The organism is Sorangium sp. So ce367, from assembly GCF_051520455.1.
Lineage (GTDB): Bacteria > Myxococcota_A > Polyangia > Polyangiales > Polyangiaceae > Sorangium > Sorangium cellulosum_B.
On record NZ_CP150334.1, the window covers coordinates 5,770,172 to 5,885,514 of the forward strand.

The 115,343-nt window shown below is 70.0% G+C and carries 89 protein-coding genes and 1 pseudogene (2 of these 90 running past the window's edge); 41 read left to right on the forward strand and 49 right to left on the reverse strand.

The window, feature by feature from the left end:
* Positions 1-63: the start of an STAS domain-containing protein gene (locus tag WME97_RS21965; protein ID WP_437554609.1), read on the reverse strand. 852 nt of this gene lie to the left of the window's left edge; the window shows 63 of its 915 coding nt (coding positions 1-63); it begins with the start codon at positions 61-63; its stop codon lies off the left edge, out of view.
* 193 nt (positions 64-256) lie between these two features.
* Here WME97_RS21965 and WME97_RS21970 point away from each other — a divergent pair, with 193 nt between their 5' ends.
* Together WME97_RS21970 and WME97_RS21975 are read left to right on the forward strand one after the other, a co-directional pair.
* Positions 257-2,296 carry a WD40 repeat domain-containing serine/threonine protein kinase gene (locus WME97_RS21970; protein WP_437555459.1) on the forward strand — a complete coding sequence of 680 codons (2,040 nt, stop codon included), beginning with the start codon at positions 257-259 and terminating at the stop codon, positions 2,294-2,296.
* Positions 2,297-2,532: 236 nt separating this feature from the next.
* Positions 2,533-3,366 carry an alpha/beta fold hydrolase gene (locus tag WME97_RS21975; RefSeq protein ID WP_437554611.1) on the forward strand — a complete coding sequence of 278 codons (834 nt, stop codon included), beginning with the start codon at positions 2,533-2,535 and terminating at the stop codon, positions 3,364-3,366.
* Between the two features lie 30 nt (positions 3,367-3,396).
* Here the strand turns inward: WME97_RS21975 and WME97_RS21980 are convergent, their stop codons facing one another.
* Complete coding sequence (locus WME97_RS21980; protein ID WP_437554613.1) at positions 3,397-4,662, reverse strand: sulfotransferase family protein; 1,266 nt, start codon at positions 4,660-4,662, stop codon at positions 3,397-3,399.
* Positions 4,663-4,798: 136 nt separating this feature from the next.
* Between WME97_RS21980 and WME97_RS21985 the strand changes: the two genes are divergently transcribed.
* Positions 4,799-5,428 (forward strand): class I SAM-dependent methyltransferase, encoded by a 630-nt coding sequence (locus tag WME97_RS21985; protein WP_437554615.1) that lies wholly within the window; start codon positions 4,799-4,801, stop codon positions 5,426-5,428.
* Between the two features lie 77 nt (positions 5,429-5,505).
* On the opposite strand, the gene WME97_RS21990 is transcribed toward WME97_RS21985, so the two are convergent.
* On the reverse strand, positions 5,506-6,723 hold the full coding sequence (locus WME97_RS21990) for an MFS transporter (RefSeq protein ID WP_437554617.1): 1,218 nt from the start codon (positions 6,721-6,723) through the stop codon (positions 5,506-5,508).
* 190 nt (positions 6,724-6,913) lie between these two features.
* On the opposite strand from WME97_RS21990, the gene WME97_RS21995 reads away from it, so the two are divergent.
* Positions 6,914-7,714 (forward strand): DeoR/GlpR family DNA-binding transcription regulator, encoded by an 801-nt coding sequence (locus WME97_RS21995; protein WP_437554619.1) that lies wholly within the window; start codon positions 6,914-6,916, stop codon positions 7,712-7,714.
* Between the two features lie 88 nt (positions 7,715-7,802).
* Here WME97_RS21995 and WME97_RS22000 read toward each other — a convergent pair whose 3' ends face one another.
* Together WME97_RS22000 and WME97_RS22005 are read right to left on the reverse strand one after the other, a co-directional pair.
* Positions 7,803-8,762 carry a glycoside hydrolase family 11 protein gene (locus tag WME97_RS22000; protein ID WP_437554620.1) on the reverse strand — a complete coding sequence of 320 codons (960 nt, stop codon included), beginning with the start codon at positions 8,760-8,762 and terminating at the stop codon, positions 7,803-7,805.
* A 303-nt stretch (positions 8,763-9,065) separates the two neighbouring features.
* Positions 9,066-10,724 (reverse strand): cellulose binding domain-containing protein, encoded by a 1,659-nt coding sequence (locus WME97_RS22005; protein ID WP_437554622.1) that lies wholly within the window; start codon positions 10,722-10,724, stop codon positions 9,066-9,068.
* 482 nt (positions 10,725-11,206) lie between these two features.
* Between WME97_RS22005 and WME97_RS22010 the strand changes: the two genes are divergently transcribed.
* Both WME97_RS22010 and WME97_RS22015 read left to right on the forward strand, forming a co-directional pair.
* Positions 11,207-12,604 (forward strand): sigma 54-interacting transcriptional regulator, encoded by a 1,398-nt coding sequence (locus tag WME97_RS22010; protein WP_437554624.1) that lies wholly within the window; start codon positions 11,207-11,209, stop codon positions 12,602-12,604.
* Between the two features lie 493 nt (positions 12,605-13,097).
* A complete protein-coding gene (locus tag WME97_RS22015) occupies positions 13,098-14,504 on the forward strand; it encodes a glycosyl hydrolase family 18 protein (RefSeq protein WP_437554626.1) in 1,407 nt (468 codons plus the stop codon).
* 83 nt (positions 14,505-14,587) lie between these two features.
* Here WME97_RS22015 and WME97_RS22020 read toward each other — a convergent pair whose 3' ends face one another.
* Positions 14,588-15,388, reverse strand: coding sequence for a hypothetical protein (locus WME97_RS22020; RefSeq protein ID WP_437554627.1), 801 nt, complete (start codon positions 15,386-15,388; stop codon positions 14,588-14,590).
* Between the two features lie 270 nt (positions 15,389-15,658).
* Here WME97_RS22020 and WME97_RS22025 point away from each other — a divergent pair, with 270 nt between their 5' ends.
* Both WME97_RS22025 and WME97_RS22030 read left to right on the forward strand, forming a co-directional pair.
* Complete coding sequence (locus WME97_RS22025; protein ID WP_437554629.1) at positions 15,659-17,074, forward strand: protein kinase domain-containing protein; 1,416 nt, start codon at positions 15,659-15,661, stop codon at positions 17,072-17,074.
* Between the two features lie 68 nt (positions 17,075-17,142).
* On the forward strand, positions 17,143-18,159 hold the full coding sequence (locus WME97_RS22030; RefSeq protein ID WP_437554631.1) for a hypothetical protein: 1,017 nt from the start codon (positions 17,143-17,145) through the stop codon (positions 18,157-18,159).
* A gap of 274 nt (positions 18,160-18,433) precedes the next feature.
* On the opposite strand, the gene WME97_RS22035 is transcribed toward WME97_RS22030, so the two are convergent.
* Positions 18,434-19,078: a cadmium resistance transporter gene (locus WME97_RS22035; protein ID WP_437554633.1), complete on the reverse strand. Its 645-nt coding sequence runs from the start codon at positions 19,076-19,078 to the stop codon at positions 18,434-18,436.
* Positions 19,079-19,269: 191 nt separating this feature from the next.
* Between WME97_RS22035 and WME97_RS22040 the strand changes: the two genes are divergently transcribed.
* On the forward strand, positions 19,270-21,732 hold the full coding sequence (locus WME97_RS22040) for a heavy metal translocating P-type ATPase (RefSeq protein ID WP_437554635.1): 2,463 nt from the start codon (positions 19,270-19,272) through the stop codon (positions 21,730-21,732).
* A gap of 266 nt (positions 21,733-21,998) precedes the next feature.
* Complete coding sequence (locus tag WME97_RS22045) at positions 21,999-23,942, forward strand: hypothetical protein (protein WP_437554637.1); 1,944 nt, start codon at positions 21,999-22,001, stop codon at positions 23,940-23,942.
* A 119-nt stretch (positions 23,943-24,061) separates the two neighbouring features.
* Here the strand turns inward: WME97_RS22045 and WME97_RS22050 are convergent, their stop codons facing one another.
* The 5 genes from WME97_RS22050 to WME97_RS22070 all read right to left on the reverse strand — a co-directional run bounded on the left by WME97_RS22050 (position 24,062) and on the right by WME97_RS22070 (position 32,308).
* The gene (locus WME97_RS22050; protein WP_437554639.1) at positions 24,062-25,759 is read right to left on the reverse strand and encodes an RICIN domain-containing protein; all 1,698 of its coding nucleotides are present in this window, start codon (positions 25,757-25,759) and stop codon (positions 24,062-24,064) included.
* Between the two features lie 150 nt (positions 25,760-25,909).
* Positions 25,910-26,917, reverse strand: a complete 1,008-nt coding sequence (locus WME97_RS22055) for an NAD-dependent epimerase/dehydratase family protein (protein ID WP_437554641.1) — start codon at positions 26,915-26,917, stop codon at positions 25,910-25,912.
* A 529-nt stretch (positions 26,918-27,446) separates the two neighbouring features.
* Complete coding sequence (locus WME97_RS22060) at positions 27,447-28,289, reverse strand: hypothetical protein (protein WP_437554643.1); 843 nt, start codon at positions 28,287-28,289, stop codon at positions 27,447-27,449.
* Positions 28,286-32,116, reverse strand: coding sequence for an RHS repeat-associated core domain-containing protein (locus WME97_RS22065; RefSeq protein WP_437554645.1), 3,831 nt, complete (start codon positions 32,114-32,116; stop codon positions 28,286-28,288). Before WME97_RS22065 ends, WME97_RS22060 begins: the two co-directional genes overlap by 4 nt.
* Before the next feature lie 45 nt (positions 32,117-32,161).
* Entirely contained in the window at positions 32,162-32,308 is a 147-nt protein-coding gene (locus WME97_RS22070; RefSeq protein ID WP_437301705.1) for a hypothetical protein, read from the reverse strand.
* 180 nt (positions 32,309-32,488) lie between these two features.
* On the opposite strand from WME97_RS22070, the gene WME97_RS22075 reads away from it, so the two are divergent.
* Positions 32,489-33,286, forward strand: a complete 798-nt coding sequence (locus WME97_RS22075) for a hypothetical protein (protein WP_437554647.1) — start codon at positions 32,489-32,491, stop codon at positions 33,284-33,286.
* 211 nt (positions 33,287-33,497) lie between these two features.
* Here WME97_RS22075 and WME97_RS22080 read toward each other — a convergent pair whose 3' ends face one another.
* The 3 genes from WME97_RS22080 to WME97_RS22090 all read right to left on the reverse strand — a co-directional run bounded on the left by WME97_RS22080 (position 33,498) and on the right by WME97_RS22090 (position 37,297).
* A complete protein-coding gene (locus WME97_RS22080; RefSeq protein ID WP_437554648.1) occupies positions 33,498-34,883 on the reverse strand; it encodes a DUF1552 domain-containing protein in 1,386 nt (461 codons plus the stop codon).
* 1 nt (position 34,884) lies between these two features.
* Positions 34,885-36,609 (reverse strand): DUF1592 domain-containing protein, encoded by a 1,725-nt coding sequence (locus tag WME97_RS22085; protein ID WP_437554650.1) that lies wholly within the window; start codon positions 36,607-36,609, stop codon positions 34,885-34,887.
* 565 nt (positions 36,610-37,174) lie between these two features.
* On the reverse strand, positions 37,175-37,297 hold the full coding sequence (locus WME97_RS22090) for a hypothetical protein (protein ID WP_437554651.1): 123 nt from the start codon (positions 37,295-37,297) through the stop codon (positions 37,175-37,177).
* 221 nt (positions 37,298-37,518) lie between these two features.
* On the opposite strand from WME97_RS22090, the gene WME97_RS22095 reads away from it, so the two are divergent.
* Complete coding sequence (locus tag WME97_RS22095; protein WP_437554653.1) at positions 37,519-38,637, forward strand: hypothetical protein; 1,119 nt, start codon at positions 37,519-37,521, stop codon at positions 38,635-38,637.
* 103 nt (positions 38,638-38,740) lie between these two features.
* Positions 38,741-38,965, forward strand: a complete 225-nt coding sequence (locus WME97_RS22100) for a hypothetical protein (RefSeq protein WP_437554654.1) — start codon at positions 38,741-38,743, stop codon at positions 38,963-38,965.
* A 200-nt stretch (positions 38,966-39,165) separates the two neighbouring features.
* Here the strand turns inward: WME97_RS22100 and WME97_RS22105 are convergent, their stop codons facing one another.
* Genes WME97_RS22105 through WME97_RS22115 form a run of 3 tightly spaced genes read right to left on the reverse strand, consistent with a single transcriptional unit; the run spans position 39,166 to position 42,850 of the window.
* Complete coding sequence (locus WME97_RS22105) at positions 39,166-40,587, reverse strand: flippase (RefSeq protein ID WP_437554656.1); 1,422 nt, start codon at positions 40,585-40,587, stop codon at positions 39,166-39,168.
* A 24-nt stretch (positions 40,588-40,611) separates the two neighbouring features.
* Positions 40,612-41,706, reverse strand: coding sequence for an NAD-dependent epimerase/dehydratase family protein (locus WME97_RS22110; protein WP_437554658.1), 1,095 nt, complete (start codon positions 41,704-41,706; stop codon positions 40,612-40,614).
* Entirely contained in the window at positions 41,693-42,850 is a 1,158-nt protein-coding gene (locus WME97_RS22115) for a Gfo/Idh/MocA family protein (RefSeq protein WP_437554660.1), read from the reverse strand. Before WME97_RS22115 ends, WME97_RS22110 begins: the two co-directional genes overlap by 14 nt.
* Positions 42,851-44,241: 1,391 nt before the next feature.
* Here WME97_RS22115 and WME97_RS22120 point away from each other — a divergent pair.
* Positions 44,242-45,279: a hypothetical protein gene (locus WME97_RS22120; RefSeq protein ID WP_437554662.1), complete on the forward strand. Its 1,038-nt coding sequence runs from the start codon at positions 44,242-44,244 to the stop codon at positions 45,277-45,279.
* 37 nt (positions 45,280-45,316) lie between these two features.
* A complete protein-coding gene (locus WME97_RS22125) occupies positions 45,317-46,657 on the forward strand; it encodes a hypothetical protein (protein WP_437554664.1) in 1,341 nt (446 codons plus the stop codon).
* Positions 46,658-46,662: 5 nt separating this feature from the next.
* Here the strand turns inward: WME97_RS22125 and WME97_RS22130 are convergent, their stop codons facing one another.
* Together WME97_RS22130 and pucL are read right to left on the reverse strand one after the other, a co-directional pair.
* Positions 46,663-47,874 (reverse strand): PAS domain S-box protein, encoded by a 1,212-nt coding sequence (locus tag WME97_RS22130; protein ID WP_437554666.1) that lies wholly within the window; start codon positions 47,872-47,874, stop codon positions 46,663-46,665.
* Positions 47,875-47,933: 59 nt separating this feature from the next.
* Positions 47,934-48,779 carry a factor-independent urate hydroxylase gene (pucL, locus tag WME97_RS22135; RefSeq protein WP_437554668.1) on the reverse strand — a complete coding sequence of 282 codons (846 nt, stop codon included), beginning with the start codon at positions 48,777-48,779 and terminating at the stop codon, positions 47,934-47,936.
* 227 nt (positions 48,780-49,006) lie between these two features.
* Here pucL and WME97_RS22140 point away from each other — a divergent pair, with 227 nt between their 5' ends.
* The 3 genes from WME97_RS22140 to WME97_RS22150 all read left to right on the forward strand — a co-directional run bounded on the left by WME97_RS22140 (position 49,007) and on the right by WME97_RS22150 (position 53,167).
* Positions 49,007-50,515 carry a cobalamin B12-binding domain-containing protein gene (locus tag WME97_RS22140; protein WP_437554670.1) on the forward strand — a complete coding sequence of 503 codons (1,509 nt, stop codon included), beginning with the start codon at positions 49,007-49,009 and terminating at the stop codon, positions 50,513-50,515.
* A gap of 178 nt (positions 50,516-50,693) precedes the next feature.
* A complete protein-coding gene (locus WME97_RS22145) occupies positions 50,694-51,980 on the forward strand; it encodes a sensor histidine kinase (protein ID WP_437554672.1) in 1,287 nt (428 codons plus the stop codon).
* Positions 51,977-53,167: an ATP-binding protein gene (locus tag WME97_RS22150; protein WP_437554674.1), complete on the forward strand. Its 1,191-nt coding sequence runs from the start codon at positions 51,977-51,979 to the stop codon at positions 53,165-53,167. Before WME97_RS22145 ends, WME97_RS22150 begins: the two co-directional genes overlap by 4 nt.
* Positions 53,168-53,201: 34 nt before the next feature.
* Here WME97_RS22150 and WME97_RS22155 read toward each other — a convergent pair whose 3' ends face one another.
* The 11 genes from WME97_RS22155 to WME97_RS22205 form a co-directional block, all read right to left on the reverse strand.
* Positions 53,202-55,829: a glycoside hydrolase family 15 protein gene (locus WME97_RS22155; protein ID WP_437555461.1), complete on the reverse strand. Its 2,628-nt coding sequence runs from the start codon at positions 55,827-55,829 to the stop codon at positions 53,202-53,204.
* 477 nt (positions 55,830-56,306) lie between these two features.
* Positions 56,307-57,443 (reverse strand): ABC transporter permease, encoded by a 1,137-nt coding sequence (locus tag WME97_RS22160; protein WP_437554675.1) that lies wholly within the window; start codon positions 57,441-57,443, stop codon positions 56,307-56,309.
* Between the two features lie 45 nt (positions 57,444-57,488).
* Entirely contained in the window at positions 57,489-59,012 is a 1,524-nt protein-coding gene (locus WME97_RS22165) for a sugar ABC transporter ATP-binding protein (protein WP_437554677.1), read from the reverse strand.
* Between the two features lie 72 nt (positions 59,013-59,084).
* Complete coding sequence (locus tag WME97_RS22170; RefSeq protein WP_437554679.1) at positions 59,085-60,107, reverse strand: sugar-binding protein; 1,023 nt, start codon at positions 60,105-60,107, stop codon at positions 59,085-59,087.
* Between the two features lie 188 nt (positions 60,108-60,295).
* Positions 60,296-65,356 carry an AAA family ATPase gene (locus WME97_RS22175; protein ID WP_437554681.1) on the reverse strand — a complete coding sequence of 1,687 codons (5,061 nt, stop codon included), beginning with the start codon at positions 65,354-65,356 and terminating at the stop codon, positions 60,296-60,298.
* Between the two features lie 362 nt (positions 65,357-65,718).
* The gene (locus WME97_RS22180; protein WP_437554683.1) at positions 65,719-66,945 is read right to left on the reverse strand and encodes a vWA domain-containing protein; all 1,227 of its coding nucleotides are present in this window, start codon (positions 66,943-66,945) and stop codon (positions 65,719-65,721) included.
* A 67-nt stretch (positions 66,946-67,012) separates the two neighbouring features.
* Positions 67,013-68,752: a hypothetical protein gene (locus WME97_RS22185; RefSeq protein ID WP_437554685.1), complete on the reverse strand. Its 1,740-nt coding sequence runs from the start codon at positions 68,750-68,752 to the stop codon at positions 67,013-67,015.
* A 387-nt stretch (positions 68,753-69,139) separates the two neighbouring features.
* Positions 69,140-70,021 carry an ABC transporter ATP-binding protein gene (locus WME97_RS22190; RefSeq protein WP_437554687.1) on the reverse strand — a complete coding sequence of 294 codons (882 nt, stop codon included), beginning with the start codon at positions 70,019-70,021 and terminating at the stop codon, positions 69,140-69,142.
* Positions 70,018-70,848 (reverse strand): ABC transporter ATP-binding protein, encoded by an 831-nt coding sequence (locus WME97_RS22195; RefSeq protein ID WP_437554689.1) that lies wholly within the window; start codon positions 70,846-70,848, stop codon positions 70,018-70,020. The genes WME97_RS22190 and WME97_RS22195 overlap by 4 nt, the downstream gene beginning before the upstream one ends.
* A gap of 5 nt (positions 70,849-70,853) precedes the next feature.
* Positions 70,854-71,651, reverse strand: a complete 798-nt coding sequence (gene ntrB, locus WME97_RS22200) for a nitrate ABC transporter permease (RefSeq protein ID WP_437554691.1) — start codon at positions 71,649-71,651, stop codon at positions 70,854-70,856.
* Positions 71,652-71,732: 81 nt separating this feature from the next.
* Positions 71,733-73,052, reverse strand: coding sequence for a CmpA/NrtA family ABC transporter substrate-binding protein (locus tag WME97_RS22205; protein ID WP_437554693.1), 1,320 nt, complete (start codon positions 73,050-73,052; stop codon positions 71,733-71,735).
* Between the two features lie 593 nt (positions 73,053-73,645).
* Here WME97_RS22205 and WME97_RS22210 point away from each other — a divergent pair.
* From WME97_RS22210 to WME97_RS22230, 5 genes are all read left to right on the forward strand, one after another.
* A complete protein-coding gene (locus WME97_RS22210; RefSeq protein WP_437554695.1) occupies positions 73,646-74,500 on the forward strand; it encodes a fibrinogen-like YCDxxxxGGGW domain-containing protein in 855 nt (284 codons plus the stop codon).
* A gap of 133 nt (positions 74,501-74,633) precedes the next feature.
* Positions 74,634-75,245, forward strand: coding sequence for a 50S ribosomal protein L11 methyltransferase (locus WME97_RS22215; RefSeq protein ID WP_437554697.1), 612 nt, complete (start codon positions 74,634-74,636; stop codon positions 75,243-75,245).
* 143 nt (positions 75,246-75,388) lie between these two features.
* Positions 75,389-77,572: a hypothetical protein gene (locus WME97_RS22220; RefSeq protein WP_437554699.1), complete on the forward strand. Its 2,184-nt coding sequence runs from the start codon at positions 75,389-75,391 to the stop codon at positions 77,570-77,572.
* A complete protein-coding gene (locus WME97_RS22225) occupies positions 77,569-78,249 on the forward strand; it encodes a hypothetical protein (RefSeq protein ID WP_437554701.1) in 681 nt (226 codons plus the stop codon). The genes WME97_RS22220 and WME97_RS22225 overlap by 4 nt, the downstream gene beginning before the upstream one ends.
* A gap of 6 nt (positions 78,250-78,255) precedes the next feature.
* Positions 78,256-79,200, forward strand: a complete 945-nt coding sequence (locus WME97_RS22230) for a formylglycine-generating enzyme family protein (protein WP_437554702.1) — start codon at positions 78,256-78,258, stop codon at positions 79,198-79,200.
* A 14-nt stretch (positions 79,201-79,214) separates the two neighbouring features.
* Here the strand turns inward: WME97_RS22230 and WME97_RS22235 are convergent, their stop codons facing one another.
* Entirely contained in the window at positions 79,215-80,684 is a 1,470-nt protein-coding gene (locus tag WME97_RS22235; protein WP_437554704.1) for a hypothetical protein, read from the reverse strand.
* Positions 80,685-81,396: 712 nt separating this feature from the next.
* Between WME97_RS22235 and WME97_RS22240 the strand changes: the two genes are divergently transcribed.
* Entirely contained in the window at positions 81,397-81,783 is a 387-nt protein-coding gene (locus WME97_RS22240) for a hypothetical protein (protein WP_437554706.1), read from the forward strand.
* Positions 81,784-81,963: 180 nt separating this feature from the next.
* Here WME97_RS22240 and WME97_RS22245 read toward each other — a convergent pair whose 3' ends face one another.
* Positions 81,964-82,785, reverse strand: a complete 822-nt coding sequence (locus WME97_RS22245) for a hypothetical protein (protein ID WP_437554708.1) — start codon at positions 82,783-82,785, stop codon at positions 81,964-81,966.
* 94 nt (positions 82,786-82,879) lie between these two features.
* Between WME97_RS22245 and WME97_RS22250 the strand changes: the two genes are divergently transcribed.
* The gene (locus tag WME97_RS22250) at positions 82,880-83,818 is read left to right on the forward strand and encodes a hypothetical protein (RefSeq protein WP_437554709.1); all 939 of its coding nucleotides are present in this window, start codon (positions 82,880-82,882) and stop codon (positions 83,816-83,818) included.
* A gap of 133 nt (positions 83,819-83,951) precedes the next feature.
* Here the strand turns inward: WME97_RS22250 and WME97_RS22255 are convergent, their stop codons facing one another.
* From WME97_RS22255 to WME97_RS22265, 3 genes are all read right to left on the reverse strand, one after another.
* A complete protein-coding gene (locus tag WME97_RS22255) occupies positions 83,952-84,341 on the reverse strand; it encodes a nuclear transport factor 2 family protein (RefSeq protein WP_437554711.1) in 390 nt (129 codons plus the stop codon).
* Between the two features lie 144 nt (positions 84,342-84,485).
* Entirely contained in the window at positions 84,486-85,418 is a 933-nt protein-coding gene (locus WME97_RS22260) for a helix-turn-helix transcriptional regulator (protein WP_437554713.1), read from the reverse strand.
* Positions 85,419-85,957: 539 nt separating this feature from the next.
* Entirely contained in the window at positions 85,958-86,929 is a 972-nt protein-coding gene (locus WME97_RS22265; protein WP_437554715.1) for a hypothetical protein, read from the reverse strand.
* 304 nt (positions 86,930-87,233) lie between these two features.
* On the opposite strand from WME97_RS22265, the gene WME97_RS22270 reads away from it, so the two are divergent.
* Together WME97_RS22270 and WME97_RS22275 are read left to right on the forward strand one after the other, a co-directional pair.
* Positions 87,234-88,820 carry a hypothetical protein gene (locus tag WME97_RS22270; RefSeq protein WP_437554717.1) on the forward strand — a complete coding sequence of 529 codons (1,587 nt, stop codon included), beginning with the start codon at positions 87,234-87,236 and terminating at the stop codon, positions 88,818-88,820.
* A gap of 4 nt (positions 88,821-88,824) precedes the next feature.
* Positions 88,825-89,028 (forward strand): annotated as a pseudogene (locus tag WME97_RS22275) (hypothetical protein); the annotation flags it as partial.
* A 438-nt stretch (positions 89,029-89,466) separates the two neighbouring features.
* Here the strand turns inward: WME97_RS22275 and WME97_RS22280 are convergent.
* Positions 89,467-89,754, reverse strand: coding sequence for a hypothetical protein (locus WME97_RS22280; RefSeq protein ID WP_437554719.1), 288 nt, complete (start codon positions 89,752-89,754; stop codon positions 89,467-89,469).
* 6 nt (positions 89,755-89,760) lie between these two features.
* Positions 89,761-90,549 carry a hypothetical protein gene (locus WME97_RS22285; RefSeq protein WP_437554721.1) on the reverse strand — a complete coding sequence of 263 codons (789 nt, stop codon included), beginning with the start codon at positions 90,547-90,549 and terminating at the stop codon, positions 89,761-89,763.
* Between the two features lie 134 nt (positions 90,550-90,683).
* On the opposite strand from WME97_RS22285, the gene WME97_RS22290 reads away from it, so the two are divergent.
* From WME97_RS22290 to WME97_RS22305, 4 genes are read left to right on the forward strand one after another with little or no spacing between them, the layout of a single operon-like run.
* Complete coding sequence (locus WME97_RS22290; RefSeq protein WP_437554723.1) at positions 90,684-91,079, forward strand: VOC family protein; 396 nt, start codon at positions 90,684-90,686, stop codon at positions 91,077-91,079.
* 59 nt (positions 91,080-91,138) lie between these two features.
* A complete protein-coding gene (locus WME97_RS22295; RefSeq protein ID WP_437554725.1) occupies positions 91,139-92,842 on the forward strand; it encodes a protein kinase domain-containing protein in 1,704 nt (567 codons plus the stop codon).
* A gap of 4 nt (positions 92,843-92,846) precedes the next feature.
* Positions 92,847-93,725, forward strand: coding sequence for a hypothetical protein (locus WME97_RS22300; RefSeq protein ID WP_437554727.1), 879 nt, complete (start codon positions 92,847-92,849; stop codon positions 93,723-93,725).
* Positions 93,725-94,585: a formylglycine-generating enzyme family protein gene (locus WME97_RS22305; RefSeq protein WP_437554729.1), complete on the forward strand. Its 861-nt coding sequence runs from the start codon at positions 93,725-93,727 to the stop codon at positions 94,583-94,585. Before WME97_RS22300 ends, WME97_RS22305 begins: the two co-directional genes overlap by 1 nt.
* 99 nt (positions 94,586-94,684) lie before the next feature.
* Here the strand turns inward: WME97_RS22305 and WME97_RS22310 are convergent, their stop codons facing one another.
* The gene (locus WME97_RS22310; RefSeq protein ID WP_437554731.1) at positions 94,685-95,008 is read right to left on the reverse strand and encodes a hypothetical protein; all 324 of its coding nucleotides are present in this window, start codon (positions 95,006-95,008) and stop codon (positions 94,685-94,687) included.
* Positions 95,009-95,489: 481 nt separating this feature from the next.
* On the opposite strand from WME97_RS22310, the gene WME97_RS22315 reads away from it, so the two are divergent.
* The 4 genes from WME97_RS22315 (at position 95,490) to WME97_RS22330 (ending at position 100,927) form a co-directional block, all read left to right on the forward strand.
* A complete protein-coding gene (locus WME97_RS22315) occupies positions 95,490-97,046 on the forward strand; it encodes a hypothetical protein (protein ID WP_437554733.1) in 1,557 nt (518 codons plus the stop codon).
* Positions 97,047-97,683: 637 nt separating this feature from the next.
* Positions 97,684-98,445 carry a leucine-rich repeat domain-containing protein gene (locus WME97_RS22320; protein ID WP_437554735.1) on the forward strand — a complete coding sequence of 254 codons (762 nt, stop codon included), beginning with the start codon at positions 97,684-97,686 and terminating at the stop codon, positions 98,443-98,445.
* 683 nt (positions 98,446-99,128) lie between these two features.
* Positions 99,129-99,434, forward strand: a complete 306-nt coding sequence (locus tag WME97_RS22325; RefSeq protein WP_437554737.1) for a hypothetical protein — start codon at positions 99,129-99,131, stop codon at positions 99,432-99,434.
* Positions 99,435-99,487: 53 nt separating this feature from the next.
* A complete protein-coding gene (locus tag WME97_RS22330; protein WP_437554738.1) occupies positions 99,488-100,927 on the forward strand; it encodes a serine hydrolase domain-containing protein in 1,440 nt (479 codons plus the stop codon).
* Between the two features lie 158 nt (positions 100,928-101,085).
* Here WME97_RS22330 and WME97_RS22335 read toward each other — a convergent pair whose 3' ends face one another.
* Positions 101,086-101,424, reverse strand: a complete 339-nt coding sequence (locus tag WME97_RS22335; protein WP_437554740.1) for a transposase — start codon at positions 101,422-101,424, stop codon at positions 101,086-101,088.
* Here WME97_RS22335 and WME97_RS22340 point away from each other — a divergent pair.
* The 3 genes from WME97_RS22340 to istB all read left to right on the forward strand — a co-directional run bounded on the left by WME97_RS22340 (position 101,413) and on the right by istB (position 103,755).
* Positions 101,413-101,646, forward strand: a complete 234-nt coding sequence (locus WME97_RS22340; RefSeq protein ID WP_437554743.1) for a hypothetical protein — start codon at positions 101,413-101,415, stop codon at positions 101,644-101,646. The two genes, WME97_RS22335 and WME97_RS22340, sit on opposite strands and share 12 nt — an antisense overlap.
* A 91-nt stretch (positions 101,647-101,737) precedes the next feature.
* Positions 101,738-102,976, forward strand: a complete 1,239-nt coding sequence (istA, locus tag WME97_RS22345; RefSeq protein WP_437555340.1) for an IS21 family transposase — start codon at positions 101,738-101,740, stop codon at positions 102,974-102,976.
* Positions 102,973-103,755, forward strand: a complete 783-nt coding sequence (gene istB / locus WME97_RS22350; protein WP_437544978.1) for an IS21-like element helper ATPase IstB — start codon at positions 102,973-102,975, stop codon at positions 103,753-103,755. The genes istA (WME97_RS22345) and istB overlap by 4 nt, the downstream gene beginning before the upstream one ends.
* A 911-nt stretch (positions 103,756-104,666) precedes the next feature.
* On the opposite strand, the gene WME97_RS22355 is transcribed toward istB, so the two are convergent.
* Both WME97_RS22355 and WME97_RS22360 read right to left on the reverse strand, forming a co-directional pair.
* Positions 104,667-105,455 (reverse strand): SDR family oxidoreductase, encoded by a 789-nt coding sequence (locus tag WME97_RS22355; protein ID WP_437554746.1) that lies wholly within the window; start codon positions 105,453-105,455, stop codon positions 104,667-104,669.
* Positions 105,452-105,781 (reverse strand): nuclear transport factor 2 family protein, encoded by a 330-nt coding sequence (locus WME97_RS22360; protein ID WP_437554748.1) that lies wholly within the window; start codon positions 105,779-105,781, stop codon positions 105,452-105,454. The genes WME97_RS22355 and WME97_RS22360 overlap by 4 nt, the downstream gene beginning before the upstream one ends.
* A 101-nt stretch (positions 105,782-105,882) precedes the next feature.
* Between WME97_RS22360 and WME97_RS22365 the strand changes: the two genes are divergently transcribed.
* Complete coding sequence (locus WME97_RS22365; RefSeq protein WP_020741952.1) at positions 105,883-106,791, forward strand: LysR family transcriptional regulator; 909 nt, start codon at positions 105,883-105,885, stop codon at positions 106,789-106,791.
* Between the two features lie 86 nt (positions 106,792-106,877).
* Here the strand turns inward: WME97_RS22365 and WME97_RS22370 are convergent, their stop codons facing one another.
* Positions 106,878-108,065 carry an IS4 family transposase gene (locus WME97_RS22370; RefSeq protein ID WP_437554750.1) on the reverse strand — a complete coding sequence of 396 codons (1,188 nt, stop codon included), beginning with the start codon at positions 108,063-108,065 and terminating at the stop codon, positions 106,878-106,880.
* A 359-nt stretch (positions 108,066-108,424) separates the two neighbouring features.
* Complete coding sequence (locus WME97_RS22375) at positions 108,425-108,583, reverse strand: hypothetical protein (protein ID WP_437554752.1); 159 nt, start codon at positions 108,581-108,583, stop codon at positions 108,425-108,427.
* A gap of 275 nt (positions 108,584-108,858) precedes the next feature.
* Between WME97_RS22375 and WME97_RS22380 the strand changes: the two genes are divergently transcribed.
* Entirely contained in the window at positions 108,859-109,122 is a 264-nt protein-coding gene (locus WME97_RS22380; RefSeq protein WP_437554754.1) for an RNA polymerase sigma factor, read from the forward strand.
* Positions 109,123-109,270: 148 nt separating this feature from the next.
* On the opposite strand, the gene WME97_RS22385 is transcribed toward WME97_RS22380, so the two are convergent.
* The 3 genes from WME97_RS22385 to WME97_RS22395 all read right to left on the reverse strand — a co-directional run bounded on the left by WME97_RS22385 (position 109,271) and on the right by WME97_RS22395 (position 111,755).
* Positions 109,271-110,563, reverse strand: a complete 1,293-nt coding sequence (locus tag WME97_RS22385; protein ID WP_437554756.1) for an RCC1 domain-containing protein — start codon at positions 110,561-110,563, stop codon at positions 109,271-109,273.
* Between the two features lie 170 nt (positions 110,564-110,733).
* Complete coding sequence (locus WME97_RS22390) at positions 110,734-111,066, reverse strand: DUF922 domain-containing protein (RefSeq protein ID WP_437554758.1); 333 nt, start codon at positions 111,064-111,066, stop codon at positions 110,734-110,736.
* Positions 111,067-111,101: 35 nt separating this feature from the next.
* Entirely contained in the window at positions 111,102-111,755 is a 654-nt protein-coding gene (locus tag WME97_RS22395; RefSeq protein WP_437555463.1) for a reverse transcriptase domain-containing protein, read from the reverse strand.
* 362 nt (positions 111,756-112,117) lie between these two features.
* Here WME97_RS22395 and WME97_RS22400 point away from each other — a divergent pair, with 362 nt between their 5' ends.
* Positions 112,118-113,575 (forward strand): hypothetical protein, encoded by a 1,458-nt coding sequence (locus WME97_RS22400; protein ID WP_437554760.1) that lies wholly within the window; start codon positions 112,118-112,120, stop codon positions 113,573-113,575.
* A gap of 374 nt (positions 113,576-113,949) precedes the next feature.
* Here WME97_RS22400 and WME97_RS22405 read toward each other — a convergent pair whose 3' ends face one another.
* Both WME97_RS22405 and istA (WME97_RS22410) read right to left on the reverse strand, forming a co-directional pair.
* Positions 113,950-114,774 carry an ATP-binding protein gene (locus WME97_RS22405; protein ID WP_437541803.1) on the reverse strand — a complete coding sequence of 275 codons (825 nt, stop codon included), beginning with the start codon at positions 114,772-114,774 and terminating at the stop codon, positions 113,950-113,952.
* Positions 114,771-115,343, reverse strand: the 3' portion of a protein-coding gene (istA, locus tag WME97_RS22410; protein WP_437541801.1) for an IS21 family transposase. The gene runs 993 nt beyond the window's last position; 573 of the gene's 1,566 nt are visible here — the last part of the coding sequence; its start codon lies beyond the right edge, outside the window — the gene reads right to left on this strand; the stop codon is at positions 114,771-114,773. The genes WME97_RS22405 and istA (WME97_RS22410) overlap by 4 nt, the downstream gene beginning before the upstream one ends.

The window sequence follows — 115,343 nt, forward strand, 5'->3', positions numbered from 1 at the left end:
CTCTCGTCGTGCGCGCTCGGGATCCGCGACCGTCTCCGTGAGCGCCGTCTCCACCTTGTTCATGCCACCTAACCTTCTCAATCGGCCAGGAACCCTACGCGCACCCGCTCGCTCGCCGTGTCACGACGAGCCGCCAGCTGAGAACGGTACTGCACGGCAGAGGCTGCCATCCAATAGACACCACCACGGAAGATGTAGTACGATTGGGGCCGGTCGGACAAGAGCTAGCGCGAGCAACCTGGTCGGAGATCAAGCGATGCAGGCGGGACAGCATGTAACCCCGACGATCCGGCTGGTGCGCCCCCTGGGAGAGGGGGCGATGGGGTGCGTGTGGGTGGCAGAGCACCTGGCGCTCGGGACGCAGGTCGCGGTGAAGCTGATGGCGCGGGAGTATGTGCAGCGGCCGGAGTTCACGGTGCGCTTCCAGCGGGAAGCGCAGGCGGCAGCGCGGCTCAGGAGCCCGCACGTGACGCAGGTGTTCGACCACGGAGTCACCCCCGAGGGGGAGCCGTTCATCGTGATGGAGCTGCTCGAAGGGGAAACGCTGCGCCAGCGGCTGAAGCGGCATGGGCAGCTGCCGATCGAGCAGGTGGTGCGCCTCGTCGAGCAGACGGCCAAGGCGCTCGGCCGGGCTCACCAGCTGGGCATCGTGCACCGCGACATCAAGCCAGACAACCTGTTCCTGGTCGACGAAGGCGGAGAACCGTTCGTCAAGGTGCTCGATTTCGGGATCGCGAAGCATGTGCACCCCGACGTCATGGGCATGACGTCGACCGGAAGGACGCTGGGGACGCCGCTCTACATGAGCCCAGAGCAGTTCAGCGCGCCCAAGCACGTCGACCACCGGACGGATCTGTGGGCCCTGTCCGTCGTCGCCTACGAAGCGTTGACGGGACGAGCTCCCTTCGTGGGCGACACATTCCTGGCGCTGGCGCGGTCGGTCTGCGCCGGGGAGTTCCCGATGCCAAGCGCGCTCCGCGCCGACCTGCCCACGGGGGTAGACGCGTGGATGACGCGGGCCCTCCAGTGTGACGCCGCACAGCGGTTCGAGTCGGCGACCCAAATGGCTCAGGCGTTCGCGACGTCCGCGCAACGAAGCACGATGCCCGCACCATCGGCGGCATTTGATGATACCGCGCCCGCGTCACGGCCCGATGAGCCCGTGCGACCGGCGCAAAGAGCCGCGCCTGCCAGGCCCCTCCAGGACGTAGCGCGCGCAGAGGGCGCCCGTGGAGCTGCCGAGGCACGTGGGCATGCAGGAAAAGAAGCTGCGTTCGACGCGGCGGTGCTCCGCAGGCTCTTTTCCCGTCCCTCGAGTCCATCGAGCGGAGGTGAGCGGCCGGAGCGCGACGTCACGCCCGGCGCGGACGTGTCGCAAATCCAGATCACCGACGAACCATGGGAAGACGCCAGGGTGCTCTCGCTGTCGATACCGGGCATCAAGCCCAGCGCCGTCAAGCTTGGCTCGCGTGGTCTCACGCTCTATGGCGGCTTCTCGCTAGGCCTGGTGATGTGCTGGGAGCTCGAGGCGAGGCGCTGGCGGTGGTGGCGCCAACATCTCGCGCGCCCGCTCTGCTTCGCCAGAGCGCAAAGCCAAACAGCGATTTTCCTCGGATGCAGCGACGGCAACATTCGCGCACTCGACTCCAAGAACGGCGCGACCGAAAGAACCCTCCAAGGCCACGCTACATCCGTCCGCTGCGTCGCGACGAGCCCGACAGGACAGCAGCTCGCCTCCTGCTCCGACGACAAGACGGTCCGGCTCTGGAACATCTCCACCGGCGAGCTGATGTTCACCGGCAAGGAGCACTCCGACCGCGTTCGAAGCGTGGCCTTCAGTCCGAATGGTACCGTTCTTGCGTCCTCCTCGAACGACTCGACCATTCGCCTGTGGGATCAAAGCCTCCGGCCGCTCCGGGTCCTTCGCGGCTCTCCAGGTGGAGTGCGGAGCGTGGCCTTCTCGCCGGACGGCGCCTTCCTGGCGGCAGGCTGCGGCGACAGCACGATTCGCATCTGGGAAATAGGCAAATATGAACAGCCGGTGAGGGTCCTTGAGGGCCATGGTCAGCGCGTCGTCTCCGTGGCCTTCGGCTGGCGTGGCGGCGTGCTCGCCTCGGGCTCATCCGATCGCAGCGTTCGACTCTGGAACGTCGCGACCGGCAAGCCGCTTCGAGTGCTTCCCAGGCACGGAGGAGCGGTCGAAAGCGTCGCCTTGAGCCTTCACGGCGAGCGCCTCGCGTCGGCGTCCGACGACGGTGTGGTGCGCGTCTTTAGCTTCTCGAAGACCATCGGTTAGCAGCAAACCGGGTTCTTGCCGGAGCACGCCTGCGGCTTGCGGATGTCGCTGTCCCGCCATCCTGCGGGCGTGATCTCGCGCAATAACGACTCCATGTTCCTCGTGCTCGCCGACGGAGCCGGGAAGCGCAGCGACGAGCGCCGCCTTGCTCCGGTAGAGCGCCTCGCCTACGCTCCCCGCTCGCAGCGCAACACGGCTCCTTCACGCGGCCACACACACCGAGGTAGCAGACGCACATGCGTTCCCTGACCGTCGCGGGCCCTGCGGGCGCGCTCCACATCGTCGATCATCCAGCCGCCGTCCCTCGCCCTGACGCAGGCGCCGGTTCATCGCGCGAGGCGCCGCCGGTCGTGCTCGTGCACGGCATGGTCAGCCACGCCGGCTTCTGGGAGGCGCCGCTCGCGCACGTCGCCGGCCGGCGGCGCGCGGTGGCCATCGACCTCCGGGGGCACGGCGCGTCGGAGCCCCCGCCCGACGCGGACTACGCTCCCTCCGCGTGCGCGGCCGACGTGCTCGCGGTCCTCGACGCCCTGGCGCTCCCCCGCGTGGCGCTCGTCGGCCACAGCTACGGCGCGCTCGTGGCGCTCGCCGTCGCGGCCGAGCATCCGGAGCGGGTCGCGCGCCTCCTGCTCGCAGACCCGCCCCGGGATTTCACGCAGATCCCGGCGGAGGTCCAGGCGCAGCACTTCCCGCCCTACCTCGCCGCCCTCGCGGCGGACGGCTGGCGTGACACCGCCGTTGCCACCTTCAGCGAGGCGCTCGCGGGCAGCACGCCCGCGACCCGGGAGACGGTGCTGGCGCGCGTCGCCGCCACGCCGCACGACCGGATGCTCGGCATGTCCCGGCATTTGCTGGAGTTCGAGGCGGTGAACGCGCTGGACCGCTACCTCGCCGCTCCGGGCGCCCGCGCCCACGCCATCCTCGCCCCCTCGAACGCATGGCCGCAAAGCCTGCACGCGCTGAGGCCCGCGCTGACGGCCGTCGTGCTGCCGGAGACCAGCCACTGGCTGATGCTCGACGCGCCGGCGGCGTTCGCCGCCGAGCTCGAGGCCTGGCTGGACGCCGCCTGAGCCCGGGATACGGCGCTCCCGCTCTCCGGCTCAGCTCCGCCCTCGCTTCCCCGCGGCGAGCTCGCCGAACCGCTCCCGGTAGCCGCCGAACCGGTCCAGCACCTCCCGCTCGGTGAGCCCGAAGTCGTCGAGGGCGTAGCGATGGACCCCGCAGCGGTGCTGCGGGTGCTCGCGCATCCACCCCTCGATCCGCGCGGCGACAGCGCCGTCGAACCCGAGGCCGAAGCGCTCGTGGATGCGCCGTACCAGCCCGGCGGGATCCGCGGTCAGCTCCTCGTAGCTCGCGTCGAAGAACCGCGCCGGGTCGAGCCGCGCGCGGGCCTCGAGGAAGCGGTCCATCATGGCGCCGAGCAGCTCGAGGGCCCCCGGGCCGACAGCGCGCGGCTCGACCCGCCGCTGGTGCATCGCGCGCGCGGCCGCGGCGAGGCTGCAGAACGACGGGACGACCCGGAGCGGATCCCGGTGCGTCATCACGATGCACGCGTCCGGATACACCTGCAGGAGCGCGGCGATCGCCGGAAGGTGGAAGGGAGACTTGAGCACCCAGCGCCCCTCGGGGCGCCCCCATTGCAAGACCTGCAGCTGGCGGCGGTGATGCTGGTAGTCCGGGACGAGGTCCTGCGCGAGCGCCCACCTCCGGTACGACGGCGTCTCGGCGCGGACACAGGGGAGAAGGGTGTTCTGCATCAGGAACACGCACTCTTCCGGGCCGTCCGCGGAGAGCTCGTGGATGGTGGCAAAGATCGGACAGACGGCGTGCGCCAAGCGGACGCGGCGCCTCGCCGCCGCGCGCCGGGGGTCGCGGGCCTCGTCCTCGGGATGGACCGGCGGCGACGGCGCCTGGAGCCGCCAGAAGCGCGGCGCGTGCGCGTCCGGGTGCAGGATCATCAGGTTGTGCAGCAGCGTCGTGCCGGTCCGCGGATAGCCGACGATGAAGACCGGGCGCGGCGTGCGCTGCTCGGTGATCCGCGGCTCGCGCCGCACGTCCTCCCGCAGCAGCAGGCGATTCGCGATCTGCCGCTCGATCTCGTCGCCGAAGCCGAGCCTCCCGAGCAGGGCCAGATCGGCCTCGTCCTCGAGCGAGGCGGAGAGGACCCGCAGCCCCTCCCAGAACCAGCCCTCGCCGGGATCGGTCAGGCCCGTGTGCCGCCGGGCGCGCTCGAACAGGGCATCGACGTCCAGGGGAGCGAGCGCGCGCAGGGCCGATCGCCCCATCCGCGCCCCCACCGCGTTGAGCGCGCGGAACGGCATCGACACGCGGTACGGATGAGGGGTCGATCGGGTGGGTCCGTGCATGCGCCGCCCTCAGGGTAGGCGCGCGCGGCACGGAGGGATAGCGCCGAACGGGCGGGCGCACGCGGGCCACGCGGCGGCTGCACCACGAGCGCATCCGATCCTTTTCGGCCGGGCGCTCCGGGCCCACACTGCCGCCATGCACGACGACAGCGCCCCCCGGCACTCCGCGCTCACCGAGAAGACCCTGGCTCACTACGACGATCACGCCCTGTCGTTCTGGGAGGGCACGCGCGATCACGACGTCTCGCAGAACCGCGCCGCGCTGCTCGCGGCCCTGGAGGGGGCGGGCCCGTTCACGATCCTCGATCTCGGCTGCGGCCCCGGGCGCGATCTCGCGGCGTTCCGGGCCGCGGGGCACAACCCTGTCGGCCTCGACGGGTCCGCGCGGTTCGTCGAGATGGCGCGGCGGCACGCGGGCTGCGAGGTGCTCCACCAGGACTTCCTGCGCCTCGACCTCGAGGCCGGGCGCTTCGACGGGATATTCGCCAACGCGTCGCTGTTCCACGTGCCGAGCAAGGAGCTGCCGCGCGTGCTCCGCGAGCTCCACGCCGCGCTCCGCCCGCGCGGCGTCCTGTTCAGCTCGAACCCGCGCGGCGACGATCGGGAGGGGTGGTCGGGCGACCGGTACGGCTGTTATTGGTCGCTCGAGCGGTGGCGAGAGCACGTGACCGCCGCCGGGTTCGAGGAGATCGAGCACTACTATCGACCGGCGGGCCGGCCGCGCGAGCAGCAGCCGTGGCTGGCGACGGTGTGGCGCAAGCGCTGAGCCCTCGGCGCGAGCAGCTTGCAGTCAGCTTGCGGTCAATCGCCCCGAAGCGGGCGGAGACGCGCGGGCGCCCGCGATCAGTGCGCTCTGATCACCTGCGGGCGCGCGGGCGTGCGGGCGGCGGAAGCGCGGGGCGCGGGCCCGCGGATGACCGCCGGACCCAGCGCGACGATCACGAGGGCCAGCGCCACGACGAGGGCGAGGCCGCCGCGCAAGGTGAGGCGATCGGAGACAAGGCCGATGGCCGGAGGGCCGACGAGAAAGCCGCCGTACGACAGGGTGGCGAGCGTCGCCAGCGCCTTGCCGGGCGCGACGCCGGGGGCGCTCGCTCCGGCGCGGAAGACCAGCGGCACCACGACGGACAGTCCGGCGCCCACGCACCCGAACCCCAGCAGCATGGCGACGGGGGCGTTGGCGAGCAGCGCCGCGCCGAGCCCGCCCGCGACAACGACCCCGGCCGCGCGCACGACCCGATCGGCGCCGAAGCGCTGCGTCAGCCCGTCCCCGGAGAACCGCCCGAGGAGCATCGCCAGCGAGAACGCGGCGTAGCCGGTCGCCGCGAAGGCCGCGGTGGTGTGGAGCTCGTCGCGGAGGTAGACGGCCGACCAGTTGGCCATCGCGCCCTCACCCACGGACGAGCAGAACGCGACGAGGCCGAGCAGGAGGAGCCCTGTCGAGCGTGCGGTCCCGGGGCCGGCCGCGGTCGCGGGCTCGGGGCACGCGTCGGCCGAGAGCGCCCTGCCCTCGCGCGCGACGGCCGCGGCGAGGACGGCGGCGACGGCGGCGAGGTGCGCCGCGGGCGACAGCGCCCGGTCGGCCGCGAGCGCGCCAAGGGCCGCCCCGATCAGCCCGCCGAGGCTGAACATGCCGTGGACCGAGGCGAGGATGGGCCGACCGGAGCGCCGCTCGACCTCGACGGCCTGCGCGTTCATCGCGACGTCCATGAGGCCGTTGCACACGCCGAGCAGCAGGAGGGCCGCGACGAGCGCGGCGAAGGAAGGGGCGAGCGCGGGCAGGGGCAGCGCCGCGCACAGGAGCAGGGCCGAGACCCGGGTGATGCGCCGGCTCCCGAAGCGGGCGACGAGCGGCCCGGCGGCGCGGAAGGCGAGCATCGCGCCGCAGGCGAGGCCGAGGAGAGCGAGGCCGAGCAGGCCGTCGCGCAGCCCGAGCCGCTCGCGGACCGCAGGGACACGCGCGGCCCAGGACGCGAAGGCGATGCCGTTCGCCACGAACATGACCGAGACGGCGCGGCGAGCGCGCGAGACGTCGTCAACGAGCGAGAGGGAGGCGCCCATCACAGCACCCCCCGCGCAGGACCAGGCGAGCCGCTGGCGCACAGCCGCGGCCCGGGGAAGGCCGTCCAGAGGACGGCGGTCAAAGTTGGAGGCTCCCCGGAAGGTTCGTGCATTTTCGTGAACATCAGGGAAAGATCTTGGGGCCGGATTGGACCGGAGCAAGCAACTTCGTGCACAAACAGGAACAACCGTGCAAAACAACGCAGACACCTCCGGCCTGATGGTGGCCGAGCGGCGCCAGCATATTCTCGCGGTACTGGAACGTGACGGGAAGGTGGTGGCGGCAGAGCTGAGCCGTGCCTTCGGGGTCTCGGAGGACACGATCCGGCGCGATCTGCGCGAGATGGCGAACGAGGGGCTCTTGCAGCGGGTTCACGGCGGCGGCCTTCCGGTCTCGCGGGTGAACCCGAGCTTCCCTGCGCGCGAGCGGGAGCGGCCGAAGGCCAAGGAGGAGCTCGCGCGGGCCGCGGCGACCTTGATCAAGCGGGGTCAGGTCGTGTTCATCGACAGCGGGACGACCAACGTGGCTGTGGCGCGCCACCTCCCGCGCGATCTCGAGGCGACGGTCGTGACCAACAGCCCTCCTGTCGCCATCGCGCTCTCGGAGCACCCGCGGGTGGAGGTGGTCCTGCTGGGCGGGCGCGTGCGCAAGGACCCGCTGGCCGCCGCCGACGGGGTGACCATCGCGGGGGTGCGCCAGATCCGGGCGGACCTCTGCTACCTGGGGGTGTGCACGCTCGATCCCACGTTCGGCGTCACCACGCTGGATCTGGACGAGTCGTACGTGAAGCGGGCGATGGTGGAGGCCTCGGCCGAGGTCGTCGCGCTGGTGACCGCGGACAAGCTGGGCACCGTGTCGCCGTACGTGGTCGCGCCGCTGAGCGAGCTCACGTGGCTCTTCACCGAGCGCGGCGTGTCGAAGGAGGCGCTCGCGCCCTACCGGGCTGCCGGCGTCACCGTCACGCAGGACCTCGAGGCCGAGCCCGCCTGAACCAGCCGGTCAGAGAGCCTGCCACGACGTCCAGGAGGCGCAGGCTCGCGCTGGCCGTGCCGATCTCGAGGTGCCTGGACGCCCTCGCTTATTTCACGACGACCTTCGCCGTCGTGAACTTGACTGTCCCGCTGTTGTTCTGGGACTCGACCAGCAGCTTGACCTCGTGCAGGTTCCCCAGGGGAAGGCCGAGCGCTTCCCATTTGGTGAAGTGTTCGGAAACGGAGATCGTGCCGCACGTGCGAGCCGTCCGCCGGATGCTGAAATACTGATCGAACGTCTCGCTATCCCCCGTGATGGCCGGCTTGTTCACGCGGGTCTTCTTCCAGACGTCATAGGTCTCGCCATCGGCGGTGAGCGTGCCAACCTCGTCGCGCGGCGTCCCGTCGGAAGAAAACCCTGCCGGCTTCACGCTCCCCCAGTCGTCGAGGATGTAGAACTCGCGCAGCGGGTTGACGGTCCAGCCGTAGATACCGATGTACGTCAAGCCGCCGTCCTCCTCCGTCTTGGTATGCGCGAACTCCGCCGAGAAGGTGCCGATCTGGGCGTGCTTCCGGGTCTGGTTGAAGTCGAGCCCGACGCGCGCAAGGAAATCCTCGACGTTGCTCCATTCCGCGCTGAACGCGGCGTCGACGCCGTGCACGGTCATGCAGCCCGTCCCGCTTCCCTCCGCCCAGAGCTCATAACCGTAACCATTGCCCGCATTGCCTTTGCTGTTCGAGCAATACTCCCTGCCTCCGGTCAGCGGTGTCGCCGACGGGCAGGTGGTCGCGCCGCTGCCCGTGGACCCGCCTTCGCCGGTGGACCCGCCGCCGTCGCCGGGGGAGCCACCTCCACCCGTCGCTCCGCCCGCACCAGGGAGCCCGCTGCTGCTGCTGCTGCTGCTGCTCGCGCCGCCGCTCCCCGTGACGCCTCCGGAAGTAGCGCCCGCGCCCCCGGCGCCCGGTTGACCACCGCCTCCGCTCCCGCTGGTGGATCCTGCGATCGATCCGCCGCTCCCGTCGTCTTCCTTCCCCTCCCCGGAGCCGGAACAGCCCGTGAAAGCCACGGCAGCGAGGCAAGCGGCAAAAGTACCCAGCGACCAACGCGACGGAGCGAGAACCTTCATGGTTGGAGCATGCCAGGGGATGCACAGGATGATCAAGGGAGGCGAACCGCTGGAAGGGCAGCTCGTCGTCGGGTCGCCGCATCGGGCAGAAGTTTCCAGACCCGCGCGAACATCCCGTGCCATGCGCTGCTCGACGCGGGAGGGCTGAAGGTCGACGGCGTGCCCTCCACGAAGCATCCATCGTGGCGCGGTGATATGTCGCACGCCGAGGTGGGCCTGTGTCCGAAGAGAGTGCTCTCCGCTCTAAGGCACCGTGTCTCGCCGGGAAATCGACGAAGAGCGGAAGTTAGCTATCTTCACGTCGACCTCGGCGGACGACAGGATCGCGTCCTCGGCGAAGTACACCCAGTCGACATCCTCGTGGTACGTCCGCGAGCTGCCCTTTGCCGCATCGAGCTCATCGTACCAGAGGTTGAAAAAGATGAATTGATCCACCTCTGGAGCGTACATGGAGCCGTGCGTCGCGCGATGCACCCCATCGATGTAATAGCTGATGGACGTGCTGGTAACCTGGAGGACGAGCGTGTGAAAGCCGTTGAAGTTCGCGGAGACCAAGCTCGAGAGGTTCACGTCCGACGTCTCCCACGACGTCAGCCACATCGTGCTCGTGTTGTCCTGGCCCCAACCGCCGTTGGGCATGTACTCGAAATCCTGCTCCGAGTAGTCCGGGTCGCCGGCGGCCCACTCGGTCAAGGTGAAGAAGGTCTCGACGGGCTTGTCGGCGTAAAAACGCGCGCCGGACAGCGGGGTGTCGTTGAACTTGACCCTGGCAGCGTAGGTGCCGAAGCGGAACTTCTGGGCATGGGTGATCACCTCGGCCTGCGAGGTGGTCGCTCCGGTGCCGCTCGTGCTCGCCTTGAGGCGCATCAGCTTGTTCGTGGAGCTCTGCGGGTCAGCGACCAGCGAAACGTTGGATTCCAGCCACGCCGCGTCGCTCACCCCTGGCGCCCCCGACCAGCTCCGCAGCGACCACCAGCTCTTGAAGTTGGCGTCGCTGGTCCCGTTGTAGCTGAAGTCGTCGAAGAACTCGGCCGTGACCGCGCTGCCGACCTGGGTCGTCGCGCTCGCCTGATTGGAGGCGGCAGACGCGCCGCCCGCATTCAGGGCCGTGACTTTGTAATAGTAGGTGGTCGACGCGGCCAGGCCGGTGCTGTCATAGCCGGTAGAGGTCACGCCGCTGGCGATCTGGTTTCCCGTGCCAGGCGTGAAACCCGACGTGGTCGATCGGTAGACATCATAGCTCGTCGCACCGCTGCTCGCCGCCCAGCTCAGGGAGATCGCGCTCGCGCTCGACGCCGTGGCCGTCAGGGAGATCGGCGCCGGAGGCGGCGACACGCTGCCGCTCGGCGGCGTACCGCTGCGCAGGCCGCCCGTGGGCGCGGAGCCGGCGTCGTGCACGGTGATACGGCCAAAGTTGGAGAAGGCCGTCTGGTTTCCATACGAGTAATCGTCGGTCTCGGCAACGTTCGTGTCGAACTCGATCCCGAGGTCGATCGGCTGGGTCGTCGCCCCCGCAGCCAAGCTCCCGGCGGCGCTGGTGAAGCCGATCTGCACGTAACGATCGGCGCCTGTATAGGACACCGTCCCGGTTGTCAGCGTGATTCGGCTGCAGTCCGAGCTCCACCACCAGCACGCCGGGGTCACCGTCGTCGCGCCGTTCTTCGTGAACCAGTAGCGCAGGACGATGCTGCTCAGCGGTATCGGGGCAGCGGTGTTGTTGCGGATTTTTATCCCGGCCTCGATGATGGTGTCGTTCGGCGCGGCGGCGTCATAGTTGCGGTACTGAACGGTAAAGTCGCTCGTCCCGGCGGAACTACCGCTCGAGTGACCGCAAGTCGAGAGCGCGACGAAGATGCCCAAGCACGCGAGGCGGAGGGCACGAGCCCGCAAGAAATCGGCCATCCCTTCGAGGAGCGTCACACGTGTGCGCCGGCCAGTCCGTCTCATCTGCTCGACAGCATGTAGATATCTCGAGTTCATGATTGTCAATCGTGCTCCTTTCACGCCCGCATCGCGCGACATCGCCGAGCCGCGGTCGACTCCGAGCCTCGTGTCGAGCGGCGCCCGCTGTGGTTGTCGATCCGAGACTGCACCTGCGGAGGACTCCTGCCGCCGCACTCCTGCGCTCCGTGGAGCGTGCGGATCGTCTCGCGGGCCGATCCGCCGTCGCCCGGTCTGGGCGCGACGGCCGCCTTCAAGGACGTTCAAGCACGGTGCGTGCCAGCGCTGAGCAACCCCGAATCGGGCTTCGAAGCGACAGGCTCAACGGAGCATTGCCGGGAGTGCGTACGAGGGCGATCCCGGCGATCCTTGGGATCCCGGCGATCCTTGGGGTGCGATGGGCCTCGCGTGACGTCGGCGCGGAGGCCTGCTGAGATGGCAGCATGCCTCCGCTGAGCGACGACGATGCCGCCTCCACCGAACTCCTGCCCGGGCCGGTGCGCCCCGCCGCGGCCGCGGCCGAGAGCTTCGCCCTCTCCGTCATGGCGGGCCCGGACGAGGGCCGCCGGTTCACGGTGGCGCCGGGGCTGCCCTCGCGCGTTCTCGCCGGCACGAGCCCCGCCTGCGACATCTCCCTCACCGATCGGCTCGTTTCGCGCCGCCACGCCGCCTTCGAGCTCGCCGGCGCCCGGCTCCGCGTCACCGATCTCGGATCGACGAACGGCACCTTCGTCCAGGGGATCCGCGTCGGCGACGCGTACCTCCAGGGCAGCGAGCTCGTCCGGATCGGCGAGACCGTGCTCCGCGTCGAGGCGCTCGGGGTCATGCAGGCGGCCGAGCTGTCGCCCGCCGTGCAGTTCGGCAGGCTCCTCGGCGCCAGCGAGGAGATGCGGCGGCTCTATCCGCTGTGCGAGCGCATCGCGGCCTCGAGCGTCCCCGTCGTCATCGAGGGCGAGACAGGGACCGGCAAGGAGGTGCTCGCGGAGGCGCTCCACGAGCAGGGGCCGCGGGCGGCCGGGCCGTTCGTGGTCTTCGACTGCACCGCGGTGCCGCCGACGCTCGTGGAGTCGGCGCTCTTCGGGCACGAGCGCGGCGCCTTCACAGGCGCGAACGAGGCACGCCGCGGCGTCTTCGAGGAGGCGCACGGCGGCACCCTGCTGCTCGACGAGATCGGCGATCTCGACCTCAGCCTGCAGGCCAAGCTGCTGCGCGCGATCCAGCGGTCGGAGGTGCAGCGCGTCGGCTCGAACCGCTGGATCCGCGTGGACATCCGGGTGCTCGCGGCGACGCGGCGCGATCTCGAGCGGGAGATCCAGGCGGGTCGGTTCCGGGACGATCTGTTTTTCCGGCTCGCGGTGGCCCGGATCGAGCTGCCGCCGCTGCGCAAGCGGCGGGGCGACGTCACGGTGCTCGCGCATCACTTCTTTCGGCAGCTCGCGGGCCGGGGCGCGCTCTTCCCGCAGGGGTTCGGCGAGCGGCTGGAAGACTACGACTGGCCGGGCAACGTGCGCGAGCTCTACAACGCCGTGGCGCGGCGCGTGGCGCTCGGAGACGCCGCGCCGATCGAGATCACCCGGGCCGGACTGGCCTCCCCGGGCGCGCCGGCGCCGCCCTCCACGCGCGGCGGCGCAGAGCCCGGGACATCCGGCGACATCGTCGAGGAGATCCTCGCGCTGAACCTGCCCCTGCCGCGCGCGCGGGAGCGGATCGTCGATCACTTCGAGCGGCGCTACGTGCAGCGCGTCCTCGCGCAGCACGGGGGCAACGTCAGCAACGCGGCGGCCGCGTCGGGCATCGCGCGGCGGTACTTCCAGATCCTGCGCGCCCGGCGCTCCACCTGACGCCCGCGGCGCCGGCGCGCGGGACGATAGGCGCGCGACAGGCCGCGGGCTAGCTCCAGGCGGCCCGAGAGCGCCGGATCGCCGGGGGCGATCCAGGAGTTCCCACGCTCGCGATCGAGGCGATCGCGGTGCGATCTCCCCGATCGCCCACGCGCGCCCCCGGCTTGCCGGGCGCGATCGCCGCGCTTCGGCTCCAGGAAGAGGTCAGCGACGGGCTGCCCCGACGCCGCGCGCCCATCGTCGGGGCCATGATCACGACTGGTACATCGCTTGCTCTTCCCTGAAGCAGCAGCGCAGCAGCAGCAGCGCAGTTGCATCGGGCCACGACGACCCGGCCGCGCTCGGTACCACGATGTCCCCATCAACGGGTGGTGATCGAGGTCGAGCCCAGCGGCGAGTCACGGCCCAGCGGCGCCGGATCGCAGCATGGCAATGCTGTGTTCGGCGAGACCACCATCGGCGATCGTTCATCTCTCGTCGAAGAAAGGCCACCATGTCTCTCCATCTTTCCAGGATTGCTCCCAAGCTTTCACTTCTCCTCGTCGCCTTCACCGCGAGCGGGCTCGGATGCCTTGCTTCCAGCTCGCCGGAGGAGCTCGAGGTGGATCAGAACGAATCCGCCGCGTGCGCAGACTTTCCGGAGTGGCAGAAGGATCAGCCGTATGCCGCGGGGGACATCGTGAATTACGAGGGGTCGGCCTACATTGCCAAGTACGACAATCCCGGCTTCATCCCGACCGTCAGCACGTACTTCTGGGAGCCGTACTCCGGCTGCAGCGACAGCTCCGAGCCCACCGAGGGCTCCAGCTCCGAGCCCACCGAGGGCTCCAGCTCCGAGCCCACCGAGGGCTCCAGCTCCGAGCCCACCGAGGGCTCCAGCCCCGAGCCCACCGAGGGCTCGTGCAGCTATCCGCAATGGCAAAAGGATCAGCCGTATGCCGCGGGGGACATCGTGAATTACGAGGGGTCAGCCTACATCGCCAAGTACGACAATCCCGGCTACATCCCGACCGTCAGCACGTACTTCTGGGAGCCGTACTCCGACTGCAGCGGCAGCCCCGGCGACGACGGCAGACCCCGCGCGGGCTTTGGGCTCCCCGCAAAGGTCGTCGCTGGCTACTACCCCAACTGGACGGACGCGCCCGTCCGCATCCGGGACATCAACAGCAATTACAACGTGATCTATCTCTTTCACGCGAAGCCCGTCGGAGGACAGCCCGGCACCACGGGCGCCGTCTACTGGGATGCGCCGGGTAATGGCAAGGAAGCAGCGACGTACCTGAACGCCGACATCGAGTACGCACGGACGACCCAGGGTCGCAGGATCATCCTCACCGTCGGCGGCGCCAAACATGGTATGAGCTTCCCGACGCGCGCGAAGTCGGAGACGTTCGTCAACAGCGTGATCGGGATCTATGACAAGCTGGGTGGGTTCGACGGCCTCGACTGGAACACCTTCGAGGCCGATCAGGCCCCCGACACCTCCGAGATGATCTGGATCAGCCAGGAGCTGAAGCGGCGCATCCCCGGCTTCATCATCACCGCGCCTCCGGCCCCCTGGAACCCCCGCGACAAGACGTTTTGCAAGGAGATGGTGGAGGCCGGCGCCATGGACTACGCGGCCCCGCAGTACTACGATGGCCCCGACCTCGCCGAGCAGCCTTACATCGTGAACAGCGTGAACGAGTGGGTCTCGCTGCTCGGTCCGACGCACGTCGTCGTGGGGTTCGGGCTCGCGGACCGGCAATACTACATGTCGATCGACGAGGCGATCCCCACGTGGAATCAAGTCGAGAGCAACCACCCGGCGCTCCGCGGCGTGTTCAACTGGGAGATCCACATCGACGAGAGCAAGGGGTGGCAGTTCGCCAACGGCGTGGGACCTCTCGTCACGGACTGAAGCGGGATCGCGTGGAGCGCGCAGCGATTCCGCCCGCCGATCGCGGGCAGCGCGCGCTCCCCTCGATCGAAGGAGGTCTGCGCCTATCGGTAGAAGGCGACGTCGTCGATCCAGATATCGAACGCCTGCTCCTTGTCGAAGAAGAACTCGATGGCCCAGAGCCGCTCCAGGGCGGGCGCCAGCAACTGTTTACCGTAGGGCTCCTGCTTGAGGCACTCCACCGGGATCTTGAAGTGCTTCCAGTCGCTCTCCAGCATGACGGGCTTGTGGAAGTGATTGTTGCATCCGTCCTCGGCCTCGTTGCAGATGCCCCCCAGGTGATAGGTCTGCTGATCGATGAACATCACCTTCATTTTCCTGGTGGAGCCCTCCTCGGCGCGGGCCCAGAACGTGAGGCCACGGTACTCGGACGCGTCGTAGTAGGCCTCGTCGTCCAGATGGAAGCCGACGCCGGCTCCCCAGAGGAGGAAGCCGTCATCGGCGCTCGTGTGCACGGCCTTGGCGCTGGCGCCGCGCGGAGGGTCGAGGGTGCTCACGAGGTCCGCGGGGTTCGCAGGATCCTGCCTTCCTTCCGGTGACTCGTCGTTGTCCTCGAACCAGAACCCTGCCCAAGGGTTCGCCCCGTTCCCTCCGGAGATCCGGGTATCTCCGTCTTCCATGTCGTCGATCATCGACAGGGCGAGGGTCTCCCCGGGCAGCACCGCGAGGATCTCGCATGGATCCCCCGCACCGCCGCCGCTCCCGGCCGCTGAGCCCGCTGCGCCACCGCCTCCGGAGCTCACGTCCTCGGGCTCGTAGATCTTGTCGAAGCCGAAGAGCTGCGCGCATCCGAGCCCGAGCAGCGCCATGGCACATCCGCCGGCGCACCGAACGAAAGCCAGCATCGTCTTCATTTTCATGTGAAATTTCGAGAGGTTTTGGTCGCGGAGGATATCAGGGTGGCCGCCGAAATGGAATGATGCCCCCATCGAGTCATTCGGCTGTAACCGATCAGTCAGCGAGCGACCACCGGCCATTCCGCCGCGCGATGGCGCAGACCGACGGAGCGTGCCCTAGATCTTTACTGGAACACTGTAAAATACGCTTCGATCCGTCAGTTCCTGAGTGCAGGCGTCGCGTACGCTGGTGTATAAGTTCGCCTGCTGGTGGAACCCATGTCGCTGAGTCTGGACGACGGGATGCTGTTTGCTGGCAGGTACCGCGTGGTGCGCGGAATCGCCAGCGGCGCGATGGGCGCGGTCTACGAGGTTCTGCACATCGAGACGGAGCGCCGGCGGGCGCTCAAAGTGATGCACTCGCACCTCGCCGGCAACCCCGATTTCCAGGCCCGGTTCAAGCTGGAGGCGCGCGTCGCCGCGCGCATCGAGAGCGATCACATCGTGGAGGTGTTCGACGCCGGGATCGACGCCGAGACCGGCAAGCCGTTCCTCGTGATGGAGCTGCTCCGCGGCACGCTGCTCGACGAGCGCCTCCGCCACGCCGGGCGCCTGCCGCCGGAAGAGGCCGTCACCTTCCTGCGCCAGACCGCCATCGCCCTCGACAAGACACACGCCGCCGGGGTCGTCCACCGCGACCTCAAGCCTGCCAACCTCTTCCTGGCCGAGACCGACGATGGGGCGCCCCGGATCAAGGTGCTCGACTTCGGCATTGCCAAGCTCGTCGTCGAGACGGCGGCGGACTCGGCGGCGACCGCGGTCCTCGGCACGCCGCTCTACATGGCGCCCGAGCAATTCAGCGGCGAGTCGGTCTCGCGGGCTGCTGACATCTTCGCCCTCGGCATGATCGCGTACACGCTCCTCGTCGGCAAGGCGTACTGGTTGAACGACAGGCGGAAGTACGACAGTGCGCTCGCTTTCGCGACCCTCGCCGTGAACGGCCCGCAGGAGCTCGCGTCCACGCGCGCGGACGCCGAGGGGGTGAAGCTGCCTCCGGCCTTCGACGCGTGGTTCGCCAAGGTGACGGCCCGCGCCCCCGAGGCGCGCTTCGCCACCGCTTCGGCCGCGGTCGAGGCGCTCGCCGAGGTCTTCGACCTGCCCGCCGCGCCGGTGCGATCATCGCGCCTGCTCCCCGCGGAGACGCCGAGTGGACATGCACCCCTGAGCTCCCGCTCCTTGTCGCTGCAGAGCGACGTCCAGCTCCCGACCGCGGCCGTGGTGACCGCGCTGCCCCCCACGAAGCACTGGAGCCGAGCCGCGATCCCCGTCGCGGCGCTCGTCCTCCTCGGCGGCGGCGCCTTCGCCTTCGCCTCGCTGAGCCGCGGCGCGCTCCCCGCCGGCAGGAGCGCGGAGCCCGCGCAGACCGCGGGGGACGCGCGCTCGCCCGCCTCCGCGCCCCCTGAAGTCCATCCGACGCCGCCTCTCCCCGACGCCTCGGCGACAGCCACGACGCCGGACGTCGCGACGCCCGCTCCCGAGGCCTCCGTGCCGCTGGGCAAGGGCAGTCGCGCGCTCGCCCCCGCGACGGGGGCGGCGAGCGCGTCGCCGCCGCCAGCGCTCGGCTCACGGCGCAGGCTCGCGCCAGCCCGGTCGGCCGCGGAGCCGAGCCCTGAGCTGCTGTACAAGCCGGACTGAGCACGATGGCAGGGCGGACACTCCTTTGCCAGGAGCGAGCGGGAACGATGGTATTTGGCGGCTCACGCATGCGCTTCTCTTGGTTCCGGTCCACCTGCCTTGGCGTGCTGGGCGTCGCCGTCGCCGCGCCGGCCAGCGCGCAGGCGCTCGCCGTCGCGGAGTCCCACTTCGACCGCGGGCGCGCCGACATGCTGGCTGGCCGGTACGAGACCGGCTGCCCTGCCCTCGCCGAAAGCCAGCGTCTCGATCCTCGCCCGGGGCGGCTATTCACGCTCGCCGAGTGCGAGGCCAAATGGGGGCGTATCGCGACCGCGGTCGCTCGCTACAACGACTATCTCGCGATGGTCGATCGCATGAGTGAGGCCGAGCGGGACAAGCAGTCGGCGCGACGCAAGATCGCGCTCGGGCAGCGCAGCGCGCTCGCGCCGCTCGTGCCGCAGCTCACGCTGTCGCTGCCTCCGGGCGCGCCGGCAGGGACGCGCGTGCAGTGCGACGGCATGACGCTGGAGCAACCCTCGCTCGGCGTCGCGCTCCCCGTCGATCCCGGAGAGCACGTCGTGACGACGCAGGCGCCGGGAGGGGCCGTGACCGAGACGCGATTCACGATCGACCGGTCGGAGTCGAAGGCGATCGTGCTCGAGCTGAAGCCCCCGGCGGGCGCCAAGCCGCCGCCCGCCAAACCGCCGGCGCCGGCGCCAGCGCCAGCGCCGGCGCGGGATCAGGGGCCCAGCGGCCTGCGGGTGGTCACCTATGTGACGGGCGGGCTCGGCGTGGCCGGGCTGATCGTCGGATCGGTGACCGGGTGGATGGCGCTCGACGCGAGCGGCGTCGCGGCCGACAACTGCAGGGACGTGAGCCCCGACCGGGCGCGATGCAAGCCCGACGGGCTCGACGCTGGCAACCGCGCGAAGCAGCTTGGGCTGGTGAGCACGGTCGGCTTCGGCGCCGGCGTGGCGCTCGCAGGCGCGTCGGCGCTGCTCTTCCTGCTGGAGCCATCTCCGCGCCGCCAGCCGGCGCCCGAGGTGAGCTGGGAGCTGAGGGCGGGCCAGGCCGGTGGCGGCGTCGTGGTGCGTGGCCGCTGGTGACGCGGCTCGCGCGCGCCGCCGCGGGCCCATGAGCCAGCGCAACGGTTCGGCCCCGCGGAGCAGTCCTGCCAGGGATTTGTCTCGCGAGCGAAGAGAGATTTGACGCAAAGACGCCAAGAGCGCGAAGGCGCAAACCTGCACAAAGTTTGTTCTTTCTTGCGCCTTTGCGCCTTTGCGCCTTTGCGTTGAATTCTCTCTCCGATCCCCGGCCGGACTCCGCGTGGGTGGAACTGGCGCCTCTCACTAAGGTGAGCTCACGGCGCCCCCCGGGCGGCTACCCCGCGCAGACAAGCACGAGGGCGTCGGACAGGATCCACAGCCCGAGGCCGATCAAGACGAACGGCAGCGCCGCACGGCCGGAACGCCGGATGCGCGTGCCCAGGATCGGGTGGTTGACAAGGCGGTGCCCGAGCACGCACAAGGCGCCGGTCATGACCGCGAACACGGCCGCATGAAGCGGGATGTGCGCAGGGGAGCTGGAGAACAGCGGGATATAAACGCCGAGGTTGTCCCCGCCGTTCGCGACGGTCACGCTCGCCACGGCGATCACCTTGAAGCGTGATGCGCTGCCTCGGGGCTCGCGCGCGCTGTCTGCTGCATCTGCTTCGCCCGATCCGTTCGCCACGCCTGCTTCCCTGGCCCTGGAGCCCCGCCAGAGCGCCCAGAGGCCTCTCAGGCCGAGCGCCAGGGGAGCCAGGCCGAGCAGGCCGATCCATCCGTCCGGCACGCGGACCGCGAGCAGCGCACACGCGACGCTCGCGATCACGAGCGCCCCGTTGCCGAGGAACTGGCCGGCCACCACCTGAGCCGGGGTAAAGCCTGGATCCGCGAAGAAGGCCGAGAGAAGGAGGATGTCATCGATGTTCGTGGACACGAACACGACAACGCTCACCCCGAGAATCGGAAGGATCTGCTCCATGGCGCGCCCGCGGACCTACCACCTCCCGCGGCTCGCGTCCGCTCGGGGGGCGCCGGCGCCGCGGGCGCCGCTCCGAACCGGCCGACGCCGGAGCTCACCCGGGCCTGCCGGGGTAGACCGTAATCACCGGAGCGACGGCGCGTCTGCACAGGCGACAGGAGACGAGCCGCGAGCTCGTGTAAGGAGAAGCCATGGCGACGATTCCCCAGCCCGTGCAGCCGACCAGCGCGAAGGCCGCGCCCGCCGCGCAGGGCGCCCGGACGGAGCTTCCGGTGCAGGGCATGACCTGCGCGGCGTGCGTGCGCCGCGTCGAGAAGGCGCTGCGCGCGGCGCCCGGCGTCCAGGATGCGGCCGTGAACCTGGTGACCCGGCGCGCGACGATCACCTACGACGCGCAGGCGACAACGCCGGCCGCGCTCGCCAGCGCCATCGTGGAGGCGGGGTACGAGGTGCCCGAGGTGCCCCCGGCGGCCAGCGTCCCTGAAGCCGCGCCGATCGCCGGCCTTCCTGCAGCCCTGCAGGCCGACGGCGTCCCCGCAAGCCCGCCGAGCACCGGCGCCCGCGCGGACTCCACGGCGCCCGAGCGCCCGGCGGCGAGGGCGGACGCCCCACCGCAGCGCCCGCAGCCGAGCGCGGCCGAGCGCGCCGCCGCCATGGACGCGGCCGAACAGAAGGAGCAGCGGACGCTCCGGCGCGACGTCGCGATCGCCGCGCTGCTCACCGCGCCGCTGCTCGCCGTGGCCATGTCCCACGGCGCGATCCCGGCGCTCGAAGGCGCCTCCGCGCGCTGGCTCTCGCTCGCGCTCGCGACGATCGTGGTCTTCGGGCCGGGGCGCCGGTTCTTTCGCCTCGCCTGGAGCGCGCTCCGGCACCGCGCCGCGGACATGAACACCCTCGTGAGCCTCGGGACCGGCGCCGCCTGGCTCTACTCGACCGCCGCGGTCGCGGCCCCCGGCCTCTTCCCGCACGCCGAGCACGGCCACGCGCCGCCCGTCTACTTCGAGGCCGCGGCCGCGATCGTCACCTTCGTGCTGCTCGGCAAGCTCCTCGAGACGCGCGCGCGGAAGCGGCTCGCCGACGCGGTGCGCGGGCTCGTGGCGCTCCAGCCGAAGACCGCGCGGCGCGTCCGCGGCGACGCCGAGGACGAGGTGCCCGCCTCGTCGCTCGCCCCGGGCGACCTCGTGCGGGTGCGGCCCGGCGAGCGCATCGCGACCGACGGCGAGGTGGTCGACGGCGCGTCCGCGGTCGACGAGGCGATGCTCACCGGCGAGAGCATGCCCGTCGACAAGACGGCGGGCTCGGCCGTGCTCGGCGGGACGCTCAACCAGAGCGGCGCCCTCGTCTTCCGCGTCACGAAGACCGGCGCGGACACGGCGCTCGCGCGCATCGTCGAGGCCGTCGAGCAGGCGCAGGGGTCCCGCGCGCCGATCGCGCGCCTCGCCGACGTGGTGAGCGGCGTCTTCGTGCCCGTCGTCCTCGGCGTCGCGTCGCTCGCCTTTGCCGCGTGGATCGCGATCGACCCGACCGCCGCGGGGCTCGCCACGGCGGTCGAGCGGTTCGTCGCCGTGCTCGTGATCGCCTGTCCGTGCGCGCTCGGGCTGGCCACGCCGGCCGCCGTGGCCGTCGGGACAGGGCGCGGCGCGGAGCTCGGCGTCCTCGTCAAGGGCGGCGCGGCGCTCGAGGCGGCGAGCCGCGTCGACACGGTGCTGCTCGACAAGACCGGGACCCTGACCACGGGTCGGCCCGAGCTCACGGACGTCGTGGACCTCGCGGGCGACGGCGAGGCGGCGCTCCTCGGCCTCGTGGCGGCCGCCGAGCGCGAGAGCGAGCACCCGGTCGCGCGGGCGATCGTCGAGGGCGCCCGCGGCCGCGGGGTCGGCATGGCGCCGGCCTCGGCGTTCCGCGCGGAGATCGGCCATGGCATCGAGGCGCGCGTCTCGGGGCGCCTCGTCCGCATCGGGACCACGGCGTGGCTCCAGCGGGCGGGCGTCGACCCGGCCGCGCTGGAGGCCGAGGCCGATCGCCTGGCCGCGCTGGGCCGCACGCCGTCGTTCGTGGCCGTCGACGGGCGGCTCGCGGGCCTCGTGGCGGTCGCCGATCGGCCCACCGAGGAGGCGCGCCGCGCCGTCGCGGCCATGGCCGAGCTCGGCGTCGAGGTGGCGATGGTGACCGGCGATCGGGCGGGCGCCGCGCGCGCCGTCGCCGACGAGCTCGGCATCCGCGCCGTGTTCGCGGAGGTGAGGCCCGAGGACAAGGCGAGGATCGTCCGCGAGCAGCGGGCCGCCGGCCGCAGGGTGGCCATGGTCGGCGACGGCATCAACGACGCGCCCGCGCTCGCCGGCGCGGACGTGGGGATCGCCGTGGGCACCGGCACGGACATCGCCGTCGCGTCCGCGGACGTGGCGCTGATGCGCGGCGGGATCGCGGGCCTGCCGGTGGCGCTCGGGCTCGCCCGAGCCACCCTGCGGACGATCCGGCAGAACCTGTTCTGGGCGTTCATCTACAACGTGATCGGCATCCCGATCGCGGCGGGCCTGCTCTACCCGTTCACCGGATGGCTCCTGTCGCCCGTCCTCGCGAGCGCGGCGATGTCGCTGTCGAGCGTGTCGGTGCTCACCAACTCCCTCCGGCTACGCGCGTTCGGTCGGTCGTAGCCCGGCACGCGCGGGCGCGCGCCCGCGGACACAGCAAAAGCGGCGCGTTCCTGTCGCCTTTGCAGCCCAACGCGGTAAAGCAAGAAGCCGACGAGCAGCGCGCTCGTCGCGCTGTTATCCCAAGCAGCTGGCTCGTCGCGCCAGCGAAGCGCTCGGCCCGGGCGCCAGCGCGTCGCTTCGCTTCACGCCCGCTCGCAGGGCGGCTACCCGGTGAGTGAATGATCGGAGCCGCGGATGCACCGAAGCGTTCAAAATACGGAGGATCCATGAGAGCTTATCGCCGGCATATTGGCACAGCCATTGCCCTTGCCCTGTCCCTCTCGGCCCACGCCGCCGACGCCGCCGTCACCGTCGGGCTCATCGAGCCGACCAATGTGATCATCGAGAGCAGCACGATCCCGGTGCACGCAACGGCGTCGTCCCCCGACGACATCTACTATGTCGAGGCGGAGTTCGAAGGGCTCACCATCGAGCTCACGCCGACGGAAGGGGGTCATTTCCAGGGAGCGTTCGACCTCGGCGAGCTGGCGGGCGAGCTCGCCTATGGGCCCCACGTCGTGACGGTCCACGCGTACAGCACGCTTGGCGAGGTGGCGAGCGCGCAGGGCACCGTGCACCGGTACGCGCCTCCGACGCTCGGATGGAACGTGGTCACGCACGACACCCTCACCGACGGCTGGCGCTTCGCCGCGAAGTGCGTCCCGACGCCGCCGTACACGTGCAAGAGCCTCCGGGCGACGTTCCACAGCGCCGAAGGACAGGTCACCCTTTTGCCGGGCAACCCGCAGCCCGTACCGGGGTACCTCTACCTCAAGGAAGAGCAGGCCTGGTACGGCTACCAGCTCCCGTCGGGCAGAGCGTATACGCTCACGCTCGAGGCCAGTGACGGCGTGGGCCCCACCGTCACGAGGACCATCGGCCCCATCTACGTCGACAGGAGCCCGAGGCTCACCGCCGTCCAGCGCGCGCCCGGCGCGATCCTCGATTTCGACGCCACGCGGATCCTCTTCCGGGACCTGTACCAGCGCCTCGGGATCTTCGACCGCGCCACGCAGCAGGTGACGTGGGTCGCGACCATCCCGCAAGGAGGTCTGCCGTTCAGCGAGGTCTACGGGGCGCTCACGCCGTCCGGGTCCGTGCACCAGTCGACGACGGGCCACATCCTCGCCTGGGTCAACGGCGCCCGGCGCACCATCACGAGCGCGGCGCGCCTCGACGCGGTGAGCGGCGACAACATCGTGTGGACGACGTACAGCGACGACTGGGCCGTCGCGACCTCGCTGTCGGCGGGGACGAGCAGGACCCTCTGGCGCATCGACGGGAGCAGGTCGCCGTTCCAGGCCGACATCACGCCTTCCGGCGGCGTCTATTTCGGCACCTACGAGGATTCCGCCATCGTCGGGCCGAGCGGGGTGCGCCTCGGCGATCACGAGGGGAACCTGCAGCGGCCGATCACCGACGGGACGAACGTCGCCGGCCGGTGGTGGGACGGCATGACGAGCTCGAGCTACCTGTACACGGCGGAGGGAGAGGAGGTGTTCCTGGGCGACTCGATCACCGGCACCTCGGCCGGGCTGCTGGTTCACGCGGGCCACGCCGCCTTCCTGAGGAGCGACGGCGCCGTCAACCAGGTCTGGCTGCGGACCCCCGACGGCGAGCAGCATCAGATCAGCGATTTCACGACGTCGAGCCAGTTCGATCAGGTGAAGCTCCGGGTCGGCCACGACGGCATCAGCGACACCGGCGAGGTCCTCTTCCTGAACGGCGGCAAGCGCTATCTGGGCCGGGCGGGGGGCGCGCCCGAGACCATCGGCTCGTCTCTCGGGCACGGTCGCTGGCTCGACGGGAGCTGGTATGTGACCATCGGCAACACGATCTTCCAGGTCTCGAGCCCGCAGGGCGCCGTCGCGCAGCTCGCCGCGCCGGGGAGCGCGGAGTTCGCGCCGGAAGAGGGCCTGGGCGGCGAGCGAGAGGTGCTGTCTACCTCGTTCGCCGTGGACGAGGTGCTCGATGAGCCGATGTGGGCTCGGGATCTGCACGAGCCCGACGCGCTGCCGGCGTCGGCCGACGCGGACGCGGACGGCGGCTTCGCGCCGGCCGCGGCCGGGTGCAGCACCTCTGGCCCGGCGGGCTCCGCGGGCAGGGCCGCCGCGCTCGCGGCGGCGGTCGCGGGCCTCGTGCTCGGGCGGCGGCGGCGCGCGCGGTCGTAGCGGCGCCGCGAGCCTCCCTTCCGGCCCGGTCGACCTCGATCAGGCCGGGCCGCCGCGCTCATCGGCGCCGGCCTCGCAGCGGCCCTGCCCTCGCGGGCGCCCCGCCCGTCATCCACCCATCACTCGGCGACGACGATCTGCCATCGCTGCTCCTCGCCGCTGCCGCCCGCCCGCTGCTCGATCGCGGCGGCGTCCGCTGTGGAGCCCTGGTAGACCCCGATCAGCTTGCCGCTCTTCTTGTTCCTGATCTGGAAATCACCGCCGCCCAGATCGATGAACAGCCACGCCTGGTTGTCGCCGTCGTGGTTCTCCCATTGCACCAGCGCGACCCCGTCGCTCGTCGACTCGTCAGGGACATCGAGCACCTTGCCGCTCTTGACGTTGGTCAACCGGAAGTAGCCTGATCCATTGTAGTTGAAGCTCCACTTCTGGCTGTCTCCTCCCCTGTCCGCGTTCTGGACGACGTCCGCCCCGTCCTCGCCCGACGCGCCGACGACATCCATCACCTTGCCGCTCTTCTTGTTGACGAGCTTGAAATTGTTCGTCGCTCCAGCGACGGCGCCCGCCGACGTGTCGATGGTCAGCGTGTTGTTCCAGCGCATGCTCATGGTGGTGTCCGACGGGAAGGAGATCGGCTGCCAGACGTACGTCGAGTTGTTGACCGGTCCGCTCCAGGCCCCTGCCCACCGGTCTCCCATGTACAGGTAGGCCGTCCCGGCGCTGCCCTGGACCGGAAGCACGTAGGTCGACTGAGAGTGGTAGGTCGTGCCGTCACCGACGTTGGTCATCGCCGACCAGCCCCTGTCGAGAGCGCGGGACGTCGCGTATTTCGCCTGGTTGGGCGACCAGCCCGTGGCGCCTGAGGTCAGCAGGAAATAGGTCCCGTTCCGCTTGAACAGCGCCGGCGCCTCCCGGTGCCCGCCGGGGAAGAGCGTGGCGGAGAGGCGGGCGATGGACAGGTAGTCGGGGGCCAGCTCGTAGAGGTTGAGATCGTAGTTCTCGTTCGTGGCGGAGATGAAATAGGCCTTGGCATCGTCATCGACGAAGAGCCCGCAGTCGCGGGACATGTACCCGGGCTTGCCGTGATCGGTCACCCCGCTGCCGGCGAGCGGCCGGAAGCTGCCGTGATACGTGTAGTCGCCGTCCACGGTGCTCGAGCTCGCGACCGCGGCGCGGGCCTCGCCGTAGTTCACCCCGTTCTCCCAGTGCATCCACATCACGAATCTGTCCGTGGACGCGTTGTAGACCACCTTCGGGCGCTCGATGTTGGCCGGATCGAGGTCCTTGTCCGAGTCCATCGTCAAGACATGGTTCCTGAACTCCCAGCGCCGCAGATCGGTCGAGCGATAGCAGGAGACGGCATAGAACGTCCCGTCCGGGTTCCTGTTCTCCCCGAACCAGTAGTAATGGTCGCCCACCCGGATCACCCCTCCCCCGTGCGCCTGGATGGGTTTGCCCGAGGTGTCGGCCCACTGGATCCCGTTGACCAGGGGGCCGACCGCCGGCGGCAGCTCCGGTCCCCCACCCTCGCCAGGCGCCCCGCCGCCGCCGGACGACGAGCCGACAGAAGCGCCGGAGGTGCCTGGCGCCCCGCCCGCCGAAGCGCTGGAGGTGCCGGGCGCCCCGCCGCCGCCGGACGACGAGCCGACCGAAGCGCCGGGCGCCCCGCCGCCGCTGGACGCCGCGCCGACCCCGGAAGCGCCGCCGCCGCCCTCCGATGAGCCCCCAGGGAGCTCTTCCGAGCCGGAAGCGCAGGACGCGACGCCGAGCCCCACGACCAGCAGGCCCATCACTGGAGACAAGGAACCGAGACGCATGACGCCCTCCAGAAAGAGCGAGATCTCGGTGCCTTCAACCGGACGAGTCAAGTCCTTCTCGCGCGCAGCGGCCTGGGTGATTTGATCCGCTCCCGTGCGATCTGCCAGCCTGCGCGCCGGAGAGATCTCGGCAGCGCGCTCGTGGCCCGATCAGGCCCGCGCCGCGGGGATCGCCGCCGCTCCGCGCGGGGCGGCGATCTTGTACCTGTCGCGGGCCCAGGCGGCGATGTCGGCGACCTGCCGCTCGACGGGGGTCGCCGACCAGCCGAAGGCCTCGCGAAAGCGCGTATCGTCGATGACATAGGGCACGTCCCACTGGTACGCCATCTCGGCCGCCTCCCGCATGAAGGGCGAGAACAGGCCCACCGCGCGCAGCAGGATGCGCGGGAGTCGCGCCACCTCGACCTCGACGCCAAGGGCGCGCCCGAGGCGCTGCGCGAGCGCCCGCGTGCTCTCGGCAGGCGTCGTCGGCAGGTGCCAGACATGGCCCATGGCCTCCTCCCGCTCGCCCAGCGTCACGAGGCCCCGCGCCACGTCCTCCACGTAGGTATACGAGTGAGGCATCTCGGGATCACCCATGCACTCCACGGCTTTTCCGGCGAGCGCGCGCGCGTGGAAACGGTCGCCCCAGGCAGACAGCGGCACGTTGGCGCCGAAGAAGTCGCTGGCGCGCCCGATGGCCACGCGCACGTCGCCGCGGCGCTGGGCCGCGAGGCGCATCTCCTCGAGCTCGACGCGCAGCGCGCCCTTCTTGCTGCAAGGGCGGCGCGGCGAGTCCTCCCGCATGGCCCCGTCGGGCACGCCGTACATGTACAGGCAGTCGAGGGCCACGAGCTTCGCGCCCGCCTTGCTCGCTCCATGCACCGCGCCGCGCGCGATGGGCAGGAGCTGCGTGGCCCAGAGGTGGTAGGGCGGGTTCATGCAATCGTAGACCACGCTCGCGCCGCGCGTGGCCTCCTCGGCAAAGGCGAGATCGGTGATGTCGCCGCACACCGACGTGAGCCCAGGCCGCTCCGGAGCGCGGCGGGTGCGCTGCACCAGGCGCACACGATGGCCCTGCGCCAGCAAGAGAGCCGCGACCCGCGGGCCGATCTGGCCGGCGCCGAGCACCACGTGGACGCGAGACGAGGAGCCGGGGACGAGCGATGCGTTGTTCATGGGCGCCAGGATGAGTCTTGCAATCACGCAAGACAAAGCCCAGAAACGCAATATATAGCGGCAAAAATGCAAGACCTGCGCGGACCATGGGCTGCGTATCGCGCGTGACCCCGGGCTTCGGGGAGCCCGTGTCCGCCGGGCCGGCCTCGGCTGGTTCCGTGCGTCGAAAATCCCGACGGTTCACGACCGTTCGCCACGGCAAATTCGTCCTTGGGCCTCCTCGCTGGTACGGCGGAGCGAGCGACGGAAAGGCCAACAATACTCAATACCGCTACGGGACACGGGCGGCTGGATCCTCCTCGGGTGTGGCCCAATGCGGAGCCAACCGGCCGACGTCGGATGCTTCAGCGTGCACCACGGCGGGGGCGGCAGCGTCGCTCGGGGACGGCGCCAGACGGGACGTTGCCGAGGCGAGGGGAAGCGCGGTTCTCCGGCGCGTTCACGGACAAGCTGCTGGGATGAGGTGCGCGACCCGGGCCAGGTCCCGACTCCACAGCTCATTGAGCCCGGGCAGCGTCGCGCGGCCGCCTCAGTCGAGCGGATCCCCGTCCTCATCCATGGCGACGGCGAAGGGCCCCTCGCCCGGTCCCGCCGGCATGATCCACCGGCCGGCCACGGCGTCGGGCGCGACACCGGCGAGCTCCGCGATGCGCTCCTGCCAGTGCTCGGACGCCTCGGTCGCGCAGCGAATCACCGAGGACGCCGTCTTCCTCGCCGCCGGCTCGGCCTCCAGCTCCACGGCGACCTCCGTAGCGAGCGCCGTGTCCGTCTCGACGATCACGGCGTCTGGATCGGACCGGCGGATCAGATCCGCTGCGCTCGCGGCTCCCGACGAGCCGAGCACGTACGTCCCCACCTGCGCGCGCTGCGCTTCCACGAGCCGGCCAAGCACGTCCTTGCCCGCCTCGCCCAGCGAGGCGAGATCGAGCGGCACCGCCCGCGCGCGGGCCGAGAGCCCTGCCTCGGCGAGCGCCTTGGCGACGGCGCGCTCATCCACGATCTCGCCTCCGAGCACGGCGACGTCGCCAAAGCGGTGCCGGCGGACCACCTCCCTGGCGGCCAGCGAGGCGCCCTCGTGGAGCGCGATTCCTGCCCGCGCGCACGCTATCCGCACGGCCGGGAGCGCCGCGCGGGACGCCGCCGCGCTGGCCAGCAGCACCGCGGAGATGCCGTATCCCCGCACCAGGTCGAGGCACAGGAGTACGAGGCGGGCCGCCGACACCCGCGAAAGCGTGCCGTAGGGGGCGTGGCGCGTGTCGGAGAGGTAGATGATCCGGTACCCCTGCACGAGCGACGCGATCTGCGACGGGAGGCGCGCGGCGGCGCCGCGTTCGTCGAGAATGACGAGGGTTTGCTGGCTGGATGAGCTCATGATTGGCGAGGAGCGAAATGTAGCAGGTGGAGCTGACCGTTCGGAAGGCGCCCGATCGAGTAGGTGACGCGATTCACACACGCGCGCTGCGCAGGCTGCCCTGACTGGGACTCCAGCCCTTCTAGCGTCTCCCTGGGCGTGTAGGAGCCCGAGTGCACCTGCCCCGGCGCGAGGGAGCGGAGGGCCGCGTCGTCGCGGGTCATGATGTCCCGCAGCGAGCGCAGCGCCTGGTTGCGCGAGCGGAAGACCGTGTTCGTCTGCTTTGTCGGCCGCGAGGTCGCGAGCGCGGACGGATCCTGTCCCGGGCCCGGAACGTGCGCGCGCGCGTGCCCCACGTTGTTCCCGAAGCTGCGATTCTCGGAGTCTTCCAGCAGCCGCTCGGCCTCGCGCAGCGACGCGAGGCCGAAAGGATCGATCCATGCAAACGGGTTGACCGCATAACCGTAGTAACCCGACCCCCCGGCCACGCCGAGCGGATCCGGGGAGACGAACATGCCATCGGCCGGGTCGTAATAGCGATAGCGATTGTAGTAGAGGCCGGTCTCGGCGTCCTCGTACTGCCCCGGGAACCGCAGCGGGGTGCTGGCGTCGCCGTCGCGCGGTGCCTCGAGCCCGAAGGCCTGCCGATCCAGCGAGCCCACGATCTCGCCCGCGTCGTCGAGGAGGTGCTCCGGCGTACCGACAGGATCGTTAACGTAATGAATCCATCGCCCGTCGGCCTCGCGGTGCGCCGCCGGGACGAACGAGTCGTCCATGAAACAATAGGTCCGCACCGAGGCCGCAGCGCCCCCAGGCGCGGCCGCGCTCTGGCCCGGAGAGCGCGTGATCTCGTGCACCAGGACGTCTCCATCCCACACGAACCGGGTCTCGCGCGCGAGCCGCAGCGCGCCTGCCGCCTCGTCCCACGCGAGGACTCGCTTCCGGACACGCCTCGCCAGCGGATCATACTCGAACTCGACGCGGGCGCCGTCCGGCGCATCGACGCGCTCGAGCAGCCCTGCGCCGCTCCAGCCGTAGCGGTAGACGCGCGGCTTGTCCCCTCCTGCGTCCTCGCGCCGCTCGACGAGCCGCCCCTCGGCGTCCCAGCGGTACTCTGTGTCCCCCTTCCGGAGGAGCTTCCCGCCCCTGCCGTACCTGCGCTCCGGAGCGCCGTCTCCCTCGTGCAGGTTGCCCGCGGGATCGTAACGGAACACCTCGCGCCGCCCCACCTCGGGCGTCATCGCGAGCAACTGGCCCACGGGATCGTAGCGGAGCTCCGTCACCCCGCGCGCGCCGCCGCTCCGCGCCACGAGCTCGCCGGTCGGATCATGGCGGTAGCTCATCAGCGCCACGACGGCGTCGGGCGGCTCACCCACCCACGCCGGATGGCCCGGCGCGGTCGGCGGGCGCTCCCCAGGGCGCGTGAGGCGCTGCTGCGAGAGGCGGCCCAGCGGGTCGTACGAGGTCCCGATCGCGCCGCCGCCCGGGAGACGCCGGAAGACCTCGCGACCGAAGGGATCCAGCCCGTGCTCGATCAACCCCGCATCGTCCAGCACTGTGCGCACGCGCGAGCCCATCGCGTCGCGCGCGATCGCCTCGCTGTGCCCGAGCGTTGTGCGTCGCGAGATCCGGTTGCCCAGCGCGTCGTACCGCGCCTCGACTGCGTGCGCCTCGCTCCCCAGGACCTGGATCTCCTTGACGATCTGGCCGAGCGGATCCCTCTCGAGCTCGATGCGCCCGCCGGGCCAGCGCGTCTCGACCAGGTTGCCGAGCATGTCGTACTCAAAATGCTCGTCGCCCGCCGGGGTCGTCCGCTGGACGAGGCGCCCCGCCAGATCGTAAACGAGATCGGTATGCACGGCCGGCCCCGCCGCCTCGGCCGCCATCGACTCGCCCGTCGTGACCCGCGTCGGGCGCCCCGCCACGTCGAGGCGATAGCGCAGTACGCGCCCATCGAACGTGCGCTCCTCGATCAATCGACCATAGATATCGTAAACGAGCTGGTGCTTCTCCCCGATCTCGTTCACGACCGTGGTGAGCTCGCCCTCGCGGTTGTAGAGCAGGCGGGACACGTGGCCGTTCGCGTCCTTGCGCCAGCAGAGCCGGTGATACCCGCCCCACCCCCACTCGGTGACATGCCCGCTCGGGTTCTGGGCCCGCACGAGGTGCCGCTCCCCGTCGTACTGATACCGCGAGACGCCACCCTGGGCGTCGATCACCGCGATGAGGTCGCCGCGATCGGAGTAGACGAAGCGCGTCTCGGCGCCCGCCGGATCGGTGCGCCCTGTGACCCGGCCGAGCGCGTCGTACCGGAAGCGCCATACCGCGCCGTTCGGCGACGCGACCGCGATCAGGTTCCCCTGCGCGTCAACCTGGTACGATGTCCTCGCCCCGTTCGGATCAATCCGCTCGCGCAGCAGGCCCCGCTGGTCGGGGCGGTAGGTGGTGGTTTGCCCCAGCGGATTCGCAATGTGCTCCGGGTTCCCCCACGCATCGCGAAAGATCTGAGTCACCCCTCCATGCGGGTCGGTGATCTTGACGGGGGAGCCCGCCTCATCCCGGACGATCGACGTACGGGCGCCGAGCTGGTTCGTGTAGCCAACCAGGTTCCCGCGCCCGTCGCGCTCGAAGCGCTCGAAGCCGCGGTCCGGATACTCGAGGACGGCGAGGAACCCGCGCGCGTCGTACACGGCGCGCACGGGCGACGGCCCGGCGTCGTGCGCCATGGTGAGCAGGCCGAACGCGTTGTGCGCGAAATGCCCGACGTGCGTCGAGTCGATGACGTGCGTGTAGTCCTCGTCGAGGTACTCGAAGACGCAGTGGTGGACTCCCCTGGCGGGGTGGCGGCCCGAGGCGAGCACCGAGGGCACGTCCGGGTCCAGGCTCGGATCGGGGCTGGATAGGTAGTCGCCCCAGGACTCGATGCACCGCCCGTGGGCGTCGTACACGAAATGGAAGCAGAGGCCGGTCCGATCGACGTCGGCGGTGAGCCGGGCCTCGTCGTCATACTCGTAGCGCGCGGAAAAGCCGTCGGCGTCGGTCGCCGTGGCGAGCCGTCCGCACGCGTCGTAATCGTATCTCTCCAGGGCGATCCACCGCCCCTGCTCCAGCGCGTTCTTCACCTCGATCGAGGCGATGTGCCCAGCGCCGTCCCTGCGCACGCGGAGCTTCCGGCCGGCGCTGTCCGTCACCTCGACGAGCTGGCCATCCTCGTACACGAGCGCGATGCGGTTCTTGTTCCTGTCCTCGATCGCCGTGAGCAGGTAGAGGTGCTCGCCGAGCTTCTCCGAGAAGGCGTAGAGTCGCCCGTCGTTCGGGTCGACGACATAGCCCCACGGCTCACGGCGGAGGCGGAAGCCGAATGAGGAGACCACGTCATCGCCCGTGCGCAGCGACTTCGGGAAGGAGACGCGCGTGCCCTGGTCCGTCCAGACGTCGATGGAGCGGCGGCGCTCCTCGACGCGCCAGCCGAGGCTGTGGGCCCATCCCCAGCCGAGGCCGACGTCGCGGCGGTGCGCCTGGGCACTGTAGCTGCGCGTCAGTTGGAGCGGCAAGGGTCCGGGCAGCTCGACGATGAGGATGGGATGGGTGAACGCGCGCCCCGTGGCGACGTCGACCGGGTGCGACTTCGTGCCGCAGAGCGGAAAGCGCTGCGGATCCGGAGCGCCCTTGCCGCCGCCCTGCGCCTGGTTCCCGCCGCTCCCGCCCCCAGCGCCCTGCCGGCCCGCTCCGGCGCCGCCGCCGGGTCCTCCCGCTCCGGCGCCGCCGCCGCTGCCGCCCATCACGAAGACGCCGGGGTTCATGCCGGGAATGGCCGGGATGTTCGGGACCGGAGCCGTGCGCGCCATACTCTGAGGTTCGCTTGAACGTCCCCCCGGAGACAAGCCAGCAGTTCAGACCCTGCGGAGCTCGACCACCGGCAGCCCGAGCAGCCGAGCGATCGCCTCGTGAACGACCCGGGCTGCCGCGACGTCCCCGAGGGCGACGGCGCGGCTCAGGGTGCTGGCGAGCGAGGCGACGACGGCGGCCCGAGGCGACATCTCGGTCATCCCGAGTTCGCCAGGCGCCAAGCTCGGTGATTGGGCCCGCGTTGGGCCCACACCTTCCGAGGGGCTGCGATCCGTCGCCATGCCCCGCCGAAATGCCGCCGATAACGACCGAGCGCGACGGTTCACCACCGCAAATTCGTCCTTGGGCGACGACGTACTAGCCTTGCCAGGGTGGATCCGTACGACCCCGTGGCCCGGTACCTGCCAACCCTCGGGCGTGCCCGCACCGAGGGGCTCGCGCTGCCGCCCGGCGCGCCGGCCGAGGAGCGCCGCGTGGCAGCGCTGGTGGTGCTCGCGTCGATCGTGCGCCGTGAAGGCTGGACCGAGGTCGTCGACCTCAGCGTGGAGGACGCGCTGCAGATCGCGCCGGGAGAGCCGCCGCTCCCCGAGGCCTTCGAGGCGCGTGCCCACCGGCGCCTGGTCGAGCATCTCGGCCTCCGGCCCTGCGCCGCGTGCGCCGGCGCCAGCGCGAGCCCCGTCGTCTGCGCGTCCTGCATGGGCGACGGCCATCTGCGGCGGGCGCGCATCCGCCACGTGCAGGACCGCCCGATCGAGGTGCGCGAGCTCTACGCGCCGCGCGAGATGTCCTTCGTGCCGGCGCTGTTCTCATTCGAGAGCGCCCTGAAGCGCGCGCTTGGCGCCGCGGATCCCCCCGAGCCGCTGCGCTGCCTCGACCTCCGCCCCCGGGCGGTGCGCACCGCCTACCGAGGCGGCGGCGACCGGGCGGTCGAGCCGGATTTTCATGGGCACCATTTTGCCGGCACGATCGAGAGCGCGGTGACCACCCTCGGCGCGTTCGCCGCGGGCGGCCGGATCGTGGCGCAGGCGGTGCGCGCCTACGCGTGGCCGCTGCTCTGGCTGCGCTACGATCCCGGCGAGCCCGCGCGCGAGGTGATCGTCTTCCCCGATCTCACCGGCGCGCTCCAGGCCTTCTCGGGCACCAGCCCGGGCGAGCTCGGCGGCCCGTGACGACACGGATCCTGCGCGCGCCTCAGCACCCGATCACCACCTGCTGCTGCTGAGACAGCAACGGAGCCGCCCACCACCCGGTTCCGCGCCGTGACGGCCGGTCAATGAACACCGCGTGACGCTCCCCGCGCCCGCGCTCTCCCGCGCGCAGGACGAAGGCTAGAAGTCCGGCCATCCATCCATTGATGGCCGGACTTCTGGTGGGCGGGACTCAGGTGAGCCCGGGGAGCGCGCCGGTGCTGTACTGCGGGTCGCCGAACGTCTTGTCGTCGGTGCCCATCGCGTTCGCGATCGTGACGAGCAGATCGTTGTGCTGGCGGGCAGAGCCGCCGTTCGCCAGATAGTCCACGAAGCGGCCGGTGCGGAAGACCCCGCCCGCGCTGCCGGCGAGCAAGAACGGGATGTTCGTGAGCGCGTGCTGCCTCGACTCGCCGATCTCGGTGACCCACAGGACGACGGTGTTGTCGAGGAGCGTGCGATCCCCTTCCGCGTACGAGTCGAGCTTACCGAGCAGGTAGGCGAGCTGCTCCGCGAACCACGTGTGGATCTTCATGTACTTCTCGTCACCCGCCGCGTTCCACTCGTGGGAGATGGCATGGTGATTCTGCGTGAGACCGAGGAACGGGTACAGGTGCTCGCTCTCGGCGTACGACCACTGGATCGTGGCGACCCGCGTGAGGTCGCACGCGAGCGCCGCGGCCATCATGTCCATCTGGAGCTTGCCGATGGCGGGCATGTTGTCGTCCTTCGAGAGGTCGATGCGGTCGCCCAGCGCCGGGGCCTGGCAGCTGCCCGTGGTCGGGGTGCCGCCGCCGCCGTTCGAAGAGCCGCCGCCGGCCAGGCGCGCCTCGATGTCCCGGATCGACTGCAGGTGCGAGTCGAGCTTGATGCGATCTTCCTTGCCGATGCGAGGCCGCACGTCGGCGATGTCCTCGCGGAGGAGATCGAACACGGTCCGACGCTGCGCGCGGAGCCGATCCAGCGCGGTAGCGCCGCCCGGGTCCTGGCCCGGGTCGGGCACCGTGGCCCCGAAGAGCTGCTGGAACGTGTCGTAAGGGTCCTCGCGGGGCGGGATGGGCTGGTCCGGCCCGGCGTAGCTGAGCCGACCGCGCACCTCCGCGTCACGGACCTGGACGCCGAGCTCCAGGGTCTTGAACAGCGTGCTCGGCTGAAGCTTGTTCGCGATGTGCTGATCGAGCGAGATCCCCGACGACCAGCCGGCGTTGGTGGACATGAAGCTCTTGAAGTTGCCCTTGAGCAGCGCCCGCCCCGTCAGCAGCCCCCCGATGCCACGAGCGTGCTCGGAGCCGATGTTCGAGTTGACAACGACGTTCATGTTGACGCCGCGCATCGGGATAATCTTCGACTTGAACGGCGAGAGCGGCTGGAGCAGCGGGCTCAGCGTGAAGTTGTTCTCGGTGCCCGTGGGCATCCATTTCGACTCCATGGTGCCGTTCGGCGTGTAGAACACCACGAAGCGCTTGGGCGCCGTGGTCTCTTGCCCGCGGGCCAGCTCGGAGTTCAGCAGCGGGATCGTCGCCGTCGCCGCCAGCGCGCCCTGGAGCATCCGCCGTCGAGAGATCATTCGCGGTTTCATGTCACTCCTCCTCTGCGATCGCGCTGCGGTACAGGAACGCGTCGGTCTGCGTCGTCGCCACGATGAGCTCCACGAGATCCCCCTCGGAGCCGTGGAACCCTGCGCGCAGCCCGTCCAGCGAGCACTCGTCGTCGATGTTCTCGAAGCGCCCCGCCGTGTAGCGGAACCATTGCGTCGCGAGGCACTCGCGGACCTGCGCGCTCCCGGCGAGCTTCTCCGCCAGCTGGCGAACGCCGACGAACGGGCCGTCCATGTCATCGGACAGGACCATCTCCCCGGAGACGTCGATGACCTGCCCGCCCTCCTCGGTGCGGTACGCGCCCACGGCGTCGAAGTTCTCGAACGCGAAGCCGATCGGATCCATCAGCTGATGGCAGCCGGCGCACCTGGCATTGGAGGCGTGCTGGTTGAACCGTTCACGCGCTGTGACGCCCTCCTCGCCGGTGGGCGGCGTGAGGTCGACGTCGTCAGGAGGAGGCGGCGGGTCCTGGCACATGAACTTCGAACGGATGGCCTTGCCGCGCAGCACCGGAGAGGTCTGATCGGGGTGCGCGTGGACGGCCAGGAACGCGGGCTGCGTGAGCACCCCCGAGCGCTGGTCCGGCGGCAGCTCCACGAGCTGGGGTGTGGTCGAGCCGGGCGGGACCGTCACGCCGTAGAGCTCGGCGACGGACTCGGTGGCAAAGCCGACGGGCAGCGTGAGCAGGCTCGAGAGCTTGTGGTCCCCGGACCACAGCACGTGCTCGACGAACGCGGGAGTCTCGGCGCGGATCCCCGCGACGAGCTCGTCGTCGTACCCGGGGAACTGGCTCTCCTCCTTGACGATGGTCTCGAGCTTCCCGAGGTTGAGCCATTGCTTGTAGAACTCCGTGACGGCCCGGCGCGCCCGCGGGTGCTCCAGCATCTGGCGGGTTCGCTCGGCGAGCTGCTCGCGGGTATCGAGCAGGCCCGCCTCGGCGGCATCGAGCAGCTCGTCGTCGGGGCCCGACGCCCAGACGAGGTACGACAGGCGCGACGCCATCTCGTACGGGTCGAGGCGCACCCGCGACGAGGAGGCATCGAGATCGTGACGCAGCTCCAGGCGGAACAGGAACTTCGGCGATTGCAGCGCGGCCCGGAGGACGACCTCGATGCCCTCACGGAACGACCCGTCGGTGCGCCCCGCGGCGTAGGCGCGCATCAGCCGGTCGACCTCCGACACCTCGAGCGGTCGACGGTACGCGCGACGGCCGAAGTCCTGGACGAATTGCCGCGCGCACGCCTCTTCCTGGGCGACTTGCCCCTCGACCGCGGCCGGATCACACGGCACGAGCTTCGACAGATCGCCCCCGACGGCCTCGGTCGCGAGCGCCTCGGCAGCGAGGAGGTACTTCTCCGCGTGCAGCGCAGACACGGTCAGCACCGTCGCGTTGTTGTTGAAGCCGCCGGCGATCTCATCCGGGGGGAATTGATCGGCAGGGGTGAGGGACGTTCCGAGGAGATCTCGGACCGTGTTGTTGTATTCGAATCGCGTCAAACGCCGCTGTGGTGCGAGGATCCGCTCGGCGCCGCACACCGGGGGATCGCCTCCTTGTCCGGACGTCGAGCCGTCCTCCCCGGAGCCGGAGCTGGAGCCGGTGTTCGCCGCTCCGATCTGCCCGTTACCGCACCCGGCCGCGGCCGTCAGCGCGAGCGTCGCCAGGAGCGCGTGACCGGCTCGCCAGCGACGATATCCCAAGTCAGCCATACCGTGACCTCCTACCGTCGGTCACAACCTACGGTGAAGCCTCGCCAGACGTCAAGCGTTGCTCCCAGCAATCCACAGAGCAAGACGCCCACGTTCAATGGCCGGACAGCGGTCAACAACGGACCATCCGCCGGCGAAGTCTGATACTGCCCGAAGACTCCACTCCCGTCATATTATGGATCGACTGGCCGGCGCTTGACGCGGCACGCGCCGCGTCAGCCCAGCAGAACCGGGCCAAATGAGGCCTGAGCAGCGAGGCGAGAGCGCGACTCCGTCGCACCTCTCCAGGCCACCCACGCCGCGCACACGAGTAGTCATTGGAAGAATTCCCGCACCGGCGCGTATTGATCACGAACCGCCGAAAGCTCTCCAATTTTTACCAGCGGCGTCACGCGCGCCGCGCCTCGAGGCGTCACGGCGCGGCGGAGACATCGCAGATCACCTGGGCGCCTCGTGCCCGTCGACGACGCGCAGGCTCGGGTGGGCGCGGACGAGCTCGCGCAGGCGCTCCAGGCTCCGCTGTCCCACGGCCTCGTCGCCGATGGGCTGCCAACGCCGGCCCAGATCACGAGCGCCGCCGCGAGCGCCACGACGGCGCCGAGCCGCCCGCGCGCATCGTCCGCGCCTCGGGGCTCCCGCTCACGACCCGACCGGTCCCCTTCGAGGTCGAGCCCTTCACGCTCCACATCGTGTTTCATCCACGCTGGACGGCCGACCCGCGCCATCGCAGCATCCGGGAAAGCCTGATCTCCAGCTCCACCGCGAGAGGCAGCTCCAGGCGTCCACATGAGCGTCCAACGTTCGTGTGGGTCGCCTTGCGGGCGCGATTCGACCGGAGCGCGCGACAGCGCCGCTCAGGCGCTCCACGGCCTCCGTGCAGGTTCGACTCCGAACCTGCTATGCTTGCGTATGGGTCAACGCGTGGTCGCGGTGTTCGGCTGGCTCCTCGCCCTCCTGGTCGTTCCGTCCGGCTGTCATCCCCCGCCGACACAGGCTCCGGCCGCGCTGCCCGCGCGCGCGACTCCGATCCATCACGCGACGCCGACCGTGCGCGATCCGTCGGCCGTGATTGACCCGGACGATGATGCCGGCATCGCCGCGGCGCTCGCCGGCGACGGGCTCGATGGATGGATGCACGGCGCGGCGCCTGCGTCCGGTCTCTTCGTATTCACCTACCGGCTCCCGAACGATTTCTTCCGTTACGCTGACTTTCCGATGATCCCGGGGTCGCCGGAGGTCGCGCGGGAGCTCGCCGGGCTCCAGCGGCATGACCGCCTGCGCGTGTTCGGCAGCCTCGAGAAAAAGGGACCTCAGCGCCATGTCCGCGTGCGCCGCATCGAGGTGCTCACGCGGTTTTCCTCCGGCGTGGACGCGCCGTCGTATGCACACGACACGACCACGCACGCGGCGCTCCTCGGGGGGCGCGCGCTCGTGGGTCGTGTGCACGGCGTCGACGCCGAGGGCAAGATCCTCGTTGTCGAGCTCGCAGACAAGGTGGTGCCGGTCTTCGTGACCCGCCCGGAGCACGTCCGAGATCTGTGGCGCAATGACAAGATCCGGCTGCATTACGTGATCGCCGAGCACCCCGATCGCCCGATCCACCTCCGGCTCGATCCGGCCGTCTCGAGGCCGATCGAGGTGCTGGAGCGCGTGCAGGCAGGTCATGGCCAGCCGATCGAGCTGGAGGGCGATCTCGTGCTCTTCCCGAGGAGCCCGCAGATAAAATTCGACATCTGGGCGCTGCGCGTCGTCGACAGGGATCGGGTGGAGCGCGAGTATACGCTCGTCAATTTCAGCGATCCGGAGCTCTTCAAGGCGATCCGCGACAAGCTCGCGCGGGGCTGGGCGGCGCACCCCAGCGCCCCGGTGGACGCGCGCAACAAGTTCATCAAACCAGGCCTGCGCGTGCGCGCGAGCGGCGTGCTCAACGTGATCTCGCCGGCGCAGGCCAATCCGCAGATCTTGCTGTCGTCGGAGGGGGCGGTCGAGGTGCTCGGAGCTGCTGGAGGGGGATCGATCTCGAGGTGACGGGGGCTCCCGCCTACGCATCGCCCCGACCGACGTTGGCGGTCGCCAGCTCTCCGCCGCTGTCCCGCCAACCTGGGTCAGGTCATGACGACGTATACCAGCGATGTTCGACGACGTTCTCCTCGCGCAGAGCGCTGTCGACCGGTTCAAGGGTGACCCGGCGTGGCCGCATGACCCTGCAACGTGGCACATGCTCCTGAGCCACGTGGCGGGCTTTATGATCGCGGCCAGCCACCCGATCGCGCCAAGCAAGGCGCCGTACGCGGCAGGTCTGCTGCCCGGCTCAAGGCCAGAGCCCGCCGCGGTCGCCTGGTCGCGGACATTCTGAACGAGCGGACACCGGCCAGGCCGCTATCGATCACGCCCTCACGGCGGGCGCGGGGCCTCCGGGAGCGCGCGAGCGCCTCGCGCGGCTCGGACAGCGGCATGGGCGGGCGGCCTTCCGTGGAGCTCATGAAGTACCGCCGCCGTAGCCCGCTCGCCCAGCAGCCGCGGTATCGCACGGCGCGCACGTTCGATAAAATCGTCTCACGCGGGGCGCCGCAGCGCGGCAAGCTCCTCGCGCGAGACGGCACGCACGGCGAAGAGCAGCACCACGTAGACCGGCATGGCAACCGCGATCGCCGCCCACATCCCGCCGAGCGCGAGCGCGTTCCACGCTGCGAGGTACATCAGCGCCGTCGCCCCGAGCGCCCCCGCCACCCGCGCGATCGACACCAGCCGCAACCAGCGCGCCGAGAGCAGGCTGACGGTGGTGAGGATCGCCGCCGAAACGAGTAGCGTCGCGAAGGCCGATCCCACCTCGTGGTAGCGCGGGATCAGGATCAAGTTGCCTATCACATTGGCGACCAGCGCGGCGCCGAGGACCTGCACCAGCACGCGCTCCCGCTTCGCCGCGATGAGCGGCAGGGTCGCGACCATGTACACGAAGGTGAAGGGCACCTGGCAGGCGAGGATCCGCAGCACCGTCGCCGCGCCCTCGAAACCCGCGCGGTCCCCGTAGATCAGCCGGATCACGTCCGGCGCGATGAGGAAGACGCCCGCCCCCACGGGCAGGCCCAGGATCAGCGCGAACGCCACGCAGTTGCGGAAGAGGCGTTTGAAGGCCTCCGGATCGCGCGCGTAGAGGCGCATCCCCGCGGCGTAGGCGACGCCGAGGAAGAGGTCGGCGATCGTCCGGAAGTTCTCGCTCAGCACCCAGGCCGCGCTGTAGACGCCCACCGCGCGCTCGTCGGCGAGGACGCGAAGCAGCACCCGATCGCACTCCTGCAGCGCGACGCCGAGGACGCCGACCAGCCCGATCGGCACGCTCGCCCGCGCAATTCTCCAGAGCTCGGCGTTCGATGTGTTGAAGACCGGCGCGTAGAAGCGGGTACGCAGGAAGTACCACGTGATCCCGAGTTCCAGCACATTGCCGAGCAGGAAGGCCGTCGCGGCGGCTACCACACCGAAGCCGGCGGCGAGCAAGATCGCGGCGAGACCGATCACGAAGAGCCGCGCGATAAGCTCGACGTAGAGGATGTATTCAAAGCGCTCGTGCGCCTCGAAGCTCAGCCACATCGTCGAGTAGAGCAGGTTGGCGAGCTGCGAGAGCGCGGCGAGCACGAGCAGCGTTGCGCCGAGGCCGCTGCGGCCGACGAGGTTGCAGATCATGGTGACACCGAGGATCACCGCGCCCGTCGCTCCGCGAATGAGCAGCGCCGAGCCGAGGTGGCGGGGTCCCAGCTCGTGCCGGACCGCCACCTCGCGCCCGAGATAGGCGCGCACGCCGATGCCCGCGACGAGCGTCACGATGGAGGCGATCGACAGCGACGCCTGGAACTCGCCCCAGGCCGACACGCCAACCGCCCGCGCCATGTAACCGACGAATACGATTCCGAGCACGGCCATAACGACCTGCTTCAGGAACATGAACGCGGCGTTGATCGCGATCCTCCGCCCGTCCCCCATCTCGCGCCTCCTGGTCGACCGCGGTCAGGCAACCGGCGGCGCCGTATCCGGCCCCACCAGAGACGTGAACAGCGGCAGCAGTGATCGCGCCCCGGCAGAGCAGGAGAGCCGCGGATCGCCGGACGCGATGGACTCGAGGTGCGCGTCGATCGCCTCGCGCACGAAGACATCGCGGCTGGCATTGGGCTGCCAGCCGAGCAGGCGCTTGGCCTCCGAGCAGTCGAGCTGCGTGCGCATCCCGCTGCTCTTGAGATCACGGTAGCTCTGCCGCTCGACCGGCCTGCCGGTCAGCAGGCGCTTCAGCGTCGCGAGCACCACCTCCTGCGCCTTCATCACCGCTGGATCACGAGGGTAGAAGCGGAAGGGGCGCAGCGATCGATCGGCGATCATCTGCACGTACTCGCGCGTCGAGGGCCGCACGTCCCCGGCGAGGTTGAAGCTCTTCCCCTCGATCCCGGGAGCGTCGAGCGCCGCGACCAGCGCCGCGGCCACGTCCTGCACCAGCACGAAGGGCATCGGGTGCTCGCCGTCGTCCCAGCCGAGGCAGCAGCGGCCGTCGCGCCAGCGGCCGATTCCGCCGTGGGTGAGGCGCCCGCCGCGGCCGACCACCAGCGCCGGGCGGAGGATGATCACCGGACAGCCCCGCTGCGCGTGGAGATCGAGCAGCAGCTTCTCGGCCTCGGTTTTCCCGCGGGAGTAGTGATTGCGCTCCTCAGGCCGCGGATCGTGGCCGTCGGCGTCGCGTCGAATCCCCTCGCCGCCGAGGTAGAGCGCGTCGGTCGTGCTGGTGAAGACGAGCCGCCGCACGCCGTGGCGCAGGCAGGCCTCGGCAACGTTGCGCGCGCCGCCGACGTAAGAGCGCTCGTACTCCGACCAGGTGGTGCCGTGGTTGACCGCGAGGAGGAACACCGCGCCGGCGCCGGCGATGATCTCGTCCATCCGGGCAGCGTCCTCGACGGCGCCTTTCAGATATCGAACATCGCCCGACTCCGAGGCTCGCTCGCTCACGCCGCGGCTGACCACCTTGATCGATCGAACGCGGCCGCTCAGCTGTGCGACGAGGTGCCGGCCGATGAAGCCCGCGCCGCCGAGGACCACCACATTGTCACTCTGCGCCATGATTGACCTCCAAGGTCTGCGCCCGGTGCGGGGAAGAAGCCGAGGCGTGCGTCCGCGCGCCGAGGGCCGAGACGATGATCTTCTCGCAAGCGTCCACCACCACCGCGCCGTCCTCCAGGCCCTCTGGCAGCGGGACGCCGGCCCCCAGCGCCGAATAGAAGGCCGCAGCACTATCGTGCATGCTCATCGTGTAGGTGTCCAAGTCTACGCCGCGCACCTTGCCGACCATCTCGTCCCGAGCGACAATGATCGCGTCGCGCACCAGGCGGCCGGCGTCGGCGAGGGCCTCCTCGATCGCCGCGGAGCGCGGGTGGAGCGGCGAGCTCTCGTGCAGCGTGAGCGTGCCCTGTCGGAGGTTGGCCAGCGCCGCGCCGTCCTGGCCGAGGACGTGAACCTGCGTGTCCCGGAAGGTCCGGCCGACATCGAGGAAGAGCTGCGCCGTCCCGCGCTCGCAGCGCAGGGACGCCTGCCAGGTGCGGTGAAAGAGGCGCCCCGACGGCAGGATATGGCTGTTGCTCGCCATGGCCGTGGCCTCCTTCACCCCACCGACCAACTGCCGGATGATCGAGAGCGGGTGAGGCGCGAACTCGAGCACCGCATTGCGCGGCTGCTGAAACATAAAATGGCCCTCCATCGACCAGGGTACCGAGGTCGCGGGGACGGTCATGTAGGCCGCGACGTGCTCGACGCGCCCCAGGCGGCAGCGACAGATCTCGTCGACGAGGCGGCGCACCACGGGCGTGAAGGCCGCGCTGTGGTTCACGCCCACGACGCGCCCGGCGCGTGTGGCCGCGGCGCGCAGCGCGGCGCACTCCGCAGTGGAGACCACCATTGGCTTTTCGACGAAGACGTGACAGCCGGCCGCGAGGCAGGCGGTCGCCAGCGCCGCGTGCGCCGCGGGCTGGGACAGGACGTGGACGACGTCGACCTCGCCGGACTCCAGCATAGCGGAGAGCGAGGTGAAGATACGAGGGATTTCGTAACTCTTTTGCAGCGCCTCGGCACGCGGAGCCACGGTGTCACAGACGGCGACGAGCTCTGCCGCGGGGATTCGCCGGAGCACATCCGCGTGCGCGCCGGAGATTCCGCCAGCGCCGAGGAGCCCGACGCGGAACCGAGGATTCGTAAATTTCTCTCTGATCACGCGTGGAGGTTAGCACCCTACGGTGGAATAGCAACCGAAGCACGAGAATCGTAACAGATTGAAACTCATTAATTCGTTGAAGGCGATTTGCGAACGTCCTGCCAGGAACGCGGCTGTTCGAGTCGCAGCGTCAGGCGTAGCGCCATTGCCCACCTTCCGGGGTGGAGCATCATCGACTGTCCCCGGGCACTCCGACAGGCAGGCCTCCTCGCCGCGGCGCGCGTGCACCCCTCGACGCCGACGACCATCCCGATCGACCTCCCTCGGTGGGGTCGGCCGCGCAAACGCGTTCCGGCAAGTTTAGCCCGAACCGCACGGCCAGCCGAAGTGGACATAACGCCCGGTCCGCGTTCTGTCCGTGCCATGCAAATATAGCAAATACCTGGTTGGAGTTCAGGACTTCACCGGTATAGCCCTGGACGACCGGGGCGGGTGCGTGCTGCACCGCTGGGACGAACCGCGCCTGTAGTCCGGCGGCCGTCCGTTGCGGGAGGAAGACGCGCCCGCCGTCGACGCCGCCGATCGGGGTCGCGGCTGCGATTGCCTTCTGGATCGCGATGTCGTTCTGCGCCGCGTGGACCGACGAGCCGGCCTCGGCGCGGAACCAGAACAGGATTCTGGTTCAGATTGGTCCTTCATGCGCCAATTGTCGGCGCGAAACGATGAACGTGCCGGTTTGCAGCCTCATGGGCCACCTTACGGCGTCTTTCGCAGGGTCATGGGGCCACCCCGAACGCGGGGGCGGGGCGGCGCCATCGCGGTAGGAGGGAGTGCCGGCATGAAAAAAGTCCTCTGAGCGCCTGCGCGCGGCGAGCCTGCTGGCAAGGCCTAGCGGCAGGGGCCGGTACCTCGGCTGCTTCGCGCTCGGCGCGATCATGATCGGCGCCTTCTATTAATTGATGTTCGCTTGCGGTGCGAGCTGAAGCGGTCTCTCCGCAGCGACCGAGCGAACGGCTGCGGCGGACGGGGAGCGGTAGTCATGTCGAGGGTCGATGAGCGCGAACCTCGTGAATTAGAGGAGATCATGATTGGCGGCGGGCATTCCATCCTCACGCGCCATTCGCCCTCAGCCGCGCTTGAGCGAGGTGTTCCCGGGTCTCACCAGTCCGTCCTGCGCGTCAGCTAACCCCGAGCACGCGACGCGCTTGATCGCGGCGGAAGAAGGCAATCACACCTCCATTTTCCGCTTGCCCATTGTTTCTTCAGACCACACGCTCTTCCGGGATGGGGCCCCCGCGTGCGCCCCCTCGGAGCGTGATCCTTCCGTATTTCGAGCGAGCGCGCCCTCCAGCTCGGGCCGCTCGCGACGTTCGTCCGTAAGATCCCAGGACGCTCCGAGCGCCCGCTTCACTGCCTCGTGTCCCGACGGCCCTGCTCTCGGAGGTGCGCCCGTGAAACCAGCGTTCGTCCTGCCGCTCGCCATCGTATCGTCGTGCCTCGCCTCCGCCGCTGCCGCCGCCGAGCAGGCGTGCGGGTACTCCAGCGCCGGCTGGAACGCGCCGAACGGCGCGGCGGTGTTCAGCGCCGGCTCGGGGCCGATCGGAGACGTCCTTAACGCCGTCGGCGAGTTCCGGACGCACTCGATGCTGTCACACGGACCCGGACGGTGGGTGACGCATGCCACCATGAAGCAGCCGCGCGAGAACTCCTGGCCTGAGGTGTGCAGCACGCCCATCGTATCGAGCGATCTGCTCGATGGTTATCCCGGGCTCGCGCAGGTCAACCAGGGTGGGATCTACCGCTTCCTCTACGGGAGCGGCGGCAGCGGCCCGGCCGCGCTGACCTACCAGGTCGGCGACCCCAAGCGGGCCGCGTCGATCGGCGAAGCCATCTGGTGGGAGGTGCCCTACTACGCCGAGCGCTCGAGCATCGACGAAGGGGTCGAGATCGCTCGGCTGAGCGTTCGCGGCGGCCGGGTGCGCTACTCGTTCTTCCAGTACCGTGACACCGAGGGCACGCCCACCGGCGGGCCGGCGTGGAACAACGGTATGGTTTGCTCGTCATTCCTGGCCTACGCGCACCATCTCGACGGCCAGGGCGCCATCCCGCCGTACACGTACAGCCACGCCAAGCTCACCAGCGCGGCCAACGCCCTTCACGGCGGGGTGATGGACAGCTGCGAGAACAGCCTGGGGTTCTGGGGCTCGATCGGCACATCGATCGTCTGCCTCTCGGACGTCTGCGAGAAGGCCGCCAATCAGGTCGCGAACTGCATGGCCTCGCACGCATGCAACACCGGCAGCGGCAGCGTGTGGAGAGGAGTCCGAGACGACCCGAAGACCGTCGCCGTGTCCATCAGCCCCGACCGCATCGGCGGCTGGAGCGGGCACCCCTGGGGGACGCAGGCCGGCGCGACCGTCTGGTCCGCCGATACGAACCACAACGTCCAGTGGAACTCCGGAGGCAACGTCTACGGGTGCTGGTACTGACGGACGTTCGAGCACAGTAACGTGAGGAGCTCCGGCCATGACGACCAGGATCGGCGAGCATCGGTCAAAGGCGCAATGGGTCGGTGTGGTGGTGCTCGCCGCCGCGCTGTGGGTCCTGGTCTGGTCGGTCCGCCCTGCCAAGGCGCCCGAGCCCGTGCAGGCAGCGCCGAAGGCGAGCGCGCCGGAGGCCCCGCCGCGCGCCGGACGCGCGGCGAGCGCTGCCGCGGCGAGCGCCGCCGTGGCGAGGGCGCCCGCGGAGGACCCGGCGCCCATCATCGACGAGATCGAGGTCGAGAAGCCGGAAGTGTGCGCCGGCGAAGAGAACCTCATCACCGTGCGATCGCATACCACGAACGGGACAGATGAATACCTCCACGGCGTCATCGGCACGCGCGCCGGATCGCGGGTGCCGCTCCGCATCTGGCCCGAGATGGACGGGTCGTACGAGATGCCCACCATCTCCGTGTTCGGGCGGAACAACGCGGTGACTCAGATCGAGGTCCCGAGATACAAGGTCAACGCCTGCAAGCCGGAGCGGATCGTCGTCATCACCCACAGGCTCCTGCCGAGCACCCCCGGTGAATTCGAGCTCACGGCGCAGATCGTCGACGTCGGGCTCAAGGACGACCCCGACGCGAGGCCGTTCAAGCCGGCGAGTTATGCCTGGGTGTTCGACGACGGCGGCTCGGAGAAGACGAAGGCGCCGTTCGTGACCCACAGCTACGAGCGCCGCCCGCAAACCGCGCTCGTCTCCGAGTTTCTGATCCGGGTGGAGGTCCAGGGCGAAGCGGGCGAGAAGCTCACCGGACGCGCCCTGCTCCAGATCCCGAACATGATGTTTCAGGACCTCGCGGAGCGGGGGGTCGTGACCATCGCGGCGACGCCGACGCCCCGCTTTCCCCGGCAGGACGCCGACGGCGTGGTCCGGCAGACCTTCCGCCTCTGGCATCACCGCGACGCGCCGGTCCGGATCGATACGGTCACGGCGATGCGGCACTTCGCGGGGGCGTCGAGCGCCTCACCGCTCGACAAGGCCTCGCTCGGCCTTGTCGAGATCCCACCCGGGCAAGGGGTCGATGTGGAGGTGAGGCTCGACACGGCGCGTGAACCGGATGTCTTCACCGTCACGTACATGCTCGAGGGGGAGACGGCGGAGGGGCACGCGGCGCGCGGGACGTTCTCGCTGATGAAGCCGCCGCCCGCGCCGACCAAGGAGTCGAGCACACCGGTCATGGAGCCCGTCCTCCTCGCCAAGATCAAGCGGGCGCGAGAGCTCCTCGCGCAGGAGTTCGTCACCGACGAGGACATCTGGCGCCTGGAGCGAGAGGGAAAGATGGCGGACCTCGACGTCTCGCCGCCGCTGACGAAAGAGCCATAGCCCGATCAGCGTGCCTCGGCCCGCCGCGCGCCGTCGGCCGCGGCGGCGTCGGCGCGGTTCATCCGCTGGATGCAGAGCTTGAGGCCGGCGCGGAGGTTGCCCATCGTGATGATCCCCGAGAGATCGACCCCGAGCGCGATCATCGTTTGCGCCACGTTCGAGCGGATACCCGTGATCACGCCCTCCGCGCCGAGGAGCCGTATCGCGCGGACCATCTCGATGAGGTAGCTCGCCGTCTTCGTGTCGACGGCGTCGACCCCGGTCAGATCGAGTATCGCGAAGCGCGCCCCCTTGGTCGAGATCGCGTCGAGGAGGCTGTCCATCACCTCGGAGGTCCTCACGCTGTCGACGACGCCGACCATCGGGAGCGTCAGCACGCGATCCCAGACCTCGATGATAGGCGTCGACAGCGCGCGAATCACCTGCTGCTGGGCCTGGATCATGTCGAGCCGCGCCTGGAGCTCGGCCTCCTTGCGCTTCACGTCCGTGATGTCGAACGTCACGGACACCGCGCCGTTCTGCGCGCCGCTCTCGTCGAAGATGGGGAGCAGCCAGGATCGCCATGAGACGCCGTGGGCCTCGGCCTGACTGTCCACCACCTCTCCCGCCAGCACGCGCCGCATCCCGTCCGCGGCCGCCTGGTTGGACCCGTAGAGGTCGAAGACGTTCTTGCCGATGAGCGCCCCAGGCTTCACGCCCGAGTTCTCGAGCCCCTTGCCGTCATGGTGGGTGAAGACCCCATCGCGATCATACTTGCACGCGGCGATTGGGACGTGATCGAGGATGGCGCGCAGGATGATCGAGTCGTCCCGCGACGCTTCCGCCAGGCGGCCGCGGTCGGTCACGTCCTGCCCGATGAAGAGCCTGCGCACCACCTGGCCGTCGGCGCCGCGCATCGGCTCGTGCACCCACGCACACGCGACGACGCGCCCGTCCTTCCGCCGGTGCTCGGCGGAGAGCGGCGCGCCGCCCTGCCCGTCGCAGAGGCGTCGCCAGAGCTCGGCGTCGGCGCTGCGGAGCGCCGTGTCCGCGAGGCGGCGGCCAATCACCTCTTCCCCGGTATAACCCAGCAGCCGCTCCGCCCCGGCGCTCCACGCGGCGATCTCGAGAGATCCGACGTCGCCCGTGCACTCCACGGCGATGAACGGTCCGTTCAGGACCGCGTTCATGTAGCTCGTCGCGATCTCGAGCTCGTCCGGGCCGGCCACCTGGTCCATGCACCGCACTCTACCGGGCACGTGCTCGGCATGTCGAGAAAAACGGCCGCGCCCGAAGGTCAGCTCCCTCGCTTCATCGTGGCCTCGATGAGCCCGTGCGGCTCGTCGACCGGGACGAAGATCTCGTTGTCGTTGGTGAGCCCGAAGGGTGCGAGATCGACGAGCAGGCAGTGCTTGTTGGGGAGCGAGAGGCTCACCTCGTCGATGGCAGGACAGGCGGCGAGCACCGCCTCCCCCAGGTCATGAATGGTGTGCTGCACCGAGAGGCTGTGTCGCTCTGCGAACGTCTCGATCAGGGCGCGGCGGGCGCGCTCCCACGTCGCCGTGGGCGCCGGGTCGCGGCCGGCCGCGCGCCAGCGGGCCACCATGAGCGTCGAGAGGATGCGGTCCCCGGTCTCCTTGAGCGTCGTGTACGCGTCGCGCGGGAAACCCGAGAACGCCGAGCCGGTGGTCTTGAGGACGAGGAGATCCGCGATGCCGGACGTGATCTCGACACCGCCGGGAGCCGCGGAGATCTCCGCGGTCCGCCGCTCCCCTGCCGCGCGGAGGAAGGCGTGAGGGTGCGGCGCGCCGCCCGCGTCGATGCGAGACCAGACGTTCTCCGCGATAGCGACCCTCGCCCGCAGGGTGTGCGGCTTGCCGAGGAAGTGTTCGGCGAGCAGGACGCCGAAGTCCTCGATCGGCTCGACCGGGTGACCCTTGGCGAGCGCGTACACGGTGTTCTTCATCGTGTCCGTGGGCAGCACCTTGCTGTTGTCACCCTTCGTGTAAGCGTCGTCGAACTCGCCCTCCAGCTGGACATCGACCTGGACGTCGGTGAGCTCGTGCCGCGCGCCCGCGCGACGGACCTTCACGAGCCGCACCCTCGATTTGCCGTAGGCGTTCCGCATTAACGAGATTGACATCGTTCTTCAGCTCCCGCGCCGGGCGACGACGCTCTTTTGATGGCGCGGGAGAGACGGTAGCTTGAAGCGCGACGCCGGCTCAAGCCTGGCGGGTCCCCTCGCCCTCGACCCGCGGCGCGCGACGACGCTCCAGCGGCGGCCGCGCGGCCGGGCACCGCAGCGCCGTCGGGCGGGCCCGTGCGATATCGCGCGTGCGGCGACGAGGGCGCGTCACCACATACGCGGGCATGGTGACCACAGAGCGTGACAGGGCGGCCGACGAGCTCGTCGCTCGCCGTGAATCGTTGAGGGACGCCGCGCTCGCCCGCCTCGAGGCCGCGTCCGTCGCGCCGCGCGCCTTCGGAGCGCGCGGCGAGCGCGAGGCGCTCTCGCGCTGCCACGTGGACCTCGCGGCGCACATCGACGCCCTCGCGGCGGCGCTCCGCGCGGAGGACCCCCAGCAGCTCTGCGAGTACTGCGCGTTCACGGCGGTGTTCCTCGAGGCGCTCGGGGTGCCCCGGCGCGCGCTCGGCGCCGCGCTCGACGCGCTGAGCGAGAGCATCGGCGAGCAGCTCGATCCGGCGCTCTCCTCGGTGGCGCAGGACGCGCTGGCCGCGGGCCGGGAGCGCCTCTGCGCCTCGCCCCTCGTGACGCCGGCCGCGCTGGCGGCCATCCCCGAGCCCCCGTGCGCCGCCGGCGAGGCCGGCTCGGCGGCGGAGGCCATCGAGCGCTCGGCGGCGCGCATCGCGCCGATGAGCGTCGCGCTCAGCTTCATGCGGCGCCCGGCGGACGCGCTCGCCGCGGGAGCGAAGCGCGCCCTCTGCCTCGACGACGCCAGGCGCCACGTCGCGCAGCTCGCCGCGGCGGTCGACAACGGGTCGCCGGAGCTCTTCAGCGCCTATGCGGAGTGGGCGCAGACGCTGCTGGTGCAGCACGGCCTCGACCCCGCCGAGCTCGTGGGCTACCTCCGCGCGCTCGGCGACGTCCTCGCGCTCACGCTGCCGGAGCGCCTCGCCGAGGCGCCGCGGCGGTACCTGGCGGCGGCGCTCGAGCGGCTCACCTCGATGCACGCCGAGAATCCCAGCTTCGTCCGCCCGGAGGCGCGGCTCGGCGCCGTCGCGTGCAGCTACCTCGACGCGCTGATCGAGCGGGACCGGAGGCGAGCGGTGCGGGCCATCCGGGAGGCGCTCGACGCCGGCGCGCCGATCAAGGACATCTATGCTCACGTGCTGCAGCCGTGCCAGTACGAGCTGGGCCGGCGCTGGCAGCTCCGTCAGCTCAGCATCGCCGGGGAGCACTACTGCACGGCGGTCACGCAGATGATCCTGGGCCAGCTCTATCCGCTCGTCGTCAGCGCCGATCGCGCCGGCCGTCGCCTCGTGGCCACCGCCGTGGACGGGAACCTCCACGAGATCGGCGCGCGCTTCGTCGCCGATTACTTCGAAATGGCGGGGTGGGACACCTTCTATCTCGGGGCCAGCACGCCCGCCGAGCACGTGATCCAGGAGGTCGTCCAGCGGAAGGCCGACGTCCTCGCGGTCTCGGCCGCGCTCAGCGATCAGCTGTCGAGCGTCCGCCAGGTGATCACCGCGGTGCGCGGCGACGATCGGTGCAGGGGCGTCGTCGTCCTGGTCGGCGGCCAGCCGTTCCGCGTCGTCGACGACCTCTGGAGGCAGCTCGGGGCCGACGGCTCGGCGCCGAGCGCAGAGCGGGCCGTCCGCGCGGCGGAGCAGCTCCTCGCGGCGCGGAGCGCATGACCCCGCTCCGCGCCTTCGAGCGCCGACCCCGCGGGGTGCGTTTCGCATAGCGAGCTCCGCGCCGGCCTGCCAAAGACAGATGGCCTCCGCCGCGAGCGAGGGAGAGGCTTTGATTCGGATGATCCCGATGGAACCGCGCAGGACGCAAAGCGCAGGAGAAAACGAAGGAGCGCCGCTGGTGGTCCCGCCGCCGGGACACGAGCTCAGCGGTCCTGTCGCGGATCTCGCCGCCGCTTTCCTCATGGCCTCGACCGCGCTCGCGATCGGCGTGTTCGCGCCGGACGGCGCGCCGAGGCTCACCAACCACGGCATGCGCCGGCTGCTCGGGGGGGCGGGCCAGCCGGGTCGCGCCGAGGCTCGCCTCGTCAGCCCGAGCTTCGCGCAGCTCGCCGCGGCCGGGCACGGCGCCGGGGAGCCGATCTACCGCGGCATGGTGCACTTCGGGGATCTCCGGTCCATCGCGCACAGCCTCCGGGGAGAGGTCTGGCGGCTCGGCCACGACCTGCTGCTCCTCGCCGAGTTCGACGTCATCGAGCTCGAGCGCGTCGTCGCCGAGGTGTCCGCGCTCAACTCGCGGATCACGAGCCTCCAGCGGCGGCTCCTGTCCGAGCAGAAGGAGCTCGAGCGGTCGCTCGAGCAGCTGCGCGCCACGCAATCGATGCTCGTCCACTCCGAGAAGATGAACGCGCTCGGCAAGCTCGCCGCCGGCGTGGCCCACGAGATCAACAACCCGCTCGCCTTCGTCCGCAGCAACGTGCACACCCTGGCAGAGTCGCTCGATCGGCTGTTCGCCGCTTACGAGGCGCTCGAGCGGGCCGCCGTCAGCGCAGGCTCGGACGACGTGAAGGGCCTCGCCGAGGCGCTCCGCGCCGAGGTCGAGCCCGACTTTCTGCGCGAGGATACGGGGGATCTCGTGAAAGGCACGCTGGGCGGCCTCGCGCGCGTGCAGAAGATCGTCGAGGACCTCAGGACCTTCACGCGGCTCGACCGGGCGGAGGAGGAGCGCAGCGACCTGAAGGAGTGCCTGGAGAGCACCCTCGCGATCGCGGGCCCGGCGCTGAAGGACGGCGGCGTCCAGGTGACGGTCGAGTGGGCCGAGCTGCCCATGCTGCGCTGCAAGCCGGCGGAGCTCAGCCAGGTGTTCCTGAACCTCCTCATCAACGCGGCCCAGGCGGTCGAGTGCCGGGGCCGGGGGAACGGCCGCATCGTGATCCGCGAGCGCGACGAAGCGCGCCGGGTCGCCCTGGAGTTCGAGGACAACGGCGCCGGGATAACCCCTGATGTCCTCGGCCGGATCTTCGATCCGTTCTTCACGACCAAGCCTGTCGGGCAAGGCACGGGGCTGGGCCTCACCATCTCGCACAAGATCATCGTCGATCAGCACGGCGGCACGCTCACCGTCCGATCGACCCCCGGGGTGGGCAGCACCTTCACGATCACGCTGCCCAAGGAGCCCGACCGATGACGCGCGCCTCCGGCGAGCGGCGCGCGCTGCTCATCGTCGACGACGAGCCCGAGACCTTGAAGGCGCTCCGCCGCGAGCTCCGGCGCGACTACGATGTCCTCATCGCGGAGAGCGCCGAGGAGGGCCACGCGATCTTGCGCGAGCGGCCCATCCCTGTCGTCCTGAGCGACCAGCGGATGCCGGGCACGACGGGCACGGAGTTCTACGCGAGGCTCAAGGGCGAATTCCCGGAGACCATCCGCCTCCTCATGACCGCCTACGCGGACACGAGCGCCGCCATCCAGGCCATCAACGAGGGCGGCGTGTACCGGTTCATCTCCAAGCCCTGGGATCCGCCGGAGCTCGCCGGCGTCGTGAGCGACGCGTTCGCGCAGCACGAGCGCATCAGCCGCTGCCAGCGGCTCCTCTCGAGCCTCAAGACGAGCGCCGACGCGCTCCACCTCGAGAACCAGCAGCTCGCCGAGGTGGCCCAGAGGACCCATGAGCTCATGGGCGTCGCCGCGCACGATCTGCGCAATCCGATCGCGGCGATCCAGTGGTTCTCGAAGATGCAGCTGGCCGGCGTCGGCGCGGGGCCCGAGGACACGCAGCGCTACGCCGTGAAGATCCAGGACAACGCCGAGTTCGCGCTGCAGCTGCTCGAGAACCTGCTCGACATCACGACGCTGGAGCACGAAAGCGGCGGGCTTCGCCTGCAGGAGGCCGACCTGAGAGGCATCCTCCTGGCGGCGGTCTCCCTGAACGAGCACGGCGCCGGCCGGAAGGGGATCGCGGTGGACGTCGACGTGCCCGCGGATCTCCCGCTCGTCTGCTGCGACGTCGCGCGGATCGAGCAGGTCCTGAGCAACCTGCTCAGCAACGCGTTCAAGTTCTCTCATCCGGGCACGACGGTGGCGGTGCGCGCGCGGAGGCTCGGTCAGGCGATCGAGGTGATGATCGAGGATCAGGGCCTGGGAATTCGCCCGGACGAGATCAGCGGCCTGTTCCGCAAATTCCGGAGGACGAGCACCCGGTCGACCGGCGGCGAGAAGAGCACGGGGCTCGGCCTGTCGATCTGCAAGAACCTCGTCGAGCGCCACGGCGGCGCGATCCGCGTGGAGAGCGAGCTCGGCCGGGGAACGCGGGTGTTCTTCACGCTCCCGACGAAGGCTGGGCGCGCCTGCGAGCCCGAGCGCCCCGCGGCGTAGGCTCGCCCGCGCGCCGCGCTTGGCTGATGACCACTTACCAGCTCACGGTGTCGTTGAGCGTGAGCGCCCCGCCGGACGCGGGCGTGCTCATCGTGCGGTTGCCGCCGCCCGGGAGGTTCTCCCAGGTCACGGTGCCGTCGGCGTTCTTGCGATAGTACTTGTACTCGAGCGCGCTGCTGGCCGGCAGGTTGACGCGGTTCGTCCACACGGGGTAACCGCGCGGATCGACAGGGACGCCGAGATCGGTGTTCCAGCTGCCGAGCGCCGCGGTGTTGCCGGTGACGTACATGTGCTGGCCAACCACGGTGGCCGCGGTGACGTTGACCGTGACGCCTGCCTCGCCGGAGCCAGGCGGCACCACACACGCGTTGTAGCGGCCGCAGACCACCGAGGGGATATCGACGACCCTGCCCGCCCGGATCGACGCCACCAGGCTGATGTACTCGCCCATCGCCCAGTTCAGGGGGCTCATCGACCGCGTCGGGGTGCCCGCCGCGACGTTCCCCGGCTTCTGGACGGACCAGCCGGTGACGTCCGTCGTCTCGCCCCATACCTGCTCTGGGATGAAGCCCTGCGGCGTCGAGAACGCCTTCACCGCGGTCAGGTAGGGGTTGCCGTCGGCGCCGACACCCGTGCTGGCGATCTTGAACATGCCGCGCTCGGCCGTGAAGATGGGCCACAGCCGGCCCCGACCGCCGTTGCCGTCGAAGTTGCCGCCGTCGTTCTTCTCGCCGTATCCATCGTAGTTGTAGCGGAACCACGCGTCGCCCTTGCCGGCGATGGTCCGCTTCAGGATGGCGTCGTACTCGGGCAGCGTCGCGACGATCGAGGGATCGTCGGCCCGCTTCACCCCCATCCGCACGAGCTCGAGGAACCCGCCATCGACGATGTACCGCTGATCGTGCGTGCCGCCGCCGTTGCCGATCTTGAAGCTGACCTCGGCGTCCGGCCCGGACACCGGGTTGTACACCTGCGGCCCGATGCCCGTGTTGCCCCGCGCAGAGGGGTTGATGCGGATGTAATACCGGCCGTCGCCGTGGTACCCCGTGGTCGTGAACGTCCAGCGGTCGACGCCCTGCTGCCAGGTGTCGGCGGCGGCCATGTAGCGCGCCGCGCTTGTGGTGTCGCCGTTCGCGCGGGCGATCGTCGCGGCGCAGACGAGGCCCGCGATCTCCGCCGCGATGGTCGACGGCGAGTACCCGTCGTTCTCCTCCCACCGCTCCTGCTGGGTCCATGGGCCGGTGTTGACGATGTAGTCGGCGGTCTTCTTGATCTTCTTCCACAGCGGGTTGTAGACGGAAGGTCCGAGCCGCCACGCGAGGATGATCGGCATCGCCTGCTCATCCATCTGCGTGCCTTGCCAGTACTGCCAGCCGCTGACCCAGGCGTTCTGCGGGAAGCGGCCGACGCGGCTGTAGCCCTGCGGGCAGCCCGGCGCGTCGTACTCGGCGGCGCCGCAGTCGCTCGACTGCTGCAGGGTGTTGAACAGGTAGTTGACGACCGAGGTCCCGGTCGCGGTGTCGCCGGCCGTCACCAGCGCGCTGGCGAACTTGAACAGATCGCGCGCCCAGACCAGGTGGTAGCCGCCGTTGTTGCCGTCGCCGTTGGTCTCGCCCCAGGGCGTGCCCATCCCCGCGATCATGGCGCCGTTCGACTTGTCCTGGATCGCCTTGAGCGACATCGCCGCGAGGTAATACTGGTCGTCGGCGGTGGCGCTCTGGCTGCTGAGCCCGGCGGCGTACGTCTTCCACCCGTTGTCGTAGGTGGTTTGCAGCGTGCTCAGGTTGCTGCCGAGCGTCGCGTTCGCGGTGGAGGCCGCCTCGGCCTCGGTCGCGCCGAAGCCGAGCACCACGTCGAACGAGACGCTGGTGACGGCGCTGGCCCCGAGGTCGATCCAGCCCATCTGCGCCACGTTGCCGCCGCTCGCCAGGTCGTTTCGCCAGGTCATCGTCCTGTCGACGTTCCCGCCGAGGAGGTCGGTCCAGCCGTCCGACTCGCCGACGAAGCCGCTCGACACCATCGGCGCGCCGCTCACCACCTTCCATGGGCGCGACGCGGCGAGCGCCGAGGCGCGGCTGTTCTCCGAGGCGACGAGCAACGTGCGCCCCCCTGCCTCCACCGTCCTCGACGTGTCGCCGGCCCCGGAGTTGTCCATCGCCGGGTTGTGGAGCAGGTAGAGGTTGAACTGGGTGACGTTCCTGCCGCCCAGGGCGTCGAACCGGACGCGCTGGATCAACGCGTGGCGCCCCGGATCGGTGAAGACCGTCCTGGTGATCCGCCAGTTGTGGGCGCTGTTCGTCGTCGTCGCCTGCCAGCGCATGGACCGCTTGTCCGGCTGGGTCACGGTGAAGCTCTGCTGCTTCTCCTCGTCGACGAAGGTCCTCGCCGTGTCCCCCACCAGGAACTGCAGATCGACGGTGTTCACGGTGTCGAGCACCGGATAGAACACCTCGGACACGATGCCGCGATGACCGGTGAAGTAGACCCTCGAGGCCGCGGTCGTCGAGGTGCCGAGGAAGGACTTCTCAGCAGGTCCCCACACAGAGGGTACCCCGACCCCCTTGGCGGCAATGCCGGCGCCGAGCGCCTTCAGGGCCTCTGCCTTCGACGGGGCCCTGCCGGCGGAGCCGAACGGGAACGGGACCGCGGACTCCCCGGCCATCGGCTCCTCTGCATCCGTGTCGAGCGCGCAGCCCGCGAGCCCGAGTGTCAGGCAAATACTTGCAGTGCCACAAGAAATGCGCTTCAGCATCACGCCATTCCCTTTCCATCGGGTGGCCGTCGCGTGAAGACCGCTCCACGGCTACCGTAAGCCAGCGACTTGGTTGATGTTTTTACGTGGTGCGTGCGGATCGCGGCCCGGGCCCCCTGCGCTCACGTCGCTCCGGCTCCGCGTGGGACGCCAGCAATGCTGTAGCGTAGCACGCGATCTTCACGCGCTCGCGCGCTTGAGCGCACCTGCGCGCCGCCATGCCGAGCGCCTGGCAAGGACAGCGACGCTGCGCTCTACGCGCCGTGCCGGCGCGGATCCACCAGCACCGAAACCATCACGCGGCAGGGCGATCGACGCAGACAGCGCAGCGCCCATCGCGGGCTCGACGGAGCGCGGCGTCGACCGCGCCGCCGCGAGCTCATCAGCTCACGCGCCAACCACCTTGCGCCTCGCCGCCGCGTAGCGCCTGACCACCTCGTCCGCGATGACGCCGATCAGGATGACGGCGCCGATGACCGCGAACTCGATCTGGGTCGGGACGCCCAGCATGTTGATGGCGTTGCGCAGCACCTGCATGAGGGCGGTGCCCAGGATGACGCCCACCACCGCGCCCTCGCCGCCGCGCAAGCTGAAGCCGCCCAGCACGGCCGCGGCGATCGCATACAGCTCGTAGAAATTGCCGAAATCGACAGGCTGGGCCGAGTTGACCTCCAGCGCGAACAGCATGCCCCCGAAGCAGGCGAGCACCGAGCAGAGGACATACGCGAGGATCGTCATCCGGTCGGTATCGACCCCGCTGTAGCGGGCCGCCTGCTCGTTGCGGCCCAGCGCCATCAGATAGCGGCCATAGACGGTGCGGTTCAGGAAGATCGACGCCGCCACAGCGATCGCGAGGAACAAGAGGAACGGCATCGGGATGTCGATCCACGTGACCAGCGCGAGCCGCGTCTTCACGCCGGTGAACGGGTGCACCGCGTACGGGCTGAAGCGCCCCTCGGAGATCCACGAGAGGAACGGCACGGGGACCGAGAGCGGGCTGCCGACCGACAGGTAGCGCAGCGACTCGAACCCGACGCCGAACCCCTGCGTCTGATCGCCGGAGATCCCGCGCGCGGTGCCCCGGTAGAGCAGGAGCCCGCAGAGCGTCACAACGAACGGCTGGAGCCGGAGCTTCGTGATGAGCAGCCCGTGCGCGAGCCCGATGCAGAGGGAGATGCCGAGCAGCACGGGCACCGCCAGCGAGGCCGGCCAGTGCTGCACCGAGAGGAGCCACGGCAGCATGCAGCCGGCGAGCGCCACGACCGAGCCGATCGAGAGGTCGATACCGCCCGTGATGATCACGAAGCCCGCCCCGACGCTGAGGATGCCGAACAGCGCTGTCCTCCGGATCAGGTTCTCGAGGTTCTCCGCGAGGAGGAACCTCCCGTTCAGGAGCGCGGTGCCGAGCGACACCGCGAGGAGGAGCCAGAAGACGCCGAGCACCTTCCGCCGCGTGGTGGGCACGAGCAGCGCAGCCGGCGCGGCGCCGCGCGCCGGGAGGTCATGTGTCGTCGTCACAGACATGCTCTCTGGCCTCGATGGCTAGTGGTCAAGCCGCGTCACGCCGCGTCACGCCGCGGCGTCGCTGCCGGTCGCGAGCTGCATGATCGCCTCCTCGCTCAGCTCGGCGCGGCCGAGCTCGCCGGCGATGCGCCCCTCGTGCATCACCAGCGCACGGTCGGACATGCCTATCACCTCTTCCATGTCGCTGGAGACGAACAGGGTGGCCATGCCGCTCGCTGCCAATCGCTCCATCAGCTGGTATATCTCGTGCTTGGCGCCGACGTCAATGCCGCGGGTCGGCTCGTCCAGGAGCAGCACGCGCGGCGACATCGAGAGCCACTTTGCGATGACGACCTTCTGCTGGTTGCCGCCGGACAGGTGCTGCACCGGCTGCACGTCGGTCGGCGTCCGCACGCCGAGTTCCCGGATCATCTGCGCCGACATCCGGCGCTCGCCCGCACGGTCGAGGACGCCGTAGCGCTGCGCCCTGTCGAGGCTCGGGAGGCTCAGGTTCGCCCGGATCGCCATCTCCAGGATGATGCCCTGTTGCTGGCGGTCCTCCGGGACCAGGCCTATCCCGGCGGCGATGGCGTCTCGCGGGGCGCGCGGCGTGATCGCCCGCCCGGCCACGCGGACGGCGCCTCCGGCCGCCGGCGTGACGCCGAACAGCGTCCGGAGCAGCGACGTGCGCCCCGCGCCGAGGAGCCCGGCCACGCCGACGATCTCGCCGCCGCGCACCGTGAAGGAGAGCGCTCGCTCGGGGTGCCTCGACGTCCGGAGGCCGGAGACCTCGAGCACCGGCTCGCCGGGCGGGTTCGGGACGTGCGGATAGAACTGCGAGAGATCGCGGCCCACCATCAACCGCACGATGCGCTCGTGGCTCATCTCCTCTCGCGAGAGCTCGCCCGCGTTCTCGCCGTCGCGCAGCACGAGCACGCGATCGCAGAGCGCCCTCACCTCGCCGAGGCGGTGAGAGATGTACACGACGCTGATCCCGCCCGCGCGGAGCTCCCTCACCACCTGGAAGAGCGCCTCCGCCTCGTGCGGGCACAGGCACGACGTGGGCTCATCCATGATGAGCACCCGCGCGTTCGCGGAGAGCGCCTTCGCGATCTCGACGAGGTGCCGCTGCCCGAGCGACAGGCCGCCGACGAGCGCGCGCGGCGAGCACGCGAGGCCGACGCGCGCCATGATCGCCCGCGCCTCCCGCTCCATCCTGCCCTCGTCGATGAAGCCGCCCCGCCGCGGCTCCCGGCCGAGATAGATGTTGGCCGCGACATCGAGGTTGTCCGCCAGGTTGAGCTCCTGGTGGATGAGCGCGATCCCGCGGGAGAGCGCCTCCCTGACGGAGCCGAGCGCGACAGGCCGCCCGTCGAAGCGCATCTCGCCGGCGTCGGGCGCCTCGACCCCGGCGAGGATCTTCATGAGGGTGCTCTTGCCAGCGCCGTTCTCGCCGACGATGCCGAGCACCTCGCCTCGGCCGAGCGCGAGGTGCACGCCGCTGAGCGCGAGCACGCCGGGGAAGCGCTTGGTCAGGCCGCGCGCCTCGAGCAGCGGCGTCGCGTCCGGTTCAGGCGAGGAGGCTGTCATTCGCGTCAGCGCGTCGAGCGTCGCCGGCCCGGGGCGCGCGGCGCGCGGGCGCCGCGCTGCCCGGCGCCGGGTTCACGGTTGCTTGCCCGCCTTCTGCTTCAGATCGGCCCAGAACTCGTCCAGGTTGCCCTTGCGGATCTGCCGGGCCGGCAGGGAGATGAACTTGTCCTGAGGCACGACGGAGTTATCCCCCCGTACGAGCGCCGCGAGCACGCGCACCGACTCCTTGCCGTACATGTACGGGTTCTGCACCACCGTGCCGATCACCTCGCCGTCCTGGATCGCGCGGAGCGTCGCGTCCTGCTCGTCGAAGCCGACGACCTGGATCGAGCTCATCTTCCCCGCCTGCTTCACCGCCTCGAGCAGGGCCGGCGTGTGGTACGCGTTCAGGCCGATCAGGCCCACGAGGTCCGGGTGCGCCGACATCATGTCTTCGGCGTTGCTCTTCGCCTTGGCGGCGTCGATCTGGTCGGTCAGGGTCGCGACGATGGTGTATTTCGCCCCCTTCAGCTCCTGGTTGAGCGGGTCGTTCCCGGCGCTATTGTCCTGGCGATCGAGCAGCTCGTCGAGCACGCCTTGACGGCGCTTGCGGGCGTTGTCGCCCTCGAGCCGCCCGACCAGGATGGCCACCTTGCCGCCGCCGGGGATCGCCTCCTCCACGAGCTGCCCCGCCATCCGGCCAGCGACGTAGTTGTCGATGCCGATGTACACGATGCGATCGCTCTTCGGAGCGTCCGAGTCCTGCGTGATGAGCTTCGTCTTCGCGGCCGCCTTGTTGAGCAGCGGGACCTGGTTCTCCGCGTCGATCGGGCTGATCGCGATGCCGTCGACGCCGCGGATCAGGAGATCCTCGACCCGGTGCAGCTGGTCGTTCACGTCGCTCGGCATCACGACGCTCACCTCGACGTTGTGCTCCTTCGCGCCGTCGATGACGCCCTTCTCGGCGATGGTCCAGAACGGGGCGACGCCGTTCGTGATGTAGGCGAGCTTCGGCTTGCCCCCCGCCGCCGGCGCGCCGCCGTTGTCGCAGCCCAGGGCCGTGAGCCCCGCTGCCATGCAGACCCCGACGATGAACCGACCGATGCTCTTCAACATGCGCTCTCCCCTCCACCCGTCCACCCGACAAGAGCCGCCTCGCGCGACGGGCCCATACGCCTCGTGCCGCCGCGCGGGCCACGACAGAGCAGGAACCCCCCGGTCAACTGGCCAGCTCATGATGCGCGATCCGCTCCGGACGTGTCTACACGATTCGACGCGCGGATCGCCACGCGCGTCTCGCCCCCCTAGCGCCGGGTGCCCGGCGCGCTCATGCCGCCCGATCGGCCGACGGCGTAGGCGATCCCGCTCTGCAGGGTCCCGCGGATCACGATGCGCGACATGTCGATGTCGAGCCGGAGGAGCGCCTGCGCGACCTCGCCGCGGATGCCCGTCAGCACCGCCTGGACCCCGAGCAGCCGGAGGGCGTTCGCCGCCTTGAGCAGGGCGTTCGCCACGCGCTGATCGACCCCCTTGATCCCCGTGACGTCGATGATGACGGTGCGGGTGCCGCTCCTCGTCGCGCCGTCGAGCAGGGTCTCGAGCACGTCGTGCGCGCGCTCCTCGTCCAGCGTGCCGATGAGCGGCATGACCATCACGTCGTTCGTGATGGGCACGAGCGGGGTCGACAGCTCGGAGATCTTCGCCCGCTGGAACCGGATCACCTCCTCTTGCAGCTCGGCCCGGGCCGCCTCGGCGCGCTCGCGCTCGCCGAGCTCGTGCAACAGGCGCAGGTTGGCGTCCCGGAGCTCGGCGCTCTGCGCGGAGAGGCGCACGTTGGCCAGCGACAGCTCCTCCGTCCGCTCCTTCACCTCCTGCTCCAGCCGCTCGTTGGCCTCACGGAGCTCGGCGCTCACGGCCGAGAGGTCCGCGTAGAGCAGCGCGTTCTCGACCGCCACCGCCGCCTGCGAGGACAGGAGCCGCAGGAGCTCGATGCGATCGGCGGTGAACGCGTGCTCCGCGAGGTGGTTCTCCAGGTACAATACCCCGCTCAGCCGGCCCTGGTGCAGGAGCGGCAAGCCCAGGATCGATTTCGGCCGGCGCGCGATCACGTGCGGATCACCGGCGAGGCGCGGGTCGTCGTCCGCGCGCCCGATCACGAGCGCCTCGCGCGAGCGCGCCACGTAATGCACGACCGAGCGGGCCAGATCGAGGCGCGCCTCCAGGGGCATCGAGAGGCCCAGGCTCACCGTATCGGGGCCGACCGCGATCATCGCCTCGACCGTCAGCACCTCGCCGCGCGAGAGGATGAGGAACCCCCGGCTCGCCCCGGCGCTCTTGATCACGCTGCGCAAGACCTGCTCGATCACCTTGTCGAGCACGATCGCGCTCGAGATGGCCTGGGCCGTGCTGAGGACCGTGGCGAGATCGAAGCTCTCCCCCGCGACGAGGCCCTGGAGCGCGGTGCCGGTCGGCGAGAGCGGAAGAGGCTGGTCCAGGGCCGAGGGGTCGGCCGGCGCGAGCTCCTCGCGCAGCGCCTTGGCCTTCTCGGTCGCCCCCCAGCGATCGTACAGGTAAACGGCCCTGCGCAGGAAGATGTGCGCGAACTCGACCCTGCCCTGGGCGAGCCAGAACCTGCCGTAAAGCTCGTTGCCGAGCGCCTGGTTGTTGATGTAGTCGGCCTGCCGAGCGGCCTCGATGCCCCGCTCGTAGAGGTCCATCGCCTCGGCCCTCCGCCCCTCGACGCGGGCCTGCTCGGCGAGCAGGAGCAGGTGCTTGTGAAGCACGTTGTCCGGCCCGGCGTCGGCCCAGCGCTTCATCCGCCCGAGGAGCCGCAAGAGGTGCTCCTCGTGCTCCCGCCGCGCCGCGCCCTCGGCGCTCTCCCACGCGGCGATCCGCATGAGGCCCGCGTAGAACGTCGCCTCGGGCACCTTGGCGTGCGTCGGCAAGGCGCCCTCGATCACGGCGAGCTTCGGCATCAGCTCGGCAAAGCTCGCCCTGTCGCCGAACAGGTAGGCATTCCGGATCTTGGCGTAAAGCAGCCACCCCATGTGGTAGGGCGAGCCGCCGTGCTTCGCCGCGTAGGACGCCTCGTCGAACCCGTCGTCGTCGAAGCTGAGCCGGCCCCTCGTCAGCCCTTGCAGGCACCGGAGGGGCTGGATCACGCCCGCGAGGAGGATATCGATGATGTCATGGCTGCGGGCGCGCCGCAGGAACGCGAGGTGCGTCTCGGTGAGCTGCGAGAGCTCCGTAAGGTTCATCCCGTAAGTGAGCCGGTCCGAGCCGCTCTGGCTGATCATGTACCCCATGGCCGTCCAGTCGCCGGCCTGGAGCCCGAGGTCGTAGACCCGGTCGTAATAGGGATCTGCCTTCCGCAGGGGCTGCGTCCAGCTGTGCACGTCCGCGGAGAAGATGTGGTAGGTCTTGGCCCGGAGCACGAGGTTGTCGAGCTGGTCTGCGAGCTCGACGGCCATCTTGCCGAACCGGTACGCCGTCTCGTACTCGCCGAGCAGCGGCCCGACCACCATGCCGTACGCGACGTATCCGAACGCGGACATATCGCTGTTTCCGTGCTGCAGCGAGAGCGTCACCATCTTCACGATGGCGAGGTTCGCGAGCGTCTGGTCGCTCGAGTTGTAGGCCCCGAAGAACAGGTTCACGAGCAGCTCCAGCGTCACGGGGTGCTCGGGGCTCGTCGTCCTCGGGGCGCGGGCGAGCTCCTCGATGCTGCGCGCGCCGAGGAGGACGGGCACCGCCTGGAGCTCCTGCTCGAGAAGCGCGGCGACCTCCTCCCGGGCCTCGGGGATCGGACAGCCGAGGAGCCGGAGGCCGGCCTTCTGGACGAGGGTCGCCTCGTGATTGCGCCACTGGAGCAGGTACTGGTTCGCCTGGACGAGGAGGACAGCGACCTTGTCCATGGCCGTCCGGGCGCGCGCGAGCGCCGCGGTACAGAGCCGCTCGGCCTCCTCGAAGGCGCCGCACAGCGACTCGACCTCGGCGCGCTCCCTGTGGAGCGCGAGGGCGAGCTCGTAGTGGTCGTCGAAGCCGCCGTGGGGCAGAAACCCGAGCCCCGCGCGGAAATAGCCGGCCGCCGCCTCGTAGGCGGTGGCGGCCTTGGCCTTCCTGCCGGCGGCGAGGTTCAGCTCGGCGGCCGTGGCCTGCTCCGCGGGCGAGGTCACGATGGGCGCCGCGATGTTGATGTGGTTGACGATGTCGAAGAGCGCCTCGTCCCGCGCGGCCCCCTCGCAGCTGGCGAGCATGAGCCGCGCGATCCTGAGGTGGACCTCGCGCTTGTGATCCTCGCTGATGAGCGAGTACGCCGCGTGCTGGACGCGGTCGTGCAGGAAGCGGTAGGTGACGCGCCAGTCGACGCCGGCCTGCGCCTCGTCGTCGGTCGCGTGCGCGAGGCGGTAGTCGGCGTCCACGGGCGCGATCAGGCCCTCTTGCAGGATCTTCCACAGCGCGGCCACGGTCTCGTGCGCCGGCCGCTCGCTGATGACCGCGAGGGTGCGCAGGTCGAACTCGTGCCCGATGCAGGCCGCGAGGCGGAGGACGCGGACGAGCTCGGGCTCGAGCTCCTCGATCTTGCGCGCCATGAAATCGACGACGTTGTCGGTGACCGTGCGCCGCCGGATGCCGTCGAGATCCCACGTCCAGGCGCCCTTCTCGAAGCGGAGCAGGCCCTCCGCGTGGAGCGAGCCCAGGAACTGCCGCACGAAGAACGGGTTGCTCTGGGTCCGGTCGAACACAACGCGGGCGAGCGGCTCGACGTCGGCGCGGGCCGCGGAGAGCGCGTCCGAGAGCAGCGCGATCACGTCGGCGAGGGCGAGCGGCCGCAGCGTGAGCTCGCGGAGCGGCGCGCCCGCCTTCTCGATCTCGTCGAGCGCGACGCGGAGCGGGTGGGCCGCGTACACCTCGTTGTCGCGGAAGGCGCCGAGGAGGAGCAGGTGGCCGCGCTCCGGATCGGCGGCCAGGACCTGGAGCAGCTTGAGCGAGGCGGGGTCGGCCCACTGCAGGTCGTCCAGGAAGAGGACGAGGGGGTGCTCGGCGGTCGCGAAGACGCGGACGAACGCCTTGAAGATCGCGTGAAAGCGGCCCTGCGCCTCGGCCGGCGGCAGCTGCTGGACCGGGGGCTGCTGGCCGATGATCCACTCGAGCTCCGGGATGAGGTCGACGAGGAGCTGGCCGGTGCTCCCGACCGCGCTGGCGAGCGCCGCGCTCCAGCGCGCGAGCTGCTCCGGTCGCTCGGTGAGGATGTGCCGGAGGAGCTCCCGGAAGGCGCGCGCGAGCGAGGCGTACGGCGCCCCGCGGTTCAGCTGCTCGAACTTGCCCGCGGTGAAGTAGCCGCCTCGCTGGGCGATGGCCCTGTGCATCTCGTTCACCAGGGCCGACTTGCCCATGCCCGAGTACCCCGACACGAGCAGGAGCTCGCCCTCCCCGCCGGCGGCGCGCTCGAAGGCGGCGAGCAGCGCGCGCTCCTCCTCGGCGCGGCCGTAGAGCTTCTGCGGGATGCGCAGCGTGTCGGGGATGTCGCGCAGGCCGAGCGCGAAGGGCGCCACGGCGCCGGAGCTCGAGAGCTGGCGGAGGCACGCGTCGAGGTCGGCGAAGAGCCCGAAGGCGCTCTGGTACCGGTCCTCCGCGTTCTTCTCGAGGAGCTTCATCACGATCCGGGACACCGCGTCGGGCACGCCCGGGACTTGCTCGGGCGGCGGCACCGGCGTCCGCGCGATGTGGCCATGGATGAGATCGAGCGGGTCGCTGCCGGTGAACGGCAGCACGCCGGTGAGCATCTGATAGAGGGTCACGCCGAACGAGTAGAGGTCGGTGCGGCGGTCGATCACGCGGTTCATCCGGCCGGTCTGCTCCGGCGACATGTACGCGAGCGTCCCCTCGAGCGCCTCGGGGCTTATCGCCTGCTGCGTCTCCTGCGGGAGGAGCGTGGCGATGCCGAAGCCGACGAAATGGACATCGAGCGTGTCCGGGTCGACGAGGAGGTTGTGCGGCTTGATGTCCTTGTGAATCACCTTGCGGCGGTGGAACTCGTCGAGGACCCGGGCCGCCGAGCGGGCGATCGTCAACGCCGCCTTGAGCTCCAGCCGGCCGGCGCGCAGGAGGTCGTGGAGCGTCGTCCTGCTCGGCCGCTCGAGCACGAGCGCGAGGCCGTTCCTGTGCTTCTCGAGCCCGTAGGCCTTGACGACGCCCTCGACGTCGAGCGCGCACAGCACGTTGTACTCGTGCCGGAGCGCCGCGAGCTCACGCGCGCTCGGGAACTCGCTCTTCAGGACCTTGAAGACAGCAGGCTTGCGCTCGTCACCCCAGGTTCCTTCGAACACCTCGATGCTCGAGTCGACGTAGATCGGCTGGCTCACGGAACAGGTCGCGGAGAGCATCTCACCTCACCGGGGCGCTGTGCCGGCCCGCCGCCGCTGCTGCTGCTCGCGTCGAGCAGGCAGGACGGACGGTGTTCTCGCACAAGCGCACCATGGGCGGATTATGTCTAGATCGCTGCCCCCGAGTCACCACCGAAATGGGAACATTGATTCGTCCAGGGTGACATTTTTCAGTATTTGTGCGCTAGACATCCAACTTGGACGGAGTCTGGCGTTCACGCCCGTCACCGAGCGCGGCGGTGCGGCGCTAGCGCGGCGCTTCATGCGATGTGGGCTGGCTCTCGGAGGGCTGGAGGAGGTCGATCACGCGGCGCGCCGGGAGGGCGCGTCACAGGCGCGGGTCATTGCGGCACCTCGACGGTGGGACAACCGAACTCGACACGGACGCTCTCCGCGCCCATGGACTTCACCTGCGCGCACGTGGCGCCCTTGATCACGATGGTGGGCGGGGTCGTCGAATCGTCGTAGTCCCAGCCGTCGTCGCCCGGCTTCGGCAGCACCTCATCGTCGATGAAGACGTTCACCTTCGCGCGGTCCGGCGGCTCGGTCTGCAGCGAGAGCTCGCAGGTCCTCACGAGATCCCTCGTGATGCTGGTCAGCGTATCGCCGAGGCTCGCCGCGTCCACCACCTCGAAATAACGGGGCGAGGTCTCCGACGTGGCCGTGTCGCCCTCGACGGCGAGCTGGTCCAGCACGGCGGCATAGGCCGTCGCGCCGGGGATGCCGACGACGAAGGTCTTGATACCGGCCGCGCGCAGGTCCTTCACCCGCTGCACCGTGCGCACGTCGTCCAGGCACACGTCCGTCAAGCCGGCGACGCAGCAGTTCGGCACGCCCGAAGGGCAGTCCCCATCCATGTTCGTTGTGCAGGTCGCGGCCTCGCAGGTCATGGCCGGATCCTGGTTGCAGTTGGGACCGCCGTCGGTCGCCAGGAGGACGTACCTGTCGCCCTCGAGGGTGCCGCCGGCTCCCACGGTGAGGTACCCGAGGGCGCGCGCGAGGGCGTCCGCTGTCGGCGTCGCGCCGCCGGGGTGCGTGCCATCCAGGAGGGTCTTGATGGCGGGGACCGAGGTCGCGCCCGGCGCCACGGCCACGCTCAGGTCCTCCCCCGCCGGCATGCCGCAGTGCTCGTCGGAGGGAAAGAGCTGAAGCCCGACGGACATCCTGTCCTGGATCACGTCGAGCGCGGTGCCGAGGGCGCCCTTCATCATCGTCCAGCGGTCGCTCCCTTCCCACGCTTTGGTCATGCTGTCGGAGCGATCGAGCACGATCACGAGGTGAACCTGCCGCGGCTGAGCTTCGACCTGCTGGCCGCCGCAGTCGCCGCCGCCCTCCCCCCCGCCGGAGCTGGCGCCCGGCCCGGTCGCGATGAGACCGCCTCCGAGGGAGGGATCCCCGCCCGTTCCACCGAAGTCCATTCCGCCGGCGCCGCCGTCTCCGGAGCCGCCGCTGCCCGCGCCGGTTCCGCCGTCCGATACCGAACATCCCGACGCGAGCGCCCAGCCCAGGCACCCGAGCGACGTCAGGAACAAGGAGCGGGCGTAGATCCCGCGGTTCTTGTCGATCATAGCCATTCTCCTCGACACGAGTGAATCACGAGTGAATCGACACGAGTCAACGCGCCCGCGCGCGGCGTCAGCCCGGAGGGATGCGGCAGATGCCGTTGTAACACTGCACGGTTCCGGCGTTGCAGCAGTCGGACGTCGCGCCGCAGAGCTGCCCGTACTCGGCGCATCGCGGCGGAGTGCCGCCCGCCCCGTCCGAGCCACCGCCGCCGCCTGCGCCGCCTGCGCCGCCCGTTCCGCCGGTCGCGCTCGAGCTCCCGGTCGCGCTCGAGCTCCCGGTCGCGCCTGTCGGGGAGTCCGGCGTCGTGCACGTGCCCGAAACGGAGCCCGGCTCGTACTCGCACGTCGTTCCGACGCAGCAATCGCCGTTGTTCGTGCAGGGTCCGCCCGCCGTGACACACTGGGGCGCCGTCCCTCCGGGCGTGTCGTAACACTGGAGCTTCCCGGTTTCGCTATTCCGCACGCAGGGAGCGCCGTCGCAGCAATCGTCGGCGGAGGCGCAGTCCTCGCCTGCCTGGCGGCAGGCCGCGAGCGCATTGCACCGAGGCACGCCGAGAGCGTCGAGGCGGCAGTTGCTGGCGTTCCCCAGGTAGCTGCAGCAGTTGTTGGGAGCGCTGGTGGACGTATCCGAGCAATAGCTGTCCTTGAAGTGACAGACGCCGCCCTGGGGCGTGCAGCCGTTCGGGTTGCGGCAGCGGCCGATCTCCCCGTCCGGATCCCCCGACTTGTCGCAGACGACCCTGCCCGCGCCCGGCAGATCGGCGGTGGGATCGCCGCCGCAGCAGTCCTCGTTGCGCCGGCACAGGGCGCCGTTCACGCGGCAGCCGCTCGGCGGCTGGCAGACGGCGATCCCGGTGGGGCCGTACGGCGCGCAGACGCGGCTGCAGCAGAAGCCGCAGCTGTCGCAGACCGCGCCGTCGATGCCGCCGCTGCTGCAGCGGCTCGCCGTCGACGGCTCCGCGCCGCAGTAGCCCGCGGGATCGGAGGTGTTCCGCTTCACGCATACGCCGGTACAGCAGTCGCTGTCGCCCTTGCAGACGTCGTTGCGCTGAACACAGAACGAGGAGTAGAGGACGCAGCGGTTGTCTCGCCCGCAGAGCTGGGAGCAACACTGGGTGTCCTCGGTGCACGGGTTGCCGCCCGTCTGGCACGCGGTGGCGCCGTTGACGTCGCTGCACGTGCCGCCGACGCACATGCCGCTGCAGCACGCGGCGCCGCCTGCCGTGCAGCCGGATCCGTCGGGGAGGCAGGCGGTCGCGCTGCACCTGCCCGAAGCGCAGTTGAGGGTACAGCACTCCGAGGATTCCTCGCATGCGGCGCCTGTCCCGAGGCAGACGCTGAGCGGCGAGGCGCAGGTGCTCGTCGCGCTGTCGCAGATGCCGGAGCAGCAATCTCCGGAGCGCGCGCACGTGGCCCCGAAGGGCTCGCAGGTCGGCACCTCGACCCCCGTGTCAGGGCCGCCCACGCCGCCGACGCCGTCGGTACCGCCCGCGCCGCCGGCGGCACCGGCACCGCCGGCACCCGCGCCACCAACACCTGTGCCCGCGCCGCCTTCTCCAGAGCTGGCCGTCGCGCTGGCGCCGCCCGTTCCGGCCGTCTCGCCGCCGCCGCCCGTTCCAGTCGTCCCGCCGCCGCCAGCGTTGGCCCCTCCGGAGCCACCGGCCGAGGAGCTGCCCCCGGCCGCGCCGCTGGAGGGCCCTGAGTTGGTGGCGACGCCACCTTCACCTCCCGAGCCGGTGCCCTCGGACGAGCCGCAGGCAGAAGAGAGCCATACGATGCCGACAGCCGCGAAGATTCGAGATACGCGCATGCACTTTCCTCGCTTGATCGCTTGCCGCAACCGACGCAGTCGGAGAAAGGATACATTCGCGCAACTCCAGCTTGTCCGTATGGCTTTTGTTTCAGGGCATGCCCCGCTCCCTCCATTTTTGTCGGAGGTGGTGAGCCTCGTGAGCGCTGCGCGCACCTGTGCGCGCAGCGCAGAGCTCGCGCTCGCCCGGCCGTGATGAGCTCTGCCCAGAACGGTCAGCGAGACCGCAATCCGCGCTTTGGTGAGGTTCGTCGCAAAGAGCCCTCGACGGAGGAAGCGACGCTGTAGGCTGTACGGTCCTCGAGAGGAGAGGACATGCAGGCTGTTGGGAGAGGCACGTTCATGGGGGCAGCCCGACGACGGCCGTCCGCTCCCTTCTCCCTCGCTCTACGCTGATGTCCTCGTCCCCTTCCAGAGCGCGTTCCAGAAGCGCCCCGTCTTCACGGCGCCTTCCGGGACGGACTCTCGGGCGCTCTCCTCGGCGGGCTTCTCCCTGTGGGCCTGGGCCTCGAGGAAGGTGATCAGCCGCTCTCGGAGAGGATAGTACATCGGGTCCTCCAGCACCTCCTGACGGTCCCGCGGGTGCGGGAACGGGACCTCCAGGATCTCGCCGACCCGCGCCCCCGGGCCGTTCGTCATCATCGCGATGCGGTCCGACAGGAACAGGGCCTCGTCGACGTCGTGCGTGACCATCAGCGCCGTCTTCTGGTCCTCTGCCCACAGGTTCATGAGCACCTCCTGGAGCTCGAACCGGGTGAGCGAGTCGAGCATGCCGAAGGGCTCGTCCAGGAGGAGCATCTTGGGCGACAGGGCGAAGGCGCGCGCCAGCCCGACCCGCTGCTGCATCCCCGACGACAGCTCGCGCGGCTTCTTGTGCATGGACTCCTCGAGCCCGACGAGCTCGAGGTAGTGCGTCGCGATCTCGATGCAGTCCTTCCTGCTCTTCTGCCGGTGGACCTGCTCGACCCCGAGCAGGACGTTCTCGAGCGCCGTCATCCAGTGCAGGAGGCAGGGCGACTGGAACACGACCCCGCGGTCCGGGCCAGGGCCCTGGATCTGCCTGCCCGCGAGGACGATACCGCCGCTCGTGATCTCGGAGAGGCCCGCGACCATCGACAGCACGGTGGACTTGCCGCACCCGGAGTGGCCGATGAGGGACAGGAACTCTCCCTTCCTCAGGTTCAGATCGAAGTTCCTGACGACGATCGAGGGGCCCTTCGGCGTGGGAAAGGTCTTCGTGACGTTCCAGATCTCGAGGTACTTCTTCATGCGACCGCCTCCGCGCTCCGCGCTGCATCGGGCGCGCTCTCGCCCGCCCTGGGCCCGGCGCCCGGGCCGAGCAGGTAGCTGATCACCGCGCCGCGGATCTCCTTGAAGCGCGGATCGTGGTTGAGGGCCTTGCGATCCCGAGGGCGCTCGAGATCGACGGTGATCCCTGGCCCCAGCGTGGCCCGAGGGCCCTTGCTGAGCGGGAGGATCCGGTCGGCGAGGAGGATGCCCTCGTCGACGTCGTTCGTGATGAGGAGCACCGTCTTCCGGGTGGCGCGCCAGATCCGCGCGATCTCGTCCTGGAGCGTCGCGCGCGTGAGCGCGTCCAGCGCGCCGAACGGCTCGTCCATCAAGAGGACCTCCGGATCCATGGCGAGCGCCCGCGCCACCGAGACCCGCTGGCGCATGCCGCCGGAGAGCTGCGCCGGCTTCTTTTCGCGGGCCTCGGTGAGCTTCACCATGGCGATGTAGCGCTCGGTGTGCTCCCGCTTCTTCTCTGCGGGCCAGGAGCCGAAGATCTGGTCCACGGCCAGGTAGACGTTCTCGTAGACCGTGAGCCAGGGCAGGAGAGAATAGTTCTGGAAGATGACGCCGCGGTCGGGGCCCGGCCCCTCGACGATCTTCCCGTTCAGCTTGACCTCCCCGGTGTCCGGCCTGAGGAGCCCGGCGATGAGGGACATGAGCGTCGTCTTGCCGGCGCCCGAATAGCCGACCACGGCGACGAACTCTCCCTTCTCGATCTCCAGGTGGATGTCCCTGAGCACCTCGGTGCGGGTGGCCCCGCCTCCGTAGCTCTTCCCGACGTTGCAGAGCTCGACAAGCGGCATGGACGTCACGCTCCCGCCAGCTTGAGCCGGCGCTCGACGAGGCTCATCAGGGCGTCCAAAAGGAAGCCGACGACCCCGATGGTGATGATGCACAGGATGATGTGCTCGTAGATGAGGCTGTTGTACTCCTGCCAGAGGAAGCCGCCGACCCCGGGCGAGCCGGTCAGCATCTCCACGGCGACGATGACGAGCCAGGCGATGCCCAGGCTGAGCCGGAAGCCCGTGAACATGTAGGGGAGCGCCGCGGGGAGCTGCACCTTGAACAGCGTCTTCATGCGCGACAGCCGGAGCACCCGGGCGACGTTCATGTAGTCCTGCGGGATCGACCGCACCCCGAGCGCGGTGTTCAGGACCGTCGGCCACATCGAGCACATCGCGATGGTGAAGACGCCGGCAGGGTCGGGCTTCTGGAAGAGCACGAGGCCGAGCGGGAGCCACGCGAGCGGCGAGACCGGGCGGAGGATCTGGATGATGGGATCGAAGCTCGACCTGAACAGCCTCGACGCGCCCAGGAAGAAGCCGATCGGCGTCCCGAGGAGGATCGCCAGCGTGTAGCCCTTGGCGACCCGCTGGAGCGAGTACCAGGTGAAGCGGAGGATGCCCTGGTCGAGCTCTCCCCGCTTCTCGAACGGCTCGAAGATGTAAGGCCTGCTCACCTCCCACGTCTTGAGCGGAGAGGGCAGCGCCTGGGTCCACAGGCTGCTCGCGGCGGCCCACAGCCCGATCACGCACGCCACCCCGAAGAGGGGCAGGATCATGTGGTCGACTCGAATCCTCGGAGAGATCGCCTTCGCCTCGCTCATGCAGCACTCCTCTTCCGCTTCCGATTCCGATTCCGCTTCCGCCGCCGCGCCTCCCGCCGGCGCGGCGATGGCGGTGTGGGTTCATCCCTTCAGGGCGTGGACCGGGAACGACGTCGCGTACTTCTCCGGGTCCTTTGGATCGAACGTCACGCCGTCGAACAGCGTCTCGGGCGCGTCGCTCCGGCCGCCGTGCGCGACCCCGAGCTCCTTCATCGCCTCCTCGTAGAGATCGGGGCGCATGACCTGCTTGACGACGCCCTCGTAGTCCGGCTTCCCCTCCACCATGCCCCACCGGCGGAACTGGCTGAGCCACCAGAGCGCGTACTTCGGCTGCGGGTAGTTGCAGCCCCGCTCGCTGAAGATCATGTAGTCCTTGTCCTCTTTGGTGCGCCCGTCGCCGTAGTCGTAGCGCCCCTGCAGCCGGCCGAGGATGAGCTCCGGCGGACAGTTGATGTACGTGGGCCTCGACACGACGTCCGCCTGCTCGGGGCGGTTGTCGAGCTTGTCCAGCCAGACGCTCGCCTCGTGGAGCGCCTTGATCACCGCCTTCACCGTCTTCGGGTTCTTGTCGGCGAACTCCGCGGTGAACGCGCACACCTTCTCGGGGTGGTCCCTCCAGAGCTCCTGCGTGGTGACGGCCGTGTAGCCGATCTGGTCGGCGATCGCCCTGGCGCCCCACGGCTCGCCGACGCAGAAGCCGTCCATCTTGCCCACCTTCATGTTGGCGACCATCTGGGCGGGCGGGATGGTCACGAGCGCGACGTCCTTGTCCGGGTGGACGCCGCCCGCGCCCAGGTAATAACGGGTCCACATGGCGTGCGTTCCAGGCGGGAACGTCATCGCGAAGGTCATGGGCGCCCCCTTCGCCTTCGCCTCCTCGATGAACGGCTTGAGCGCCTTGGGATCGCCGGCCACCTTGCCCCGGAGGTCGCTCTTCATCGTGATCGCCTGGCCGTTGCGGTTGAGCAGCCACGGGATGACCATGGGCATCTTCGGCGATCCGAGGAGCCCCATCGTCGAGGCGAGCGGCATGCCGAAGAGCATGTGCGTCGCCTGGAGATCCCCGTTCGTGAGCGAGTCGCGGATCGCGGCCCAGCTCGCGCCCTTCACGATGGTCGCGTTGATGCCGTACTTCTTGAAGAACCCCTTCTCGTGGGCGATCACGAGAGGAGAGCAGTCGGTCAGCGCGATGATGCCGAAGCGCAGATCGGACACCTCGGGCTTGGCGGCGTCCGGGATGAGCGGCGCGGCGTTCGCCGCCGGCTTCGCCGACGCTTCGGACCGCGATTCGCAGGCGGGGAGGAGCGCGGCTCCCCCGAGCGCGAGCGCACCGCCGAGGAAACGCCGGCGGTGGAGGGGCGTGGCGCTCGGGGCCTCACTCGCAGGTTCTCGTCTCTTCATTCCAAAGATCCTTTGCTGGGATGACCGTGGAGCCTCGGGCGCATGGAGAGGGACACGCCCGCCGGTCGGGGCAGACTGGACGGGCTGCGCTCCGGAGGCGCCGTCCGTGAAATCGCCTGTTCGTTCGAGAATGAGCCAGGCCAGCTCCGCGGCGAGATCGGCGGGGTGAGCGCGCTCTCGCCGCGGGTGTGCGCCCTGGATGGCCTCAGCCATACACGGGCCCAGGATTTGCCAAGGACGATGCATGGGCGCCTGTTTCTATGAAGTTTCTGTAGGATATTTTTTCTTCATTCACTTCACGTTCGTCACGCGCGTTGCGTTCGTCACGCTCGTTGCGTTCGTCACGCTCGTTGCGTTCGTTGCGTTCGTTACGTCCGTTCCGTCATGTTCGTTGCGTTCGCCACGCCGCCTTCGTCTTCCGTCTCAATGACTGCGGGGCAGCGGCGCGCCCGAGCGAGCGGTCGGGGAGCCTCGCGAACGGACCGGTTGCTTGCCAGGCCTGGGGTGAGGCTGTAGCGTCCGCGCGGCGCAGGAGGAGCGCCACGCCGATCCGGCGGGTGTGATTCGGCAGGCAGCAGGTCATGGGAGCGACGATGACGAGCGGGTCCGCGACGTGGGTGGGGGCGGCGGCGTGCCTCCTGGCGTGCGGGTGTACGTCCCTCGCCGGGCTCGATGGGCCCTACCACCTGGAGGCGGGCGGGGGCGCCGGCGGTGGGGGTGGGGGTGGCGGGGGCGCCGGCGGGCAAGACTGCGCCGAGGAGGCGAGCGAAGGGTGCGTCTATGACCGGTGCGGCGCCGTCCCCGAGAGCGCCCCGAGCGGCGTCTACGCGCTCGATCCCGACGGGCCCGGCCCAGAGGAGCAGGCCGAGGTCTACTGCGGTGAGCCTGTGGACGGCGATCGCTGGGCGCTCGTCTACAACAGCGTCGGGTCAGCGGACGGCGCGACGCTCCCGTTCTGGAAGATCCTGTATGCCGATCGGCTCGCCACCAAGGGGACGCCGTCGCTCGGCGACAACCTTTACCAGCCGTCGCTGTACATCGCCGGCCGGGAATACCGCGACGAGATCGAGGACATCGCGGGGACCGTCGCCGAGGTGATGCGGGCGACGGCCGAGGGCATCGACACCGGGGACATGCACCTCCTCACGCCGATACGGGTCAGCGGGGATGAGCACCTCTTTTCGTGGCAATTCGCCACGGGGTGGTCGTCGCCGGATTTCGACGCAGACACCAAGGACGACGGCAATTGCGCGGGCGCCTATGCGGGCGTCACGCAGCACTACGGGCACTGCTTCGTCTACAACCTCGGCGCGGACGACGATGAGCCGATCGAGGACGAGGGCTGGGGCCCGCACATGAGCACTCCGGACGCGACGGCATACGGGCTCTCCGACGACGGGAGCGGGTATACGCGCTTGCAGCGGATCTCCCGCTGGACCCGCTGGTGATCGCGCCCCGCCCGGGCCAGATCGCTCGCCGCTGGGCCGGGCCGGCGCGTCGCGAACCCCGGCCGCCCGGCGCCCCCGAGGGCCATCGCGCGGATGACACCCGGGCTGCCGCGGTGGCAGACTTCGACGACGCATGAGCGACCGTTCGACCCTCGTTGACGTGCCGCCGCGCTTTCGCGTGATCACCGATCCGCGGGGCGCGGAGGTCGACGACCGCACCATCGTCCTCGGCCCGAGCCACGCGTTCGGCGACGGCCGGCACGAGAGCACGCGGATGTGCCTCCAGGCGCTCGCGTCGTTCGCGCCACGCAGCGGCTTTCGCCTCTTCGACGTGGGCAGCGGGACGGGGATCCTCTCGATCGGCGCCGCGAAGCTCGGCGGCGAGGCGATCGGCGTCGACATCGACGCCGCCGCGAACGCGATCGCGGCGGACAACGCACGGCGGAGCGCGGTGGAAGCGCGCGTGAGCTTCTCGGCGACGTGGCCGGACGGGACGTTCGACATCGTCGTGGCCAACATCCTTCGGGACGTCCTCACGGCGCTCGCCCCTCGGATCGTGGCGCGCCTGGCTCCCCGCGGGACGTTGATCCTCTCGGGGCTCGTGTCCACCGACGTTCCGGAGATCGTGGCGCGTTATGCGCCGCTCCTCGCCGACCGTCGACCGGAGATCTTCGAGCGGGGCGCGTGGCGCGCGCTCGTGTGGCGCGACGCCGAGCCGCGCGCCGAGGCCGGAGCCGCGACCTGATCTCGGCGCGGCGGGCTCACCCGGACGACCGCATGACTCCATGACCGGAACCGGAGAAGGGGCATGAGGGAGCAGCGCCGTCGCCCTCACGCAGCGCGGCCGTTGACCCAAGGCGCGAGGGCGCGCGAACATCCGGCGACCCCTTGGCGACCCTCCCCGCGACACGCCACCTCGCCGCGCTCCTCGCGCTCGCCGCGAGCGCCTGCTCCCGCAGCCCCACGGCCGGCACCGACGCGGGGCCTGGCCCGGCCGGCAGCGCGAGCTCCTCGGCCAGCGGCGCGGGCGAACCGACCGCTCCCCTGCCCCCGTCCACGGCCGCGCCGCTGCGCGCGCCGGTCCGCGAGGGCGGCGCCCTGTCCCGCGCCGCGCGCGAGGACGCGCTCTATGTGGCCGACGAGGACCACGGCGTCGTGCGCGTCGTGCCGCTGCCGCTCGACCCCGCCCGGCCCGGCGCAGGGGTCCCCGCGCCAGGCAGGCCCGCGCAGGTGCTCGCGCTCGGCGGGCGCGGCGAGCACGACGCACGCGTGCTCGCCACCGTCCGCGATCCGGGGCTGCTGCTGATCTTCCGGCCGGATCCTGCGGCCGGCCTCGTCGAGGTGGGCCGCGTGCCGCTGCCCGCCGACGCGTGGGGCATCGCGGTCACGCCCGACGAGAAGACCGCGATCGTGACCTCGGCGTGGACCCACAAGGTCTCGGCCGTCGACCTCGAGGCCGGGCAGACGCGGTGGACCGTCGACGTGGCGCGCGAGCCGCGGGGCGTGGCGGTGCTGCCCGACGGCAGCGCCGCGTACGTGAGCCACCTCGTCGGCGCCGATCTCACGAGGATCGACGACCTCGGCGGGGCGCCGAAGGTCCGGCGCGTCGCCCTGCCCGCCTCGCCGCTGCGCGCGCCGTCGGGCGAGCGGCTCGCCGCGTCGCTGGGGTATGCGCTCTCGCTCTCCGAGGACGGGCGGCGCCTGTTCGCGGCGCGGCACGCGCTCGGCGCCATGGGCCACGCCGCGTGGTTCGGCGCCGCGACGGTGGACGTGCTGATCACCGGTCGGGACGAGCCGCTCGCCCCGCCGCACCACGGCAACCTGCCGGTGCTCCGGTCGGCGTTCGCCGAGCAGGTGATCACCCCGGAGAGCGTGATCACCCTGCCCGGCGCGGGCGTCACGCCCGTCACCCAGCCGCGCGCCATGGCGTACCGCAAGCGCGCGCGCACGCTGCTCGTCGCGGGCGAGGGCGACGATCTCGTGCTCGAGGTGGACGCGACAGCGGTGGATCCGACGCTCGCGATCGTAAGGAGCTACCCGGTCGGCGGCCGCTACGATCCGCACATCCGCGTGGCCGGCACGTGCGGCGCGCCGACCGGCCTCGCGCTCTCCGCGGACGAGGCGACGGCGTGGGTCTTCTGCCGATCGACCGGCGACGTGGCGGCGCTCCGGCTGCACGATGCGGCGGCGGGCTCGACCGTCGCGCCCGTGGGATCGGCGGGCTCGGCCGGCCCCGCGCCGGCGTCCGCCGCCGGGGGCGTGGCGGAGGGGCCGTCGGTGCTCGTGCACCTCGCCGATGATCCGCTCGGGCCGGAGGTCGCGAAGGGCCGCCGGCTCTTCTACAACGCGCTCGACGCCACGGTGAGCGGCAACCTCGGCTGCGCGGGATGCCACCCCGACGGGCGCGACGACGGGTACGTCTGGCGCGAGGCCACCTTCAGCACGGCCGACGGCGAGCACGCGAACTTCGTCGGGCGGCCGGAGAACATCCCCGAGGTCGCCAGGAAGCGAGGGGTTCCGCGGCGCACCCCGATGCTCGCCGGCAACGTGGGCGCGGCCGGGCCGTACGGCTGGCACGGCGAGAGCGAGGACCTCGTCGGCAGGCTCCAGACGGGCATGGGGCTGCACCGCTGGGGCGGGCTGCCGATCGACCATACGCCGGCCAGCCTCGCGGCGCGGGCGACCTATCTCGCGATGTTCCTCCGCCGGGGCCTCGTCACGCCGCCAAGCGCCGAGAGGGCGCCGGACGAGCGCGTGAAGCGCGGCCGGGAGATCTTCCACAGCGACGAGGCGAAGTGCTCCCGCTGCCACGTCCCCACGAGCGATTACACCGATCGCACGGCGTACCCGATGCCGAAGCGACCGCCGCCGCCGGGCTACGACGAGGATCCGCGCCCCGAGTACAAGACGCCGTCGCTGCGCTTCGTCGGAGGCCGGCCGCCCTACCTTCACGACGGGCGCGCCGGCACGCTGGCGGAGCTCATCGAGCAGAACGCCGACTGGATGGGCAAGACCAGCCACCTGTCGCCCGAGGACAGGGCGGCGCTGGTGGCGTTCCTGGAGACGTTATGAGGCCGCGCTCCGTGCTGCTCGCCTTGATGGGCGCCGGCGTGGCCTCCGTCCTGGCCGCGGCGTCCGGGGCGCCTGGCGCGCAGCCAGGCGGCGCGCCCAGGGCCGAGGTGCGCGCCTCGCAGCCTGGCGGTGCGTCCAAGGCCGCGGCGGGCGCCGCGCAGCCCGGCGGCGCGTCCAAGGCCGCGGCCAGCGCCGCGACCGACGCCGGCGCGAGGAACGCCACCGCGACCGACGCCGGCGCGACCGATGCCGGCGACGAGCTGCCCCTCGACGCCGCGCCCTTCCCGCCCGAGCCGTCCAAGCAGCCCACGGCCGCCGAGTGGAAGGCGGCGCCCCGCGTCCGCCTCTCCCGCGCCGGCCCCGCGGCCGCAGGCTGCCGCGCGTACAGGGCGAGGGAGTGGCTGCGCATCCGCTGCCCGGAGCTCACCGTCTCGGCCATCTCGCTGCTCGGCGGGAAGACCGAGGGCGTGGCCTTCTGGATCGACCCGCCCCGCGGCGGCAGCGAGCTCCCGCGCGGGGGCGAGGTGATGTTCCCGATCCGCCGCGGCGATCGGCGGGTGATCCAGATCCTGACGTTCGGCCCGGGCTACGACGGGCCGTTCACCTTGTTGCCGGCGATCGTCATCCAGGAGCAATGGCTGGAAGACGAGCCGGCGCCGACCGTGACCGCCTCCTGAGACACCATGCGATCCCACACCACGCTCCGCGCCATCTCCTCGCTGTTCCTCCTTGCCGCTGCGAGCGGCGTCCTCGTCGCCGCGTGCGGCGCCGCCCCCGCGGCTCCCGGCGGCCCGCCCGCCGATCAGGCGCCCGCCGCGCAGCCCACCGCCACGAACCCCGCCTCGCCTGCTGGGACGGCGCTCGCCCCGGCGCCGCCCCAGCCCGACCCGGCGGTGGCCTCGGCGCCGGCGAGCGCCGGGCAGGCCGGCGCCGAGCCGACCGCCGCGCCCCCCGAGGCGGCGAAGCCATCGGACGGCTGTCCCGACGGCATGGCCCGGGTCCCGGGCGGCAGCTTCGTGATGGGCCCGCTCAAGGTGAAGGCCACCGTGGGTGACCTCTGCGTCGACAGGACCGAGGTCACCGCCGAGGCCTTCGCGGCGTGTGTCAAGGATGGCAAGTGCACGGATACGTTGGCCAATTGCGCCAAGGAGGCGTCGACCTACGGCGTGGCCGGCAAGGAGAAGCAGCCGATGGTCTGCGTCGACTTCTCGCAGGCCCAGGCCTACTGCGCGGCGCAGGGCAAGCGGTTGCCGCGCGACGACGAGTGGGAGTGGGCGGCCCGCGGCGGCGAGGAAGCGCGGCCGTATCCGTGGGGCGAGGAGGCGCCGAAGGATCAGCTCTGCTGGTCCGGCGGCGGCACCGCGCGCAAGACCGCGTGCGACGTGGGGAGCTTCCCGGCCGGCGCGAGCCCGCAGGGCATCCAGGACCTGGCGGGCAACGTCTTCGAGTGGACAACCAACGCCAACGACGGCAAGGGCAAGATGCGCATCGCCCGCGGCGGCAGCTGGCGCGACGGCATCGCGCCGCTCGTCAGGACCGCGCGGCCGGGCGGCTTCGAGGCGACGTACCGCTGCGGGTTCCTCGGCATCCGCTGCGTCGTCGAGCCGGCGGCCCAGGCGACCAAGTAAGCCGTGCCGAGGCGTCAATAACAGTCCGGCGTGGCGTCGCCGCCGGGGCAAGCCCCGCTGACCTTCGGCTGAGTGACGCTGCACGCTGCAAGGCCCTCGAATACGTTGTTCGACGTCAGATCGGGACCCGCTTGGTCCGAGTCCCACCCGCTCACGATGCCGCCCCCCGCCGATTCGACGAAGCTCGAGTTTTCGATGAAGGCGCCGTCGGGGCGCCAGCCGGTGAGGATGAGCGCGGCGTCGTTGGCGCCCGGACCGCATCCGAAGCTCGAGATCTGCGAAGCAGCGCCCGCATACTCGATCCGCACGAAGTCGAACACGTTGCCGCCTGCCGGCGCGCCCCCCCAAGCGACACCCACCCAATCACCGGGGGCTTTCGTGTCGTTCGCCGAAGTGAAGACGATGGGCTTGGCCGCCGTGCCCTGCGCGACGACGTGCACGGGGCCCGAGGCCGAGCCGAGCGCCAGACGGGAATCGGCCGGGAATGCCACAGTGACCCCCGCTTCGATCGTGAAATCGAGGGCGTTCGCGTCGTCCGGCTCGAGGTGGAAGTCGCCCGAGGATACATAAGGCACGCCGCGATCTCGAAGCACGACGTCGGCGGGATACCGATCGGCCGCGTCGACAAGGACCGCGTCGCGCGCGTTGTTCACGTAGTCTCCGCGCGGGATCGAGCTCAGCGCCGCCGTGGTCACGGCCAGGGGGTAGAGGGTCTCCTCGTTGCCGACTGGCGTCACGGCGCCGGCACCCTCGATGACGAGCCCATCCGAGGCCGCCGAGAATGCCGTGAAGTCGCCCAGATGGACGCCAATCCCGGCCGAGTCCGAGAGGGTGACGTTGACCAGGTGAACGCTGTCGTTCGCTGGCAGCCCGCGAGCGCCCATGGCGACGATGGCACCGTTCGTGGTCCCCGTATTCACGCTGCCGCCTCCGACAATGACAGTATTTTCGAGCTCGATCGACCCCGTCACGTCGACCCAGAGGCTGCCGAAGTAGGAGCCCTCGCTCTCCGAGGTGAAGGTGGCGGGGCGAAGGGTGCCTGCGTCGACCTCTCCCGTGGCGCGCAGCGCAGCGGGCTCGCCGGACGAATCGCCAATCTCGATGGTCTGGTCTTCAGCGATGACGACGACCGCGCATGCCTCGACCGTCACGGTGGCTCCGCGGATGGCGATGCTCGAAGGAACGTGATGCGGGCTCGCCTCGGCCGTCCAGGTCTCGTCCGCTTCGATGAGGAACGTGTCGTGGACGCTGCCGGCTCCCGTCGGCTCCGGGCAAGGGGATCCCTGCGTGGAGGGGGAACCGCCCGTTCCCGCGGAGCCATTCCCCGTTCCGCTTGAGCTCGACGCTCCCCCCGCGCCGCCCGTGGGCTCCTCGGGAGAGTCGCTCCCGTCGCAGCCGAAGGCGACCGCGCCAGCGGCGAGGGCGAGCGTGACGAAGACCGCGGCGTGTTTCCTGTTACCGACGACGTGCTGATGTTTTTTCATGTGACCCTCGACCACCCTCCCTCAAATACACGCACTGCCAGAAATTCCCATGAAATTGAGGGGATCTCTCAGGGGCCTGACCGATGCCCCGGCCTTCGAGGATCCGGTCGCCCATCGACTGCCCGGCGCACACAGGTTCGCCGTATACAATATTCCCCACCTTGCACGCCTCGAGGATCGAGCCACATACCCCGGCAGACAAGCTCGGAAGCGAGAAGTCAAGCCCGCCAAAGCTGTCTTGGCAAACACAGCTGACAAACCCACCGGCAGTCCTGCAGTTCCCCGTAATCGTGTTACCGGTGCACACCTGGCGCGCCGAACAAAAATCTTCACCCTCCTGCACCGTGGAGGGTGAACACGTCCCCGGGTCGTGCACGACTGTCGACGGCTCGGGTTGCAACGGCGCTATCGGACCATTCGCCTCGGGCGTAGCGCTGCCCACCCAGCGCGCGTGGGCTTCCAGGTTGTCGGCCACGTGTCGGAACAGCTCCGCCAGCCGCTCGGGAACCACCGCGTCGTTCGCCAGATCGCGTCCACAGGGCTCGTCCATCGGTACCTCCTGTCCATTCGCCCCAACGCGCGAGGCGTCGGGTCGTGACCGCAGGCCGCAGTCCAGGAGCGGGCGGTCGGGCGTGTGTTATCCATGGCGGCAGCAGTGTTGTCGTCCCCCCGCCCGCCATGATGGCGGGTTGCCCGTCCCGGAGCCCTGTCGATGACCGACGTCCACCACGCCGAAGCCACCGCCTTCTTCGACGACTTCGTCGCCGCGTTCGCGCACTTCGACGGGCCGCTGATCGCCCGCCGCTACCACGTGCCGTACCTCGCGATGCACGCCGCCGGCCTGCACGACCTGCTGACGAGCGCGGAGGCCGTCGGGGCCTACTTCCAGCGCATCGTCGATCAGTACCGCGGCGACGGCTGCACGGCCTGCCGCCACCGCGGGCTCCAGGTGGTCACGATGGGGGGCGAGGCGCTGCTCGCCACCGTGTCGTGGGACCTGCTGGACGCGTCAGGCGGCGTGCTGTCGACCTGGCGCGAGAGCTACAACCTGCTGCGCACGCCGCAGGGGCTGCGCATCTTCGCGTCGACGGACCACTGATTCAGAGGAGCTCCGCCGTCGCCTGGCGGGGGTGACATCCATTTGAAATTCAGACTCCTCGTAGCGGCCGTGCGCTCCCGGCGCGGAAGCGCAACAAGGCGACCGCCTGAGCGCGAGCGGCCGACGAAGCCGAGCGCGCGACGGTCCTCGAGAGGATCGCCGGCGCCGGACCTCGGCCGATCAGATGCTGCACTCCACGAAGCCCTGCGTATTCGTGGAGACGTTCATCTCCCACCTGGATTGGGTGGCGTCGTACCGGACGACCACGCCGGTGGAGACGCCACCGCGGAGAATGCCGCCGATCCCCTTGAGCCAGCACGTCTTGCCGGTCGCCGCGGGGCCCAGGTTCACCGACCCTGCCTGGATGCCGTGGTAAGCCTCGCCGAGGTAGTCCGTCACCTGTACACAGCTCGCGTAGCCGGCGACCTTCCCCTGCCCGTGGAGGTACCAAGAGCCGCCGTCTTCCTCCACGCCGATGTAGTCCGACGCGTCGGCGAAGTTGTCGCCGCCCTCGTAGTTGATGACCTGCGTCAGGAAGCAGCGTCGGTTGTTGCTGGTGGACGCGAGGTACACCCTGGGGTTGGTCGTGATATAGCTGTTGTTGGAGTAACCGACTTGCGTGATCATGGTGCCGGGGTTGGCGAGCCCACCGTAGGCGCGAACCGACACACCCGAGTCGGCGTGCGCGAACACGCGCGCCGTGCCGAGCCAGCTGTACATCGCGACGTTGCCACCGTCCCGAAGGTTTCCGGTCACGCCCATGATGTAGGCCGCGTTCCCGCTCCAGGTGCCGAGGTTCTGGAAGGCGTTGCCCGACGTCGCGGTGGCGCTGCTGTACCCGAACGCGGCAAACGCCTGCTCGGCGGTGCCGATCGCATCGTCCTCGCCCCCGTCGACGTCGCCGTTGCCCTGATCCGGGCCCTCGACCTCGACGTTGCACCCCAGGAGGGCGACGACCGAAGCGACCGACAGCAGCCGAAAACAAGCGCGAGCTAGTTGCATGTGCATAGCATGTTCCCCTTTTCGAACGCAGCGGGCCGAGGCGGCGCGCTGCGACGGCAATGCTACGCGGACAACTGTGGTACCAGGCTGGACCATGTTCGAATTCTTGAAGCCGGCGCGCTTGGTCGACATCGTGGGCACGGAGCTCATCCTGGGCGTCGGGATCCACGCCTTGCGCGCGCGCGGTCCCGTGCGGGTGGTCGAAGCCGGTGGACGTTTCGACTTGCGGGTCGGCCCCGCGACGCTGGAGACGTTGGACGGCGCCGCGTGGTCGGCGTATCCGTTCGCGCTCACAGCAGGGCTTGGCGGGGACGCGCAGTTCGAGGGACGGACTTTTGCCGTCGAGCCGCGCGAATTCACCGTGCTCGAGCTCCCGGGTGAAGTTTGGTTTGGCTTGGAGGTGCGCTTGACGGAGCAGCGCACCACGAGCGGCCCCTGCCTCGTCAGTTCGCGGACCGTGAGCCTCGGCGTCACGTCTACGCGGCGCTTCGCCAGGCCACTGGAGAAAGCCCAATGGATCGCTGGATCCCCGTGGCGCGCGTCGACCGCGCCGGAGGTATGGCCACCCGAAGTCGTGCATCGCAGTCTGCTCCCCGAGCAGCACACCGCGGTGCACGTCGCGCCCGAGCTCTATGGCGTCTTGCGCGATCGCGAGGAAGGAGACTTGCGCTTCAGCTTTCCTCGCGAGAAATACGAGGAGGCCCTCCGGATCTGGCGCAGCGTCGCCATCGCCGTCGAGGACACCGAGATGCGGCAGTCGACGAGCCCGTCGCTGCGCGACCTGACAGGCCCGCAGCTCTCCGCATCCTCGCTCTTGTTGCTACCGTGGCTCGGCCTCGAGCTCACGCGACGCGCCCGCGGAAATCCCATCGTGCAACTCTTCAACGATCAGCTGTGCTGTATCGACGACGAGGACCCGGACTGGCGCGAAGCGCTGGCAGCGGAGGGCACGCGCCTTTCAAGCAGCCCCGACGGTCTTGTTCAGAGCCCGCCCTTGACCTTTCGCGACGGCGCGTGGGTGGCCGCCGAGTGATTGCTTTGGGCGCCCCGGCAATACCCCGCCTCAGCGCGCTGCGCACGGCGTGGCGTGTCGTGCGCCGATGGGTGACCGGCTGTCAACTCGGCGAGGGGTAGGCGCGCGTCGCGGTGGGTGCGCGGCGGCGCGCTCAGAACATGGCGCGGGGGTTCGGCGCGTCGGCCGGGATGTCCTGCAGCACGTCCCAGTGCTCGCAGAAGCGCCCGTCGGCGACGCGGAAGATGTCGACCACCGCGACTCCGCGCGGCCGCCGCGGGTTCACGAGCTTGTAGTGCACCACGGCGTACTCGGCGTCGGCGATCATGCGCTGGATCTCGACCTGCGCGCCGTGAAGCGGCGTCTCGCCGTCGCGGAAATAGGCGATGAAGGCCTCGCAGCCGTTCATCCCGGGCGCGGCGCGCGCGTCGGGGTTGTGGTCGACGAAGTCGGCGGTCAACAGCGCGCGGACGGCGTCCCAGTGCCTGCCGACCACGGCGTCGTACAGCTCGAGCAGCATCCGCTTGTTGCGTTCGGGGTTCATACGGAGGGGGCGTGCCTTTCTGCACCGGGGAGCATGGTCGCTCGCCGGTGCGTGCTCACCCTCGCAGCGGGGCGCGCGGCGGGCTTGAATCTGCGCGCCAATCGTCGGCCGCATCGCGCGCGCGCACCGCGCCGTGGGCGCGTGCTAGCGCGTGCGCGCGACCGCGCGGTACGCGCTCGGCGGCATGCCCGACGCGGCGCGGAACTCGCGCGCCAGGTGGGCCGCGTCGCTGAACCCGTACGCGTGCGCGATCTCGGTGAGCGGCCGAAGCGAGCCGGCGATCGCGACGGTGGCGTCGCGCATGCGCACGCGGCGCGCGAGCGCCGAGGCAGTGGTGCCGTGTGCCGCGAGCCGGCGTTGCAGCGTGCGGACCGACTGGCGCGTGGCGTGCGCGAGGCCCTGCGGCGTCCACGGCGCGTGCAGCTCGCGCGCGATCGCCGCGAGCGTGGCGGCGACCGGGTCGTCCGCGGCGCTCGGTGGGTGCAACGTCTGGCGCGCGGACGGCGCCGGCGCGGTCCGGCGCGACCACGCGAGGCGGAGCGCGACCGGCGGCTCGGCAAGCGACGCGGGCCCGAGCCAATGGGCGTCGCAGGCGAGCTCGCGCCACGGTCCGCGCGCGGCGCGCGCCGCGACGACGAGCTCGCCGTGGCCCATCCGGCGCAGCAACGCGGCGAGCACCCCGGTGATCATCACGGTCTGGCTCGCGGGGGCGAGAGCGCCGGCGTACGGCTGCGCCGCGAGCTGCAGCGCGCCGGCGCCGTCGAGCGCGAACCGCGTCTGGTGGCGCACGCCCCAAGCGCGCTCGAGCGCGCTCCAGCGATGCGCGAGCTGCGCCACGCTCCCGGCGCTCTCGAGCAGGTAGAGCGTCGGCGAGAAGGTCAGCGCGTCGAGCCCGTCGCCCAGCGCGAAGACGGCGCCGAGCCCACCGACGCGTGCGCGCTCCGCGACGAGCGCCCGCAGCGGCGCCGCGGGGCTGAGGGCCTGCAGGGCGGGGTCGGGCGCGCGCGCGACGTGCGCGTCGCGCGCGCGGACGCGCTGCGCGAGGTGGAGCAGCTGCAGGCTGACGTTCTGCGACACGGCGTGTGGGCGCAGCGACAGGCGTGTGGCCGGCCGCGCGCGAGTGTGCCACCTGCGCGCGCGGGCCGCCACGGTCGTGCGCCCGCGAGGGCGAAGGGCGCGCGCTAACCTCCCCCTCCTGGGCGATCTCTCGCCGCCAGAGCGCGATATCGCCTTCGGCGCGCCCGCAGGCTGTGGAGTGAAGGCTGCCTCATCGTTGGTGCTAGCGAGGTCGACGACAGGCGCTACCCGCGGCATCGCCGGCGGGGCGCTCAGGAGCTCCGAGAGGGTGCGAGCGGCGATCTGCGCGGTCGTGAGGTTGCCCGCCGCGTGGGCGGCGGTGATGGTCTGCATCCGGGTCGCGAAGAGCACCTGGCGCGGACTGTCGGCGAGTAGACATCTGCCTTGACCCCCTCGAAACCCGCGCAAATCCGCGTAATCGTGCCATCCCGCTCCGCCGGGGCCTATCCTCATGGGTCCCCGCTCCGGGTGAAAAGCAGCCTCGGTCACGGGAAGGTTCGCGGGCCGAACGACCGTGGAGGCGCGCCGGCCACGTCATGTCAGCGATCGCAACCCGCGCCGACCGGCTCGAAGGTGATGCGATCGAAGATGGAGACGTAGTCGGGGGACCGCACGCCCGTGTAGGCGATCATGCCGACCTGAAGTGTCGCCGGCAGATCGGCGCGGGTGATGGGCGCGACCGACGTCGGCCACCCCGTGTCGCCTGGGTGGCGGTAGTAGATCGTGAAGGTCGCGCCGGTCCGGCAGAGCCGCAGCTCGGCGTCGGCGGTGAAAGCCGTCTCGCCGTACGTGCTCCTGCTGTTGGTGGTGCTCTTGTGCTCGACGGCCAGCTGGTTCATCTCGGCGTAGCCGACCACGCCCAGCACGTAGTTCTCGGAGCTCCCGCTCGGGTTCCGGCCCATGAGGCCGCCGACGTCGGCGAACTGGTTCGGCGTCTGGTCGCGGTTCGACGCCCGCCGGGCGTGGACGGTGGTGGTGACCTTGAAGTCGCCGGTCACGAGCTTGTAGACAAGCACGCCCTGGCTCGCCTGGTACCACAGCGCCCCGCCGTGCGGCGTGAGCGAGAGCGCGCCGCCGCTCACCACCACGTCCGCGAGGTCGGGCCGCAGCACGGTCCAGTCCGGCGAGAGCGCGCTGCCTTCGAACTCGTCGCCGGCCGGGAACGCGCCGCCCGTGCCACCGCCCGGCGCCGCGCCCCCCGTGCCGGCGCCGCCAGCTACCGCTGCGCCGCCCGCGCCGCCGTTCCCCGCCCCCGCCCCTCCGGCTGCCTCGCCTGTGCCGCCCATTGCGGCCGTGCTGCCTCCGGTTTCGGATCCGCCGACCGTCCCCGAGGCGTCTGCCGCGGGCCCGCCCCCCGTCCCCGGCGCGCCTGCGGTCGCGGAATCGCCGCCGGTGGCGGACGCGCCTCCCGTGCTAGAGCCCTCCCCGCCTGCGCCACAACCGGCGGCGGCAATCAGCGCGGCCGCCAGCGACCCGAGGACCCCGGCAAGCCGCCGCCCGACTGCGTTCATGGGCCCATCGTCTCCGACGTCCCGGAGAAAGACAACGGCGCCGCGCGCGCGGGTGCCCCCTCAGCGCGGACCGCAGAGGGTCCGCTGCTGTGCGCGTCTCATACAGCCATGCTGTAGCTGACGGGACATTCTTTATCTGCGATCGACCACCTCCGGGCGAAGGTGATGCGCGCCGGGACGCTGTTACCGCGGTCGGTCCGAGGCGCAGGGCCTACGTCGCGACGGTGGCGCGAGCGCTACGGTCATGCTGATGTTGCCGTCGAGCGTTCGGGCGATCGACACGGATTCACAACGGAGGCATTGGATGAACAGCACTCGATGGGTGTTTTCTCAGAACGGCGGATCGCCCGGACGCGGTGCTGCGCTGCTCGCCGCAGCATGCTTCACGGCATGCTCCTCGGTCGTCATTCCGGAGCAACGCAGCGGAGGAACAGGCGGCGACGGCAGCGCGACCAGCACCGGAGGCGCGGAGACGGCCACGGGCACCGGAGGCGCAGGAACGACCACCGGCACCGGAGGCGCGGGAACGACCACGGGCGCCGGAGGAACAGGAACGACCACGGGCACCGGAGGAACAGTCACGCCGGACGATCTACCCTGGAGCAAGACGATCGCGGGTTCCGGAGCGGAGAGTCCCCGCGCCGTGGCGGCAGATTTAAAAGGGAACGTCTTCTTGTCGGCCGAGATCTACGAGTCGATCGATCTCGGCTGCGGCCCCTTGAGCGCAGCGTCAGCGCCCCTTGACGCCCTGGAACTCGGCGCCTTCGTCGCCAAGCTCGACGCGTCGGGTACCTGCCTCTGGAACGTCGCCTTGCCGAACACGGCGAGCGGCATCGCAAAGTACTCGACCCTGGCCGCCGACGCGCAGGGCAATCTGCTCGCCGCAGGCCTGGCCCGTGGCACCATCGACCTCGGCGCGGGTCCCATGGCAGGCGCGACGGAGGGCCAGGATATCCTGGTCGCGAAGGTTGACCCCGATGGCCGCCTCCTCTGGGCGAGGCGCTTCGGTAACGATGCCGTTCAGCTCGCGCCCCACATCGCGGTCGACCGAGCCGGGAACGCGGTCGTCACCGGCGGCGCGAGGGGATCCATTCCCATCGGCGACGAGCCGATCGTGGGCGCCGGCGGCGTCGATGCCTTCGTGCTGAAGCTCAATCCCGCCGGCGAGGTGCTCTGGGGGAAGCTCTTCGGAGATCACGACTACCAGGCCTGCAGGGGCGTCGCGTTGGACAGGCAGGGCAATGTGCTCGTCATGGGCGACTTCGGAGGAACCATTGATTTCGACGGTGGCCCCCTCGTCAGCGCGGGGGACCGGGACATCTTCGTGGCGAAGCTCGACCCCGACGGCACCCCGCGCTGGAGCAAGCGCTTCGGCGGTGCGCTCAATCAGACCGGCCTCGACATCGATACCGATGAAAATGGGGATCTGCACGTCCTCGCGGCGCTCGACGGCACGGTGGACTTCGGCGGAGGCGCCCTCACCGCGAGCTCTGGTATCGCTGTCGCGAAGCTCGATCCCGACGGACAGCACATCTGGAGCAGGCAATTCGGCGACGGCATGAGCTTGGTCCATTACCAGATCGCGGCGGACGATCAGAGCAACACCGTGCTGACGGGCTCGTTCGGCGGCACGATCGACTTCGGCAACGGGCCTATCGGCAGCGGCGACGGCGCGGTGGGAGAGGCTTTCGTCGCCAAGCTCGATCCCCTCGGGGACGCGCTCTGGAGCCGACGCTTCAGCGGCGCCGGAGCGCAGTTCGGATGGGATATCGACACAGACCCCGGGGGCAACGTCTTCGTTCTCGGCGGATTCGAGGGCACGGTCGATCTCGGAGACGGCCCGATCTCCGCCCAGATGCGGGATGTCTTCCTTCTGAAGCTCTCGCCCTGATAATGGATCGCCCGGCGGCTACGGCGGCACAGGGCGCGGCGGTGACTCGATCGGTGTCGCCTACCTCGACGAGGATCAGCTCACGCTCGAGGGCGTCACCATCGCGACCGGACAGCTGGGCAAGGGCGGCACCAGCTGGAACCACGATGGCAGCACGACGGTGGGAGAGAGCGGCGAGGCCCACGAGACGTTGCGGTTTCCTGAGTAAACGGATTGAAGTCTGCTGTGGCGAGCTCTCCAGCTGGGCCGAGGGAGCGCCGACGCGGACCAGGACATCCAGACGCCCGCAGGAAGGGGCAAGCGGGCTCTGACACGGCCGCTGCGGTCCAGAGGCGCTTCGACACCGAAGGCGGCGCGAAGCGAGCTCGGACTCTCGCGGCGCAGACGTCAAGGCGGAAGGAGGAGCGGGGTCATGGTGCCGCCGTCATCCCTGACCTTGCCTCCAGCGAGCTGCCGAATGAAGCCTCGTGGACGTCGCTCGAGCCTGGCAGCATCATTTCGAGGCCGACGGCGACCTCGATCCGGCCTCGTGCTCGCGAACCTCACCCCGGCCATGCTGAAGAGCTCGCCGGCCACATGGCCGAGCTCGACCACCGTCCCGAGCGCGCGGCGCCGAGCATTGGTGTCCACCATCGCGTCCACTCGCTCAAGTTCCCCATGTCGTGTTCCAAATGGGTGGGTCGAGGGTTCCGCCGCCCGCGTTCTCGACCTTGTCGTTGACCCTCCGAGCGATGAATTGGGCACCATCCACGATCGCCTGTGTCCAGTCTACCTGTTTCAGCCGAACCCTGTCATCATCCTTGAACCCGAGAACCTCCACGGCAACAGACCACGAAGCGCCATCGAAATCGAGCCGCACATCACTGATTCGAAGCGTGATGGTCCGCTTCGGACTACCGTCCACTGGGGTAAATATCGTGGTCAGCTCAAGCATGGGGCCTCACCTGCAGCTATCCTCGCATTTGCGAAGACACTTGGCATAGTCGGCATTACACTTCGCGCGACACGTTGACGTAGGGCCGCGTTTTGTACAGTCCTCATGACAACCATCGCGAATTGCATCACAATTCACCTTGCAGCGCTCCTTGCAATCCCCATTCGCGCCATTCACCCACCGGCCTGGAGCGACCCCCATCACGCGGTCGCAGATCACGGCGCCGCACACCCGCATCATGTAGATCGACAGCGACGGCCCGAGGCTGACGCTGCCCGTCTTCGTGGTGTACCCGAAGGTGACCGCCGTCCGATCGTAGACCCCGACGCCTGCGCCGGGAACGATGCTGAGCACGTTGTGGACTTCGATCCTGAAGTCGCCCGTCCTGCGCCGCAGCCACCCGATGAAGGGGCTCACGGCGAGCTCGGGCTCGGTCCCGACCTGGATCCCGCCGACGCTCACGCCGCCGCTGAACTCGAGCGCCAGCGCCGGCGCGGGAGCGACGACGAGGGAACAAGCGCAGAAAAGGCCAAGCTTGCCGTGGAAGCGCATCGACATGGTGCAGGCTCCTCGCCGAGCGGCGGCGACACACGGTGCGGATGCACTCGTTATTCTTCCGAGTGTGCTCTGGGCGTCAAATAGAAACTCGGCGAGCGCATCCGAAAGGACATGAGCCGCTCCGTTCCGGGCATTCGCCCGTGCGCACACGGTTCCGCGGTAAGAGAGCACCGCTTCGAGAGAGAGCGTCTTGTCGGCGAACATGCGCGCGAGCAGCGGAGAGAATTGACCTTCCATCCCAGAACCCGTTCCGCTCTCTCGATCTCTCGCGCTGCCCAGCGGACCGCCGGGCTCGCGGGCGGCCGCTGCCCCGTCCGGCGCTCGCGCCTTGCCTTCCGGCCCGGCGCAGCGCACCTTCGCGCCCAGCGACCATGCCCAGCGACGACCCCTATGTGATGCCCGCCTACGTCAAGCTCCTCGTCGCCGACGCGGAGCGCTCCGCCTCGTTCTACGAGCTCCTCGGCTTCACCCGCGTCCACCAGGATCCGGTGTTCATCCACCTGCGCTGGGCACGCTATGCCGATCTCTTCCTCGTCGCGACGCCGCCGGGGATCTCGCTCGCGGGGCAGCGCGGCCTCGGCGTCATCGTCTGCTTCAGCGCCGCCGGCGACCGCGGCATCGAGACCATCGCCGCGCGCGCCGCGGCGGCCGGCGCCGCCGTCGACGGGCCGCGCGACCAGCCGTGGCACACACGGGAGATCGTCGTCACCGACCCCGACGGCTACCGCCTCTGCTTCGTCGAACCGAGCACGCCGCTCCCGAGCTGAGGCACACTGCCGGCGCCTCCCAGGCGGCGCTGGGCAGGCTCGTGTATCATCCCACCGGCATGTCGCCGGAGCCGTCGCAGCCCAGGCCCATCGGGCGGTATCTGCTGTACAGCCCGATCGCGTCCGGCGGGATGGCGTCCGTGCACCTCGGCCGGCTCGTCGGCGACGCGGGATTCTCGCGCACCGTGGCCATCAAGCGGCTGCACCCCGCGCTCGCCGAGGCGCCCGAGATCGCCGAGAGCCTGCGCGACGAGGCCCGCATCGTCGCGCGCATCCAGCACCCCAACGTCGTCGCCATGGTCGACCTCCTCGTCGCCGAGGACGAGGCGTTCCTGGTCATGGAGTACGTGCGGGGCGAGTCGCTGGCGCGGCTGCTCCGGGCGGCGCGCGCGGGCGGCGCGCCGGCGCCGGTGCCCATCGTCGCGAGCATCGCGTGCGGCGCGCTCCACGGCCTGCACGCGGCCCACGAGGCGCGCAGCGAGTCGGGCGAGCCGCTCGGCATCGTGCACCGGGACGTCTCGCCCGAGAACGTGCTCGTCGGCGTCGACGGGACGGCGCGGCTGCTCGACTTCGGCATCGCCAAGGCGCGCGGGCGGCTCAGCACCACCCGCGGCGGGCAGATCAAGGGCAAGCTCGCGTACATGGCGCCCGAGCAGCTCCTCTGCGCCGACGTGACCCGGCGGACCGACGTGTTCGCGGCGGGCGCGGTCCTCTGGGAGGCGCTCGCAGGCCGCCGGCTCTTCGACGGCGGCGACGAGGGCGACCTCATCCGGGCCGTGCTCGAGGAGCCGATCCTGCCCCCTAGCTCGCTCGCGGCGCACGTGCCGCCTGCGCTCGACGCCATCGTCCTCCGCGCCCTCGAGCGGAACCCGGAGGGCCGCTACCCGACCGCCCGCGAGCTCGCGGTAGCCATCGAGGACGCCGTCCCGCTCGCGTCGCCGCGCGCCGTGGGCGAGTGGGTGGAGGCGCTCGCCGGCGACGCGCTCGCGCGGCGGGCGGCGCGCGTTGCCGCCATCGAGAGCGCGTCGGCGGGGATCCCGAGCGGCCCGGCGACGGCCAGCTCGGGGGCGGCCGCGCGGGTCGGGTCGGGCGCGCCCGGCGACGGGGCAAAAGCCGAAGGCGAGCCCACGCCGCCGGGCGGCCCGGCGCGGGGGCTGGCGGAGACCGCGCCCTCGATCCCGTCGAGGGCCCTCGATCAGGGGACGCCGGCGGCCGAGCCCCCGCCCGGATCGGTGACGTCCAGCGGGATCTCGCTGGGGCTGCCTGCGACCGACGGCGCGCGGCGCGATGGTCCGCCCCCCACGGCGAGGAAGCGCGCGCGCCCGCTGCTCGCGCTGCTCGGCGCGCTGCTCCTGGGCGGCGCGGCCGCGCTCGCGACGCAGTCGTGGCGCCGCGCCCCTCCCGGCCCGGAGGACGCCGCGCGCGCGGTCCACGCGGCGCCCGCGGCGCAGCCGGCCGGCGCCTCGACGGCGAGCGCGGCGAGCGCCGTCGCAGCGAGCCCATCGAGCACCGCCGCGGCTGCCCCGACGAGCGCCGCGGCTGCCCCATCGAGCACCGCCGCGCCTGACCCGGCAAGCGCCCCCGCGGCCGACCCGGCGAGCGCCATCGCGCCAGCGCCCGCACAGCGCCCGGCGCGCCCGGCAGCCGGCGCGCGCGCGCCTGCCCCCGCGGCACGCGCGACCCGCGCCGACGCCCAGCGCTGCTCCCCGCCCTATACCGTGGACAAGGCCGGCATACGCCGGCTCAAGCCTGAGTGCCTGTGAACCGATGAACCCTTCGTGTCCCGCCCGCGCCCGGCTCGCGCTCTCCCTCGCCGCCGCCGCGGCGCTCTCGCTCACCGGTGCCCGCGCCGACGCCGCGCCCGACAAGCAGGCGTGCGCCGACGCCTACGAGCGCGCGCAGGGCCTCCGCCACGACGGCCGGCTGATCGAGGCGCGCGCCGCGCTGGTCGTCTGCTCGCAGCCGACGTGCCCGGCGGCCGCCGTCGCCGACTGCGGGCCGTGGCTCGCCGCGGTCGAGCAGAGCCTGCCCTCCGTGGTCGTCGCCGCGAGGGACGCGCACGGGCGAGAGCGCCTCGACGTGCGCGTGCTCGTGGACGGGCGCCCCCTCGCCGCGGCGCTCGACGGCAAGGCGCTGCCGGTCGACCCGGGCCCGCACACCTTCCGCTTCGAGCCCGCGACGGGCCCCGCCGTCGAGGAGCGCGTGCTGATCCGCGAAGGCGAGAAGAACCGCCTGCTCACCGTGACCCTCGGCGCACCTTCGGCCGGCGCGCCCCCCTCGCCTCGTCCGCTCGCCCCGCGCGCCGCGCCGCCCGCGGAGCCCTCGGTCCCGGGGCTCGTGTGGGCCTCCGGCGCCGTCGGCGTCGCTGGGCTCGCCGTGTTCGCCGTCGCCGGCGCCCTCTCGCTGAACGCCGAGGCCGACCTGCGCGCCACGTGCGCCCCGCGCTGCGCGGAGGACGAGGTGCGCGCCATCCGGGTCCAGCACGCGGTCGCTGACATCGGCCTCGGCGTGGGCGTCGTCGCCCTGGGCGCCGCTGCGTGGCTCTACATGACCCGGCCGGCTGCGGCGCAGCCCCCGAAGGCCGGCGCGACGGCGCTCTGGCCGTTCATCGCCGGCAACGCCGCGGGCGTCGCGGGGGCCTTCTGATGCGCGCGTCGGCCCGCGCCCGCGGCGGCGCCGCCGCCCTCGCGGTGGCGCTCCTCTCGGCGTGCTCGCTCCTGCGCCCGCTGCACGGCCTCACCTGCGAGCCCGGGGCCGGCAACGCCTCGTGCCTGTACGGCCAGCCCTGCGACGCCAGCGCCGACTGCACGACGGCCGCGTGCACCGAGGGGGTCTGCCAGTGCCCCGCCGGCATGGTGACGATCGAGAGCTCGTTCTGCATCGATCGGACGGAGGTGTCGAACGCCGCCTACCGCGCCTTCCTCGCCACGCAGCCGGACGTCGCGGCGCAGGCGCCGTTCTGCTCGTTCAACAGCACCTTCGATTTCGACGACGCCGGGCCCGACGCGCCCCTCGTGTGCACGGCGCGCCGCAAGGAGGACGAGCACCCCGCCACCTGCGTCGACTGGTGCGACGCGCTCGCCTTCTGCAAGAGCCAGGGCAAGCGCCTCTGCGGCGAGCGCCACGGCGGCCCGCTGCCGTTCCGCGGTGACATGGCGCAGGGCGAGTGGTTCGACGCGTGCAGCAAGCACGGCGCGCTCGCTCACTCCACCGGCGAGTTCGACGCTCTCCACTGCAACGGTGACAGCACCGAGACGGTGCCGGTCGGCGACGACACCAGCCTGGCGTGCGAGGGCGGCTATCTCGGCCTGCAGCACATGAGCGGAAACGTCCGCGAGTGGGAAGACGCGTGCTCCGACGACGTCGGCTCCGGAGACCTCTGCAGGACCCGGGGCGGGGCGTTCGACAGCGAGGGAACGCTCGAAGAGCTCCGGTGCGACGCGCCCGACGAGCGCGAGCGCGCCGACACCGATCACACGATCGGGTTCCGCTGCTGCAGCGGGTAGCGCGGAGGCCGTTGACCACGGGCGAGACCGATGCCGTCCCCGAGGCCCGTGCGCGCTCGCCGGAGGGATCTGGCTCGCGACGGGAGGCGGCGCCGCCGCTCACTTCACGCAGGTGCGCTTGTCCTGGTAATCGCAGCTCGGCACGCCGGCATTCACCGCCGTCTCGGTGAAGCCAGGGTAGCAGATCGGGTCGCACGTCGCGTAAGCCCCGCTCGGATACGGCACCGCGCCGCACGAGATCCGGTCGTAGATCCCGGCGCAGTAGCTCGGCCCGCTCTGCGAGCCGCTCACGTACCAGCCGGGCGGACAGGCGACGGAGGCGCCGCAATGCGCGAAGGACGCCCGCGTGGCCCAGGGGATGAGCTCGCAGCGGTAGGCCTCGCCGTTCGCGCAGCCGAGCGCGCTGCCCTGGCTCAGCGACACGGAGTGCGTGGTTTCGCCGCTGACTCACGCCGCGCACTGCCACCCGGTCAGCGCTTGCGCCCCCGCCGCGCTCGGCTCGGCCAGCGCTGCGTCCTTCTCATCGGCCGTGCCGAGGCAACCGGCGGCTCCCGTCAGGGCCACGACCAGCCCGAGCCCACACCCCCCCCATCGTCCACCGCGAAAAGATCTCCATGCTCGTCCTCCGATGCGATCCCCCGCCATCAACGACGTGATCCATGGAGAGGACACCGCAAGAGCGCAAGGGACGCAAGGGTCGCAAGGGAGAGCGATATCCACCTGCTGGAGGCGAGCTGGGGAGCTTGCGAGATCTCGCTGCGCGTGCTCCCTCGGTGACATCTTCCCTGACGTATGGGGGGAACCCCGGAGGCGACCGAAAAAAAATTCCCCTGCAGGAAGACTCCCATTCGCCACTCGAGGGCGAGGCATCAAAGCGGCACGAAGTATGCTCCGACGGGGGACGATGCCCCACTCCTCGCCTCTTCGAAGTCTCCGGAAAAACTCTGAAAACGCTCTGGTCCTCGGCCTCGGCCGAGGAGATCGCGACCTTGGACGCGTGTCAGAGTGTGCCAAAGGCGGCCTTGGTCAGATGCCGATGGCGCAAGTACGCCGCTTCATCGCTCTCGCGTTGCCCTTCGTTCTCCTCGCGTGCGGGACGACGGTCGAACCGGCGGCGAGCGCGGAGAGCGCGTCCGGCGGAGATGCGTCAGCCGGGGGCGCGGGTGGCGCGGCAAGCGGCGGCGCGACCGGGAGCGGCGGAGCGCAGCCCGACCCCGATGGGGCCGGCGAGGAATTCCTTCTGAGCTTCCCGCGGCGCAACGCCTTTGGCCTCGGTCAACCGCTCGCAGCGACCAAGAACGGCTCAGTCATCACGGTCGGAGCTCGAGCTCCCGCGGAGCTCCTCCCCGAGTCGATCGGCGAACCCTTTCTTGCGGAGTACTCGGCGACCGGAGAAGTCCTCCACGCGCTCGCGCTGCCCGGAGCCGCTGAGCCAGAGTTGATGGCGATCGACGCGGAAGGCTCGATCTTCCTCGTCGGTCAGCTCTACATGGACATGACCTTCGGCGAGCTCACTCTCACGGTTGTCGAGGACGGGTTTTATCTGGTCAAGGTGAACCCCGATTTTTCGATCGCCCTTGCGGCCGGCGTCACTCTCGAAGGCAGCTCTCCTCTGAGCGCGATCGCGGTCGACGCGGACGGCGACGTCGTCGTTGGCCTCGGCGTGTACAACGACGACGCATCCGTACAAAAACCTCAGATCATGAAGTTCTCCGGGTCGACCCTCGAAGCGATCTGGAGCACGACGTTCGAGCACGACATCAGCCAGGGATACACGATTGCCCTCACGTTCAACCGTGACGGCGAGATCCTCGCCGGCGGCGCGTTTACTGGAACACTCACGATCGGAGAGACAGAGCTCAAAAAGGCTGGAGGGCAGGACGATCCAGCTGTTTACAACGGCTGGCTCGCCTGGCTCGACCCGGAGAGCGGCGATCCGCTGCGCGCGCTCCGCTTTGGAGGGGCGAGCTTCGACTATGTGAAAGACCTGAAGTCGACCGCCTCTGGGCGCCTCCTCCTCCTCGCCTCACAAACGTCGACATCGACCTTCCTCGATCATACGGACACCTTCGACGAGGAAAGATCGGAGTCGATCCTCTATGATTTCGAGGACGGTGAGACAGTTCATTGGGCGAGCCGGCTCGGCGGACCAGACTATTACGGCAACGCGCTCGCCCTCGGAGGCGATGGCCAAAGCTACGTGGCCGGTCGCTTCGGCTGGCTCGGCACGGAAGAAGATGCAAAAGGAGGGCGCCTCACGCGCTTCGCTGCAGACGGAGCGAAGGGCGAGAGCGTCGAGTTCGCGACCGGCAACCCGAACGGCCTGACGCACGTCGCCGTCGATACGAAAGGCGGCGTCTGGGTCAGCGGGGCGTGGGAAACGGCCCTCGATTTTTCAGGAAAGAGCTACGCTCCGCCGACGGATGGCGGACAGTTCGTCCTCCGGAAGAAGGGATTCTAGACGAACGCGCGGTTGGGCGAAAATCACGCTGGAGGACGATATGGGTTCAAGCGGCACAGGAGGCGAGTCGATGGCGGCCCCGGCGCAATCCCCGGCCGCGACTTTCAAGCACTTTCGTGACGTCACGCCTACCACCGAAGTCCCTGAAACGGGCGGCTCTCCCCGAGCGTCATCCGCCCCCTCCGCCTCCTCTCCTCCGGCCGCGGGAGGGAGCGCGCGAATCGCTTTAAGGGAAGATTAAGAAGCGGCTCCGCGGCGGGAACGTAACCTGTTCGGCGGAGGTCACGCCATGCGCAACATCGCTTCTGCTCTGCTGATCCTTGCCCCTGCCATCACCCTCGCCGGATGCGGTGAGATCCGTGAGATCGAGCCCGCCATGGCTTCGAGCAGCGCCTCAGGCGCCGTGGATCCCCCTGGCACCATGCCCGGGGACGGCGTGGGCGGGTGGACGGACCCCGGGGAGGATCCGCGGGCGGGCGGCGCCGGCGGAGGCAGCACAGGCAGCGGTGACACCGGCGGCGGTGGCAGCGGCAGCGGTGCCGCCGGTGGCGGTGGCACAGGCGGCAGTGCCAGCGCGGCGTGCTCCGGACCCCTCGAGTTCATCGACCCAGCGCTCGAGGCGGTGGTGCGCAGTAACGTGGCGAAGCCGGAGGGCCCGCTCCTTCCGACCGACGTTGCGTCGCTCGACAACCTCTATGCCGCCGATCGCGAGATCCATTCCCTCTCCGGCATCGAGTGCATCCGTTCTCTCACGCGGCTCAACATCAGCTACAATCGCCTGGCAGATCTCTCGCCGCTGCGCTCGCTCACGGAGCTGCGCTCCCTGACCGCCACGCGCAACCCGATCACGAATGTCGAGCCGCTGCGCTCGCTCATCCGGCTGGAGGAGCTGGACTTGAGCGACAACTCCGTCTCGGACGTCACGGCCCTCGGCTCGCTGACGAACCTGTCGACCCTGGAACTCCACGACAACCCAGTCAGCGACATCGAACCGCTCCGCTCGCTGATCCGGCTCAATGTGCTCACGCTCGACCGTTGCCCCATCGCAACGCTCGCGCCGCTGTCAGGCCTCCGGGCGCTGGTCCAGCTCACGGTGTACGACGCCGAGATCAGCGACGCCTCGCCCCTGTCGACCCTGCCCGAGCTGAGGCTGCTGTTCCTCGGGCGCAACCGCATCTCCGACCTCTCTCCGCTCGCGAGCCTTCCTTCCCTGTCCATCTTTGACATCTCGGACAACTTGGTGTCCGATTTGACACCCCTCTTGGCCAACCCGGATTTCGGCCAAAGCGGCATGGTGGGCTTGCGCAGAAATCCGATCGACTGCGCAGCTCAGGCGAGCAACCTCGCAGCGCTCAGGGCCCGCGGGGCGAGCGTTATTTCGGACTGCGACGGCTGGTAGCGGACCTCCGGCGGCCGGCCGAGCCGGAGCAGGAAGAGGTGCTCGCGCTCCACCTCGGTCAGCATCAGCGCCTTGGCCAGCCGGTCGAGCGCCTGGGCGGAGGGCGCGCCGCCGCGGCCCTGCTCCAGCCAGCTGTACCAGGCGGCCGTCGACGCGCTGAGCGGGATGTGGCCGTAGGCGGGGCAAATCCTCTGATTTGGCGCGACGTGGCGGCCTCTCAGGGCCGCGCGGCGAGCCTCGATGCGCTCTATGCCTCCGCGCTCGGGCGGCGGCCGGCGGCGCGTGAGCGCGACGGCTTCGAGTCGCTTTATGCGCAGGCCCTGGCGAGGGGCCCGACGTCGCCGAGGCGGAGACGGGCTGGGCGACGCTGTCATGCCTCGCCGTCGTGACGAGCACCGAGATTCTTTTCTACCGAGGAACGCTATGACACCAGTTCAATCCAAGATCGGGCGGCGACAGCTTCTCCAGCGGGGTGTTGCGGCAGGCGGGGCGCTCGGCGTCTCCAGCCTCATCTCATCCCGCGGTCGCGCGGCGGGCATACCGCCGCGCTATCTGCTCGTCATAGGCGCTCATGGCGGCGCCTCCATCGTCGACAGCATGCTCGCCGTCCGCCACAGCGAGTCGGCGCACTGCGAGAGACTTTTTCGCTGCTCGACACCGATCCTTTGGAGGCGCAGGCGGCCTTGGCCTATCTGTTGTTCAAGAACCAGGTCCGCGTGACGGCGACCATCTGGCCGACCACCCGCATCCTCATGGATAAGAGCTCCGGCACTCTCGTCAATGCGCCGGTCGCCTTCGATTACTCTCACAATTACCATCGTTCGATGCAGGCCGTGATGTGGAGCCGGATCTTGAAGGTGACCGACGCGCTCATCGGGCTGCTCAAGCAGCACGCGCCGGCTCCGGCAGCGTTCGACACGGCGAGGCGGCGCCTGAGTCGAATTTCTGAAGGAACGTCACCGCGCCGGGGTGCACAGGCCCGGTGGTGAAGGCGTTCAACAAATCCTCGAGCATGGCGCCCACCTGCGGCTACGGTGTCGGGATGTCGTCTCAGCGTGCGCTGCTGCCACGTTCGACCCCGGCCGCCTCGGGGGTGTCGTCCCGTTCGATCGCCGCGATGCTGGACCGCCTCGAGGACCGTTCCGTCGAGTGCCACTCCCTCATGGTCGTGCACTGCGGGCACGTCGTCGCCGAAGGGTGGTGGGCGCCGTACTCGGCCGAGCGCCCGCACCTTCTTTACTCGCTGACCAAGTCGTTCACGTCGATCGCCGTGGGGCTCGCGATCGCCGACGGGCTGCTCGCCTTGGGCGACCGGGTGGTGGACGTCCTGCCCGACCATGTCCCCTCCGATGTCTCCGAGCAGGGGCGCCGCATCACCGTTCACCACCTGCTGTCCATGACGGCCGGGCACGACACGGACAGCATCACCGAGGCCTGGGGGCTGGAACCCCACGACCTCGTGAAGGGCTTCTTGCGCGTGCCGTTCGACGCACCCGAGGGAACGCGGCACACCTACGACAACTCCACCACCTACATCCTGGCCCGGATGGTGGAGCGGGTCACCGGCGTCGGGCTCCCGGAGCTGCTCGACGAGCGCCTCTTCAAGCCGATGGGAATCCAGGACGCCGAGTGGGACCGCGTCGCGAGCGGTGCCGCCTTCGGGTTCCACGGTCTGCACCTGCGGACCGAAGCCGTCGCCGCCTTCGGCGAGCTGCTGCTGCGCGACGGTCTCCGGAACGGGCAGCAACTCGTCCCACGCGAGTGGGTGGAGCTCGCGACCAGCCGGCAGATCGACGGCCGGCACCAGGCGGAGGGAGACGACGGCCCCGACTTCCTCTGCGGCTACGGCTACCAGTTCTGGATGTCGCGCCACGGCTATCACGGTAAGGGCGCATTCGGCCAGCACTGCGTGGTCGTCCCATCGCACGACCTGGTAGTCGCCGTGACCGGCGCCCACCAGGAGGTCCAGCACGCTCAAGACGTGCTCGACGCCGTATGGAAGTGCCTGCTCCCCGGCGTCGGCCATCCGGACGGCTCGCACGACGACGAGCTCCTCGCCGACCGGCTGAGAGGGCTGTCCCTCGCGCAGGTACGGGGTTCGGCCGGCCCGCAGCGTTCCGTCACGGCGAGGCTCGACGCCTCCGCCGAGAACTCGGCCCTGCCCGACGGAATCACGGTGGTCGTCGATCCGACCCACGCCGGGTGGCTCCTGCGACTCGGGTCGCTCCTCAACCTCGAGGTGGGCCACGGTGCCTGGCGGGAGAGCTCGCCGCTCGGCCGGCCCGTCGTCGCGTCTGGCGCCTGGCAGGGCAGGACGTTCGTCGCCGAGCTCTACGTCATCACCAGCCCGCACCGGGTCCGGGTGGCGGTCGACGCCGACACGGGGACCGCGACGGCCACCTGGGTCACGCTGCCCCTGACCACCTCCGACCTGGAGCTGCACCTGCGCTCGCCGCTGATGACACGGCCCGACGTCGCCTAGGAAGGAGCCGGCTGCGGCCGCTGTCGAAGCGGATCGAAAACCGGTCACGGTTCAAGAACCAGATCTTCGTAGCGATGGGGCTCGAGTTCCTGCCGCGCGTCCCAGCGGCGTGCATCTCCGGTGTGCACACGGCTGGCTTCGATCTCTGCGGCGTTCAGTCAGCTCGCGTGCTTCGGCGTGTGATGGAACTCGAAACGCGAGGCAAGCGCGTGGCCCCGCTCGGCCCCGAAGGCCTTGATGAGCGACGCAGGGGCGTGAGTATTGAGGTTGTCCAGCACGAGATGAATTCGACTCGCCCGCGGGTAGGCACGGGCTATGCGCTCAGCTGCGAGCGCGAAGGAGGGACGCGTCCGGTCCTCCGTCGCGTGGGTGAGATGACGCCCCGGTCTTCGGCTCCACGATGCAGAAGATGTTGGCCGTCCCCCGACGCACATACTCGTAATCGATGCGCCGCGGCTTTCCTCGGCGCATCGGCCTGTCGGGCCGTGCGTTGTCATGCAGGAGAGGCGATCTCGAGCCCTTATCGCTACGAGCTCTTCGTGCTCGCGCGCGAGCCGGCTCCGGAGATCGACCCCGAGGCCATCGTCCGCGCGCGCGGATCGCTGCGGATCGCCACGACGACCGACCCGCCCCTCCGGATCGTGCATGGGATCATCTCCGAGGCGGAGGAGATCGGGCCCTGTAGAGCGTCAGTAATAATGACCCCCGCGCGACAGTAAAACTGACCCCCCTCCCTCGCGCCAGAGCGGAGGAAACGGCATGGAAATCAGGGACTTGGACGTGGCACCTCTCGGTTCGGAGGTGCAGGAGATGATCGAGCCGGACGTTATCCGGCAGATTCGCGAGTTCACGGCCCGAGGGTGGGGGTCCAAACGGATCGCCGCGGAGCTCGGCGTGGCTCGCAACACGGTCCGCCGTTATTTGCGCGGTGGAGCCGCCGCCGAGGCGCAGGTGCGCCCTGGTCGTCGCTGCTTGGACGAGGATGGCCGCGCCGAGGCCAAGCAGCTCTTCACCGGCTTGGCGGAGGGCAACGCCGTGGTCGTCGCAGGCGAGCTTGTCAGCCGTGGCATCACGGTAAGCCCGAGGACCGTACAGCGCGTGGTGGCCGACCTTCGCCGCGGGCAAAGGGCTGCCGACGTGGCCAGCGTACGGTTCGAGACCGCCCCTGGTTATCAGATGCAGATCGACTTCGGTCAGAAGCAGGTCCGCATCGCCGGCACATTCGTGCGGGTGCACCTGCTGGTCGCCGTATTGAGTCACTCACGAAGGCTGTTCGTCAAGGCTTTTCTGAGCGAGCGACAGGACGATTGGCGCGAAGGCATCGCAGAAGCCTTCCGCCACTTCGGCGGCGTGCCTCGCACTGTACTCGGGGACAATGCGCGCTCGCTGGTGCTCGGCCGCGAGCGCGAAACAGGCACCGTGACGTTCCACCCGGCTTACCTCGCGTTCTGTCGCGATTGGGACGTCACCCCGCGCGCCTGCGGGCCCTACCGGGCGCGCACCAAGGGCAAGACCGAGTCGGGCGTCAAGTACGTCAAGCGCAACGGGCTGGCGGGGCGCGAGTTCGAGTCCTTCGCCGCGCTCGAAGCCCACCTGGTCCGGTGGATGGGCGAGGCCGACCAGCGCATCCACGGCACGACCCACGAGGCGCCGATGGTGCGCTTCGAGCGCGATGAGCGGCACGCGCTCCGGCCGTTGCCGTCACGGCCCCTGCCGGTGCGAGAGCAGCGGCTCCGACGACGCGTAGCCAACGACGCCCTCGTCGACGTCGACACCATCCGCTACAGCGTCCCGCACCGGCTTGTGCGCGACACCGTGGACGTCGTTGTCGGTGAGCGCGAGGTCCGCATCTATCGGGGAACGGAGTTGGTGGCGCGGCACGAGCGCTCCTTCGAGCCTCATGCTCGTGTCGTCGAGCCCCGCCACTTTGACGGGCTGTGGCGAAGGCCTGCCGCGCCGACGCCGCTAGATGCGCCCCTGAGCGCCCTGGAGGCCATGGGGCGCAGCCTGTCGGACTACGCGGCCGTGATCGGGGAGGTGGCCTCGTGAGCCGCGAGATCGTGCATGCGCGCGTTGTCGAGAGCCTGAGCCGGCTCAGGATGCGCTCCATCGCCGAGCGGCTCGATGCCCTGCTCTCCGAGGCGGCCAGAACCGAGCCGACCTACCTCGATTTCCTCGACAAGCTCCTCTGCGAGGAGATCGGGTCCAAGCAGCGCAAGCGGGTGGCGATGGGGATCCAGATCGCGCACTTTCCGGCGATCAAGACCCTCGAGGACTTCGACTTCAAGTTCCAGCCCTCGATCGACCAGAAGCTCGTCCGCGAACTCGCCACCGGGCGCTTCATCGCTGAGGCCGAGAACGTGCTGGTGTTCGGTCCTCCCGGGGTGGGCAAGACGCATCTGGCCATCGCGCTGGGGCGGGCCGCCGTCGAGGCGGGGCACTCGGTGCTCTTCACGAGTGCGACCGCGCTCCTGGCGACGCTGTCGAAGGCGGAAACCGAGGGGCAGCTCGCGGAGAAGCTCTTGTTCTACACGAAGCCGAAGCTTCTGGTGGTCGATGAACTGGGCTACTTGCCCTTCGAGAGGCAGAGCGCCCATCTCTTCTTCCAGCTCGTTGCCAGGAGGTACGAGAAGAGCAGCACCCTGATCACGACAAACCAGGTGGTGACGCAGTGGGGCACGGTCTTCGGGGACGAAGTCCTCGCCGCCGCCATCCTCGACCGTCTGCTCCACCACAGCCACACCCTGATGATCTCGGGAGACAGCTACAGGCTGAAACAGAAAAAGAAGGCGGGTCTGCTCGGCGGGAACACCGCGCCGATCAGGTGATCCATGGGCGCGGGAGGGGGGTCAGTTTTACTGTCGCAAGGGGGTCAAAAGTTACTGTCGCTTGACAGGCCCACCCACGCGCTTCCGCTTGCGAGGGGGAAGCGGTGGCGGCCGAGGCGCTGGGCTCGAAGGCACGGGTAAGGGCGCCGACGTTGCTGGAGCCGAGGTCGGCGAGGCTGACGTCGGCGAGGCCGGCTCCGGCGCTCGCTCGTCGGCCGCGGGAAGCGCACGCCGTGCCCGTCGCGCACGCTGCTCGCGCAGCCATATGTTGAGCAAGGTCTCCGAGAGCACATCGACGGCCCCGTTGCGGCGCCGGAGGAGGTCCTCGCGGCGCGCGTCGACGTCCGGCTGCGGCTGCTCGTCCATGGCTCACACGTCGCTCGACGGCGCGGGACAGTCCAGGCGTTCGGGACAGCATTGGCGATGTTGAATCTGTCCAACGACCTCCGTCGCCCGGCTCGCGCGTGGGAGCCGCACGGAGAGACGGCCGAGACGATGAACGCGAGCCGTCCCGCAACCGAACTCTGTCCCAACGGGATCGCCATCGCGGGCGGCAGCTTCGCGCGGCGAGAGAGCTTCAGGTCAGGTCCGCGACGTAGGAGCCGTCCCGCTCAGGGCGCCGAAAGAGCCACCAGCGGGCCGCGCCGAATCCGGAGTCTTCGTTCGCCTGCGGCTCACTTCGCCTCCGAAGGAGGGATTTGGGCGGGCGCTCACCGGTCTCGGGGGGACCGGTGGGCTTGGCTACTAAATCCCTCCTGCGGAGTCTTCGCTCGTCTGCGGCGCACTTCGCCTCCGAAGGAGGGATTTGGGCGGGCGCTCACCGGTCCCGGGGGACCGGATCGTCCTTCACCAGAACGCCGTGCAGCCTATCATGCCGCCACCGGTACAGCGTCCCGGCGCAGACGCCCACGTCAGACGGTCCGGACGGTGCCGCCGTCGATGATGAACTCGGCGCCGTGGATCGCGGCGGCGCGATCCGAGGCCAAGTAGGCAATGAGATCGGCAACCTCTTCGGGCTCGGCTGCACGCCCGATCGGGATACCGCCCAGAGCAGCAAGGACTACTTGCCGCGCCTCCTCGACCGTGCCACCATTGGCGGCCTGCAGACGCTTCAGCATGTCGACGGTCGACTCGGTCCTGATCCAGCCGGGGGAGACGGCGTTGACCCGCACGCCCTTCGGCCCCAGCTCTTTGGAGATCGACTTGCTGTAGGTCCTGAGCGCGGCCTTTGCGGCGGCGTAGGCAGTGGTCGATTCGGGAAGCGGCAGGATGGATTGGATAGAGGTGATATGCACAATCGCGCCGGCACCCCGTTCCATCATCTGCGGAGCCAAGAGGCGATCAAGGCGGACCGTGGCCATGAGGTTCAGGCTCAGTTCGGCGAGCCAGTGATCGTCCGTCAGCGCGAGAAAGCCGCCGCCCGGCGAGGCCGAGCCACCGATCACGTGGGCGAGGATGTCGACGCCGCCCATACGCTCGAGCGCCGCCTTGGCCAGGGTCTCGCCGCCTTCGGCCGTCGTCAGATCCGCGCGGACGAACGCGACGCCGTCGATGGGCTCCAGGGTTCCGCGGGCTGCGGTGATAACCCGGGCGCCCCCGGCCAGGAAGCGGTCGACGGTGGCGCGGCCCAGACCCTTGCTGCCGCCGCTCACGAGCACACGTTTTCCAGCGAACTCCGCGGGATTAGCTTTGATGTTCATATCGTGATCTCCAGTGCTTTGATAGCGTCGTTTTCGAGCGTGAAGCGATAGGTGAAGCGGATCGGGCTGCCCTTGAAGTCGCCATGGGCAAGACCTTCGACCACGACCTGACCGTCCTCGTGGCGAACGGCATCCGGCGTGAAGATCGCCTTGACGGCGATCACCTCGTCTTCAAACAAGGTTCGCAGCGCGGCGTGGCCCTCGTGACGTTTTCCGTTGTCCGAGAGGACCGCATCGGCGGCAAAAGGCTTCAGCATGCCGTCCACATCGAGTCGTGCGTTTGCCTCGACATAGGCGGCTATGGGTTTGGGGAGTGCGGGCGTCATGAGTGTTCTCCTCTGCGTTGTTCGCTTCGGAGACACTAGTCTCGCCAAACAAAAAAGAGAACGCGCGGAATCGTGCATGCTATAGGTAGCCAGGCTAAACAATGCGTGACGACCTATCGGGGCTTCGGGCCCTCCTCTGCGTGGCCGAAAAGCGGAGCTTCCGTGCGGCGGCCGCCGAGCTGGGGGTGACGCCATCTGCCGTTAGTCAGATCGTTCGCGCCCTCGAAGAGCGCGTCGGTGTGCGCCTGCTTCAACGAACCACACGCAACGTCGGTTTGACCGAGGCCGGTGAGCACTTCATCGGGCAGCTCAGGCCTGCATTCGACGGCATCGACGCCGCGTTCGAGTCGCTCATGGCCATGAACGGACGCCCATCGGGTCTGTTGCGCCTGACGATGCTCCGAACCGGCTACAACGACGTCATCAAGCCGAAGCTCGCGGCCTTTCTCGCCGCGTACCCCGACATCCGAATCGACATCTGTCTCCAGGAGGCGCTGTCGAACATCGTAGTCGAAGGCTTCGACGCGGGGATTCGCCTCGGCCACAGCCTCGATCGCGAGATGATCGCTGTTCGCGTTAGCCCGGACCAGCGCCTCGTGGTCGTCGGCTCACGGGACTACTTCGCGCGCCGAGGCAAGCCCACGCATCCGCGCGAGCTTCACGGGCACGAGTGCATTGGTCTGCGCATGTCGACGGGCGCAGTCGCCCGGTGGAAGTTCGTCGAGGGCGACAAGGAGTTCGAGCTGGTCGTCGACGGCCGCGTCGTGACCAACGATGGATCGGTATTGGTAGACGCCGCCGTCGAGGGCGTCGGACTCGCCTACGTCTTCGAAGACATGGTGAGCGGGCTCGTGTCCGAGAAGCGACTCGTGCGGGTGCTCGATGGGTATTGCCCGCACATCCCGGGCTATTTTCTCTACTACCCGAGCCGGCTGAACCTCGCCCCCAAGCTCGAGGTGCTGATCGACTTTCTAAAGATAGGTAGAAGGCGCGGCAAAAAGTACGCGTGACGGGGACCGTCGCGGCAAGGCGCGACCCGCATCGGCGCCACGCCCGATCCGGGACTCGCGAGACGGTATCCCCCTGAGGCATCCCCTCATATGACCGCGAAGATTTCGCGGAAGACACGATGGTCCGCCACGATGCGGTTGAACGCCACCATGAGCTGCTGAAGCCAGTCGTCGCGCATGGTGGGCATCGCGTGATACCAGTACAATCCCTGGCGGAAGAGCGAGAGCGTGCGCTTTTTCGTGGTGTTCACCTTCAGCGTGCGATCGAGCCCGGTCTCCTCGCTCGCGGCACCGAGCAGCGTCAGAAGGGCGTGAGCGATGGCCGCCAGGAACAGGAGCCGATCGCGCCGCTGACGATTCTCGATGTGGGTTGCCGACAGACCCAGGCCGAAGTGGATGTCCTTCTCATCGCGGAATGTTTCCTCGATGGTGAACCTTTTGCCGTAGAGCTTCACTACCTCTGGCGCCTTCTTCTCAGCAAGCGAGGTCGCCAGACACCACGCCTCCTTCATCTCCTTGGCATGCACCACGACGACGGCCGGAACGGCCGTGCGATCAGCGGTTACATGTACCTTCTTCATCATCTTCGCTCGGCCGTTGCCCACCCATTCAGAAGCCGGCTTCTGTTCACCATGCTCGTCGACCAAGATGCGGCCGCGGAAGCGGATCACATAGTCCCAACCGAGCAGCTCGAGGTGCGCGTAGAGTTCCTGATCTCCAAAACCTCGGTCTGCCAGTAGTGTCACGCGGATCTCGGGACGCAGCATCCCGTGCAGCCTCTCGATGAGTTCGTGCTCGTAGCCCGTACGTTTGCCTTCGAGCGTCGACTTCGGCACCGTCCTCCAGAGCAGCGGTGTGGCTCGGCCGTGATGCGTCACCATGTATGCGCAGAAGGTGGTGTGGTCGTCTTGCTCGAAGTCTGTCCAGTCAAGCGCGACCACGATCTCTTCCCGTGCGCCAACCACGAACTCAACCCAGGCCGGCCCAAGGCGGTCCAGGTCGAAAGCAGGGTTGCTCAGCCAGCGGTCGACCTGCTTGATCGCATGCTTGGCCTGCTTCTGCGCTACGGCCGCGTACGCCGCCCCAATGGCATGAATGGCCAAGACCGCGGCGTGCAGCACACCGATGACGCTGTTCGTCAATGCCTCCAGGCGCTTCGCGTGCAGGGTCGCGCCGAAGAGTTGCTCAACGAAGTTGCCGATGTATTGGAGATCGAGAGCGGCAGGGCGCTGGTTCGCGTTCGAGGGTTGGCTTTGGGGGCTGGTCGAAGGCATGCTCGGTGGTTACAGAGACGGCCAAAATCTCCAGAAATAAGGGGATCCCTCAGGGGCAGGGGACCTCGCAGATGGGGCCGCAGTCGAGCGCGTAGGTAAAAGAAGCCGGATCGCAGCGGCGCGTAGGTAAAAGAAGCCGGATCGCAGCGGCGCGTAGGTAAAAGAAGCCGGATCGCAGCGCGAAGAAGTGTAGCGCAGTAAACCGAAAGGGTGGGGCCGCGAGCGTCGTGATGGCTCGGTCCTGGGCCGAAAGAGCGTGGTCCGGGCGGCGCCGAGCGCGCTACGGGGCGCATCGGCGTGCCGTGGGCACACGTGTCCGTCCGGGCGTTGGTCTGGCCCGGGAGGCGCGTCGCGAGACGCTATGGGGCGTCACCGGGCGCCTTGCGGCGCAGAACGGTGCTCTTCCAGTACGGCGGCCCTCGGTTGGGAGAGCGAGCTGGGACGTCGGTCGGCTCGCCGAGCGCGGAGAGGAAGCGGGCGATGTTCCTTGGCTCGGTCACCATGGCGACGAGCTTCATCCGCCCCTTGCAAGTTGGGCACTCGAGGACGTCGATCGCAAATGTGCGGCGCAAGAGCTCGGCGCGGTTTGTCGACCGCCCGATAGCCGCCACGCTTGCGTTTCGAAGCGGCGTCTTCGTCCGCCCTCGTAGGCTCTTGTGGCTTCGCAGGGCGGGGTCCGATGCGCTTGCGCGCCAACGTGGGCGACTTGCCGAGGCGAGCACGCCCGCGTACTTGACGGCTTGATTTGCCTACGCGCCGCGCGCGCGCCACCTTCGCCGAAGGAGCCGATGTGGTGCCCTGGGTCTACGCCATCGCCCGCAACGTGCGCCACGGTCATGCCCGCGCGGCGCGCGTTCGCGCCGTCCAGCCGCTCCTCGACGTGGACGTCCCCGATGGAGGCACCGACGGCGAGTCGGCGGTAATCGCCGCCGAGGACGCGGCGGTCGTCGCGCGCGTGCTGGCGGGCCTTCCTGCGCCGCAGCGGGAGGCCTTCGTCCTGCTGCGCTGGGAAGGGCTTTCGGTGGAGCAGGCGGCGGACGCCTCGCCGGTCGCGTAGAGGTAGACGAAGCCGTCGCCGGCGCGGAGGAGCTGCCATCCCGCGACGTCGATCGACGGCAGCACGGTGCACCGCTCGACGATCCGGCCGTCGGCGCGGAGGAGGGAGGCCATGACACTCTCCCTCTCCGGGGCGCTCCCCCGACAGGCTACCAGGCCACCGCCGTGGGCACGGGACGGCTCGTGGTGTCGGCGCCGATCCCGAGCTGGCCGTACTGGTTGTTGCCCCAGCAGCGCGTCACCCGGTCAGCGCTGTAGGCGCAGGTGCTCTGGCTGCTCGCCCCGAGCGCGCTCACCCCGACGAGCCCGGAGACGAGGGCCGGCGTGGGGCTCGGCATGAGCGAGATCGCGCCGCGCCCCAGCTCTCCGGAGGAGTTCTCTCCCCAGCACATCACCGTGCCGTCGAGGAGCTCCGCGCAGGTGTGACGCTCTCCGGCGCTCAGGTGGGCGACGGCGGACAGGCCCATCACCGGCACCGGCGTCAGCCGGTCGATGCGGGTGCCGTCGCCGAGCTGCCCGTTGCCGTTCGCGCCCCAGCAGCGGGCGGTACCATCGTTCAGCAGCGCGCAGGCGTGCGCCCCACCCACGGTGATCTCGATGGCCCCCGAGAGGCCCATGACCGTCACCGGTGACCGCCTGACCGCATTGGTGCCATCGCCGAGCTGACCCTGGCCGTTGTCCCCCCAGCACCGCGCGCTCCCGTCCTGAAGGATGGCGCAGGAGGCGGCCAGGTTCGTGCCGAAAGACTCGCCCCCGCCCACGGCGAGCCACGTCGCCGCCGAGATCCCGGGCACCTCCCGGGGCGTCGAGCTGCCGCTGATCGTTCCGTCACCGAGGTAGCCGCCCCGGCCCCAGCACAGCACCCTGCCGGTGTCACCGAGCCGTGCGCACGAGTGGTACACGCCCGCGCCGATCTGATTCACCCCAGATAGCCCGGTCACCGCCACCGGCGCGAGACTGGCAGTCATCGTGCCGTTGCCGAGCTGTCCGTTGCTGTTGAGCCCCCAGCAGCGCACGGTGGTGTCGTCGAGCAGCGCGCAGGCGTGCCCGAGCCCGACGGCCGCCGCCACCGCCGGGGGCAGGCCCTTGACCGCGACTGGCGTGTCTCGGGATGTCGGGGTGCCGTCGCCGAGGCGCCCGCTGTCGTTCGCTCCCCAGCAGTCGACGGTGGCGTCGCCGAGCACCGCGCACTCGTAGCCATGGCCACCGATGAGCTGGATGATGGCCGGGCAGGCGGCCCCGGTGCAAACCGTCGGGACGCCGATGCTGCCGGAGGCGGTGCTGTTCGTCGAGGAGGTGGTGGGGGTGGGGGCGGAGCCGCCGACGTTCGTGCCGCCGACGTCCGTGCCGGTGACGTCCGTGCCGGTGACGTCCGTGCCGTTGCAGCCGAGGGTGATGATGCCGATTGAGGTGGTCAGGAGTCCGAGGGTGCGAAGGTTCATGCTCCCCGATACGCTTCGAGCCGCTCGCCGTTTTGGTGGCACCGCGAAATAGTTCCAACGGCGACCTCGCCGGTTCCGGGGACGGATGGGCGCTCGCCGCAGAAGGGCCTGCACGGGAGTCGTGCGGCAAAGCGAGGAGAGGGCGGAGCGGAAATGAGCTCCTCCAACGCTCACGCCGCCGGCCAGCGCGCTCCGTGCGCGGTCGCCTGGTCGTAGGCCCGTTCCCGCTCCCGCGCCGCCGCCAGGGCCGCATCTGCCCGCGTCATCATGGCCTCGTCGAGCGCCTCGGCCGACGCCGCCGGAGGCGTTGTCTCCAGCGCCACCGCCACCGCCGCTCCCGCCGCGATCGCCAGGTCCCTGTGCCCCTCCTCGTGGGCCACCAGGGCGCGGAGCTCCGCCTCCCAGGTGGCCACCAGCGCCGGCGCGGCGTTGGGCGGCGGGCGCCAGCGGGGCAGGAGTGGTTCATGGCGATGGGCCTTGCACCACTGCGAGATACCCTTCAATGCCCGTTGGAAGCGATCCGATGCCGTTCGCGTCTTCACTGCCCACACTTGCCCGCGAGGCTCTTGCCCCAGTGGATGGTGAAGCCGAGGAAGTCGAAGGTGGCCGGCTTGTACGACCCCTCGTCAGCGTCGCGTCGGCGCATCATCCGGTCCGGCCGCTCGAACGGCAGAAGCCGGGTCTTGTCCGGGTGCAGCGTCAGACCATACTTGCCGGATCGCTTCGGCAGCACAGCCATCACGCGGCGCGCGTCCTCCTCGTACTCGAACAACATCACAGCGTCATCGGCATAGCGCACCAGATGGGCTCGGCCGCGCATGCGCGGCCGCACCTCTCTGGCAAACCACACGTCCAACACCTCGTGCAGAAGGACATTGCAAGAATCGAGGGAAAACGACCCGCCTTGCGGACTACCCGCATCCGGGCACTTCATATTTCGAAGCGGCGTCTTCGTCCGCCCTCGTAGGCTCTTGTGGCTTCGCAGGGCGCGGTCCGATGCGCTTGCGCGCCTACGTGGGCGACTTGCCGAGGCGAGCACCCCCGCGTACTTGACGGTGTGAAAGCGCGGCGGCGGGACGCTGGCCGCGAGGCGGCACAAGAGCGAGAGCGGATCCATGTCCACCGCGACAGTCCCGTCAGCGAAGGCGCGCTTGAGCGACAGCCGCACCAGGCCGTCCTCCCCCCGTGTCAGAGAAGTTGGCGCCCGATCTGATCCGCTTACGCAGGATCAGGTCACCGCGTTCGGGGAGCGGAGACAGGCTTTGAGGTGAGAGAGTACTCAGAATCCTTCAAAAGAAAAATCGTCCAACGGCTGCTCGCGCCAGGAGGACCGACGGCGGTGGCGCTGTCCGTTGAGACGGGGGTGCATCAGACGACGCTCTCGCGCTGGCTTCGCGATGCTCGTAGCCTCGCGCCCATGTCCGACGACGCTCGCCGCTCCGCGCCCACGCCTCCTGCCGCCGCTCGCCGCCCGGAGGACTGGACCCCGGAGCAGAAGCTGCGCGCGGCGGATCATTGTCACAGGGGGCCCGGGCAAGCCATCATGGCCGGGACATGCCTCTCCCCCGCCGCCCGAAGCGACGCCCTCGCCTGCCGGTCGCGAAGATCCGCGAGGGCCTCGATGCGATCTCGCTCGGCGCCACGCCGCCGGAGTTCCAGCGGCTTCGCCGCGAGATCCGGAATTGCCGCGTCACGGATCCCACCGTCGTCTCCCACCTCTTCCTCAAGAAGCACTTCGTCGATCCGCCGGTGCGGGAGCGGATCGAGCGGCTCTTCGCGGACGTCGGCCTCGGCGAGCTCAACGCGTTCGACCGCGGGCTCGACTGGGAGCTCTTCGAGGAGATCTACGAGCTGCCCTCCTGGATGTACTGGGACTTCGCCAGGTCGGAGGCGGCGATCAGCCGGCGGTTGGACGAGCTCGAGAAGCACCCGGCCCTCGACGCGCTGCACATGGCGCACCTGCTCGGCAGGGGGCGTGGGAGGCTCGGGCACAAGTACCTCTTCAAGCGCCGTGTCCAGGAGCGCCTCGGCGTGGAGGTCGCGATCGACTGGGAGCACTTCTATGACCGCGTGACCGACGAGGGCTCGGCGACGCTCTTCTTCGAGGAGCTGGCGCGGCGGACGGACGCGCAGGCGTTCCGTGAGCTGCTGATGCCGCTCGTCACGGAGTTCCGGCTCGGGAGGGCCTTCGCCGTCCGCCGCGGCTTCCTGCCGTTTCCGGCGCTCGTCGGAGACTCGAGCGAGCTGACGCTGACGCAGCTCGGCGTGGCGGATGTCCCCGGCGAGCGCTGGGAGGGCGCCGAGAAGCTCCGGGCGATCTTTGCATCGGGGGTTCCGCTGCAATCGCTCCCTGAATGGCTGACGGACGTTCCTCTCGAGATCGTCCGGTTCGACCCCGAGCTCGTCCCGACCAGCGTGTGGCGTGACGTGCGCCGGCGCTGGCCCGCGGCCTACGAGAAGTGGGTGATGCTCGATCTCGCCCCCGCGCTCCATCGCCTCTCGCAGGTGGAGGGCGAGTTCCTGGACGACGTCGAGAGGCTCTATCCGTGGGAGCGGCGCGACCTGGAGAAGAACATCCGCCTGCGCGTCAGGATCCTGGAGCTGCGTGAGATGGCGCCGGAGGCGCGCCGCTCGAGCGACCTGAGCGACATGCGCCGGCGGCTCCGCGAGGACTTCGAGCGGTGGATGAGCTCGGCGGACCGGGAGATCCTTGAGGCTTCCGGCGGGCTCCAGAAGGGAGACCGGGGCAAGACCGTCATGGGTGCCTTCCGGGCCGCGCGCACCGCGCTCGAAGGGCGCCTCGCGCTGCGCCCCGACAGGGCCTGGGGCGCCGGCGGTCTTGCCCTGCTGCGGGGGGCCTCGCAGGACGCCGCGGTGCCTGAGGCCGTCCGGGAAGCAGCGCGGCGGCTCCTGGAGGAGCGCTCCGGTCCGGGCGAGGAGCTGATCCGAGATGCCGCGTCGATCGTGCGCTGGGTGAGGGACGAGGCGGCGCGCCTCCTCCAGCGCGCTTGACGCAAGATCGCCTCTCCTGAAGCATCCGAGCTGGTGCCACGTCGCAGGGTCATGGGGCCACCCCGTCGCAGGGTCATGGGGCCAGGGGGAGACGCCGTGATCGGTCTCGACCATGCCCGAGACCGCGAAGCGTGTCGAGGTCCCCGGAGCCGGGCGCGCAGCGACCGGCGACGTCTCTCTTTTCGCAGGGTCATGGGGCCACCCAGGCCCCCGTGTAGATCCCGGCAGGGTCCGCGACGCCCAGGAGCAGGCAGGTACACCCCGCCCCCGGCGACACCCGCGCTCCCGTCGACGAGGGGGGCGAGGCACGCCGATCGGAGCGAGGGGTCAGAGGCGCGGCCCCGGGCTCGACGTCCTCGCCGGGGCCGCAGCGGTCATCGCCGCCTGCTGCGTGGGTGGGTGGGCGGCTTGCTGCGCGCGGGCACCGGCGCGGCCGTGGTGCTCTCGTCGAGCTTCGGCTTGAGCCGCGGTCTGTACGACTCCCCCTCGATGATGAAGTCGAACGCCGCGTTCTTGAACCGATCGACGGCGCTCTGCGCGAGCAGCACGTCGTCGAACATCGCGAGCCACTCGGCCGTGTCGCGATTGCTCGTGACGATCATCGAAGCGTTGCCTGTGCGTTCGAGGAAGAGCTGGTACACGTCGCGGCTCTCTTCCTTGTTCATCGCCTCGAGCGCGAAGTCGTCAAGGATGAGCAGGTCGACGGTCGTGAGCGTGATCATCTCGGCGTCGCGTGAGTTGTCGAGCCTGCTCTGGCGCAGCCTGCGCAGCATCGCGTCGGCGCGCAAGAAGCGCACGCTGTAGCCGTGCTGGCACGCGAGGTGTCCGAGCGCGTTCGCGAGGTAGGTCTTGCCCACGCCGACAGAGCCGAGGATGACGATGTGCTTGTGCTCTTCGAGGAAGCGTAGGCTCGTGAACCCGCCGAGCAGACGCTTGTCGAAGCTGACCTTCGCGGTCTTGTCCCAGAGCTCCAGGCGCATGGCCGGGTCGAGCCCGGCGTCGCGTACGCGACTCTCCGTCGCGCTGGCCTCGCGACGCGCGATCTCGTCGGTGAGCAGCATGAGCAACAGCTCCTCGTGTCCCATCGACTGCTTCTCGGCGACCAGGAGACGCTCGCGCAGCGTCGCCGCGATGCGGCCGAGACGAAGACGCTTGAGCGCCGTGATGAGCGCGGGGTCGACATCGCTCGAGCTGATCACGAGTCCTCCTTGGTCGCGGCAGCCGCCGGCATGCGCGTCGCGAAGTGCTCCGTGCTGCGCGCGAACCGCGGCGCGGGCAGCGCAACGACCGTGCGCTGCCCCGTGGACGGTGACGCCGGTGTCTTCGCCGTCTCGAGCATGCGCGCCACGCGCTGCACGTCGACGACATCAAACGCGAGCGCGCTCTGGCAGATCGCCTCGACACGCCCGTTACCGAACTTCTTGCACAGACGCAGCAGCGCGTAGACCAGCCGCATGCGCGTCCAGGGCAATGGCACCGCGAGCAGCCGCTCAGCGTAGACCCCGACATGCACTCCGCACTTCTTCGCGCTCGCGATGAGCGAGGCGACGTCGCGCACCGCCGCGACGTCCTTGCCCATGGGGTAGTCGCTCGGATCGGTGGAACGCTTGCCCGGCGCGACGCGCGCGTGCACTTTCACGAGCTCCGTGCCGGCGTAGATCCTCACCGACGCGCCGTCGGCGCGGACGCGCACTGTGCTGCCGACGTAGCGGGAGGGCACGCTGTAGAGCGACCGGAGCACCTGCACGTGATGATCAGGGTGCACCTT

What these genes read in the sequence shown, in the direction of transcription:
- WME97_RS22330 (WP_437554738.1), top strand. Translation starts at nt 99,488, where the DNA reads ATGTCGTCTCAGCGTGCGCTGCTGCCACGTTCGACCCCGGCCGCCTCG.
- WME97_RS22015 (WP_437554626.1), top strand. Translation starts at nt 13,098, where the DNA reads ATGTCTCTCCATCTTTCCAGGATTGCTCCCAAGCTTTCACTTCTCCTC.
- WME97_RS22080 (WP_437554648.1), bottom strand. Translation starts at nt 34,883, where the DNA reads ATGAAACCGCGAATGATCTCTCGACGGCGGATGCTCCAGGGCGCGCTG.
- WME97_RS22280 (WP_437554719.1), bottom strand. Translation starts at nt 89,754, where the DNA reads ATGCTTGAGCTGACCACGATATTTACCCCAGTGGACGGTAGTCCGAAG.
- WME97_RS22225 (WP_437554701.1), top strand. Translation starts at nt 77,569, where the DNA reads ATGAGGCCGCGCTCCGTGCTGCTCGCCTTGATGGGCGCCGGCGTGGCC.
- ntrB (WP_437554691.1), bottom strand. Translation starts at nt 71,651, where the DNA reads ATGAGCGAGGCGAAGGCGATCTCTCCGAGGATTCGAGTCGACCACATG.
- WME97_RS22050 (WP_437554639.1), bottom strand. Translation starts at nt 25,759, where the DNA reads ATGCGTCTCGGTTCCTTGTCTCCAGTGATGGGCCTGCTGGTCGTGGGG.
- WME97_RS22020 (WP_437554627.1), bottom strand. Translation starts at nt 15,388, where the DNA reads ATGCTGGCTTTCGTTCGGTGCGCCGGCGGATGTGCCATGGCGCTGCTC.
- WME97_RS22090 (WP_437554651.1), bottom strand. Translation starts at nt 37,297, where the DNA reads ATGTGGAGCGTGAAGGGCTCGACCTCGAAGGGGACCGGTCGGGTCGTG.
- WME97_RS22355 (WP_437554746.1), bottom strand. Translation starts at nt 105,455, where the DNA reads ATGAACATCAAAGCTAATCCCGCGGAGTTCGCTGGAAAACGTGTGCTC.
- WME97_RS22240 (WP_437554706.1), top strand. Translation starts at nt 81,397, where the DNA reads ATGACCGACGTCCACCACGCCGAAGCCACCGCCTTCTTCGACGACTTC.
- WME97_RS21985 (WP_437554615.1), top strand. Translation starts at nt 4,799, where the DNA reads ATGCACGACGACAGCGCCCCCCGGCACTCCGCGCTCACCGAGAAGACC.
- WME97_RS22095 (WP_437554653.1), top strand. Translation starts at nt 37,519, where the DNA reads ATGGGTCAACGCGTGGTCGCGGTGTTCGGCTGGCTCCTCGCCCTCCTG.
- WME97_RS22010 (WP_437554624.1), top strand. Translation starts at nt 11,207, where the DNA reads ATGCCTCCGCTGAGCGACGACGATGCCGCCTCCACCGAACTCCTGCCC.
- WME97_RS22130 (WP_437554666.1), bottom strand. Translation starts at nt 47,874, where the DNA reads ATGGACCAGGTGGCCGGCCCGGACGAGCTCGAGATCGCGACGAGCTAC.
- WME97_RS22110 (WP_437554658.1), bottom strand. Translation starts at nt 41,706, where the DNA reads ATGGCGCAGAGTGACAATGTGGTGGTCCTCGGCGGCGCGGGCTTCATC.
- WME97_RS22270 (WP_437554717.1), top strand. Translation starts at nt 87,234, where the DNA reads ATGAACAGCACTCGATGGGTGTTTTCTCAGAACGGCGGATCGCCCGGA.
- WME97_RS22125 (WP_437554664.1), top strand. Translation starts at nt 45,317, where the DNA reads ATGACGACCAGGATCGGCGAGCATCGGTCAAAGGCGCAATGGGTCGGT.
- WME97_RS22085 (WP_437554650.1), bottom strand. Translation starts at nt 36,609, where the DNA reads ATGGCTGACTTGGGATATCGTCGCTGGCGAGCCGGTCACGCGCTCCTG.
- WME97_RS22285 (WP_437554721.1), bottom strand. Translation starts at nt 90,549, where the DNA reads ATGGAAGGTCAATTCTCTCCGCTGCTCGCGCGCATGTTCGCCGACAAG.
- WME97_RS22230 (WP_437554702.1), top strand. Translation starts at nt 78,256, where the DNA reads ATGCGATCCCACACCACGCTCCGCGCCATCTCCTCGCTGTTCCTCCTT.
- WME97_RS22185 (WP_437554685.1), bottom strand. Translation starts at nt 68,752, where the DNA reads ATGCGCGTATCTCGAATCTTCGCGGCTGTCGGCATCGTATGGCTCTCT.
- WME97_RS22290 (WP_437554723.1), top strand. Translation starts at nt 90,684, where the DNA reads ATGCCCAGCGACGACCCCTATGTGATGCCCGCCTACGTCAAGCTCCTC.
- WME97_RS22025 (WP_437554629.1), top strand. Translation starts at nt 15,659, where the DNA reads ATGTCGCTGAGTCTGGACGACGGGATGCTGTTTGCTGGCAGGTACCGC.
- WME97_RS22150 (WP_437554674.1), top strand. Translation starts at nt 51,977, where the DNA reads ATGACGCGCGCCTCCGGCGAGCGGCGCGCGCTGCTCATCGTCGACGAC.
- WME97_RS22005 (WP_437554622.1), bottom strand. Translation starts at nt 10,724, where the DNA reads ATGGCCGATTTCTTGCGGGCTCGTGCCCTCCGCCTCGCGTGCTTGGGC.
- WME97_RS22170 (WP_437554679.1), bottom strand. Translation starts at nt 60,107, where the DNA reads ATGTTGAAGAGCATCGGTCGGTTCATCGTCGGGGTCTGCATGGCAGCG.
- WME97_RS22215 (WP_437554697.1), top strand. Translation starts at nt 74,634, where the DNA reads ATGAGCGACCGTTCGACCCTCGTTGACGTGCCGCCGCGCTTTCGCGTG.
- WME97_RS22190 (WP_437554687.1), bottom strand. Translation starts at nt 70,021, where the DNA reads ATGAAGAAGTACCTCGAGATCTGGAACGTCACGAAGACCTTTCCCACG.
- WME97_RS22065 (WP_437554645.1), bottom strand. Translation starts at nt 32,116, where the DNA reads ATGGCGCGCACGGCTCCGGTCCCGAACATCCCGGCCATTCCCGGCATG.
- WME97_RS22300 (WP_437554727.1), top strand. Translation starts at nt 92,847, where the DNA reads ATGAACCCTTCGTGTCCCGCCCGCGCCCGGCTCGCGCTCTCCCTCGCC.
- WME97_RS22105 (WP_437554656.1), bottom strand. Translation starts at nt 40,587, where the DNA reads ATGGGGGACGGGCGGAGGATCGCGATCAACGCCGCGTTCATGTTCCTG.
- WME97_RS22295 (WP_437554725.1), top strand. Translation starts at nt 91,139, where the DNA reads ATGTCGCCGGAGCCGTCGCAGCCCAGGCCCATCGGGCGGTATCTGCTG.
- WME97_RS22235 (WP_437554704.1), bottom strand. Translation starts at nt 80,684, where the DNA reads ATGAAAAAACATCAGCACGTCGTCGGTAACAGGAAACACGCCGCGGTC.
- WME97_RS22360 (WP_437554748.1), bottom strand. Translation starts at nt 105,781, where the DNA reads ATGACGCCCGCACTCCCCAAACCCATAGCCGCCTATGTCGAGGCAAAC.
- WME97_RS22385 (WP_437554756.1), bottom strand. Translation starts at nt 110,563, where the DNA reads ATGAACCTTCGCACCCTCGGACTCCTGACCACCTCAATCGGCATCATC.
- WME97_RS22055 (WP_437554641.1), bottom strand. Translation starts at nt 26,917, where the DNA reads ATGAACAACGCATCGCTCGTCCCCGGCTCCTCGTCTCGCGTCCACGTG.
- WME97_RS22045 (WP_437554637.1), top strand. Translation starts at nt 21,999, where the DNA reads ATGAGAGCTTATCGCCGGCATATTGGCACAGCCATTGCCCTTGCCCTG.
- WME97_RS22250 (WP_437554709.1), top strand. Translation starts at nt 82,880, where the DNA reads ATGTTCGAATTCTTGAAGCCGGCGCGCTTGGTCGACATCGTGGGCACG.
- WME97_RS22370 (WP_437554750.1), bottom strand. Translation starts at nt 108,065, where the DNA reads ATGCCTTCGACCAGCCCCCAAAGCCAACCCTCGAACGCGAACCAGCGC.
- WME97_RS22030 (WP_437554631.1), top strand. Translation starts at nt 17,143, where the DNA reads ATGCGCTTCTCTTGGTTCCGGTCCACCTGCCTTGGCGTGCTGGGCGTC.
- WME97_RS22335 (WP_437554740.1), bottom strand. Translation starts at nt 101,424, where the DNA reads ATGACAACGCACGGCCCGACAGGCCGATGCGCCGAGGAAAGCCGCGGC.
- WME97_RS22180 (WP_437554683.1), bottom strand. Translation starts at nt 66,945, where the DNA reads ATGATCGACAAGAACCGCGGGATCTACGCCCGCTCCTTGTTCCTGACG.
- WME97_RS22265 (WP_437554715.1), bottom strand. Translation starts at nt 86,929, where the DNA reads ATGAACGCAGTCGGGCGGCGGCTTGCCGGGGTCCTCGGGTCGCTGGCG.
- WME97_RS21990 (WP_437554617.1), bottom strand. Translation starts at nt 6,723, where the DNA reads ATGGGCGCCTCCCTCTCGCTCGTTGACGACGTCTCGCGCGCTCGCCGC.
- WME97_RS22040 (WP_437554635.1), top strand. Translation starts at nt 19,270, where the DNA reads ATGGCGACGATTCCCCAGCCCGTGCAGCCGACCAGCGCGAAGGCCGCG.
- WME97_RS22245 (WP_437554708.1), bottom strand. Translation starts at nt 82,785, where the DNA reads ATGCAACTAGCTCGCGCTTGTTTTCGGCTGCTGTCGGTCGCTTCGGTC.
- WME97_RS21975 (WP_437554611.1), top strand. Translation starts at nt 2,533, where the DNA reads ATGCGTTCCCTGACCGTCGCGGGCCCTGCGGGCGCGCTCCACATCGTC.
- WME97_RS22210 (WP_437554695.1), top strand. Translation starts at nt 73,646, where the DNA reads ATGACGAGCGGGTCCGCGACGTGGGTGGGGGCGGCGGCGTGCCTCCTG.
- WME97_RS22365 (WP_020741952.1), top strand. Translation starts at nt 105,883, where the DNA reads ATGCGTGACGACCTATCGGGGCTTCGGGCCCTCCTCTGCGTGGCCGAA.
- WME97_RS21980 (WP_437554613.1), bottom strand. Translation starts at nt 4,662, where the DNA reads ATGCACGGACCCACCCGATCGACCCCTCATCCGTACCGCGTGTCGATG.
- pucL (WP_437554668.1), bottom strand. Translation starts at nt 48,779, where the DNA reads ATGTCAATCTCGTTAATGCGGAACGCCTACGGCAAATCGAGGGTGCGG.
- WME97_RS22315 (WP_437554733.1), top strand. Translation starts at nt 95,490, where the DNA reads ATGCCCCACTCCTCGCCTCTTCGAAGTCTCCGGAAAAACTCTGAAAAC.
- WME97_RS22070 (WP_437301705.1), bottom strand. Translation starts at nt 32,308, where the DNA reads ATGTCGCCTCGGGCCGCCGTCGTCGCCTCGCTCGCCAGCACCCTGAGC.
- WME97_RS22305 (WP_437554729.1), top strand. Translation starts at nt 93,725, where the DNA reads ATGCGCGCGTCGGCCCGCGCCCGCGGCGGCGCCGCCGCCCTCGCGGTG.
- WME97_RS22255 (WP_437554711.1), bottom strand. Translation starts at nt 84,341, where the DNA reads ATGAACCCCGAACGCAACAAGCGGATGCTGCTCGAGCTGTACGACGCC.
- WME97_RS22140 (WP_437554670.1), top strand. Translation starts at nt 49,007, where the DNA reads ATGGTGACCACAGAGCGTGACAGGGCGGCCGACGAGCTCGTCGCTCGC.
- WME97_RS22160 (WP_437554675.1), bottom strand. Translation starts at nt 57,443, where the DNA reads ATGTCTGTGACGACGACACATGACCTCCCGGCGCGCGGCGCCGCGCCG.
- WME97_RS22060 (WP_437554643.1), bottom strand. Translation starts at nt 28,289, where the DNA reads ATGAGCTCATCCAGCCAGCAAACCCTCGTCATTCTCGACGAACGCGGC.
- WME97_RS22375 (WP_437554752.1), bottom strand. Translation starts at nt 108,583, where the DNA reads ATGAAGCTCGTCGCCATGGTGACCGAGCCAAGGAACATCGCCCGCTTC.
- WME97_RS22035 (WP_437554633.1), bottom strand. Translation starts at nt 19,078, where the DNA reads ATGGAGCAGATCCTTCCGATTCTCGGGGTGAGCGTTGTCGTGTTCGTG.
- WME97_RS21970 (WP_437555459.1), top strand. Translation starts at nt 257, where the DNA reads ATGCAGGCGGGACAGCATGTAACCCCGACGATCCGGCTGGTGCGCCCC.
- WME97_RS22155 (WP_437555461.1), bottom strand. Translation starts at nt 55,829, where the DNA reads ATGGCCGGGGAGTCCGCGGTCCCGTTCCCGTTCGGCTCCGCCGGCAGG.
- WME97_RS22100 (WP_437554654.1), top strand. Translation starts at nt 38,741, where the DNA reads ATGTTCGACGACGTTCTCCTCGCGCAGAGCGCTGTCGACCGGTTCAAG.
- istA (WP_437555340.1), top strand. Translation starts at nt 101,738, where the DNA reads ATGATCGAGCCGGACGTTATCCGGCAGATTCGCGAGTTCACGGCCCGA.
- WME97_RS22400 (WP_437554760.1), top strand. Translation starts at nt 112,118, where the DNA reads ATGCCTCTCCCCCGCCGCCCGAAGCGACGCCCTCGCCTGCCGGTCGCG.
- WME97_RS22195 (WP_437554689.1), bottom strand. Translation starts at nt 70,848, where the DNA reads ATGCCGCTTGTCGAGCTCTGCAACGTCGGGAAGAGCTACGGAGGCGGG.
- WME97_RS22205 (WP_437554693.1), bottom strand. Translation starts at nt 73,052, where the DNA reads ATGAAGAGACGAGAACCTGCGAGTGAGGCCCCGAGCGCCACGCCCCTC.
- WME97_RS22165 (WP_437554677.1), bottom strand. Translation starts at nt 59,012, where the DNA reads ATGACAGCCTCCTCGCCTGAACCGGACGCGACGCCGCTGCTCGAGGCG.